Source organism: Streptomyces sp. NPDC001492, assembly GCF_053597275.1.
In genome coordinates this window covers 1-111,887 of the sequence record NZ_JBSFHW010000034.1, presented here as the reverse complement: position 1 = coordinate 111,887, position 111,887 = coordinate 1, and the positions used below count along the sequence as shown (strand labels likewise).

The 111,887-nt window shown below is 69.8% G+C and carries 105 protein-coding genes and 12 pseudogenes; 60 read left to right on the top strand and 57 right to left on the bottom strand.

Features of this window, described 5'->3' with window-relative positions; all coding sequences use genetic code 11:
* Positions 1–56: 56 nt before the first annotated feature.
* Positions 57–1,565 carry an integrin alpha gene (locus ACWC1K_RS34915; protein WP_450836928.1) on the bottom strand — a complete coding sequence of 503 codons (1,509 nt, stop codon included), beginning with the start codon at positions 1,563–1,565 and terminating at the stop codon, positions 57–59.
* 317 nt (positions 1,566–1,882) lie between these two features.
* Positions 1,883–2,788 carry a LysR family transcriptional regulator gene (locus tag ACWC1K_RS34910; RefSeq protein WP_450836927.1) on the bottom strand — a complete coding sequence of 302 codons (906 nt, stop codon included), beginning with the start codon at positions 2,786–2,788 and terminating at the stop codon, positions 1,883–1,885.
* A 146-nt stretch (positions 2,789–2,934) separates the two neighbouring features.
* On the opposite strand from ACWC1K_RS34910, the gene ACWC1K_RS34905 reads away from it, so the two are divergent.
* The 3 genes from ACWC1K_RS34905 to ACWC1K_RS34895 all read left to right on the top strand — a co-directional run bounded on the left by ACWC1K_RS34905 (position 2,935) and on the right by ACWC1K_RS34895 (position 6,776).
* The gene (locus tag ACWC1K_RS34905; RefSeq protein WP_450836926.1) at positions 2,935–4,053 is read left to right on the top strand and encodes a PrpF domain-containing protein; all 1,119 of its coding nucleotides are present in this window, start codon (positions 2,935–2,937) and stop codon (positions 4,051–4,053) included.
* Positions 4,050–5,447, top strand: a complete 1,398-nt coding sequence (gene dctA / locus ACWC1K_RS34900; RefSeq protein WP_450836925.1) for a C4-dicarboxylate transporter DctA — start codon at positions 4,050–4,052, stop codon at positions 5,445–5,447. Before ACWC1K_RS34905 ends, dctA begins: the two co-directional genes overlap by 4 nt.
* A gap of 258 nt (positions 5,448–5,705) precedes the next feature.
* Positions 5,706–6,776, top strand: a complete 1,071-nt coding sequence (locus ACWC1K_RS34895; RefSeq protein ID WP_450836924.1) for an alpha/beta fold hydrolase — start codon at positions 5,706–5,708, stop codon at positions 6,774–6,776.
* A 95-nt stretch (positions 6,777–6,871) separates the two neighbouring features.
* On the opposite strand, the gene ACWC1K_RS34890 is transcribed toward ACWC1K_RS34895, so the two are convergent.
* Together ACWC1K_RS34890 and ACWC1K_RS34885 are read right to left on the bottom strand one after the other, a co-directional pair.
* Entirely contained in the window at positions 6,872–7,849 is a 978-nt protein-coding gene (locus ACWC1K_RS34890) for a hypothetical protein (RefSeq protein WP_450836923.1), read from the bottom strand.
* Between the two features lie 161 nt (positions 7,850–8,010).
* On the bottom strand, positions 8,011–9,528 hold the full coding sequence (locus ACWC1K_RS34885; protein WP_450836922.1) for a lysyl oxidase family protein: 1,518 nt from the start codon (positions 9,526–9,528) through the stop codon (positions 8,011–8,013).
* Between the two features lie 315 nt (positions 9,529–9,843).
* Between ACWC1K_RS34885 and ACWC1K_RS34880 the strand changes: the two genes are divergently transcribed.
* The gene (locus ACWC1K_RS34880) at positions 9,844–10,494 is read left to right on the top strand and encodes a carbonic anhydrase (protein WP_450836921.1); all 651 of its coding nucleotides are present in this window, start codon (positions 9,844–9,846) and stop codon (positions 10,492–10,494) included.
* 444 nt (positions 10,495–10,938) lie between these two features.
* Here the strand turns inward: ACWC1K_RS34880 and ACWC1K_RS34875 are convergent, their stop codons facing one another.
* Entirely contained in the window at positions 10,939–11,916 is a 978-nt protein-coding gene (locus tag ACWC1K_RS34875) for an L-threonylcarbamoyladenylate synthase (RefSeq protein WP_450836920.1), read from the bottom strand.
* A gap of 359 nt (positions 11,917–12,275) precedes the next feature.
* Between ACWC1K_RS34875 and ACWC1K_RS34870 the strand changes: the two genes are divergently transcribed.
* The 3 genes from ACWC1K_RS34870 (at position 12,276) to ACWC1K_RS34860 (ending at position 15,217) form a co-directional block, all read left to right on the top strand.
* Positions 12,276–13,103 carry a methyltransferase domain-containing protein gene (locus ACWC1K_RS34870; protein WP_450836919.1) on the top strand — a complete coding sequence of 276 codons (828 nt, stop codon included), beginning with the start codon at positions 12,276–12,278 and terminating at the stop codon, positions 13,101–13,103.
* A gap of 362 nt (positions 13,104–13,465) precedes the next feature.
* On the top strand, positions 13,466–14,554 hold the full coding sequence (locus ACWC1K_RS34865; RefSeq protein ID WP_450836938.1) for an AI-2E family transporter: 1,089 nt from the start codon (positions 13,466–13,468) through the stop codon (positions 14,552–14,554).
* Between the two features lie 222 nt (positions 14,555–14,776).
* Positions 14,777–15,217 (top strand): VOC family protein, encoded by a 441-nt coding sequence (locus ACWC1K_RS34860; protein WP_450836918.1) that lies wholly within the window; start codon positions 14,777–14,779, stop codon positions 15,215–15,217.
* Between the two features lie 336 nt (positions 15,218–15,553).
* Here ACWC1K_RS34860 and ACWC1K_RS34855 read toward each other — a convergent pair whose 3' ends face one another.
* The gene (locus ACWC1K_RS34855) at positions 15,554–15,706 is read right to left on the bottom strand and encodes a hypothetical protein (protein WP_450836917.1); all 153 of its coding nucleotides are present in this window, start codon (positions 15,704–15,706) and stop codon (positions 15,554–15,556) included.
* 181 nt (positions 15,707–15,887) lie between these two features.
* On the opposite strand from ACWC1K_RS34855, the gene ACWC1K_RS34850 reads away from it, so the two are divergent.
* Complete coding sequence (locus ACWC1K_RS34850) at positions 15,888–16,433, top strand: GNAT family N-acetyltransferase (protein ID WP_450836916.1); 546 nt, start codon at positions 15,888–15,890, stop codon at positions 16,431–16,433.
* A 549-nt stretch (positions 16,434–16,982) separates the two neighbouring features.
* Here ACWC1K_RS34850 and ACWC1K_RS34845 read toward each other — a convergent pair.
* The 11 genes from ACWC1K_RS34845 to ACWC1K_RS34795 form a co-directional block, all read right to left on the bottom strand.
* Complete coding sequence (locus ACWC1K_RS34845; protein WP_450836915.1) at positions 16,983–18,104, bottom strand: alcohol dehydrogenase catalytic domain-containing protein; 1,122 nt, start codon at positions 18,102–18,104, stop codon at positions 16,983–16,985.
* A gap of 43 nt (positions 18,105–18,147) precedes the next feature.
* Positions 18,148–19,161, bottom strand: a complete 1,014-nt coding sequence (locus ACWC1K_RS34840) for an ROK family protein (protein WP_450836914.1) — start codon at positions 19,159–19,161, stop codon at positions 18,148–18,150.
* The gene (locus ACWC1K_RS34835; protein ID WP_450836913.1) at positions 19,158–19,853 is read right to left on the bottom strand and encodes an HAD-IA family hydrolase; all 696 of its coding nucleotides are present in this window, start codon (positions 19,851–19,853) and stop codon (positions 19,158–19,160) included. The genes ACWC1K_RS34840 and ACWC1K_RS34835 overlap by 4 nt, the downstream gene beginning before the upstream one ends.
* Entirely contained in the window at positions 19,850–20,707 is an 858-nt protein-coding gene (locus ACWC1K_RS34830; RefSeq protein WP_450836912.1) for a TIGR03619 family F420-dependent LLM class oxidoreductase, read from the bottom strand. The genes ACWC1K_RS34835 and ACWC1K_RS34830 overlap by 4 nt, the downstream gene beginning before the upstream one ends.
* A complete protein-coding gene (locus tag ACWC1K_RS34825) occupies positions 20,704–21,567 on the bottom strand; it encodes a hypothetical protein (RefSeq protein WP_450836911.1) in 864 nt (287 codons plus the stop codon). Before ACWC1K_RS34825 ends, ACWC1K_RS34830 begins: the two co-directional genes overlap by 4 nt.
* A gap of 363 nt (positions 21,568–21,930) precedes the next feature.
* Entirely contained in the window at positions 21,931–22,830 is a 900-nt protein-coding gene (locus ACWC1K_RS34820) for an NADP-dependent oxidoreductase (protein ID WP_450836910.1), read from the bottom strand.
* Positions 22,827–23,642, bottom strand: coding sequence for an SDR family oxidoreductase (locus ACWC1K_RS34815; RefSeq protein ID WP_450836909.1), 816 nt, complete (start codon positions 23,640–23,642; stop codon positions 22,827–22,829). The genes ACWC1K_RS34820 and ACWC1K_RS34815 overlap by 4 nt, the downstream gene beginning before the upstream one ends.
* Positions 23,635–24,627, bottom strand: coding sequence for a zinc-dependent alcohol dehydrogenase (locus ACWC1K_RS34810; RefSeq protein WP_450836908.1), 993 nt, complete (start codon positions 24,625–24,627; stop codon positions 23,635–23,637). Before ACWC1K_RS34810 ends, ACWC1K_RS34815 begins: the two co-directional genes overlap by 8 nt.
* Positions 24,627–25,763, bottom strand: coding sequence for an MFS transporter (locus ACWC1K_RS34805; RefSeq protein ID WP_450836937.1), 1,137 nt, complete (start codon positions 25,761–25,763; stop codon positions 24,627–24,629). Before ACWC1K_RS34805 ends, ACWC1K_RS34810 begins: the two co-directional genes overlap by 1 nt.
* A 68-nt stretch (positions 25,764–25,831) precedes the next feature.
* The gene (locus tag ACWC1K_RS34800; protein ID WP_450836907.1) at positions 25,832–26,896 is read right to left on the bottom strand and encodes a 3-oxoacyl-ACP synthase III family protein; all 1,065 of its coding nucleotides are present in this window, start codon (positions 26,894–26,896) and stop codon (positions 25,832–25,834) included.
* Complete coding sequence (locus ACWC1K_RS34795; RefSeq protein ID WP_450836906.1) at positions 26,893–28,143, bottom strand: sedoheptulose 7-phosphate cyclase; 1,251 nt, start codon at positions 28,141–28,143, stop codon at positions 26,893–26,895. The genes ACWC1K_RS34800 and ACWC1K_RS34795 overlap by 4 nt, the downstream gene beginning before the upstream one ends.
* A 250-nt stretch (positions 28,144–28,393) precedes the next feature.
* Here ACWC1K_RS34795 and ACWC1K_RS34790 point away from each other — a divergent pair, with 250 nt between their 5' ends.
* Positions 28,394–29,023, top strand: a complete 630-nt coding sequence (locus ACWC1K_RS34790) for a TetR/AcrR family transcriptional regulator (RefSeq protein ID WP_450836905.1) — start codon at positions 28,394–28,396, stop codon at positions 29,021–29,023.
* Between the two features lie 1,155 nt (positions 29,024–30,178).
* Complete coding sequence (locus ACWC1K_RS34785) at positions 30,179–31,600, top strand: non-reducing end alpha-L-arabinofuranosidase family hydrolase (protein ID WP_450836904.1); 1,422 nt, start codon at positions 30,179–30,181, stop codon at positions 31,598–31,600.
* 775 nt (positions 31,601–32,375) lie between these two features.
* Here the strand turns inward: ACWC1K_RS34785 and ACWC1K_RS34780 are convergent.
* Together ACWC1K_RS34780 and ACWC1K_RS34775 are read right to left on the bottom strand one after the other, a co-directional pair.
* Positions 32,376–33,482, bottom strand: a complete 1,107-nt coding sequence (locus tag ACWC1K_RS34780; RefSeq protein ID WP_450836903.1) for a ricin-type beta-trefoil lectin domain protein — start codon at positions 33,480–33,482, stop codon at positions 32,376–32,378.
* Between the two features lie 120 nt (positions 33,483–33,602).
* Positions 33,603–34,661 (bottom strand): LacI family DNA-binding transcriptional regulator, encoded by a 1,059-nt coding sequence (locus tag ACWC1K_RS34775; protein ID WP_450836902.1) that lies wholly within the window; start codon positions 34,659–34,661, stop codon positions 33,603–33,605.
* 201 nt (positions 34,662–34,862) lie between these two features.
* Between ACWC1K_RS34775 and ACWC1K_RS34770 the strand changes: the two genes are divergently transcribed.
* Entirely contained in the window at positions 34,863–36,155 is a 1,293-nt protein-coding gene (locus ACWC1K_RS34770; RefSeq protein ID WP_450836901.1) for a ferredoxin reductase family protein, read from the top strand.
* A gap of 275 nt (positions 36,156–36,430) precedes the next feature.
* On the top strand, positions 36,431–37,216 hold the full coding sequence (gene trpC, locus ACWC1K_RS34765; RefSeq protein ID WP_450836900.1) for an indole-3-glycerol phosphate synthase TrpC: 786 nt from the start codon (positions 36,431–36,433) through the stop codon (positions 37,214–37,216).
* A gap of 252 nt (positions 37,217–37,468) precedes the next feature.
* Here the strand turns inward: trpC and ACWC1K_RS34760 are convergent, their stop codons facing one another.
* Positions 37,469–38,956: an APC family permease gene (locus tag ACWC1K_RS34760; RefSeq protein ID WP_450836899.1), complete on the bottom strand. Its 1,488-nt coding sequence runs from the start codon at positions 38,954–38,956 to the stop codon at positions 37,469–37,471.
* Positions 38,957–39,039: 83 nt separating this feature from the next.
* Positions 39,040–40,695 carry an amidohydrolase gene (locus tag ACWC1K_RS34755; RefSeq protein ID WP_450836898.1) on the bottom strand — a complete coding sequence of 552 codons (1,656 nt, stop codon included), beginning with the start codon at positions 40,693–40,695 and terminating at the stop codon, positions 39,040–39,042.
* 177 nt (positions 40,696–40,872) lie between these two features.
* Between ACWC1K_RS34755 and ACWC1K_RS34750 the strand changes: the two genes are divergently transcribed.
* The 3 genes from ACWC1K_RS34750 to ACWC1K_RS34740 are packed head-to-tail and all read left to right on the top strand — an operon-like array spanning position 40,873 to position 42,803.
* The gene (locus tag ACWC1K_RS34750) at positions 40,873–41,487 is read left to right on the top strand and encodes a TetR/AcrR family transcriptional regulator (RefSeq protein ID WP_450836897.1); all 615 of its coding nucleotides are present in this window, start codon (positions 40,873–40,875) and stop codon (positions 41,485–41,487) included.
* A 46-nt stretch (positions 41,488–41,533) separates the two neighbouring features.
* Positions 41,534–42,097 carry an MBL fold metallo-hydrolase gene (locus ACWC1K_RS34745; protein ID WP_450836896.1) on the top strand — a complete coding sequence of 188 codons (564 nt, stop codon included), beginning with the start codon at positions 41,534–41,536 and terminating at the stop codon, positions 42,095–42,097.
* Positions 42,098–42,143: 46 nt separating this feature from the next.
* The gene (locus ACWC1K_RS34740; RefSeq protein WP_450836895.1) at positions 42,144–42,803 is read left to right on the top strand and encodes an HAD-IA family hydrolase; all 660 of its coding nucleotides are present in this window, start codon (positions 42,144–42,146) and stop codon (positions 42,801–42,803) included.
* A gap of 65 nt (positions 42,804–42,868) precedes the next feature.
* Here the strand turns inward: ACWC1K_RS34740 and ACWC1K_RS34735 are convergent, their stop codons facing one another.
* Complete coding sequence (locus tag ACWC1K_RS34735; RefSeq protein ID WP_450836894.1) at positions 42,869–43,333, bottom strand: hypothetical protein; 465 nt, start codon at positions 43,331–43,333, stop codon at positions 42,869–42,871.
* 75 nt (positions 43,334–43,408) lie between these two features.
* On the opposite strand from ACWC1K_RS34735, the pseudogene ACWC1K_RS34730 reads away from it, so the two are divergent.
* Positions 43,409–43,570: pseudogene (locus ACWC1K_RS34730) on the top strand (arylamine N-acetyltransferase); the annotation flags it as partial.
* 123 nt (positions 43,571–43,693) lie between these two features.
* On the opposite strand, the gene ACWC1K_RS34725 reads toward ACWC1K_RS34730, so the two are convergent.
* Entirely contained in the window at positions 43,694–45,544 is a 1,851-nt protein-coding gene (locus ACWC1K_RS34725; RefSeq protein WP_450836936.1) for an ABC transporter permease subunit, read from the bottom strand.
* A gap of 47 nt (positions 45,545–45,591) precedes the next feature.
* A complete protein-coding gene (locus ACWC1K_RS34720) occupies positions 45,592–47,100 on the bottom strand; it encodes an ABC transporter substrate-binding protein (RefSeq protein ID WP_450836893.1) in 1,509 nt (502 codons plus the stop codon).
* Between the two features lie 133 nt (positions 47,101–47,233).
* Here ACWC1K_RS34720 and ACWC1K_RS34715 point away from each other — a divergent pair.
* Positions 47,234–47,804 (top strand): annotated as a pseudogene (locus ACWC1K_RS34715) (aldehyde dehydrogenase family protein).
* A gap of 406 nt (positions 47,805–48,210) precedes the next feature.
* Here ACWC1K_RS34715 and ACWC1K_RS34710 read toward each other — a convergent pair.
* Complete coding sequence (locus ACWC1K_RS34710; protein ID WP_450836892.1) at positions 48,211–48,711, bottom strand: GNAT family N-acetyltransferase; 501 nt, start codon at positions 48,709–48,711, stop codon at positions 48,211–48,213.
* Between the two features lie 80 nt (positions 48,712–48,791).
* Positions 48,792–49,046, bottom strand: a complete 255-nt coding sequence (locus tag ACWC1K_RS34705; RefSeq protein WP_450836891.1) for a hypothetical protein — start codon at positions 49,044–49,046, stop codon at positions 48,792–48,794.
* A gap of 160 nt (positions 49,047–49,206) precedes the next feature.
* Here ACWC1K_RS34705 and ACWC1K_RS34700 point away from each other — a divergent pair, with 160 nt between their 5' ends.
* Positions 49,207–49,413: a hypothetical protein gene (locus ACWC1K_RS34700; protein WP_450836890.1), complete on the top strand. Its 207-nt coding sequence runs from the start codon at positions 49,207–49,209 to the stop codon at positions 49,411–49,413.
* Between the two features lie 844 nt (positions 49,414–50,257).
* A complete protein-coding gene (locus tag ACWC1K_RS34695; protein WP_450836889.1) occupies positions 50,258–50,599 on the top strand; it encodes an Hsp20/alpha crystallin family protein in 342 nt (113 codons plus the stop codon).
* A gap of 680 nt (positions 50,600–51,279) precedes the next feature.
* Here the strand turns inward: ACWC1K_RS34695 and ACWC1K_RS34690 are convergent.
* Positions 51,280–52,164 carry a hypothetical protein gene (locus tag ACWC1K_RS34690; protein ID WP_450836888.1) on the bottom strand — a complete coding sequence of 295 codons (885 nt, stop codon included), beginning with the start codon at positions 52,162–52,164 and terminating at the stop codon, positions 51,280–51,282.
* Between the two features lie 302 nt (positions 52,165–52,466).
* Entirely contained in the window at positions 52,467–52,622 is a 156-nt protein-coding gene (locus ACWC1K_RS34685; protein WP_450836887.1) for a hypothetical protein, read from the bottom strand.
* Between the two features lie 65 nt (positions 52,623–52,687).
* Here ACWC1K_RS34685 and ACWC1K_RS34680 point away from each other — a divergent pair, with 65 nt between their 5' ends.
* Positions 52,688–52,921: a Tn3 family transposase gene (locus tag ACWC1K_RS34680; RefSeq protein ID WP_450836886.1), complete on the top strand. Its 234-nt coding sequence runs from the start codon at positions 52,688–52,690 to the stop codon at positions 52,919–52,921.
* Positions 52,922–52,942: 21 nt separating this feature from the next.
* Here the strand turns inward: ACWC1K_RS34680 and ACWC1K_RS34675 are convergent, their stop codons facing one another.
* Positions 52,943–54,283 (bottom strand): MFS transporter, encoded by a 1,341-nt coding sequence (locus ACWC1K_RS34675; protein WP_450836885.1) that lies wholly within the window; start codon positions 54,281–54,283, stop codon positions 52,943–52,945.
* Positions 54,280–54,972 (bottom strand): SDR family NAD(P)-dependent oxidoreductase, encoded by a 693-nt coding sequence (locus ACWC1K_RS34670; RefSeq protein ID WP_450836935.1) that lies wholly within the window; start codon positions 54,970–54,972, stop codon positions 54,280–54,282. Before ACWC1K_RS34670 ends, ACWC1K_RS34675 begins: the two co-directional genes overlap by 4 nt.
* Before the next feature lie 56 nt (positions 54,973–55,028).
* On the opposite strand from ACWC1K_RS34670, the gene ACWC1K_RS34665 reads away from it, so the two are divergent.
* The 3 genes and pseudogenes from ACWC1K_RS34665 to ACWC1K_RS34655 all read left to right on the top strand — a co-directional run.
* On the top strand, positions 55,029–56,036 hold the full coding sequence (locus ACWC1K_RS34665; protein ID WP_450836884.1) for an ArsR family transcriptional regulator: 1,008 nt from the start codon (positions 55,029–55,031) through the stop codon (positions 56,034–56,036).
* A 92-nt stretch (positions 56,037–56,128) separates the two neighbouring features.
* Positions 56,129–56,407: a hypothetical protein gene (locus ACWC1K_RS34660; RefSeq protein WP_450836941.1), complete on the top strand. Its 279-nt coding sequence runs from the start codon at positions 56,129–56,131 to the stop codon at positions 56,405–56,407.
* A pseudogene (locus tag ACWC1K_RS34655) lies at positions 56,311–56,520 on the top strand (ABC transporter permease subunit); the annotation flags it as partial. The gene ACWC1K_RS34660 and the pseudogene ACWC1K_RS34655, both read left to right, overlap by 97 nt.
* A gap of 34 nt (positions 56,521–56,554) precedes the next feature.
* Here ACWC1K_RS34655 and ACWC1K_RS34650 read toward each other — a convergent pair.
* Positions 56,555–57,343: a DeoR/GlpR family DNA-binding transcription regulator gene (locus ACWC1K_RS34650; RefSeq protein ID WP_450836883.1), complete on the bottom strand. Its 789-nt coding sequence runs from the start codon at positions 57,341–57,343 to the stop codon at positions 56,555–56,557.
* A 462-nt stretch (positions 57,344–57,805) separates the two neighbouring features.
* Between ACWC1K_RS34650 and ACWC1K_RS34645 the strand changes: the two genes are divergently transcribed.
* From ACWC1K_RS34645 to ACWC1K_RS34635, 3 genes are all read left to right on the top strand, one after another.
* Positions 57,806–59,557 carry a sialidase family protein gene (locus ACWC1K_RS34645; RefSeq protein ID WP_450836882.1) on the top strand — a complete coding sequence of 584 codons (1,752 nt, stop codon included), beginning with the start codon at positions 57,806–57,808 and terminating at the stop codon, positions 59,555–59,557.
* On the top strand, positions 59,558–60,022 hold the full coding sequence (locus ACWC1K_RS34640) for a hypothetical protein (protein WP_450836881.1): 465 nt from the start codon (positions 59,558–59,560) through the stop codon (positions 60,020–60,022).
* Positions 60,023–60,340: 318 nt separating this feature from the next.
* Entirely contained in the window at positions 60,341–60,760 is a 420-nt protein-coding gene (locus ACWC1K_RS34635) for a hypothetical protein (RefSeq protein ID WP_450836880.1), read from the top strand.
* An 81-nt stretch (positions 60,761–60,841) separates the two neighbouring features.
* On the opposite strand, the gene ACWC1K_RS34630 is transcribed toward ACWC1K_RS34635, so the two are convergent.
* On the bottom strand, positions 60,842–61,651 hold the full coding sequence (locus ACWC1K_RS34630; RefSeq protein ID WP_450836879.1) for an SDR family NAD(P)-dependent oxidoreductase: 810 nt from the start codon (positions 61,649–61,651) through the stop codon (positions 60,842–60,844).
* A 63-nt stretch (positions 61,652–61,714) separates the two neighbouring features.
* Here ACWC1K_RS34630 and ACWC1K_RS34625 point away from each other — a divergent pair, with 63 nt between their 5' ends.
* Entirely contained in the window at positions 61,715–62,500 is a 786-nt protein-coding gene (locus ACWC1K_RS34625) for a helix-turn-helix domain-containing protein (RefSeq protein WP_450836878.1), read from the top strand.
* 426 nt (positions 62,501–62,926) lie between these two features.
* The gene (locus ACWC1K_RS34620; RefSeq protein ID WP_450836877.1) at positions 62,927–63,463 is read left to right on the top strand and encodes a GNAT family N-acetyltransferase; all 537 of its coding nucleotides are present in this window, start codon (positions 62,927–62,929) and stop codon (positions 63,461–63,463) included.
* 270 nt (positions 63,464–63,733) lie between these two features.
* On the opposite strand, the gene ACWC1K_RS34615 is transcribed toward ACWC1K_RS34620, so the two are convergent.
* The gene (locus ACWC1K_RS34615; protein ID WP_450836940.1) at positions 63,734–64,321 is read right to left on the bottom strand and encodes a hypothetical protein; all 588 of its coding nucleotides are present in this window, start codon (positions 64,319–64,321) and stop codon (positions 63,734–63,736) included.
* Positions 64,322–64,398: 77 nt separating this feature from the next.
* The gene (locus ACWC1K_RS34610; RefSeq protein ID WP_450836876.1) at positions 64,399–65,247 is read right to left on the bottom strand and encodes a hypothetical protein; all 849 of its coding nucleotides are present in this window, start codon (positions 65,245–65,247) and stop codon (positions 64,399–64,401) included.
* 343 nt (positions 65,248–65,590) lie between these two features.
* On the opposite strand from ACWC1K_RS34610, the pseudogene ACWC1K_RS34605 reads away from it, so the two are divergent.
* Positions 65,591–66,372, top strand: a pseudogene (locus tag ACWC1K_RS34605) (transposase); the annotation flags it as partial.
* 2 nt (positions 66,373–66,374) lie between these two features.
* Here ACWC1K_RS34605 and ACWC1K_RS34600 read toward each other — a convergent pair.
* Positions 66,375–66,859 (bottom strand): annotated as a pseudogene (locus ACWC1K_RS34600) (IS701 family transposase); the annotation flags it as partial.
* Positions 66,860–67,025: 166 nt separating this feature from the next.
* Here ACWC1K_RS34600 and ACWC1K_RS34595 point away from each other — a divergent pair.
* The 3 genes and pseudogenes from ACWC1K_RS34595 to ACWC1K_RS34585 all read left to right on the top strand — a co-directional run bounded on the left by ACWC1K_RS34595 (position 67,026) and on the right by ACWC1K_RS34585 (position 68,648).
* Positions 67,026–67,430, top strand: coding sequence for a type II toxin-antitoxin system PemK/MazF family toxin (locus ACWC1K_RS34595; RefSeq protein WP_450836875.1), 405 nt, complete (start codon positions 67,026–67,028; stop codon positions 67,428–67,430).
* A 230-nt stretch (positions 67,431–67,660) separates the two neighbouring features.
* Positions 67,661–68,068 (top strand): annotated as a pseudogene (locus tag ACWC1K_RS34590) (TetR/AcrR family transcriptional regulator); the annotation flags it as partial.
* Between the two features lie 181 nt (positions 68,069–68,249).
* Positions 68,250–68,648 carry a hypothetical protein gene (locus tag ACWC1K_RS34585; protein WP_450836874.1) on the top strand — a complete coding sequence of 133 codons (399 nt, stop codon included), beginning with the start codon at positions 68,250–68,252 and terminating at the stop codon, positions 68,646–68,648.
* A 337-nt stretch (positions 68,649–68,985) separates the two neighbouring features.
* Here ACWC1K_RS34585 and ligA read toward each other — a convergent pair whose 3' ends face one another.
* Positions 68,986–71,073 carry an NAD-dependent DNA ligase LigA gene (gene ligA / locus ACWC1K_RS34580; RefSeq protein ID WP_450836873.1) on the bottom strand — a complete coding sequence of 696 codons (2,088 nt, stop codon included), beginning with the start codon at positions 71,071–71,073 and terminating at the stop codon, positions 68,986–68,988.
* Between the two features lie 144 nt (positions 71,074–71,217).
* On the opposite strand from ligA, the gene ACWC1K_RS34575 reads away from it, so the two are divergent.
* Positions 71,218–71,457 (top strand): hypothetical protein, encoded by a 240-nt coding sequence (locus ACWC1K_RS34575; RefSeq protein WP_344401637.1) that lies wholly within the window; start codon positions 71,218–71,220, stop codon positions 71,455–71,457.
* The gene (locus ACWC1K_RS34570) at positions 71,457–71,834 is read left to right on the top strand and encodes a fic family toxin-antitoxin system, toxin component (RefSeq protein WP_450836872.1); all 378 of its coding nucleotides are present in this window, start codon (positions 71,457–71,459) and stop codon (positions 71,832–71,834) included. Before ACWC1K_RS34575 ends, ACWC1K_RS34570 begins: the two co-directional genes overlap by 1 nt.
* Positions 71,835–71,950: 116 nt before the next feature.
* Here the strand turns inward: ACWC1K_RS34570 and ACWC1K_RS34565 are convergent.
* Positions 71,951–72,323: pseudogene (locus ACWC1K_RS34565) on the bottom strand (methyltransferase domain-containing protein); the annotation flags it as partial.
* Between the two features lie 204 nt (positions 72,324–72,527).
* Between ACWC1K_RS34565 and ACWC1K_RS34560 the strand changes: the two are divergent.
* From ACWC1K_RS34560 to ACWC1K_RS34540, 5 genes are all read left to right on the top strand, one after another.
* A complete protein-coding gene (locus ACWC1K_RS34560; RefSeq protein ID WP_450836871.1) occupies positions 72,528–72,824 on the top strand; it encodes a hypothetical protein in 297 nt (98 codons plus the stop codon).
* Positions 72,825–73,159: 335 nt separating this feature from the next.
* The gene (locus ACWC1K_RS34555; protein WP_450836870.1) at positions 73,160–74,224 is read left to right on the top strand and encodes a hypothetical protein; all 1,065 of its coding nucleotides are present in this window, start codon (positions 73,160–73,162) and stop codon (positions 74,222–74,224) included.
* Between the two features lie 347 nt (positions 74,225–74,571).
* Entirely contained in the window at positions 74,572–75,468 is an 897-nt protein-coding gene (locus tag ACWC1K_RS34550) for an aminoglycoside phosphotransferase family protein (protein ID WP_450836869.1), read from the top strand.
* A 213-nt stretch (positions 75,469–75,681) separates the two neighbouring features.
* Entirely contained in the window at positions 75,682–76,533 is an 852-nt protein-coding gene (locus ACWC1K_RS34545; RefSeq protein WP_450836868.1) for a hypothetical protein, read from the top strand.
* Between the two features lie 50 nt (positions 76,534–76,583).
* Positions 76,584–77,117, top strand: coding sequence for an AAA family ATPase (locus ACWC1K_RS34540; RefSeq protein ID WP_450836934.1), 534 nt, complete (start codon positions 76,584–76,586; stop codon positions 77,115–77,117).
* A 63-nt stretch (positions 77,118–77,180) separates the two neighbouring features.
* Here the strand turns inward: ACWC1K_RS34540 and ACWC1K_RS34535 are convergent, their stop codons facing one another.
* Together ACWC1K_RS34535 and ACWC1K_RS34530 are read right to left on the bottom strand one after the other, a co-directional pair.
* Positions 77,181–77,555, bottom strand: a complete 375-nt coding sequence (locus ACWC1K_RS34535) for a hypothetical protein (protein WP_450836867.1) — start codon at positions 77,553–77,555, stop codon at positions 77,181–77,183.
* Positions 77,556–78,530: 975 nt separating this feature from the next.
* Positions 78,531–79,361, bottom strand: a complete 831-nt coding sequence (locus ACWC1K_RS34530; protein ID WP_450836866.1) for an oxidoreductase — start codon at positions 79,359–79,361, stop codon at positions 78,531–78,533.
* Between the two features lie 91 nt (positions 79,362–79,452).
* Between ACWC1K_RS34530 and ACWC1K_RS34525 the strand changes: the two genes are divergently transcribed.
* Positions 79,453–80,031 (top strand): TetR family transcriptional regulator, encoded by a 579-nt coding sequence (locus ACWC1K_RS34525; RefSeq protein WP_450836865.1) that lies wholly within the window; start codon positions 79,453–79,455, stop codon positions 80,029–80,031.
* 295 nt (positions 80,032–80,326) lie between these two features.
* Here ACWC1K_RS34525 and ACWC1K_RS34520 read toward each other — a convergent pair whose 3' ends face one another.
* Positions 80,327–80,488: a hypothetical protein gene (locus ACWC1K_RS34520; RefSeq protein WP_450836864.1), complete on the bottom strand. Its 162-nt coding sequence runs from the start codon at positions 80,486–80,488 to the stop codon at positions 80,327–80,329.
* An 87-nt stretch (positions 80,489–80,575) separates the two neighbouring features.
* Between ACWC1K_RS34520 and ACWC1K_RS34515 the strand changes: the two genes are divergently transcribed.
* From ACWC1K_RS34515 to ACWC1K_RS34500, 4 genes are all read left to right on the top strand, one after another.
* Positions 80,576–80,734, top strand: coding sequence for a hypothetical protein (locus tag ACWC1K_RS34515; RefSeq protein WP_450836863.1), 159 nt, complete (start codon positions 80,576–80,578; stop codon positions 80,732–80,734).
* 359 nt (positions 80,735–81,093) lie between these two features.
* Positions 81,094–81,525, top strand: coding sequence for a hypothetical protein (locus tag ACWC1K_RS34510; RefSeq protein WP_450836862.1), 432 nt, complete (start codon positions 81,094–81,096; stop codon positions 81,523–81,525).
* A 114-nt stretch (positions 81,526–81,639) separates the two neighbouring features.
* Positions 81,640–82,755, top strand: coding sequence for a pyridoxal-phosphate dependent enzyme (locus ACWC1K_RS34505; RefSeq protein WP_450836861.1), 1,116 nt, complete (start codon positions 81,640–81,642; stop codon positions 82,753–82,755).
* The gene (locus ACWC1K_RS34500) at positions 82,752–83,993 is read left to right on the top strand and encodes an MDR family MFS transporter (protein WP_450836860.1); all 1,242 of its coding nucleotides are present in this window, start codon (positions 82,752–82,754) and stop codon (positions 83,991–83,993) included. Before ACWC1K_RS34505 ends, ACWC1K_RS34500 begins: the two co-directional genes overlap by 4 nt.
* A gap of 654 nt (positions 83,994–84,647) precedes the next feature.
* On the opposite strand, the gene ACWC1K_RS34495 is transcribed toward ACWC1K_RS34500, so the two are convergent.
* Positions 84,648–84,857 carry a peptidoglycan-binding domain-containing protein gene (locus ACWC1K_RS34495; protein ID WP_450836859.1) on the bottom strand — a complete coding sequence of 70 codons (210 nt, stop codon included), beginning with the start codon at positions 84,855–84,857 and terminating at the stop codon, positions 84,648–84,650.
* A 1,236-nt stretch (positions 84,858–86,093) separates the two neighbouring features.
* Positions 86,094–86,207: pseudogene (locus ACWC1K_RS34490) on the bottom strand (mycothiol transferase); the annotation flags it as partial.
* A 184-nt stretch (positions 86,208–86,391) separates the two neighbouring features.
* Between ACWC1K_RS34490 and ACWC1K_RS34485 the strand changes: the two are divergent.
* Positions 86,392–86,955, top strand: a complete 564-nt coding sequence (locus ACWC1K_RS34485; RefSeq protein WP_450836858.1) for a DinB family protein — start codon at positions 86,392–86,394, stop codon at positions 86,953–86,955.
* Positions 86,956–87,705: 750 nt separating this feature from the next.
* Here ACWC1K_RS34485 and ACWC1K_RS34480 read toward each other — a convergent pair.
* Positions 87,706–88,266, bottom strand: coding sequence for a hypothetical protein (locus ACWC1K_RS34480; RefSeq protein ID WP_450836857.1), 561 nt, complete (start codon positions 88,264–88,266; stop codon positions 87,706–87,708).
* 58 nt (positions 88,267–88,324) lie between these two features.
* Positions 88,325–89,127, bottom strand: a protein-coding gene (locus ACWC1K_RS34475) for an IS5 family transposase (protein ID WP_450836856.1) whose coding sequence is annotated in 2 segments (ribosomal slippage) — positions 88,325–88,779 and positions 88,779–89,127 — 804 coding nt in all. Because the reading frame shifts where the segments join, the coding sequence is not laid out codon by codon here.
* 80 nt (positions 89,128–89,207) lie between these two features.
* Here ACWC1K_RS34475 and ACWC1K_RS34470 point away from each other — a divergent pair.
* From ACWC1K_RS34470 to ACWC1K_RS34460, 3 genes and pseudogenes are all read left to right on the top strand, one after another.
* On the top strand, positions 89,208–90,176 hold the full coding sequence (locus tag ACWC1K_RS34470) for a GNAT family N-acetyltransferase (RefSeq protein WP_450836855.1): 969 nt from the start codon (positions 89,208–89,210) through the stop codon (positions 90,174–90,176).
* Positions 90,137–90,262: pseudogene (locus tag ACWC1K_RS34465) on the top strand (hypothetical protein); the annotation flags it as partial. The gene ACWC1K_RS34470 and the pseudogene ACWC1K_RS34465, both read left to right, overlap by 40 nt.
* Before the next feature lie 142 nt (positions 90,263–90,404).
* A complete protein-coding gene (locus ACWC1K_RS34460) occupies positions 90,405–90,956 on the top strand; it encodes a hypothetical protein (RefSeq protein WP_450836939.1) in 552 nt (183 codons plus the stop codon).
* A gap of 193 nt (positions 90,957–91,149) precedes the next feature.
* Here ACWC1K_RS34460 and ACWC1K_RS34455 read toward each other — a convergent pair whose 3' ends face one another.
* A complete protein-coding gene (locus ACWC1K_RS34455) occupies positions 91,150–91,434 on the bottom strand; it encodes a hypothetical protein (protein ID WP_450836854.1) in 285 nt (94 codons plus the stop codon).
* A 422-nt stretch (positions 91,435–91,856) separates the two neighbouring features.
* On the opposite strand from ACWC1K_RS34455, the gene ACWC1K_RS34450 reads away from it, so the two are divergent.
* The 7 genes from ACWC1K_RS34450 (at position 91,857) to ACWC1K_RS34420 (ending at position 97,542) form a co-directional block, all read left to right on the top strand.
* Positions 91,857–92,072: a hypothetical protein gene (locus ACWC1K_RS34450; protein ID WP_450836853.1), complete on the top strand. Its 216-nt coding sequence runs from the start codon at positions 91,857–91,859 to the stop codon at positions 92,070–92,072.
* 460 nt (positions 92,073–92,532) lie between these two features.
* Positions 92,533–92,868, top strand: a complete 336-nt coding sequence (locus ACWC1K_RS34445; protein WP_450836852.1) for a hypothetical protein — start codon at positions 92,533–92,535, stop codon at positions 92,866–92,868.
* Between the two features lie 392 nt (positions 92,869–93,260).
* Complete coding sequence (locus tag ACWC1K_RS34440) at positions 93,261–94,235, top strand: helix-turn-helix domain-containing protein (RefSeq protein WP_450836851.1); 975 nt, start codon at positions 93,261–93,263, stop codon at positions 94,233–94,235.
* Between the two features lie 213 nt (positions 94,236–94,448).
* The gene (locus ACWC1K_RS34435) at positions 94,449–94,832 is read left to right on the top strand and encodes a hypothetical protein (protein ID WP_450836850.1); all 384 of its coding nucleotides are present in this window, start codon (positions 94,449–94,451) and stop codon (positions 94,830–94,832) included.
* A gap of 537 nt (positions 94,833–95,369) precedes the next feature.
* Entirely contained in the window at positions 95,370–95,576 is a 207-nt protein-coding gene (locus tag ACWC1K_RS34430) for a DUF397 domain-containing protein (protein ID WP_450836849.1), read from the top strand.
* A gap of 778 nt (positions 95,577–96,354) precedes the next feature.
* Positions 96,355–96,591: a hypothetical protein gene (locus ACWC1K_RS34425; protein WP_450836848.1), complete on the top strand. Its 237-nt coding sequence runs from the start codon at positions 96,355–96,357 to the stop codon at positions 96,589–96,591.
* Positions 96,592–96,774: 183 nt separating this feature from the next.
* A complete protein-coding gene (locus ACWC1K_RS34420) occupies positions 96,775–97,542 on the top strand; it encodes a CPCC family cysteine-rich protein (RefSeq protein WP_450836847.1) in 768 nt (255 codons plus the stop codon).
* 269 nt (positions 97,543–97,811) lie between these two features.
* On the opposite strand, the gene ACWC1K_RS34415 is transcribed toward ACWC1K_RS34420, so the two are convergent.
* From ACWC1K_RS34415 to ACWC1K_RS34400, 4 genes are all read right to left on the bottom strand, one after another.
* Positions 97,812–98,543, bottom strand: a complete 732-nt coding sequence (locus ACWC1K_RS34415; protein WP_450836846.1) for a dienelactone hydrolase family protein — start codon at positions 98,541–98,543, stop codon at positions 97,812–97,814.
* Between the two features lie 170 nt (positions 98,544–98,713).
* A complete protein-coding gene (locus ACWC1K_RS34410) occupies positions 98,714–99,022 on the bottom strand; it encodes a hypothetical protein (protein WP_450836845.1) in 309 nt (102 codons plus the stop codon).
* Positions 99,023–99,298: 276 nt separating this feature from the next.
* Entirely contained in the window at positions 99,299–99,643 is a 345-nt protein-coding gene (locus ACWC1K_RS34405; protein WP_450836844.1) for a DUF1707 SHOCT-like domain-containing protein, read from the bottom strand.
* 9 nt (positions 99,644–99,652) lie between these two features.
* A complete protein-coding gene (locus ACWC1K_RS34400) occupies positions 99,653–100,171 on the bottom strand; it encodes an ArsR/SmtB family transcription factor (protein ID WP_450836843.1) in 519 nt (172 codons plus the stop codon).
* Positions 100,172–100,416: 245 nt separating this feature from the next.
* Here ACWC1K_RS34400 and ACWC1K_RS34395 point away from each other — a divergent pair, with 245 nt between their 5' ends.
* Entirely contained in the window at positions 100,417–100,689 is a 273-nt protein-coding gene (locus tag ACWC1K_RS34395; protein ID WP_450836842.1) for a hypothetical protein, read from the top strand.
* Between the two features lie 302 nt (positions 100,690–100,991).
* Positions 100,992–101,618, top strand: coding sequence for a hypothetical protein (locus ACWC1K_RS34390; RefSeq protein WP_450836841.1), 627 nt, complete (start codon positions 100,992–100,994; stop codon positions 101,616–101,618).
* A 1,248-nt stretch (positions 101,619–102,866) separates the two neighbouring features.
* Here ACWC1K_RS34390 and ACWC1K_RS34385 read toward each other — a convergent pair.
* The 4 genes and pseudogenes from ACWC1K_RS34385 to ACWC1K_RS34370 all read right to left on the bottom strand — a co-directional run bounded on the left by ACWC1K_RS34385 (position 102,867) and on the right by ACWC1K_RS34370 (position 105,363).
* Positions 102,867–103,546: pseudogene (locus ACWC1K_RS34385) on the bottom strand (IS5 family transposase).
* 173 nt (positions 103,547–103,719) lie between these two features.
* Positions 103,720–103,950, bottom strand: coding sequence for a tautomerase family protein (locus ACWC1K_RS34380; protein ID WP_055605645.1), 231 nt, complete (start codon positions 103,948–103,950; stop codon positions 103,720–103,722).
* Between the two features lie 109 nt (positions 103,951–104,059).
* Positions 104,060–104,539: pseudogene (locus ACWC1K_RS34375) on the bottom strand (SDR family NAD(P)-dependent oxidoreductase); the annotation flags it as partial.
* Between the two features lie 41 nt (positions 104,540–104,580).
* Positions 104,581–105,363 (bottom strand): SDR family oxidoreductase, encoded by a 783-nt coding sequence (locus ACWC1K_RS34370; RefSeq protein ID WP_450836840.1) that lies wholly within the window; start codon positions 105,361–105,363, stop codon positions 104,581–104,583.
* A gap of 158 nt (positions 105,364–105,521) precedes the next feature.
* On the opposite strand from ACWC1K_RS34370, the gene ACWC1K_RS34365 reads away from it, so the two are divergent.
* The gene (locus tag ACWC1K_RS34365; RefSeq protein WP_450836839.1) at positions 105,522–106,427 is read left to right on the top strand and encodes a helix-turn-helix transcriptional regulator; all 906 of its coding nucleotides are present in this window, start codon (positions 105,522–105,524) and stop codon (positions 106,425–106,427) included.
* A gap of 867 nt (positions 106,428–107,294) precedes the next feature.
* Here ACWC1K_RS34365 and ACWC1K_RS34360 read toward each other — a convergent pair.
* Positions 107,295–108,155: a LysR family transcriptional regulator gene (locus ACWC1K_RS34360; RefSeq protein WP_450836838.1), complete on the bottom strand. Its 861-nt coding sequence runs from the start codon at positions 108,153–108,155 to the stop codon at positions 107,295–107,297.
* A 107-nt stretch (positions 108,156–108,262) separates the two neighbouring features.
* Between ACWC1K_RS34360 and ACWC1K_RS34355 the strand changes: the two genes are divergently transcribed.
* Positions 108,263–109,261, top strand: coding sequence for a 4,5-dihydroxyphthalate decarboxylase (locus ACWC1K_RS34355; RefSeq protein ID WP_450836837.1), 999 nt, complete (start codon positions 108,263–108,265; stop codon positions 109,259–109,261).
* 124 nt (positions 109,262–109,385) lie between these two features.
* Here the strand turns inward: ACWC1K_RS34355 and ACWC1K_RS34350 are convergent, their stop codons facing one another.
* From ACWC1K_RS34350 to ACWC1K_RS34340, 3 genes and pseudogenes are all read right to left on the bottom strand, one after another.
* Complete coding sequence (locus ACWC1K_RS34350; protein ID WP_450836836.1) at positions 109,386–109,871, bottom strand: iron chaperone; 486 nt, start codon at positions 109,869–109,871, stop codon at positions 109,386–109,388.
* Positions 109,872–109,930: 59 nt separating this feature from the next.
* Positions 109,931–110,596 (bottom strand): glyoxalase, encoded by a 666-nt coding sequence (locus ACWC1K_RS34345; RefSeq protein ID WP_450836835.1) that lies wholly within the window; start codon positions 110,594–110,596, stop codon positions 109,931–109,933.
* A pseudogene (locus tag ACWC1K_RS34340) lies at positions 110,596–110,682 on the bottom strand (AraC family transcriptional regulator); the annotation flags it as partial. The pseudogene ACWC1K_RS34340 and the gene ACWC1K_RS34345, both read right to left, overlap by 1 nt.
* A 357-nt stretch (positions 110,683–111,039) precedes the next feature.
* Between ACWC1K_RS34340 and ACWC1K_RS34335 the strand changes: the two are divergent.
* The gene (locus ACWC1K_RS34335; protein ID WP_450836834.1) at positions 111,040–111,663 is read left to right on the top strand and encodes a TetR/AcrR family transcriptional regulator; all 624 of its coding nucleotides are present in this window, start codon (positions 111,040–111,042) and stop codon (positions 111,661–111,663) included.
* Positions 111,664–111,887: the final 224 nt, after the last annotated feature.

Sequence of the window (111,887 nt, the reverse complement as noted above, 5' to 3'; positions counted from 1 at the left end):
CGCTCGCTCACCCGTGACCCCGTACCGTCCTCCCGTGTACGGGGTGGTGGTCGCGGTCAGTCGGCCAGCGATGCCGCGAACAGGGCTCCTGTCGCGGGCAGGCCCATGGTGGACGGGCCGAACGAGAAGGAACCGCCGGCGGTGATGCCGCTGGAGCCGGGCGAGAAGACCCATGCGGTACCGTTGTTCGCGTTCTCCGCGGGGTCGCCGACGACCAGGCCGTCCTTCTTGTCCCCGTTGGCGTCGACGAGGGCGGTCTCGCTGCCGAAACGGTCCAGCTTCTCGGCGGTGCCGGGCACCCCGGCGGTGTTCTGGGTGAACGACTTGATGCCGGTGGTGGTCAGACCGTTCGCGCTGCCGCGCAGCACGAGCACCGTGCCGGCGTCGGTGAGGCCGTTGAAGTCCTCGCCGGGCAGGCCGGTCACCACGTCGAGGTAGCCGTCGCCGTCGGTGTCGCCGATCGACAGGCCGGAACCCATGCCGTCATGCCATTCCCCCACGCCTGGTACGCCCGCGGTGTCCTGGTTGATCCACACCGGCTTGCGGGTGGTGGACACGCCGTTCGGGCCGCCGTGGACGACGGCGATCGCCCCGCCCTTGACCGGGAGGCCGATGTCGTAGTCGGTGCCGTCGACGGAGTGGCCGACGACGATCTCGGCGTGACCGTCCCTGTCGAGGTCGCCGATCTCGACGTCGTCGCCGCGGATGAGCCGGCCCTGGGCGTCCTTGAGGAGGCCCTTGTCGGTGAATCCCGCGGGGCCGCCCACCAGCAGGGCGACCCCGCCGGTACCGACCTCGCCGTCCTGCTGCCTGGCGCTGACGGCCAGATCGGCGATGCCGTCGCCGGTCACGTCACCGGCGGCCATCGCGAGGGCGTACCACTGTTCGCCGGGGAAGAGGGTGAACCGTGCCGTGCTCGCGCTGCTGCCGTCCCGCTGGAACGGGCCGTGCAGCACCGAGCCGTCCCCCGGCGTGGTCTCGTCGCCATATGCGTCGCCCCACGCGGCCACGTCCGGGTTCTTGTCCCCGTCGACGTCGGCGACCACGAAGGTGCCGCGCGAGTTCGCCGGCACGTTCCTCAGCAGGGTCGGTGTGGCCGACAACCCTTTGGGGCCGCCCCAGTTGACGGCCAGGAAACGCCCGTCGTACCCGCTGACCGGCGACATGTCCACGAGTGACAGCAGGTCGGCGTAGCCGTCCCGGTCGAGGTCGCCGCTCTGCACGTCGCTGCCGTAGCGCGTCTGCGGTGGCGTCGTCGACCGGCTCGACCAGGTCAGCACCTGCCTGCGCGAGGTCGACAGGCCGCTGGAGGAGCCGTACAGCACGCTGACGGCCCCCGCCCTCGTCTGCCCGTTCACGGTGGTCCCCGGCGCGCCGATCGCCAGGTCGGGGTAGCCGTCGCCGTTGAAGTCGTCGTGCAGGCGCTTGGTGCTGGGCGTGGCGGTGGTCGTCGCGGCCGGGGCGGCGGCGTTGACCACGGGAACCAGCACGGCACCGCCGACCAGGGCGATACCGGTGGCGAGGACGAGCCGTCTGCGGCGCCGAGGAAGGGAACGGGAACGCATGGTTTTCCTGACGTAGGCGGAGAGGAGAGCGTGTAGGGGGTGGCGGGCGATCGGCGGGGAACGCGTCGCCGAGCCAGGCGGCCGCTCGCGACCGCGCCGGGAGCACCGGCGTACGCGTCCTCACGCCGCCCGGTACGACACACCGGAGAGTCGGTTGGTTGTACCGACGTACGCGGTGGCTTTCCCTGCCGCTGACCGCGCGCCCCACCCCGCAGCCTCAAAGCCGCCGGCCACGGAGATCGGCACCGGCTTGCGGGGAACAGAGCCGTAACACCCGAGTGAGGAGCCTGGATTGACGTAGGTGAGCGTGACCGGCGTCAGTGGGTGCGGGTCGCGGCGGCGTCGCGGAGGAGTTCGGCGAAGGCCAGGGCGGCGGGGGTGGGGGAGTGGTCGGCCATGCGGACCAGGAGGATGCGGCGGATGGGGGACGGCGGCTGGAGCGGCAGGACGTTGACGCCGGGCCGGATGCCCTCCAGGGCCAGCGTGGGGGCGAGGGCGACGCCGATGCCCGCGGCGACCATGGCCTGGGCTTCCTGGTAGTCGTGGGCCTCGTAGGCGATGTGGGGCTCGAAGCCGACGGCGCGGCAGCCGCGGACGAGGGCTTCGGCCACCGGGTGATGGTCGGCGCGGGTGATCCAGGGGTCGTGGGCGAAGTCGGCGAGTGAGGCGGCGTCACGGCCGGCGAGCGGATGGTGGGCACTGACGAGAAGGGCCGGCGGGTCGTCGAGGAGTGGGGTGACGACGATGTCCTCCCGGTCGATTCGGCTCCAGTCGTAGTCCCACATCAGCGACATTTCGATCTCCCGGTTCTCCAGCATGGTCCAGAGCCCGGCGATGCGGGCGCTGCGGACGGTCAGCCGTACGTCGGGATGGGCGTCCCGGAAGGCGATCACGGCCTGCGGGAGGAGAGAGGCGCCGACGGTGGGGAAGGTGCCGATGCGCAGCGTGCCCGCGCGCAGCCCCGCGTAGTCGGCGAGTTCGTTCTCCGCGGCCCGCAGTTCCCGTTCGATCCGGTGCCCCCGTTCGGCCAGCGCCCGTCCGGCGTCGGTGAGGGTGACGCCCCGCGCGTGGCGTTCCAGCAGGGGCTGTCCCGCCTCCGTTTCCAGGCGGCTGATCTGCTGCGACACCGCTGACGGTGTGTAGTTGAGGGCGCGGGCCGTCGCGGTCACCGAGCCGCGCCGGGCGACCTCCGTGAACAGCAGGATGCGCCGGACGTCGAGCATGCCGCCACCTCCAGCGTTCACTTCAGCTTAATAGCCATGCAGATTTCCGAGATTGTACTTCACGCTGCCGTAACCCACCGTGGAGGACACCACGCACGGCGAGGCCGTCGGTGGACTTCCCTTTCCACGTCTGTGAGGAGTCAGTTGTGCTGCGTCTGCAGGGCGAGATGATCCGCGGAGGAACCAGCAAGTGCTGGATCTTCGACCACCGCGACATGGTCGCCACGGGCGTGGACGTCGATGCCCTGCTGCTCGCCGCCTTCAACGCCGCCGACCCCCGTCAGATCGACGGCGTGGGCGGCGCCTCCTCCACCACCTCCAAGGCCGCCGTCGTACAGGCGTCGAGCCGATCCGGCGTGGACGTCGAGTACGCCTTCGCGCAGGTCGGTATCGGAGACGAGCGCGTGGAGTGGGCCAGCAACTGCGGCAACTGCGCCACCGCCGTGGCCCTGTACGCCGTCCACCACCATCTCGTGCGGATCGCGCCGGACACCACCACCGTCCGGATGCTCAACGTCAACACGGGGGCCCGCCTCACCGGCACGATCCCCACCCCGGCGGGCGTGGCACCGGAGCAGGGCACGGCCCTGGTGCCGGGCACCTCGGCGCCGGGCGTGCCGGTCCTGCTCGGGTTCCAGGACCCGGCGGGCTCGACGACCGGCAACGCTCTGCCGACCGGCCGGGCGCTGGACGAACTGACGGGCCCGGACGGCCCCGTCGAGGCATCCCTGGTGGACGCCGGCGCGCCGGCCGCGCTGTTCGAGGCCAAGGCGTTCGGCCTCGACGGCACGGAATCCCTCACCGCGTTCGCCACCGCAGTGCCCGCGCTGACCCTGCTGCGCCGCCAGGCAGCGCTGGCCATGGGCCTGGCCCGCGGGGGCGATCCGGTCAGCCACGCGGTGCCGAAGGTGGGCATCGTCGCGCGACCTGCCCCCTACCGCACCACTCAGGGCACACTCGTCAACCAGGACGAGTACGACCTGGCCGTGCGCATGGTCTCCATGCACGCGCCGCACCCGGCGATCGGCCTGACCTCCGCCGTGGCCCTGGCCACGGCCGCCGCCACCCCCGGCACGCTCGCCCACCGCGTCGCCCGGCAGACCGCCGACGGCACGCTGCGCCTGGGCACCCCCGCCGGCGTGATCACCACCCGAGCCGTCCCCGCACCGGACGGCGCGTCCCCCACGGTGCTCCTGCACCGCGCCGCCCGGCGTATCGCCCGAGCCGAACTTCTCGTTCCCGTCCTGGAAGGACGCCCCGCATGAGCCGCAACGACGCCGCCCCGGGTACCGTCACCGCTCCACCTGGCCGCACTCGACGCTTGCTGTCCCACCTGTACGTCCAGTGCCTGATCGCCGTCGTCCTCGGCGCCGCCGTGGGCGGGCTGTGGCCGTCCTTCGGCGCCGACCTCAAGCCCCTCGGCGACGGCTTCATCGCGCTGGTGAAGATGCTCATCGCGCCGATCATCTTCTGCACGGTCGTCCACGGCATCGCCTCCATGGGCAACGCCCGCGCGGTCGGTCGCGTGAGCCTGAAGGCCCTGGTCTACTTCGAGGTGCTGACCACCGTCGCCATGGTGATCGGCCTGGTCGTCGTCAACGTCGTCAGGCCGGGCAGCGGTCTGCACATCGACATCTCGACGCTGTCCACCAAGGGACTGCCGCCGGAGGCGACCACCACCCACGAGGGCTTCGCCGAGTTCGTCCTCGCCATCATTCCGGCCACCCTGGTCAGCGCCCTGACCGGCAACGAGATCCTGCCGGTGCTCCTGGTGTCGGTGCTGTTCGGCTTCGGCCTGCACGCCAGCGGGGAGGCGGGCCTGGGCATCGCCCGGGGCATCGACAAGCTCTCCACGGTCCTGTTCACGCTCACCCGCTGGATCATGCGGCTGGCCCCCGTCGGCGCGTTCGGCTCCATGGCCTTCACCATCGGCAACTACGGCCTGGGCACCCTGCGCCATCTGGCCCTGCTGGTCGGCTCGTTCTGGCTGACCGCCCTCTTCTTCGTCCTGGTCGTCCTCGGGACCGTGATGCGCCTGAACGGACTGCGGCTGCTGCCCTTCCTGCGCTACATCAAGGAAGAGCTGCTGATCGTCCTGGGCACCTCCTCCACCGAGCCCGTCCTGCCGCGCATGATGGCCAAGCTCCAGCACGTGGGCGCCTCGAAACCGGTCGTCGGCATCACGCTGCCCGCCGGGTACTCCTTCAACCTCGACGGCACCGCCATCTACCTGACCATGGGCTCGGTCTTCCTCGCCCAGGCGCTCGGCATCGACCTCAGCCTCACCCAGCAGCTGACCACGCTCGCCGTCATGTTGCTCACCTCCAAGGGCGCCGCAGGTGTCACCGGCTCCGGCTTCATCGCCCTGGCCGCCACCCTCAGCGCCGTCCCGCACGTCCCGGTCGCCGCCCTCGCGCTGATCTTCGGCATCGACCGGTTCATGTCCGAAGCCCGCGCCCTGACCAGCCTGGTCGGCAACGGCGTCGCCACCCTGGCCGTCGCCCGCTGGGAGGGCGAGCTCGACGAGGACCGCGCCAAGGCCGTCCTGCGCGGCGAGATCCCGTTCACCCCTGCCCCCGCTCCTAACGTGGTAACAGTCGAGCCCGGTACGAAGGAGACGCCCGCGCCCACCCGCGACCCCGTCCCCGCCGCAAGCTGACGTCGCTTGGCAGGCCGGCCCGGAGCAGGACTTCCGGGCCGGCCCTCCCACGTTTCGACCAAGCCGCACGGGCCTGCGCCGGGAGGGTTCTTACGCCCACGGGAGTACGCGAGATGACGACTCTCGGAGGATGATCGCCGTTCGGGACAGGGCGATGCTGTGGGACAGGACGAGCGGCGTTCGCCGGGACGGCTGTCCGCATCGTCCGTGACCGTGCAGGCCGCCGGGTTGTCGGCCCGAAACAGAAGGGGAAGTCGCGTGGATGCCGACTCTCTGGCCGGGCGGACCGAAGCCCCGCCGCCGGATTCCGACACCGCGCAGCGCACGTCGGCGCCGCGCCACCCGCGGCTGGGGCGGTGGTTGAGACGCATGGCGTTCGCCTGCACCGTTCTGCTCGCAGTCGTCACCACGGCCTCGTTGGCCTACAACGCCTTCACTGCCCGACGTGCCGCTCCTCCAAGAGGCTTGCGCTACGTTCAGGCCGCCGATGTCCGCACCCGTTACCAGACCTGGGGCACGACCGGTTCGCCAATTGTCCTCGTTCATGGTGCCTTCGAGCAGGTGGACACCTGGGCACGCCTGGCACCGCTCCTCGCGCGCGATCACCGCGTCTACGCACTGGACCTGACCGGAGACGGCTACAGCGAACGCCGCGGCCCGTACACCGTCAGCCACTTCACCGAGCAGCTGCTGGGATTCCTCAGCGCCATGCGCCTCGGCGGGCCGGGGGAGCGCCCCCTGCTGGTGGGCCATTCCAGCGGCGCCGCAGTCGTCGCGGAGGCGGCACTGCGCGCACCGGGGCGGATCGGGAGGGTGATGCTGCTCGACGGGGATGCCCTGAACACCGGCGCCGGTCCACCGCCGGCCCTCAAGTACCTGCTGATCGACCCGTATCGAACCAGCCTGTTGCGCCTTGGGCTCGGTGCCGACTGGCTGATCCGCTCCGTGTACGGCGCCCAGTGCGGACCGGCCTGCCCACCCCTCAACGCCGCCGGACTGGATCAGTGGCGCCGCCCGTTGCGGGTGGCGGGCGCGGAGGCCGCCTTGTGGAGCATGCTCGGCGAGGGCGTGCCCGGCCTCCCCGCGAGCCAGGTGGCACGACTCACGGCCGTCGGCATCCCCAAGTCGGTCGTGTTCGGCGCCGAGGACGACGTATTCAGCAGGCAGACACCGCAGCAGACAGCCCGGCGCATCGGTGCCCCGCCGCCCACCCTCATCCCCGGAGCCCGCCACCTGACCATGATCTCCAGCCCGCGTGAGGTCGCGGCAGCCGTGGAAGCCCTGGCAGGCGCGCACGCCGCAACAGGGCAAGGCGGAAGTCCCCAGTGAAACGCGGTGCTTGGGCACCACGCTGCCCCGCACGGTCGGCAGAGATGGTCGCTGTGCTGTCCGGTCCGGCCCACGGGCAGCTCATGCCACCGTGGTCAGTCGGCCTCCGCTCCTGCGACCAGTGCATCGAGCGCCGTGCGCACGGCGGCCAGTTCGGCCGGGGTGGGATCGGCCGGTGCGTGCGGCACCAGCGCGGCCGGGTTCACCACGGGGACGGTGCCCTCCGGACCAGGCGCAGTCATGGCGCGGGCAAGGAGAGCGCCGTTGTCGGGCGGCGGGGTGCTGAGGCCGTCACCGAGCCTGCGCAGTGCGTCCGCGAGCGGAGGCTGAGGGAAAGGGAAGTCCGCGGGGAGCAGGGCGGCTTGCCGGGTGTGGTCGTCGCCGCGGAAGTCCAGGGCCCAGTTCTCCCAGCCCGGCAACGGCCAGTTGTGGATCCCGGCCACGTTCTGCACGGCCCAGAGCGAGACGGTGCGGGCCTGCGGGTCGAAATGGACGCCCCCGTACGGCATGTCGGTGAGTGCGGGGGTGGGCGGGCACGCGACGGCCAGGTCGATGAGGCCGGGTCCGCCGGCGAGGTGCTCGACGGGCTCCCAGTCGCTGCCCCAGGCGCGCACGCTTCCGTCGGGCAGGCGCACTGAGGCCACGGAGCGGGGCTCGGCGTATTCGGTGGCCGCGAACCCGGTCGGCTCGAACGTCTCGAACCAGCCCGGTTCACGGGTCAGGTCTCTGCCGAGGCCCAGGTGGTGGGTCAGGTCACCCATGCCGTCGTGCGCGAAGCGGACGTCCCAGCCCGGCCAGGTCCGGGCCAGTACGGCACGGGCGGCGATGTGGTCGGCCCAGCCGCCGGCGAAGGCGAACCACCACAGGATCCGGCGGTCGTGGTCGACGAGTGCGGCGCCCTCGCACCACACGTCGTCGAGCCATTCGTCGATCTCCCGGTTGGCTCGGAAGCAGCGTGTCGCCGCGGCCGGACCGGGCAGCAGATCGTCGACCACCCGACTGGCGGCCCAGTGCGAGTAGTACCGCTGCCAGGCGCCGTTCTCGACCACCACGTACTGCGCTCGTGCTCCCATGATCAGCGAGGCCAGCTCCGCCGTACGACGGGCGGCGAACGCTTTTCAGGCGACCGACTCGGGCTGCTGCCCGCGACGCGGCCGACTGCCCCCGCCCGGGCCACTGCCAGTCCACCGGCTGCGGCCGGCGGGCGGAGGCACGCGCCTCCGCCCGCCAGTGGTCAGGGAGCGTCGATGAGGCCGTACTTCGGCACGGTCACCGTGCGGGCCCCCGGCGTGCCGCCGAGGATCACCTTGCGGTACGTGACGTTGTTGGCCGTGCTCTGCTCCTTGAGCCGGTTGTCGGGGTTGGCGATGACCTGGATGTAGTAGGTGCCGTTCGGCAGGTCCGAGACGTCGAAGGACTGACCGGGGCGGTACTGGCTGTAGGTGTCACCGTTGCCGACGTCCAGCACCTCGCGCACCGACACGGCGGTCTCCTCACCGCAGGCGGTGGCGAGGTCGGTGTTGTACGGGTGCCAGTTGGCGTTCTTCACCGTGTAGTCGATGGCGTCGGTGTTGGCCAGGCAGAACGCCTCCTTGCCGCTGCGGACGATCTCCCTCTTGTCCGCGCCGAGCAGCCGGTAGCTGGCGAAGTCGCTGAAGTGCCAGTGCTGGTGGCCCTCCCGCGGGTCCCACTCCATGGTGCCGGTGGGCGTGTAGCCGACCTGCTTGCCCTGGGCGTCGTAGAAGTACTGGTACGCGTCCATCTTCTCCGCGCCCGGCTTGCGGAACCCGTCCACGACCAGCGGCGAGGGGCCACCGTTCCACACGGTGGCGCTGAAGGCGAGGTAGTCCTTGGCCGGGGCGGCGCCCGCTCCGCCCTCGTCTCCGTTGGTGATCGCGATGCCGTACGCGGGGAGGGCACGCAGATCGGGTTTGGGCACGTCGGCCGGAACGGTCGCCCTGCCGACCGGACGGTGCGCGGCCGGCTTCAGGCTCTTCGACGCGTTCTTCTGCCCGTGCCTGACGCCGGCCAGGCCCTGGCCCCCGCCGGAGTTCTGGCGGACCGTCACCTTGACGGTCTGGGTCTTGTCCGGCATGCCGAACAGGTCACGGTAGTTCTTCGCCACCGAGACCTTCGCCGTGTAGACGCCGGCCGGCAGGTCGAGGGGGTTGTCCCCGCGGAACCCCGGGGACGTGGCCGCCGCCCAGCCCTTCTCGACACCCCACACTCCACCGAGCGCGAACGGGTTGTCGGAGCAGCCGTCGGGGTACTTGGAGGTGGCCGGGGCGTCCGGCCGGATCCGGCCCGCCCGGGTGTTCGGGCAGAACGACTGTGTGGTGTCGGCCACCTTCGCGCCCGACGCGTCGCTGATGCTGATCTTGAGGAAGTCCGGCAGGCCCGAGAAGTCCTTCACCAGGCCCGTCGGCAGGGTCTTGGTCACCGTCCGGCCGGCGGAGTGGATCACCTGTGTCGCGACGACGGGGTCGTTGTACGACTTGCGCGTCACCCGCATCTCGAGCGGTCCCCCGTCGACCGTGATGTAGGTGCCGAGGTCCAGGTAGACCCCTGGCTCGCCCTCGTAGCGGTCGACGGTCACCGAGGGGGCGGCGGCGATCAGCTGGAGCTTCGGCGTGCCCGTCGGTGTCGCCGCTCCCGCGCCGGGCGCGGCGAGGGTTCCGGCGGCGCCGACGGTGAGGGCGGCGGCGGCGATGATCGCCGAACGCCGTAAAACGGTGGGGTGATGTCTGGTCATGAGTGCTCTTTCTGCGTCTGGTCGGGACGAGTCGTGCACGTCGTGCAGGCACGCAAGGAGGTTCTTGTGTGCCAACTGTGAAAAGCGTGAAAAGCCGATTCAGGTTGCCTGGTCATCGAAATTCGCCCTGAATCCGGGCTCGTTGCCCCTGCCGGCGCTCGCCGACCCGCCGGCGCAGGCCCCTTTGGGCGACTGCCGCCGCATTCGCCCACGGCGTCCGCGCAGGGTCATGACCGGCCATGTGTGGCCCAGCCCGGCGAGGTGGTGCGGGGACCATGCGACGAGACGAGCGGTGTCGGCTCATAGGCTGCGGTCATGACCGAGATCAAGACTCCGACACCCCGGGATGCCTTCGAGCTGCTGCTGGCCGGTAATAAGCGCTTCGTCGCCGGCGCCCCCGAACATCCCAACCAGGACGCCGCTCGCCGCGCCGAGACCGCCCCGTCCCAGCAGCCCTTCGCCGTGCTGTTCGGGTGCTCCGACTCCCGGCTGGCCGCCGAGATCATCTTCGACCGCGGCCTGGGCGACCTGTTCGTGGTGCGCACCGCGGGCCACGTCGTGGGTGCGGAGGTGCTGGGCAGCATCGAATACGGGGTGGATGTCCTGGGCTGCCCGCTGGTGGTGGTGCTGGGCCACGACTCGTGCGGCGCGGTGGGCGCGGCCTGCGCCGTGCTGGAGGACGGCATGGCACCGGCCGGATACGTCCGTGATGTTGTCGAGCGGGTGACCCCCAGCGTGCTCGCGGCGCGGGCCGCGGGACGGGTGGAGCCGGAGGAGATCCTCGCCGAGCACATAAGGCACACCGTCGATCTGCTCCTGGACCGCTCCCGGGTGCTGGCCGAGAAGGTCGCCGCCGGCCAGGCCGCCGTGGTGGGCCTGTGCTACCGCCTGGCCGACGGCAGCGCACAGCTCGTCGCGACCCGCGGATTGGCAACCGACGGTCTTGCGCAGCCGGATAGCTTCTGACCTGGTCGTATGTGCCCCGGGATTGCGCTGGGGGCAAGGGCACGCACGGGCCGGCCGGCGCCTTCGAGGCGCGGGCGGCTACGCCTGGTTCAACAGGTCGTCGGTGCCGTCGTCGCCCAGGGCGAAGGCGATCCGGACGGCAGCGCTGCCGGGCCGGCGCCCTGCGGTCGAGGGTCGGGGCACCGTCGCCCGGATCACGGAGCGGTTCACAGCGCCGTTCGGGACGGAGCGCCGTACCTGCGGACCTGGCCGTCCCGCCCGGCGACGGCCGGCAGGTGCGGGCCCGCCCAGGCCAACGCGGCGAGCGCCGCCCCATGGCCCTCCAACTCCCGTGCCGGACGGATCCGTTGCCGTGGCCGTCCGGCGGTGGCGCACCGAAGCCCTCGTGGCCGAGGCGCCCTCAGGCGGCCCCCTCCCTGCTCAATGGGTCGACGGCGGTGCTGGTCACTCGGCGGTTCGGGGTCCTGCGGCGCGGCGGAGCCGGTTGGCGATCGCCAGGCCCAGTCCCTCCTCCACCGGCAAGGACGCGACGATGAGGTCGCATCCCCGCTGGTCGAGTTCGCGCAGGAAGCCGTACAGGTCGCGGGCGTAGGCGGTCATCGAGGCGGGGACGGCTACCACGGTGTGCGCCTTCACCGGAGTGTCGGCGATGGAGGGAGGAAGGAGGACCCCGACCTGGTGCCCCCGCTCCTGCGCGATCTCCGCCTCGGCGGCGACCTTCTCGGGCTCGACAAGGACGACCCTGGCGCGCGGCGCGTAGTGGGACGGATGCTGGCCCGGCACCCGGACGTGGCTCGTCGAGTGGACCGTCAGCGGGCGCCCCAGCACCGCTTCGAGGTCCTCGCGGGTCACCCCGCCGGGCCGCAGGATGCTCGGCGTCTCGCCGGTGGCGTCCACGATGGTCGACTCGACGCCGACCTCGCAGGGGCCGCCGTCCAGCACGAAGTCGACGGCGTCACCGAGCTCCGCACGAACGTGGTCCGCAGCGGTGGGGCTGACCTGGCCGAAGCGGTTGGCGGACGGGGCCGTGACACCGCCGCCGAAGGCTGACAGCAGCGCGAGTGCGACGGGGTGGTCGGGCACACGCACGGCCACCGTTTCCAGACCGCCCGTCGCTTCGAGGGGAACCCGGGGACCGCGGCGGAGGACCAACGTGAGGGGTCCCGGCCAGAAGTGCTCCGCCAGCAGGCGGGCCGTCGGGGGCACGTCCTGCACCCAGTCGGCCAGGTGTTGCGCGTCGCCGAGGTGGACGATCAGCGGGTGAGAGGGCGGGCGCCCCTTGACCTGGAAGATGCGTGCGACGGCGGCGGGGTCCTCGGCGTTGGCGCCCAGACCGTAGACGGTCTCGGTCGGGAAGGCCACGAGCCCTCCGGCGCGCAGCACACCGGCCGCCCTCTCGATGTCACGCGTTTCCGCCGTCACCACGACAGTCCTTTCACTGTTCGGATCTTCCACATTCCACGGCCGCGTCGGCGCACGACGACGCCCTCGGCCGAGGGCATCGCATGAGCGGGGCCCATCAAGCCCGCCACGGCGGTCGTGGGGGACACCGCCAAGACGGACCGGCTTCAGCGTAGAACCGACGAGGCCCTACCCGGACAGCCGGGTACGCCGGGCGTCGCGAGACAGGAGCGGACCGGGGACCGTGCCGGTGCTCAACGACTCGACGGCGTCAACGTTCCGAGCGGCGGCGCCCGGCATACGACGACGGGCGGCTGTGTGTTCTCCGGCTGCGGGAAACCGGTGGCGTCCTGACGGGCGGCCTCGTAGTTTGTGCGCTCGTGACTGATGACCCGAAGACGCGTCCGGATCCATACGGCCTCGGCAGGGTGTTCAACGAGGTGGCGGAGCTTTACGACCGGGTCCGGCCCGGGTACCCGGACGAGTTGTTCGCGGATCTCGTCGCCGTCACCGGCATGGACGAGGGGTCGTCGGTGCTGGAGGTGGGCTGTGGGAGTGGTCAGGCCACGCGCTCGCTGGCAGCGCTGGGATGCTCCGTGACCGCCGTGGAGCCGGGCACGGACATGGCCGCGCTCGCTCGCCGGCGACTCGCCCCCTTTCCCAAGGTGGAGGTCGAGACGTCGCGGTTCGAGGAGTGGGACGACCGTGGCCGGCGCTTCGATGCCCTGGTCGCTGCGTCGTCGTGGCACTGGGTCGATCCGTCGGTCGGCTGGCGGCGGGCGCACCAGGTGGTCTCGCCCGGAGGCTGGATGGCGCTGCTGGGCCATGTCGTGGTCCGCCGGCCGGGAGAGCCGGAGGTGTATGCCGAGAGCGCCGATCTGCACGAGCGATTCTCTCCGGGCAACCCCGACTGGGGGCACCCGCCGCTGGAGGACGACGTGCGCGCCACCGACCGGGGGTGGGGCCTGGTCGAGGATCCCGGAGACCTGTTCGGCCCGACGACGGTGCGCTGGTATCCGACGGTTCAGTGGTTGACCGGGGACGGCTTTGCCGACCTCCTTCGCTCACAGTCGCTGTATCGCAGGCTCGACCCCCAGGTCCGTGAGCCGCTGCTGGACGCTGTCGCCGAGCGCATCCGCACACGGATGGGGGACCGGGCACCGCGCCGCTATCTGAGCGTCCTGCGCATCGGACGGCGCGCCGAGTGAGACGAGGGCCCGATTTCTGCACTGCGGGCCCTGACCAGAGCTGTCCCAACCCGAGAGACACCCGGCGGCGGCGATGACGCAGCGGGACTTGGCGCCGCCTCTCCATGGTGGTGGTTCCCATCGGTCCGGGCTGGTCCGTGAGAGCAGTGGCGATTGAGAAGGGGGCCTCTGGGGGGACACATCGCTGCGTGGCTCTGGCGAGGTGAGGTGGTGATGTGCGGGTGGGTGGTGCCGAGCGCTGGTTGCGTCGGTATCCGGGTGGCGGTGGCGCCCGTCGTGGCGGGGAGCGGTTGCGGTTTGTGGTGCTGGGCAGTCGGCCGGCGCGGAGGGTGGGATCGGTGGCGCGTGCCCGCAGGGCGGGGATGGCAGGGGGGAGGGCCGGGGAGGGTGTGGTGGTCGCCCGGGGGCTGAGGGTGGGGGCTGCGTATGGGTGGCGGCTGTTGGTGGTGGGGGTGGTCGCCTATGCGTGTTTTGTGATGCTGGGGCGTTTGCAGCTGGTGGCTGTGGCGCTTTTTCTTGCCCTGGTGGTGACGTCAGTCCTGCGTCCGCTTGTGGATCTGCTGGACCGGTGGCTGCCGAGGGCGCTGGCGGTGGTGGTGGGTGTCGCGGGAAGCCTGATGGCGGTCCTGGGGCTGCTCGCCCTGATGGGTGAGCTGGTGGCGAGTGAATGGGGCCGACTGGGGCGGGAGTTCGGCGGGGGAGTGGGACGCATCGAGCGGTGGCTGCAGGGGGCTCCTTTCCATGTGAGTCCCACGGTGATGTCGGATCTTCAGGGCAAGGTGGGTTCTTATGTGTCCGCGCATCGCTCGGCTTTCGTCAGCGGTGCGGTGAGCGGAGCCGGGCGGCTGGTCGAGGTGTTGACGGCTGGGGTACTCGCGCTGTTTTGTTCGGTGTTCTTCATCTATTCCGGTGACCGGTTGTGGTCTTGGTTCAAGGGGGGTCTGCCGCGGCGGGCGGGGGACGCGTTCGGCCGCGCGGGTGGTGCGGCGTGGCGGACCTTTGCCGGGTATACGCGGGGCATCGTGATCGTGGCGGCGACCAATGCGGTGCTGGTCGGCATCGCCCTGTTCGTACTGCGGGTGCCGTTGGCGCTGCCGCTGACATTGCTGGAGTTCTTTGCCGCGTTCGTCCCGCTGGTGGGCTCGCCGATTGCGTTGGGGATGGCCACGGTGGTGGCCCTGGCCTCGCGCGGCCCGGTCATCGCGATCGTGGTGCTGGCGCTGATCGTCGTCGTGGGCCAGATCGAGGGCCATGTGCTGCATCCGCTGGTGATGAGCTGGGCGGTGCGGCTGCATCCGGTGGTGGTGGCCGTCTCGGTGATCGCCGGTGCCGTCCTGGCCGGGGTGGTCGGTGCGGTCGTGGCGGTGCCGATGGTGTCGGTGGCATGGGCGGTGGCCAGTGAACTGCGCGGCCCCTGGGCGGGCGGAGAGACGGTGCCCAAGGGCTCGTAGACCATCGGCATGTTGCTTCCCGCGAAGCGGTCCGTGGCGTGACACCGGCGCCGCACTCGCCCTCGGCGAGGGGGCCTGGCTCATGGGTCTGGTGTGGCGGTGCTGAGGCTCGATCCACATTCTTCGGAGTTCGGCGGTGTGCGGATGTCGAGAACGTGTCACCGGCTCCGTCCCAGGGGCATCAGCGGCCACCACCGGCCGCACGAGGAAGGAGAAGACAGCATGGCGATCCTGCGGATGGACAACGTCGGCATCGTCGTCGAGGACATGGATGCCGCCATCGCGTTCTTCGTGGAGCTCGGTATGGAACTGGAGGGCAGGGCGGAGATCCAGGGACCGTTCGCCGACCAGTGCACCGGTCTCGACGGCGTCCGCTGCGACGTCGCGATGGTCCGGACCCCGGACGGTCACAGCCGGCTCGAGCTGGCGAAGTACCACAGCCCCGCGGCGATCAGCGCCGGGCCGCGCAACCGCCCGCACAACATTGTGGGCACGCACCGCGTCATGTTCGCCGTCGACGACATCGAGGACACCGTTGCCCGCCTGCGCCCTCATGGCGCCGAACTCGTCGGCGGGATCGCCCGGTTCGAGGACAGCTATCTGCTCTGCTACGTCCGCGGCCCGGAGGGCATCATCGTCGGACTGGCCGAGCAATTGCACTGAGCAGGCCGCCCGATCAGTCACGAGCCCGCTGGTCGGACGCGTGCGGTCGTCGCTCGTCGGTGCATCCGATTCATGGAGGGGACGGAGTCGGTGAGGCTCGACCACGCAGGGTCCGGGCTGTGCGCGCACGCGGGCGATGAGGCCCTTGGTGGCCGCGGGGACAGCAATGCCTCGCCGGCCGCGACGAGATGGACGGCATCGTGCAGGTGCGCCGGCTCGACCCGTTGCCCAGGAAGCCGCTCGCGCCGGCCCGGAGCGCCTCGATGACCAGCTCGTCCTCCTCGAAGGTGGTCAGGACGAGGATCTTGACTCCGGCCAGGTCCTCGTCCTGACCGATCAGCCCGGTGGCCTCGTGCCGTCGACCTCGAGCATCCTGATGTCCATCACCACGACCTCGGCCAGCTCTGCCGCCTTCCGGCCGGTGGAGGCCTCCGCGACGACCTCCATGTCCGGTTGCGCGTCGATGAGCAGCCTGGTCCGCTCGCGCATGCCTACCAGTCCATGGCCGGTGCCCGCGCCCTTGGGCGCACGAGGACGTCCGTCGTCCGTCACCGTGACCCGGAGCGCCGGTTCGCACAGGCGTGCTTATGGATGATGCGGTAGGCGGTCGCCGTGGCCAGCACAACTCGAAAGCCCGACCTTGACTGACCCGAAAGCGAGACTTCCCGTTATGACCAGTACGAATGCCCCTGTCTTTCACCAGATCGTCCGCCCGCACGAGATCACAGCAGAACTGAAACGCGAACTGATCGACTGCTGGATCACGGTCACCAACGCCGGCGGGGCCGCCGGGTTCCCCTTTCCGCCCGTCGACACAGACCACGTCACTCCCGTCGCCGACCGGCTCATCGCCGACCTCGATCCCGATAGCAGCCGACTCCTCCTCGCCGTCATGGACGGCAGTCTCGCCGGCTGGCTGAACATCCGCCGCGACCTCAACCCGGTCGTCGCGCACTGGGGCACCATCAACCACCTCCAGAGCCACACCAATTTCCGTGGTCGCTCAATCGGCGCCTCGCTCATGAACCGCGCCCGTGAGATCGCCCGCAACGAGATGAACCTTGAGCAGCTGCACCTCGCCGCACGAGGCGGCACCGGGCTCGAAGACTTCTACGGCCGTCTCGGCTGGAAGGAGATCGGCCGATGGCCCGGCGCCCTTCGGCTCGCTCCAGATGACGACCGCGACGAGATCCTCATGATCCTGGCCCCGCTGTGATCCCTTCCCGCCTCCCCGCCGAGGGAGTATTCGGCCGCCGACGGTGTTCCGGAGCCGCCTCGGTTGCCCGCACCTGCCGGCGTCGCGAACGGAGAGCGGTCAGACGGTCGACCGGCATCGGCAGTAACGCGCCGACAAAGCTGGGATCTTGCGGGCGAGGGTCATGCCGTGGGCGAGCTGGAGGAGGGCGTCGTGCATGTCATCCGGGTGTCCCAGCGGGTCCGTGGACGGCGGGGACGGTGGAGGCGGCGACCTTGATGCCGAGGGTGCGGCCCGGCCTCTTCGGTCGGCAGGTGCGGGTGTGGCGCTGCTTGATCAGGTCGCGGTGCTGTCGCGATACGGTGCCGGGTTGGACCAGCAACCGGAGCCGACGCAGAACCTGGCGCGGCAGCGGCACCAGCAGCGGCCGGGAGGGCTCGGTCTTTCGGGGCGAACGTCACCCGGCCCTCCCCGAGTTGGTCAGGTAGGCGAGACGAAGCACCACGAGTGCTCATCCTGCCGCAGCACCGAACAGGTCCCTGAGCTGCGTGGATGACATTCTCAGCAGGCTCACGGTCGGCCGCCGTGGGGAGCGGGGCTGTTCCCCAGGTCGATGACCAGGCGGATGACGAGTTCGCCGTCGACGGTTCGGGTTCGGTCGTTGATGATCCGGTTGAGGTGGCGGACGCCGGGATCCAGGGCCATGACGTGGGTGAGGAGCGGGTCGGCCGTGCTGTCGGCGCGCAGTGCTTCGGCGGCGGCGAGGAGTTGGGGGTTGGTGACGCCTCGGTTGCCGCTGAGGGTGAGGTTCAGGCCCGGGCGGGTGAAGGTGGTGGTGGCCGGGGGCCAGGGGCCGCCGGTGCCCGCGCGGCGGACGCCGTCGAGGTCGACGCCGGGCAGGAGGGGGGTGGTGGCGCGGGGCGGGACGCCACCGAGGGGATGGACGGCCACCAGGCGCTCGCCGAGGGTGGTGAGGGCGGCTTCGACGGCGGGCACGGTCCCGCCGCGATGGGTGGTGACGAGGAGCGCGACGCGGCCGGTGACATGCCGGTCGAGGGGGTCGGTGGCGAGGACGCTCACCGTGTGAGGGAAGTGGGCCTGGGTCCATTTGAGGCCGGCCTCCGAGCGGTGGACGACGACGACACGGACCGCGGGGAAGAGGAAGCGGGGCGCGAGGAGGGCGGCGAGATTGCCGGTCAGGCCGTCGCCGTGGACGACAAGGGTGTCGGGCGCCGAGGTGGCCAGGCAGGAGAGGGCGTAGCGGACCACGGCGTACGGTTCGACGAGGGTGGCGCGGGCGGCGGGGAGGTCTTCGGGGAGGCGGGAGACCAGACCGCCGTGTACGGCCGAGGCGCCGATGAGGACGCGTTGCTGGAAGAGGCCCGGCACGTTGTGGCCGAGGAGGAACGAGGGGTCGCCGGGGTGGGTGGGGTTGACCACCACCCGGTCGCCGGGGGCGAATCCCTCGGTGCCGGGTCCGGCGGCGACGATCCGGGCGGCGCCCTCGTGTCCGACGACGGGTGAGGGGTCGTCGCGGTCACCGCGCAGGATCTGGATGTCGGTGCCGCACAGGCTCACATGCTCGGGTGCGAGCAGTAGTTCGCCCTCGCCGGGGTCCGGGGTGGGGACCTCTTCGATGCGGCAGGTGGTGCCGTGGCGGACGATCGCGCGGTGGGTGGCCGTGGCCGGCATGGGGTCCTTCCCGGGTGGTGACGGTCGATCAGGCTGGCTGGGTTCAGAGTTTGGTGACGGTCAGTGCGCCGCGGGAGAGCGCGACGGCGCCCGCCATCGGATCCACCTCGCCGGGGCGGCACAGCCGTAGACGCTGCCCGGCCCGGTCGGGGCCGGTGTCGCGGTCGGCGTAGCTGCGTATCTCGCTCACCTGGCGGAGCAGTTCGGCGCGGTAGGGGTCGCCGAGGCCTTCCGCGTAGCCGCCGCCGATGCCGATGAGGTCGATACGGGGGTCGAGGCAGCGCAGGGTGCGCACGATTTCGGCGACGGGTTCCACGACGGTGGTGAGCAGGCGGCGGGCGGCGGGATCCTCGGACCGCAGCCGGTCGGGGAGGGCGTCGCGGATGCCTTCGGGGCGTTCGATGCCGAGCGCGGCCGCGACGTGCGGCAGGGCCGGTCCGGCGGCCAGGGCGGCGACATGGCCGGTGCCGCCGCAGGGGCAGCCCAGCGCACGGACAGCGGGCGGTGCGGTGGAGACGGCCGCGAGGTGGCCGACCTCCCCCTGCAGGCCGTGGGCGTCCACGGGGACGGAGCGTTCGGTGAGGTCGGCGGTCCGCAGGGCGATCCCGCTGCTCACCGTCAGGTACACGACGCGGCGGTGATGAGGGCGGGCGAACCGCTCGACGAAGCTCGCAAGGCCGGCGGTGACGTCGTTGTACAGGTGCCAACTGACGTCCGGGCGGCGGGCGGTGAGCAGGGCGCGGAGCGGGACGGGCCGGTCCGGGCCACCACCCCACAGCGGGCCCGAACCGTGCAGCACGCCATACTCCTCGTCCATGGCCGCACCACAGGACATCGCCACCCGCGCGTCCGCCGGCACCGCGTCGGCCAGGATCTCGATCAGCTGCTCCAGGAGCGCTGCCGGATCCTCGCCGGGCCGGTTCAGGATGCTCGGCGCGGGAAGCCGTACGGTCTCCCCGGACCCGGTCCGGATCCGCAGCCAGGTCCCTCCGAGGTCGACGGCGACCTCCGTACGTACGCGGTCGTCACGGTCCTGTGTCACAGCCGGCGCGCTCACAGCCGTATCTCCTCTGCCGGTTCGGCGTCTTCCCGGGACTGCCGGAACTCCAGGCGGACACGGCCGTCCTGGATGTGGGCGGTGACGGCGGTCAGGTCGTCGACGCGGTACGCGGCCGGTTCGGTGAGGGGGGCGGCGACGGCGACGGGGGTGCCGCCGGAGCGGCGGGCCGCGAGCAGGCCGGGGGCGGAGTCCTCGAAGAGGAGGCAGTCGGCGATGTCCACGTCGAGGAGGCGGGCGGCGGCACGGAAGCCCTCGGGGTCGGGTTTGCCGGCCCGGACGTCGTCGGCGCAGACGGCGACGGCGGGCAGGGGCAGTCCGGCGGCGGTGAGACGGCGTTCGGTCATGGAGCGGGAGGCGGAGGTGACGACGGCCCAGGTGTGTGCGGGCAGGGAGGTGAGCAGTCGTCGCGCACCCGGGATCTCGGTGACGGTGTCGGCGGTGCCCTCCTCGCGCGCCCGGATCCAGGCGACCTCGGCGGTGACGTCCGGGGAGCCGGCTGCAGGGAGGAGCCCGGCGACGATGTCGTGCGCGGTGCGGCCGGGCAGCGCGGCGAGCACGGTGGCGGGGTCGAGACGGTGGCGGGCGGCGAACTCCCGCCAGACGCGGTCGATGGAGTCGGCGGAGTCGACCAGGGTGCCGTCCATGTCGAAGAGCAGAGCGCGGGCCGTCACCGCGCGGGGGGAGGTCATCCGATCTCCAGGGTGTGTGCGGCGAGCCGGATCAGTTCGAGGTCTTCCTTCCAGTGCCTGCGCAGACGCTGGTCGCCGGGGTCGGTGTCGAGGATCACGTGGTCGGCGCCGAGGTCGCGGAGGAAGGCGATGTCGGAGCGGATCTGGTCGGGTGTGCCGTAGCCGAGGGGCCGGGAGGCCGGGTCGGCCGGGGTGGCGGTGGGGAGGAAGAAGATCCTCGGGGCGAACTGCTTGCCTTCCGCGAGGGCCCCGGCCGCCCGGGCGCACAGCTGCCGGCTGGGGTGGAGCGGGTGCCAGGCGGTGCCGATGCGGTTGACGCGTTCCAGGGCGCGCGGCCCGTTGCCGCCGATCCACAGCGGCGGGTGCGGGGCCTGTACGGGCCGGGGTGCGGTGTGCACCCGGTGACCGCGGTGGGTGACGGTGTCGGAGGTCCATGCGGCGACCAGGACGTCCAGGGTCTGGTCGGTGAGGGCACCGCGCCTGCGGAAGTCCACGCCCAGGACGTCGAAGGCACGCGGCGCCCAGCCGACGCCGAGGCCGACGACGAGGCGGCCGCCGCTGAGCCGGTCGATGGTGGCGGTGGCCCGGGCGAGCGCGATCGGGTGGCGGTGGGAGGCGATGAGGACGCCCGCGCCGAGACGGACGGTCTCGGTCTGTCCGGCGAGCCAGGACAGGGTGGCGAGGCTCTCGTGGAACGGGGCGGGTGAGCGCCGGTGGGCGTCGTCGGTGAGGGCGAGGTGGTCGGAGACCAGAACGGTGTCGAAGCCCAGCCGCTCCGCCTCCCGGGTCCAGGTGAGCATGCCCTCCGGGGTCATCTGGGGGCCGAAGTTGGGCAGGTTGATGCCGAATTTCACGTGGTCACCGGCCCGGGGACGGTGAGCCCGAAGGCGGTGTGACGGGTTGCGGCGGCGGGTCGCGGTGCGGCATGGACTTCGAGCAGGTTGCCGCCGAGGCGGTCGAGCGGGCGCGGCGGTGCCTGGTCCGGGACACCGTGCTCGAACAGTTCGAGGTTGAGGGCGTCGTCGACGACGACCATGGCCATCGCGGAGATGCCCTCGACGTCGAGGTCGAACTGGCGGCGCATGAAGGCCCGGTCGGCGGCGATCTCGGTGCGCAGGACGACCCGGCCCCGGTGGTGGGTGACCAGGTGGTCGATGGCGGCGTCGAGGCTCTGGACGCTGTAGCCGGAGTGGTCCAGGCCGAGCAGGGTCGGCAGGGGCGCGTCGTCGGCCGGCCGCTGGCCGTGGTGCAGGCGTTCGGCGGTGATGTCGACGTATCCGGGAGTGTCGGGCCACTGCTGCAGTTCGAAGAGGGTGCCCCAGGGGGAGCGGAAGTAGATCCAGCGGTTCCCGCGGATCGGGCCCTCGGGGATGGTGACGATGTCGCCGAGGACGTCCACCCCGGGCAGCCCTTGCAGATGGGCGACGGCTGCCTCGATGTCGCCGACGCGCAGGCAGAGGTGGTTGGTGCCGATGTCGACCAGGCGGGGCGGCGTGTCGGGGGTGCGGGACGCGGTGGGAACGAATCGCACCTCGATGCCGGGTGAGAACGAGACGACGCCGGCCCCGCCGTCCCTGTCCACGGCCGAGGGCCCGGCCAGTCCCGCGAGGAAGGCCGTGGCCTCCTCGACGCCGGGCACCGCCACCGTGATCCGGTGGGCCGGCGGGCGGGTGTCCGGGGCGGGGGTCAGGGAGGTGTCCGGGGCCGTGGTCATGCGAGGGATCCCTTCTGGGTGCGGGCCGCATTGACGGCCCGGGTGGGGTGGGGGCTGGTGGCCGGGGGCGAGTGCCTGCTGGGCGAGGCCGGCGAAGTGGGCTGCGGTTCGGCAGCGCCCTGATGGGACGCGGGGCTCGGCCGATATGCGGCTCCGCCGCGATGGGCGTCTCCTGCTCGAGCGAAGCCGAGAGCTTGGGGAGCGACCGGCCGCGAGGGCACCGCGGACGAATGACGGCACCTCGCAACCCGTGGCTGAGCCGCACATCGGCACGGACAGCCGAGCGCTCGGCTGTCCGTGGCCGGGGCCGGACTGTGCGCGGCCCGGTGGCCGGGCTCGTGTCCGGCATCGGCTGCGGCCGGGTCACGGCAGGAGCAGGACCTTTCCGCGCAGGCCTCTCCCGCCGAAGTCCTGGTGGGCGCGGGCGGCGTCGGCGAGCGGGTAGCGACGGCCCACCGGCACCGTGAGGCGGCCGGCGGTGATCCGGTCGCTCAGGGTCTGGAGCTGGTCGCCGTTCTCGTCGACGTAGCTCTTGCCCGGGGTGATGCCGCGCTCGGGCGCGGGCTGGGGGTTGTCGTCGATGGCGACGAACTGGCCGCCGTCGGCGACCGCGCGGATCGCGGCGGCCATGCCCGCGGTGTCGACGACGGCCGTGTGGGTGGCGTCGGGGAGATCCTCGGGCCGCGTGTGGACGGTGCCGACGCCGAGGGCCCGCAGGGGTTCGGTGTCGCCGCTCCGGGCCAGGGCGTCGACCGGATGCCCGTCGGCGAGCAACAGCTGGACGGCTATCCGGCCGACCGCGCCGGCGGCGCCGGTGACGAGCACGGGTGCGCCGGGCGGCAGCGTGAGCTTGGCGAGGGTCTGGACTGCGGTGAGTCCGGCGAGCGGGAGCGCGGCTGCCTCCTCGAGCGGCACCGCGGCCGGGGCACGGGCGAAGAGGCGTGCGTCGGCGACGACCTGCTCGGCATAGGTGCCGTAGCGGTGGACCGGCTGGGCGATCATGCCGATGACCTGCTCGCCCACGGTGAACCGGGTGACCTCGCCGCCGGTCTCGGTGACGACGCCGGAGACGTCCCAGCCGGGGACGGCCGGGTAGGTCAGGTTCATGGTGAGGAAGCCGGAGCGGGTCTTGAGGTCGACCGGGTTCACGGCCGCCGCGGTGACGGTGACGCGGATGTCCTGCGGTCCGACGGGCAGGTCGGGCACCTCGCCGAGGGCCAGGACGTCCGGGTCGCCGGTGTGGTGGAAGGTGACGGCTTTCATGCCGGTGGGTTCTCCCTCGGGGCAACGGTGGTGAAGGCGTGGCGGGCGTTGGCCTCCGCCGCGGTCAGGGCGAGTCCGCCGTCGGCGAGGACCGAGGCGCCGGTGAGGTAGCCGGAGCCGGGCCCGGCGAGAAAGGCGATCAGCGAGGCGATCTCCTCGGCTCCGGCCGGACGTCCGAGCGGAATGTCGGGGCGGGAGATCTCCCGGTAGGCGTCCTCGTCGTGCACGCCGTTCATGGCCGTCGCGGTCTCACCGGGGGCAACGGAGTTGACCCTGATGCCGAACCGGCCGAACTCCAGGGCGAGCACCTTGGTGATCATGCCCAGGGCGGCCTTGCTGGCGCAGTAGAGCGCGCCGCCGGTGATGGGCACGGTCTCGTGGACGGAGGTGACATTGACGATGCTGCCCCGGACGCCGTCGCGGATCATGTGGTGGCCCACCGCGGAGGCGAGCGTCATGGGCGCCAGGGTGTTGATCGCGAACACCTCGTCGGCCCGCTTCGGTTCGAGGGCGTCGGCGGCGGTGCGGTCGTTGATGCCGGCGTTGTTGACCAGGCAGTCGATACGCCCGGCCCGCTCGACGGCGGCCATGCAGCTGTCGACGGCGGCCTCCGGGTCGCGCAGATCGGCCCGCACCGGCACGCACTCGGCGCCGGTGGTGCTCTGGAGTTCCCCGGCGACCTGGCGGATCCGGTCCTCGCCGGTGGCGTAGCCGAGCAGCAGCCGGTGGCCGGGGCGGGCCAGGGCCCGGGCGGTGGCCCGGCCGATGCCGCTGCTGGCGCCGGTGATCAGTGTGGTGTGGAGGTCAGACAAGGCTCAGCACCACCTTGGGCCGCGTCCGGCCGTGCTGGAGCACCTCGAAGGCGCGGGCGACCTCGGCGAGCGGTACCACCTGGTCCACGAGTCCGGCGCCGACTTCGTCGACGAGTGCGACGGCGCGGGCGTAGTGGTCGACGCCGTGCCGGACTCCGGCGATGCGGAGGCCGTCGAGAGTGATCCGCCCGGCGTTGACGGTCTCCGCCTGTGCGGCGACGCCGACCAGCAGACACAGGCCGCCGGGGCGCAGGCGGTCCAGCGCGGCCGTGAGGGTGCCGGGGGCGCCGGAGCACTCCAGGACGAGGTCGTAACCGGTGGGGGCGTCGTCGGTGCGGGTGACCCGGTTGCGGTAGCTGCCGGCCGGGAGGTGGCCGACGGTGCCCGGTTCGGCGATGTCGACGGTCACCGGGTAGCGGGCGAGTACGGCGGTGGCGAGGCTGCCCATGGTGCCCGCGCCGACGACCAGGATCCGGTCACCGGGCCGGGGGGCGGCCGCGCGGACGGCCTCCAGGACCGTGACGAGGGGTTCGACCAGGACGTGTTCCGGGCGCGGGTGCTGCGTGCCCGGGCCGAAGGGGACCAGGGCGTGGCGGGGCATCACCAGGTACTCGGCGGCGGCGCCGGTCCAGCCGTACAGGCCGACCTCGCGCAGCTCGGTGCAGAGGTTGCGGTGGCCGGAGGCGCAGGAACGGCACGACTGGCAGGGGATCATGGTGGAGCCGGTGACCACCTCGCCGTGGCGCAGTCCGGTGACGCCGGGGCCGAACTCCTCGACGGTGCCGACCCATTCATGGCCGAACCGGTGCGGGAAGACGGCCCGCCCGTCGGCGAGGTAGGGGGAGGTGCCGTGGAGCAGTTCCAGGTCACTGCCGCAGAGGCCGACGTAGGCGATCCTGACCAGGACCTCGCCGGGGCCGGCGGCCGGGCGGGCGGTCTCCACCAGGGTCGCGGTGTGCGGTTTGTCGATGACGGCGGCCCGCATCAACGGCCCTCACCTGCCGTCCGGCTGCGGCGAGTGCCCAGGGCGAGGGCGAGGACGGCTGCCAGGGCCAGGGCGGCGCCGACCGCGGGCAGCGAGGCCAGCGATGCGCCGAGGGAGAGGGTGGCCGAGCCGATCCAGGCGCCGGCGGCGTTGGCGAGCTGGAAGCCCGCGATGTTGACCGTGGCCGCGAGGTTGGGGGCCTCACTGGCCGCGGTGATCAGCTTGGAAGCCAGCGGCGGGATGATCGAGAAGCCCGCGGCGCCGAGGACGAAGAGCCAGGGCGCGGTGAACCAGGTGCTCGAACCGAAGAGCGCGAGCAGGCCGAGTGCGACGGTGAGCGCGCCGAGCGCGACGAGCAGCGTGCGGTCGATGGAGCGGTCGGCGAAGTGTCCGCCGAGCTGGTTCCCCGCCACGGAGCCGATACCGAAGACGAAGAGGAGGAGGGTGACGTGGCCGGCCGAGAAGCCGGCGTAGTCGCGCAGGTAGGGCGCGATGTAGGTGAAGACGACGAACAGGGCGGCCTGGCTGAGCGCGGTCAGGGTGAGCGCCGCCCACACCGAGGGGCGGGTGAAGACGGTGAGTTCGGCGGAGATCGACCCGGCCGGACGGGCCGGGGCGCGCCGGGTGGCGGCCACAAGTCCCACGGTGACCAGGGTCTGGAAGACCGCGACCACGAGGAAGGAGGTCCGCCAGCCGAACTCGCCGCCGATCAGCGTGCCGAGCGGTACGCCGAGCACGGTGGCCAGGTTCAGGCCGAGTGAGACCCGGGCGATCACCCGGCCCTGGAACTCCGGCGGCACCAGCGAGGTGGCCAGGACCAGGCAGAGGGCGAAGAAGGTGGCGTGTGGCAGCGCGGTGACGATCCGGAAGACGACCAGGAGCGCGAAGCTGTGGGCCAGCGCCGTGCCGAGGGTGCCGATGACGAAGACCGCCATGGAGCCGATGATCAGCGCGGTGCGTGGCACCCGGGTGGTGACGATGGTGAGCAGCGGACCTCCGATCATCACGGTGACCGCGTAGACGGTCACCAGGAGGCCGGCGGTGGCGTCGGACACCTTGACGTCGCCCGCGATGTCCGGCAGGACGCCGGCCACGAGGTACTCGACGGTGCCGACGCCGAAGACGGCGAGCAGCATCCAGAACACGGCGGCGCCTGCGCCCGGCCTTGATACGGGTGTCGCGGTCTCGGTCCTGGTGGTGGCGGTCAACGGACGCCCCCCTTCGTCTCGTTCGTGTCGGTGGTGTGTGCGGGCGCGCCGGTGTACTCGACGACCGCGCAGCCCCAGGTGAATCCGACGCCTATGCCGGTGAGCAGCAGCCGGTCGCCCGGGGTGAGGGCGCCGGAGCGGTGCAGCAGGTCGAGGCCGACGACGGGGTCGGCGGCGCCGGTGTGCCCGATCTCCCAGCCGCGTTCGGCGAGCGTCTGGGCTGCGTCGATCTTCAGCGGGCCGAAGCACTGCTTGCGCAGCAGGGTCCGGCCGAAGTTGGGCACCAGCCAGTGGGCGATGTCGGAGTGTGCGGTGCCGGCGTCGGCGAGCGCGGTCTCGGCGCAGCGCGACAGTGCGGCGGTGTTCCGGGTCCAGAACTCCTCGGTACCGCGGATCTCGGCGAACGCCGCGACCCGCCGGCGCAGGTCGATGGGGGCGTCGGAGCCGTAGTACGGCATCGCCAGCGAATCGTTGCCGCGGTGCATCCTCTCGAGCAGCGGGTCGCTGACCACGGAGGTGGACAGGACCCGGAAGGGGCCGCCGTGGTGGCCGAGGACCATGGCGCCCGCGCCGTCGCCGTAGACCAGTCCGCTGTCGGAGGACCAGCGGTCGAAGAGCGGCAACTGCCAGGCGTCGGAGGCGGTCACCATGCCCTTGCCGGAGCCCGCACACCAGCGGCCGACGAGTTCCATGCCGACGACGGCGCCCGCGCACGCGGTGCGTATCTCGATCGGGATGCATTCCTCTATGGCGAGCTCGCTCTGCAGATAGGCACCGCAGTTCCAGCCCTCCAGGCCGTTGTGCAGGACCACCGCGTGGACCAGGACATCGATGTCAGCGGGGTCGGTCCCGGCGTCCGCGAGCGCGGCGCGTCCGGCGGCCACCGCCATCTCGGGGGCAGTCTCGCCGCGTTCGGGCCGGGCCACGGCGGCCGACACCTGTCCGGTCTTGCTGTGTTCGACCTGGTTGTAGCGGCCGATGGTCACCATCTCGGCGGCGAACTCACGCTCTTCGGGCAGATAGGAGCCGAAGCCCTCGATGTAGAGGCTGTCCCACTTCACGCTGCCTCACCGGCCCTTACCAGTCCGGCGGCCGGTCCGAAGTCCTGCCCGGTCCGGCGTCGTGCGTCGTCGAGTTCCTTGAGCGCGGTGTCCAGTTCCTCGGGGGTGACGTCGTTGACGAAGCGGTGGTGGCCGATGCCGACCGGCAGCGGCAGCCGCTGCTGTCCGTCGCGGTGGCGCACTGTGTCGGCGAGTGCGCCGTCCAGGATTCCCGGGCGGGCCAGGACCTCGGTCCACAGCGGCAGTCGCAGCCGGTCCATCAGCGCCAGTACGCGCTGGGCCTGGTGTTCGGTGACGTCGCCGCGCATTCGTCCCAAGACGGTGGTGAGCGCCATGTCGATGGCGACCGCCTCACCGTGCAGCAGCTCCGGCAGCGCCTCCATCTCGATGGTGGGGCTGAAGGTGTGCCCGTAGTCGACGCACCGTTCCAGGCACTGTTCCCACAGATTGGGCTGGAGTTCCTCCAGCATCAGGTGGATGGCCTCGGAGACGATCCGGCGGGCCGCTGACTCCAGCGCGGGAGTGCTCCCCTGGAAGCGGTCCTCGATCAGCAGCGGGCCGAAGTCCTCGAGAAGAGCGAAGAGTCCCGCCGACTTGATCAGCGCCATCTTCAGGATCTCCGCCAGCCCGTTGGAGAGGTGGCGCGCGTCGAGCGTGTTCAGGAAGGAACGGTCCACGAAGGTGGCCACGGCGGGCGCGTAGGTGCCGAGCCGGTTCTTGCCCTGCCCGTAGTTGACCCCGGTCTTCACGCCGACCCCGGCGTCGACCAGGCCCACGAGCGTGGTGGGTATGCGCACGTATGGGGTGCCGCGCCGGTACAGGCTGGCGGCGAGTCCGACGACGTCGAGGAGGACGCCGCCGCCGATGGCGATCACCGGTTCGCGCCTGCGGTCGATGCCGAAGTCGTTCATCGCGTCGACCACATCCGTCACCAGGTCCCACCGCTTGACGCTTTCGTCCGCGCGCAAGGGGAGGAGGGTGACCGCGATGTCATGGTGGTCGAAGTAGCGGGTGATGCGGTCCCCGTGCAGTTTCTGCACGGTGGAGTCGATCACGACGAGACGGCGGTCCCCGGGCCGCAGCGAGGCGTCCGCGCAGCCCGATAACAGCTGGGTGCTGTCGGGCTCGAACAGACCGGACGCCTCGACGACGTGGTACCGGACCTGTTTGACGGCCTCGACTGTCCAGGAGGGGGAGGCGGAGTGACGGCGGGTCAGACCATCGGTGAATGACGCACTGTTGTGCATATGGAGTCCTCGCAGTGTGCAGACATGATGCTTCGTGGCCGACGACCGCGCTGTCGCCGCGCCATGCTGCGCATGAAGGTGCGGGGAGGAACCACGCCTGTTGGGCGTAGCGGTTCCCCTCACCGGCCTGGCGACAGTATCATTCATTTAGCAATCGCTACATGAATATTGGATCACACCGGCGTGAAGCCATGCCCCGGCCCGCGCCCCCGACAGAGCACGCTCACCGACGACGACGTGGGAGCACCTGATGGCAGGCGTACGCGGCCAGGGCCGTAAGTTCGATCTCGAAGATGTTCTGGAGAAGGCCATGCTCGCCTTCTGGCGGCACGGTTACGACGGCGCCTCGGTTGCCACCCTCACCCGGGAGATGGGGATCAACCCGCCCAGTCTCTACGCGGCCTTCGGCAGCAAGGAGGGACTCTTCTTCGCCGCCGTCGAGTACTACAACAACGGCAGAGGCAGCTTCATGCAGCGCGCCTTCGACGAGGAGGACCGTTCCCCCGCCCTGATCCATCGTCTGCTGTACGAGGCGGCCGACACCTATACTCACATCGACGGTCCCGGCGGCTGCCTGATCATCGGCTCCGCCACCCGGGTCTCCGACGCCGGCCAGCAGGTCGCCGACCACCTCCGCGATCTGCGCAACGCCAACATCGACCGTCTGGAGGCCCACCTCAGAGCCGACATCGACGCGGGCACCCTCCCGGCAGGCACCGACGCACGTGCGGTCGCCGAGTTCACCGGGGTGATCGTTCAGGGCATGTCACACCGGGCCCGGGACGGCGCGACGACCGAGGCACTACGGGCGGTCGCGGGGACGGCGTGGGAGTCGGTCCGCGTCCTGCTGGGCGAGACGCGAGGCGATGCCTCCCCTTGATGCCAGTCCCTATCGGGGACTGCGGCGCGGGGCAGCTGGACTCCTGCCGGGGTTTCCGAACGGGAAGGTGCTTCGGCCACGGCCACCTGCCGCAGTCCGGCTTTCAGCCCGGACGGGAAGGCCCTGTGGGGTTCACCGTCGTTTCGCGACGAAGGCGGCGGGTGGGAGAGCTCGGACGTCCTCGACCTTGCCTCCGGGACGATCAGTGCCGGACCCGCGTGGGACACAGGAGTCGCGGAGCATCCCGGAGGCGGACTCGTTGCCACGCTCGCCAGCGACCAGGGGGCCACGTACTGCCTTTTCGCGCGCGTCGATCGGGGGACCGCGCCTGCCGTGATGCGGCCGCTGCGCCGGGCGCTGATTCTGGACTGTGACGGCTACGAGACTCGCTCTTCAGCGCTGACGGACGTCATATTGCGATCCGTGGCAACACGTACGACCACTCGGTGGAGGTTTTCGAGTTTCCTTCGCTGCACCGGGTTCTGGCCACAACTCTCGGCGACCCCAGCCCTGGTTATCCCTAGCCCTGGCGTTCCTGGAGTCCATCGCCGAGATTCCGGAGGACGGCGACGACCTGGAGGCGCAGCTCGTCCTGACCGACGGAACCTCGGCTACGGCGGCAGCATCCATTCCTCACACTCGGGAAGCCGCCGCGCGGCGCTCGATCACCTCACTCTCGGGTCGCCGTGCATCGTCGAAACACTCGTCGAAACACCCGTCGAAACACCCAATGTATTCCGTGGCCCGTCAGTGCGTAGTTCGGACGTTCTCCGCGCACTGCATAGGAAGTTGTGTCACAAGACTAGACACAGGCAACGTTCATATCCGTTAATCCATCCCATGTCGCAGTGGAGACGAGCGATGGAGCCGAACCCCATATGGATCCCGAACCTCCTTGCCGAGCCGGGCTGTTGCCATGCCCAAGGTGTCCAGTTCGGGCGGAGTTCCGACGATCGAAGAGGACGAACCACGGTGCCGGATGAGCCTCGCGCGCATCACACGGCCGACGGTGGCAGCGCTCCGCAGTGGAACGACTCGGGCACAGCCGACCGCTAGATCTCAGCCTCAACTCGTTCGTTCTGGTCCTCCGGTTTGCTCGACACTTCGACCGACGTTCGACATGACGAACATTCACTCGAGGGATGCGAGGTTCCCATGCGTACAAGACTTTTCAGCCGCAGACGTCTGTCTGTGGTGCTCGCCGCCGTGGTCGCGGCCCTGATCTCGGTGGCTGCGATGCTCGTAGCCAACCCGGCCCAGGCGGCCACCAGCGGCGCATTGCGCGGCGCTGGTTCCGGCCGGTGTCTCGATGTGCCGAACGCCGGGCAGGCCGACGGCACCCTCCTGCAGATCTGGGACTGCACGGGCGGGTCCAACCAGCAGTGGACACTGACGGACAGCAACCAGTTGACCGTTTACGGCAACAAGTGCCTGGATGTTCCGGGCCACGCCACCACTGCCGGAACCCGGGTGGAGATCTGGGCCTGTAACGGCGGCGCGAACCAGCAGTGGCGGGTGAACGCGGACGGCACGGTCGTCGGCGTGGAGTCGGGCCTGTGCCTGGACGTTTCGGGTGCCGGTACGGCCAACGGCACGGCGGTGCAGCTCTGGAACTGCACCGGCGCCGGCAATCAGAAGTGGACCGGCCTGTCCGGGACGTCCAACTCGTGTTCCCTCCCGTCGACCTACCGGTGGAGCTCGACCGGTCCGTTGGCGCAGCCGTCGAACGGGTGGTATTCGCTGAAGGACTTCACGAACGTGACGTACAACGGCAAGCACCTGGTCTACGCGACGAACTCTTCGGGATCGGGATGGGGCTCGATGACGTTCAGTCCCTTCACGAACTGGTCCGACATGGCCTCGGCCACGCAGACCGGCATGAGCCAGGGCGCTGTCGCGCCCACGCTGTTCTACTTCGCGCCCAAGAACATCTGGGTGCTGGCCTCGCTGGGCTGGGGTACCGCCTGGCCCTTCACCTACCGCACATCCAGCGACCCCACCAACGCCAACGGCTGGTCCGCGCCGCAGCCGCTGTTCACCGGCAGTCTCCCCAGCGGGAGCGCGATCGACCCGACCCTGATCGCCGACGGCCAGAACATGTACATGTTCTTCGCCGGTGACAACGGCAGCATCTACCGGGCGAGCATGCCGATCGGGAACTTCCCGGGCAGCTTCGGCTCGTCGTACACGACGGTCATGAGCGACACGGTGAAGAACCTGTTCGAGGCGCCGCAGGTCTACAAGGTTCAGGGCCAGAACCAGTACCTCATGATCGTCGAGGCTCGGGGTGCGAGTGAACAGCGCTACTTCCGCTCGTTCACGGCCTCCAGCCTGAGCGGTTCGTGGACGCCGCAGGCCGCCAGCGAGAGCAGCCCCTTCGCGGGCAAGGCCAACAGCGGTGCCACCTGGACCAACGACATCAGCCACGGTGACCTGGTCCGCAACAACCCCGACCAGACCATGACCATCGACCCCTGCAACCTGCAGCTCCTCTACCAGGGCAGGTCCCCCAACTCGGACGGCGCCCCGTACGAGCAGCTGCCGTACCGGCCGGGCGTGCTCACGCTGCAGCGCTGAACATCGCACCGCGCCGGGTGAGGCCGTTGGTTCCTTCGGCCTCGACGGTTTGCACCGCTGAGTGCCGTAGCGGCCGGCTACGGCACTCAGCCTTCCCCTGACTGTGTCTTTGGCAGCCGGGCAGCACCTGTGCGAGCTTGCTGCCACTCCTCCGAACGGGCTCACCCGATGCTCGGCATGGTCGTCTGGGACGTCTGCTCTCGCGCTTCGACGCGAGGGCGGTAACGGCCACCTGCCTCAACGCGCACGCCTGTCCGACGGACAGGCGCCACAGGAACTCCGGTTCCGCGGCCGGTACTGCGACGCCTGCACACGCGTCACACTCCCTTGCCCGCCCCATGGCGCGATGCCGGTTCAGCCGGCGGCCTCGGTGTGGTCGGGCCGGCATGAACCACGGCCGCATTCTGCTCCAGGGCCCGCCCGAGACGGTCTTCGACCACTCCGGGGAACCGCGCCTGGAACGGTTCTTCGCCGCGGTCGGCCCCGCGTGAATCCCGTCGGCCCGGTGTGCGGCCGGGCTGATCCGGGAGCCGCTGCACTCCGGTGGGGATCCGTCTGCCGCCGAGCGCCGCGTCCGGCGCTTACGGCCCGCCCGGCAGCGACAGGAGTGGATGGTTCCCTCGACGCCCGCGCGGGTGGCTCCAGGCCAGCCCATGAGGGCCGTCAGGGGGCGGGCTTGTCTGCGGGACCACCCCGCTGCGGCGGCAGGTCGGCCCGCCACCGATGTGCTCCCGGGATCCGAGCCCGGAGAGGGGCCGGATCCCGGGAGCGGGGGTCATCCGGCGGTCAGAGTGGTCCACTTCTGGTTGGTGCCGCCGTTGCAGTCCCACAGTTGGAGCTGCGTGCCGTCGGTCGTGGAGAAGCCCGGAACGTCGAGGCAGCGGCCGGAGGCGGGGTTGCGGTAGCCGCCGTTGTAGGGCTGCCAGACCTGGTTGGCGCCGCCGTGGCAGGCCCACAGCTGCACCTTGGTGCCGTTGGCGGTGGCCCCGCCGGCGGCGTCGAGGCACTTGCCCATGGAGCGCAGGGTGCCGTCGGTGTAGGCGGACCAGAGCTGGTTGGCACTGTCGCCACAGCTCCAGATCTGGACGGCGGTCCCGTCGGCGGTGTTGGCGCCGTTGACATCCATGCACTTGCCGGCGATGCCGGACTGCACACGCGCCGGCGCGGGAGCGGGGTTCCTCAGCCACCCGGCGCCGTCCGCGGACTGGATGCCGCGGTGGAAGGCGTCGGCCATCTTCTGGTAGCCCGAGTCATTGGGGTGCAGGGGGTCGGCCAGGTCTGCCGTCGTCAGGCTGCTCATGTCGACGAATGCGACGTGCTTGCCCGCGGCCTGGGCGTCGCTGACGATTTGCCGGGTGGCCTGGTTGTAGGCGCCCCGGAACTGTTCCTCCGAGCTGCTGGTGGACACGACCAGGGAAGCGACGAGGACGGTCGCGTCGGGAACGTCGGCGGTGATCTGGTCGACCAGCGACCTGAGCCGCCCGATGGCGGTGTTGACCTCGGAGGCCCCTTGGAGGTCGTTCGTACCGATGTGCAGCGTCACGACGTTGGGCCGGTAGCGGGTCAGCGAGGCGTCCGCGAGTGCGGCGATCTGGTCGATGCGGTATCCGGAGTGGCCCTCGTTGTCGGGGTCGGACATCGAACCGTTCCGCACCGTGCCCACGAAGTCGAGCGGATGGCCGTCCGCCGTCAGCTGGTTCCACAACGGCCCGCGGTAGCCGTTGCCGGTGCTGCTGCCCACGCCCCAGGTGATCGAGTCGCCCAAGGGCATGACCCGTAAGGGCGTGTTGGAGGCGGCGGAGGCAGGGGTCACCCCTGCCGTCATCACCCCGAGGGCGACGGCGACAAGCGTGATCAGCGGTATTAACCAAGTTCTTCTCATGCAGCGTCCCTTCTGCGAATGCGAAGCACAACCGCATGGATACCACGACACCGACTTAGACATCCCATGAATAGCTGGAAGTCTGGGATGAATGGCAAGGAGAGGCCGTTTTCTGTCTCGTTACCCCTGTTGACATCCCATGTCTTGCCGCCCTGGCCGCCGGGTGGAGCGACGAGGGACCAGTGCGGGTGGGACGAGTCTGCGCCGGTCCACGCCGCTGCGGCCGTTGATGACAGCGATCAGCAGGTCGACTGCTTCGGCGCCCACCTGGTCCGGGCAGAGGCTGACGGTGGTGAGGGGCGGGGTGGTCGCCGCGTAGTCGGGGTCCTCGCTGACGCACGCCACCAGCAGGTCGCGCGGCACCCGCAGGCCGTGGTGGCGCGCGGCGGCGAGGATGTTGTGGCCGGAGTCGGAGTAGACGCCGATGACGGCGTCGGGTCGTGGGTCGTGGCGGAGCAGCCGGCTGACCGCGTTCTGTTCGGCCGTGAAGTAGTCGGGCAGCGTGGCGTATTCCTCGACGAGGACGGGCCTTTGGTGCTCGCCGCACCAGGACCGGTAGGCGTCCGCGATCAGACGCGGGTACGCGTCGTCGTGAACGGGCAGGGACAGCGCGATCCGCCGGGCGCCGGAGTGCGTGAGGTGGTCGAGCAACAGGCGCACGCCCGCTCCGTGGTCGGCGTCCACCCATGCGTCGCGCCAGCTGCACTCGGGCGGGCGGCCCTCGCTGATGATCGGTATGCCGCGCTCCCGCAGGATGGCACGCACCGGGTCCTCGGCACGCGGTCCGACGTGGATGACGCCGTCCATCGGCGTGTTGAGCCACATCCACGGCGACATCGAACTCGGCATCACCGTGAGCAGGTAGCCGCGTTCATGGGCCGCCGCCATGGCGCCCAGTGCCAGTTGTGCGTAGTACGGGATCTCGGTGTACGGGACGGGCAGGTCGCCGTACGTCGTCATGGTCAGGCCGAGGACTCCGGTGCTGCCGCGGGCCAGGGCGCGGGCCGTACTGGCCGGGGCGTATCCGAGTTCGCGGGCGGCGGCGAGCACGCGCTGCCTCGTCGCCTCGGAGAGGCGGCCGGTGCCGTTGAGCGCGTTCGACACCGTGGCGGTGGAGACCCCGGCTCGTGCGGCCACGACGCCCAGCGTGGGACGCCGCCAGGCACGCGAGCTCGTCATGTGTACCTCAACAGCCCTGTGACGGCTTGTGGTTAAGCCCTTAATCACTCAGCGTACCCAGCGACACCGGCCGGGACGGTCGCCGGGTGAGGGCCCTGGGGTTCTCGAGACCTGTGTGCCGGGCGCGAGTGCGTCACTTGGACAAGAGGGGAAGCGGTGGAGGCGACGATTTCGCAGGTGCGGCAAAGCACCATACCTCCGGTGGTTGCGGCGCGGTGGGCGCTGTGGACGTTCGTCATCGTCAACTTGGTGATCGTCGAGGTCTTGTTCCTCACCGCCGGGACGGGCCAGAACGGGGTGCTCACCGTCGCCAAGTTCTTCGGCCTGCACGCCGCCGTGCTGATGTTGTTCCAGCTGCTGCTGGTGGCCCGGCTGCCGTGGCTCGACCGCCGTGTCGGCATGGACCGGTTGACGGTGTGGCACCGGTGGGTCGGCTTCACCTTGGTGTGGACCGTCCTCACCCACGCCGTGCTGATTGTGCTGGGCTTCGCGAGGCTCGGTGACACGTCGATGACGAAGACGTTCTTCTCGCTGGCCGGAGTGCCGGCCTCCCTGCTCGGAATGTTCGCCGCGGCGATCGTCGTCGTGGTCGCCGCGGTCTCCGCCCGGTATGTGAGGCAGCGGCTGCGGTACGAGGTCTGGCACGGCCTGCACCTGCTGCTGTACGTGGCGTTGGGGTTGGCGTTCGTCCACCAGTTGCAGGAGACCACGACCTTCAGCTCCTCCGCGTTCGCCAGGATCTACTGGTGGGCCCTGTGGCTGTTCGCGTTCGGTGCCCTGCTCGCGGGGCGGATCGTCCTACCTGTGTGGCGCAACGCCTATCACCGGTTCGAAGTCTCGGCTGTGGTGCCGGAGTCGGACAACGTGGTGTCGGTGCATGTCACCGGCCGCCACCTGGACAGGCTGCCTGCCCGGGCCGGCCAGTTCTGCATCTGGCGCTTCCCCGGGCACCACCACTGGTGGCTGGCGAACCCGTTCTCGCTGTCGGCGGCACCCGACGGCCGTACGTTGCGCCTGACCGCCAAGGCGGTCGGCGGTACCAGTGCCGGTCTGCGGCACCTCCCGGTCGGGACCCGCGCGTTCGTCGAGGGGCCGTACGGTGCGTTCACCTCGTTGCACCGGACGCGGCCCGGGGCGCTGCTGATCGCCGGAGGGGTCGGGATCACGCCGGTCCGCGCCCTGCTGGAGGAGGAAACGCCCGGCGACGTCGTCGTGCTCTACCGGGTGCGCAGCGAGAACGACGCCGTGCTGGCCGACGAGGTACGAGCCCTGGTCGCCGACCGCGGTGGGAAGCTGTACCTGCTCACCGGCCGTACGGGGGAGGGGAGTTCGCCGTTCGGAACGGAGGCTCTCCTTGCACTGGTTCCCGACATGGCCGAACGCGACGTGTACGTCTGCGGCCCCTCCGGGATGACCGCGGCCGTGCTCGGCTCACTGCGCACCCTGAAGGTTCCCCAGCGGCAGATCCACGCCGAGCGGTTCGGCCTGGCCTGAGCCGCCCGCGACGGTATCGATTCAATACACCGAGGCTGCATGCAAACGCCGAGCGCTTGCATGCAGCCTCGAGGTCGTCCCCGTCGGGATCATGGCACTTCATGGATCATCCGTGAGAAGTTCACCTTCAGCGCCCCGCGCAGGCCGGTATGCACACCATGATCGATCCGGATGGGACCGTCTTCTGAGGACAACCGGGACGACGACGGCGCACCGCCTCAGGCCGGCCGAGGCACGTCCCACGCGGCAGACGATTTGGATACAGGGAGACAACGATGAGCGTTCTTGACGGCATCCTCGCGGGAGTTCGCGAAGACCTGGAGGAGCGTAAGCGCGCGACACCTCTTGCGGAGCTGCGCTCCCGGGTGGCCGACGCGGCACCCGCGCTCGACCCGCTGCCCGCGTTCCGGGCACCCGGGGTGTCCATCATCGCCGAGGTGAAGCGAAAAAGCCCCAGCAAGGGTGCGCTGGCCGACATCCCCGACCCCGCGTCCCTGGCGGCCCAGTACGCGGCCGGCGGTGCCGCCGCGATCAGTGTGCTGACCGAGCGCAGGCGTTTCGGCGGCTCCCTCGCCGATCTTGACGCCGTACGCGCCCGGGTCGACGTGCCCGTCCTGCGCAAGGACTTCATCGTCGACCCCTACCAGCTGTGGGAAGCCCGCGCACACGGCGCCGACCTTGCGCTCCTCATGGTCGTGTCGCTGGACGACGGCCAACTCGCCGATCTGATGGGGCTGTGCAAGGAGTTGGGCCTCACGCCGCTCGTGGAGGCACACACGGCCGACGAAGTGCGGCGTGCCGCTGCCGCGGGGGCCGAACTCCTCGGCATCAACGCCCGGGATCTGACGACGCTGGACGTGGACCGCAAGGTGTTCGCCGACCTCGTGACGGCCATCCCCGAAGCCACCGTCAAGGTCGCGGAGTCGGGAGTGGCGGGTCCCAAGGACGTCGCGGAGTACCGCGGTTGGGGAGCCGACGTGGTCCTGGTCGGCGAGGCACTGGTCCGCTCGGGAGACCCGCGCACGGCCGTGCGCGAGTTCATCGAGGCGGCCGGGGCGTAACGCCGACGGACGTGGTGGCTGACCTCAGCCGGTCGGTGAGGAGAGGCCGGCCGGGGGAGTGGCGGCCACGGACCACCCCGCCAAGGAATAGGCAGTGAAGGGCAGATCCGTGCCGGCCGGGCGAGGCACCTCCGGACTGGCACGGTTCTGCCCGTCCCTTCGCGAGGGTGTCGGGAGCGGGACGCTTCGCTCAGGTCTCGGCGGCCCCGCCGCGGTGACGTCGCGGCACGCGACGGGGCCGTGGGCCTTCGCTCACACCGTGTCGACGTCGGTGGTGGCGAGCCTGGCGTAGACGTCGGGCCGGTTGCGGCGGATCCGCACGGCGAGCGCCGCTCCGGTCGCGAAGACGACCGGAGTGAGCGCGGCCAGCGACCAGTTGACGGCGGGTCCGGCGCCGGTGAAGAGATTGAGGCGGGTGCAGACCAGCCCGGTGATCGCGGCCAGGAGGAGCGCGGCGGCCACCGGTGCGGCGATCGTGCGCAGGCGTCCGGCCGCGCCGGTGCCGGGGTTGCGGCGGAAGAAGACGGCCACGGAGCAGGCGGCGAGCGTCTGCAGAGCGAGAATGCCGACCACACCGGGCGTGTTCACCCAGAGCAGGAACTGGTTGTACGGGTGCGCTCCGATCGCGGCGAACACCGCGGTGACGACGGCCGCCAGCACGCTCTGCGCGATTCCGGAGACCCAGGGCGAGCCGTGCCGGGGGTGGACGAGGCCGAGGCGGGCGGGGGCGGCGCCCTCGGCGGACAGCGCGTAGCCGTAGCGGGTGATGGCGTTGTGGAAGGCGAGCAGGGAGGCCAGCAGGCTGCTGACGATCAGGACACGCTGGAGGTCGGTGGCCCACGAGCCGACGTAGCGGGTCATGGCGGTGAAGAACATCTCGGCGGGATTCTGTGCCGCGGTCGCGACGGCCTTGTCGTCACCGAAGGCCTGGACGATGACCCACACGACGAACGTGTAGAACAGGCCGAGGAAGCCGACCGCCAGGTAGGTGGCGCGGGGAACGGTGCGGTTGGGGTCGCGGGCCTCCTCGCGGTAGAGGGCGGTGGCCTCGAAGCCGATGAAGGCGGCGATGGCGAGGCCCAGCGGTGCGCTCATCTGCGAGGTGAAGACGTGGGAGGGCGCGAAGGAAGCCAGGCGCAGACCGTGCGCGCCACCCTTGACGAGGATCGCCCCGGCGAGCAGCACCAGCACGGCGGTCTCCGCGATCAGCAGCGCGGCGAGGACCTTGGCGCCGAGGTGGAGGGACCGGAAGCCGAGGAACCACACCACGGCGATCCCGGCGAAGGCGTAGACCGACCAGGGCAGGTTGACGCCCAGGAGGTCGCTCGCGGTGCGGGAGGCGAAGAAGCCGAAGGCCCCGTAGGTGCCGATCTGCAGGGCGTTGTAGGAGAACACCGCGAGCAGCGCGGCGCCCAGTCCGGCGGGACGGCCGAGCCCCCGGGCGATGTACGAGTAGAAGGCGCCCGCGTTGCGGATGTACGGCGTCATGGCGGTGAAGCCGACCGCGAACAGGCACAGGACGACGCCGACCGCCAGGTAGGCGACCGGGGCGCCGATACCGCCGAAGAGGATCGCGAGCGGGGCGATACCGGCCATGACGGTGAGCGGGGCGGCGGCCGCGACGACGAAGAAGACGATGTCGCTGACGCCGAGCGAGGCACGCTGCAGACGGCCGGTCGGGTCCGCCCCGGGGGTCGTCGGTGGCTGTTGGGGAGCGGTGGAGGTGTGGGGCTCGGTCATGGAGGTCTCCGCGTGAGGCGTGAGGTCGACGGGGGAGGGGACTGTCCCTGGCACGCGGGCCCGGCCGTGACGACAGCAGGAGGCTATCGCCGTCCGGTCGGCACGGGGGCGGTGCTGCCGGCGCCGTGCGTCTGCCGGCCGGCGAGCCAGGTGCCCAGAACGGGCAGGTGTGCGAGGTCGCGGGCAGCGGTCTCGACCGGGTCGGCGGCGAGATGCACCAGGTCGGCGCGCATTCCGGGGCGCAGGACGCCCCATTCCTTCTCCTCGTACGCCTGGTAGGCGCATCCGGCGGAGTAGGCGGCCAGGGCGGTCGCGGTGCCGATCCGTTCCTGGGGGAGCCAGCCGCCCTCGGGGATGCCCTCGGGCGTCTGGCGGGTCACGGCGGTGGCGATGCCCCGCAGTGGTTCATGAGCGGTGACCGGCCAGTCGCTGCCGAAGGCGATGCGGGCGCCGGAGGCGAGCAGGGCGGCGAACTGGTACTGCCGCGCGCCGCGCTCCGGGCCGATCTTCGGCAGGATGAGGTCGGTCATCAGCCGGTCGGGCTGGGCCCACAGCGGCTGAAGATTGGCGATCACGCCGAGGGCGGCGAAGCGGGGCAGGTCGGCGGGGTCGATCATCTGGGCGTGCGCGATGACCGGGCGGCGGTCGCCGGGGCCGTTGACGCGGGCCGCGGCCTCGACGGCGTCGAGGGCGACCCGGACGCCGCCGTCGCCGAGCGCGTGGATGTGCGGCTGGAAACCGAGGGCGTCGATCGCGGTGACGGCCTTGGCCAGTTCGGCCGGTGCCCAGTTGGCGATGCCGTGGGAGTGCGGGCAGTCGGTGTACGGCTCCAGGAGCGCGGCCGTGCCCGACTCGACGACCCCGTCGGCGAAGAACTTCACCGTGTGCGCGGTGAGCAGCCCAGGAGCGGCACTCTCCACACGCTCACGCTCGGCGGCGAGCCGGGGAAGCTGCTCGCGCCAGTGGTCAGGCCCCAGGAAGAAGCCGAGGTCGGCACGGACCGGCAGCCCCGGACCGGTGGTCGCCGCGGTGATCCAGACGTCGGCGTGGTGCGGTTCCACCCAGGCGTCCTGCATCCAGGTCACGCCGGAGGCCGCGAACCGGGCGGCGGTCTGGCGCAGTGCGTCCACCTGGGTTTCGTGGGACGGCTGGGGGACGAGATCGAGGACCGGCAGCACGGCGGCGAACTCGCGCAGGGTGCCCAGCGGTTCGCCGGAGCCTTCCCGGCGTACGATCTGCCCGCCGTCGGGGTCGGGTGTGGCGGCCGTGAACCCGGCCCGGCGCAGGGCCTCGCTGTTCACCCACGCGGTGTGGTGGTCCATCGTGCGCAGCACCACGGGCCGGTCGGGGACGGCCGCGTCCAGTCGGCGTGCGTCGAACCGGCCGTCGGGCGCGAGCCAGGCGTCGAAACCGTCGCCGGTGATCCACTCGGCCTGCGGGTGCTCGTCGGCCCAGTGCCGTACGGCCTCGACGATCTCCTCCACCGAGGTGCACTCGCGGACGGGTGCCCCGAGCAGACCCAGGCCGCCCATCACGGGGTGCACGTGCCCGTCGCCGAACGCGGGCAGCAGGGCGCCTCCTTGCAGGTCGACCACGGTGGTGCCGCTGCCGCGGGTGGCGAGGGCTTCGGCTCCGAGTGCGCTGATCCTGCCGCCCGTGACGGCGAGGGAGTCGAGCACCGGCGCCTCCGCGGCTCCGGTTCTGACGGTCCCTCCGGTGAACACGATGTCGGCCTGCATGGCGGCGGCGCCCTTCCCGTCGTACGACCACCGAACTGAAACTGATTCGGTTTCGGTAATGTAGGGGGTGCCCGAGCGACCGGGAAGGGGTTTACTGAAAGTCATTCGGTAAAGTTCTGGTGACACAGCGGGCGGCCGTGCCGCCGCCCGGCGGGGAGACGACGAAAAGGAGCCCACGTGCCAAGGCCGCGCACCCCTCTGCTGGACCGCCGGCGCATCGGGGCGGCAGCCCTGAGAATCGCCGACGAGCAGGGCGCCCTCACCATTCCGGCCCTGGCCCGGGAGCTCGGCGTCGCCCCCTCGGCGCTCTACCACCATGTGTCCGGCCGCGAGGAGATCGTCTCGCTCATGCGGGAAGAGCTGGCCCTGGAGGCCGGCCCCGACGACTGGGACGCCTCACAGCCCTGGGAGCAGGCCCTGGAGGCATGGGCCCGCTCCTACCGCGCGGCCTTCGCGACCCACCCCGGGGCGGTCCCCCTGCTCGCCACCGCTCCGCTGGCCGAGCCCTTCATGCACGCGATGTACGAGCAGGTCGCCGAACGCCTGCTGGCCGCCGGTTTCACCACCCGTCAGGTCATGCCTGTGATCACCGCGCTGGAGAGCTTCATCCTCGGCTCGGCCCTCGACCTCGTCGCACCACCCGTGATGGTCTCCGACGTGACCCGCGAAACCGCCCCCCACCTCAGCGCCGTACTCGACGACACCCCCACCGACCACCACCGGGCCGAGCTCGCGTTCGACACCGGCCTGCGCGCCCTGCTCACCGGTTTCCGGGCGCTCCTTCCCCGGTGACCGGCTCGCACCACCCCACTCCCGCATCTCCTCCGAGGAGCCCCTCGTGACCGCTGCCTTCCACGTCCTGACCACCGGCTACGCGGAGACACGCGTCGCCGGCACCCTCACCCTGCTCGTCGACGGCGACACGGTCGCGATCGTCGACCCCGGCATGGTCGCGGACCGCCGACTCATCCTGGACCCGCTCGCGGACCACGGGCTGAGTCCCGAGGACGTCACCGACGTGGTCTTCAGTCACCACCACCCGGACCACACACTGAACGCGGCCCTGTTCCCCGCCGCCCGCTTCCACGACCACATGGCCATCTACCAGGACGACATCTGGGAGGACCGCGACGCCGACGGATACCGGCTCTCCCCGTCGATCACGCTCATGACGACCCCCGGTCACACGGCAGAGGACGTCAGCACCCTGGTCACGGCCGACGAGGGCCTGGTGGTCCTGACCCATCTGTGGTGGACCGCCGAGGGCCCGGCCGACGACCCCTTCGCCCCCGACCGCGAACAACTGCGGGCAGCCAGGGAGAAGGTCCTGGCCCTCGGCCCGGCGCTGATCGTGCCGGGGCACGGGGCACCGTTCGTGCCTTCGGCGTCGACACCCCTCTGACGATCCGTCCCGCTGCCGCCCGCCCGCGGCCTGACATGATCGATGCGTGACCAGTGGACAGCACAGCAAGTACGTCCTGATCGACGTCGACGGCACGTTGATCGACGCGGTGAGCAACCAGCGCCGGGTCTGGGGGAGTTGGGCGGAGCGATACGGACTGGACGCGGACGAGGTCTACCGGGTCGCCCTGCGGACGCGGCCGGTGGAGACGTTCGCCCAGGTCGCTGCCGGGCGCGATCCGCGTGAATGCCTGGCCGTACTCCACGAGTTGGAGGACGAAGACGTCCGTTGCGGCGTCTATGCCGCTTTCGACGGCGCGTCGGAGCTGCTCCACGGTCTGCCCCCCGCGTCCTGGGCGCTGGTGACCTCGAACTACGAGCACCGGGTGCGCGGGCGTTTCCTGCGGACGGGCCTGCCCATGCCGGCGGTGATCGTGGATGCCGCCGCCGTGGCCGAGGGCAAGCCCTCTCCCGTCCCCTATCTGCAGGCTGCCGAACGGCTGGGAGCGGAGCCCGGAGACTGCCTGGTCATCGAGGACGCCCCGTCGGGAGTGCGGTCCGGGCTGCGGGCCGGGATGACGGTGTGGGGGGTGAACGCCGCCGCCGCGGTGGAGGGCGTGCACCGCCACTTCGTCAGCCTGCGCGAGGCAGTCCCGCACATCCTGGCCTTCGTGTCCGGGAACCACGGGGATGCCGCAGCAGCCTGAACCGTCCGGCACCGCTGCCGGTCGCCTTCGTGACGCCGACCAGAGCAGGGCCGTAGGCACCGACGTCAGGAACCCTGTTGGTCGGTTGAGGCGGGTTCCTTGCCCGGCCCGGTCGGCTGGTGCGTGAAGACCACGACGTGCCAGGTGCCCTTCTGCCGCGTCACGGTGAAGGTGTCCTGCAACGGCTTGCCCGCCTTGTCCTCGGCCACAAGGCGGGCGGAGCCGGTGTCCGGGCCCATGTCGTGCTCGATCTGCACGTCCTTGATCTTCCACCCCCGCCCGCCCCGGTCCGCGAGGATCTGCGTCGCCTCCTGTCTCGACCACTTCGCGTCCGTGACACCGCCGACGGCCATCAGGGCGGTGGCACTCCGGGAGTTCAGTGCGGTCACATAGGCTTCGACGGCCTCGCGCGCCCCATCGGCGGATGCCGAACTCGAAGGGCGTGAGGGCGTGGCCTTGTCGGCAGGTGACGAGCAGCCCGATGCGACGGCCAGAGCGGCCAGCACGGCCAGGAGTCGTCGACGTTCCACAGCGCACTCCTTGGTTGTTCCTGTGAGGGGGTCGGCAGCGTGTCACGTGCGGTGGGCGTATCGCCAGGTACGCGGATGGCGCTCAAGGAACCGAACGGCCGCGGCGGCTACTGCTGTCACATGAACGGGGCGCTGGGGTTGCTGCTCAGTTCGCTCGGTTACGCGGTACGCGGCCACATCGGCGGAGTGCACGGCCCGGACGGCCCTCAGCCTGCCGTGATGGGTGACCACCTGGTCCTGACGGTGGAGCAGCTGCCGAGCGACTCGAATCCCGGGGGTGTCTGGTACGTCGACAACGGGTTGGCTGAGGTTCGAGCGGCTCCAGGGTGGCGGGCAGCGCGGGCGCTTGGTGGGGCGGGGCTATGGCGATGTCGTCCAGCGCAGGGGCTGTTTCGGCCCAGGCGGTGTCTCCGGCACCGTCGGCGCCGTCCCGCGGGGATCGTCCATGGGCGCTCCGGGGCGGTACGGTGCCCGCCGCCTGAGCCGGGGGAGACGTACTCCACCTGCCGCCGTGACCGCGAGCGCTCCGAGCAGGGCCAGGACGGCGGCCGGGGCGAGGACGACCCAGGGGGCGCGTTCGGCATACGGCTGGTTCTCGGCGAGCAGCAGGCCCCATTCGGGTGAGGGAGGCTGGGCACCGAGACCGAGGAAGCTGAGCGCGGCCAGGTTCAGGGCGATGCCGGGCAGGCGGAGCAGGGCGTGGCGGACGACCGGAGGCAGGACCGCTGGGAGCAACTCCCGGGTGAGCAGGTGCCACTCCGTGGCGCCGAGGGCGCGGGTGGCGGTGAGGTGAGTGGTGGCGCGTTCCTGTTGGAGGAGGGCGGAGGTGTGGGTGGCCAGGGGGGTCCAGGCGCCGATGGCCACGGCGATGGCCGGAGTCCATGGGCCGCTGCCCGCGAGACCGGTGACGAGGAGTCCGGCCAGGACGGGTGGTATGGCGTTGATGGTGTCTGACACGGGCCCGGAAAGGCGGGGGAGCAGGCCCAGCAGAACGCCGGTGACGAGGGCGGCGGCGCTGACGGCCAGGGCGATGCCGAGGGTGGTGAGCGCACCGTGGGCGACGCGGGCCAGGATGTCCCGGCCGAGCGCGTCCGTGCCGAACGCATGCGCGTACGAGGGGCGTTGGAGTCGAGCGGCCGGGTTCAGCGAGAGCGGGTCGCGTGGCAGGCCGAGGCCGATGACGGCGGCCAGCAGCGCCCCGTACAGCAGGGGAACGATGCTGCGCGCCGGTGTTGCGGGCGGATGCAGGGAATGCAGTGCGCCGTCGCGCAGCCCGGGCCCGACGAGCCGCCGGGCGGCGAGCCGCGCCAGGGCACTGACGACTGCGGCGAGCAGGACCAGGGCGAGTGTCCCGGTCTGCAGGACCGGCAGGTCCTGGGCGAGGGCGGCGCGCAGGGTGAGTTGACCCAGACCGGGGATGTCGAAGATCTGCTCCACGGCGACGGCTCCGCCGGTGAGGCTCACCATGAACAGTCCCAGGTTGGGCAGCAGCCCGGGCACGCAGCGACGCAGCGCCTTGCGGGCCACGGACGAGGGTGGGAGGCCGCGGGCAGCGGCGGCCGGCGCCCACGGTTCGGCGAACGCGCCGGGCAACAGGTCGTCCAGGAGCCGCCCGAGGACCGCCCCGGTCGGCAGACCGAGGGCGAGGGAGGGCAGGACCATCCACTGCGGGCCGTACCAGCCGAGGGCGGGCAGCCAGCCCAGCTGTACGCCGATGACCGAGGCGAGTACGGAGGCGACGAGGAACTCCGGCAGCGCGGCCAGCACCGCCGGACCGGTGCCGCCCGGACGCCTGGTGCCGAGGCGGCGCATGGAGCCCAGCCACAGGGTGCGGGCGCACGTCGCGGCGGTCGTGCACACCGCGACGGCGACCGCACCGGCCATCAGCATCAGGGAAACACCGAGGGCCTGTACGGCGGAGGGCAGCACCTCGCCGCCGGAGACCCAGGAGACGCCTGCGTCCCCGTGCAGCAGCCCGCCCAGCCAGTGCCCGAGCAGCCGCAACGGACCGTCGCTCAGGCCGAGTTGGTCCCGTACGGCCCTCAGTGCCTCGGGGGTGGGATCGCGGTCGGCGGAGCGGGCCTTGAGTACGGTCAGGGCGGGGTCGGTTCGCGACAGCCATGGCAGCAGGCCGATCCCGCAGAGCAGCGCGGCAGTGAGCGCGGCCCGCCACAGCAGCGTGGGGCCGCCGCCCCGCGCGAGGGCGCGCAGGGCGGCAGACAGAGCGGAGGGGCCACCGGGGCGGCCGGAGGTGCGGTTCAGCGCCGGGTTCCTGTTCCTACGTACTGGCGTTCGTCCCAGCTGAACAGTGCGCCCTGTACCGACTTGGCGATGCCCAGGACGGCCCTGACATGGACGAGTGGGATCACCGCGTCGGTGCCGAGGATCGCCGCCTCGGCCTTCATGGCGGCGTCCTGTCGCCTGCCGGTGTCGGGCTCTGCCTGGGCGGCGGCGACGAGCCGGTCGACGTTCTTGTCGCACAGCTGCGACACGTTGTACGTGCCGCGGCAGGTGAAGTCGCCGGCCAGGACGGAGACCGGGTCGCCGGTGTCGAGCATCATGTTGCGGGAGGTCACGGCGGCGTCGTACTTCCCGGCCAGCATGTCGCTTTCGACCTGCGAGTCACTGCGTACCACCAGCTTCACCTTGAACCCGGCCTTCTCCAGGTCCTGTTGCAGCACCTGGGCGACCTCGGGCAGCTCGGGCCGGGTGGAGTAGGTGGCGATGGTGATGTTCTTGCCGTCGGGGGCGGTGACCTTCGTCCGTCCGCCGGGCGCGACGCGCTTGCCGGACGTCCAGGGCAGGGCCGGGCCGAACAGGCCCTGGGCGGGTTCGGCGTATCCCTCGTACACCTGCTTGGCGATGACGGAGGTGCCGATGGCTTCGCGCGCGGCGGCCCGCAGTCCGGGGTCGGTGAAGGGGCCGGACTTGGTGTTCAGGTACAGGCTGGTGTCGCGTGCTGTGTCCGTGTCGTGGACGGTGTCCTTGTCCAGGGAGGCGATCTGCGAGACGGGGATCGCCTGGGCGATGTCCATCTGGCCGGTGCGCAGGGCGTTGGCGCGGGCGGCGCCGTCGGCGATGAACTGGACGTCGATGCCCGGGGCCTGGGCGCGGCCGTCCCAGTAGTCGTCGAAGCGGCTCAGGGTTGCTGCCGTGTCGCCGGTGATCTTCGTGATCTCGAACGGGCCGGTGGCGGTACCGACCGGGTTCACGGTGCCGTTCTTCTCGTACGCCTTCGGGGAGAAGATGGCCAGGCTCGGGTTCGACAGCCGCAGCGGCAGCACCGGGTCGGCGGTGCCGGTGCGGACTCGCACCCGGTTCTCGCCCTCGGCCCGGACGGTCAGTTTCACGCCGGTCAGAGCGGTGGGCGCTGGCTCGGCCCGGGCAGCGTGAGCGAGGGCGGAGGCGACGGCCTCGGCGGTGACCTCGGTGCCGTCCTGGAACGTGGCGTGCCGCAGCGTGAACACCCAGCTCCTGTCGCCCTTGTCGCTGCTCCACGACTCGGCGAGCGAGGGGATCGCGGCGCCGTTGGCGTCCAGCTTGGTCAGCCCTTCCGAGACGGCCAGCCGGGACATGATGAACGCGTCCTGGCCGTAAGGGGAGTAGTGCTCGGTCGGTGCGAAGGCCAGCGCCATGCGCAGCCGGGCTCCCTCCCCGGAGCCCGATGAGCCGGAGGACGACGAGTCGTCTTGACGGGAGGCAAAACAGCCGGTGAGAAGGGGAGCGAGGAGCAGGCCGGCTATCAGCCGGCGGCGGGGTTTTCTCATGGTTCGCGTTCTTGTCTTCCGGACGGTGGTGATCACGGGGGTTCCGCGGAAGCGTATATGAAAATCATTTCCATTTCACCGTCGGGTCCGCGACGCGGAAGCGTTCCCTGCGGGAGGGTTCGGTCTTCGTCGTGTGCGGGGTGAGAGCGTCAACCGTCGTTGTGGGCAGTCGGGATGCGCTGCACTCGCTCGGTGTTCGTCTGGATGGGATGGCTCGCCTCGCGCTGTGCGCGCCGCAGGCGTCGACCTCGGCCCCGTCATCGACCACAGCGCCGTCACCAGACTCAACGGCCCGGTCGAGGACGCGACCCGCCGCGGCGCACACCTGCTCACCGGCGGTTTCACTCCCGGCCACCCCGGCACGTTCTTCGAGCCGACACTCCTGGACCACATGCCGGCCGACGCCGATCTCGCTCGCACCGAGATCTTTGGGCCCGTCGCAGCTGTCCAGCGCTTCTCCCACCAGGAACCTCGACCGCGCCTTCAACGTGGCCGGCCAACTGGCCACCGGCCTGGTCGGCGTCAACCAGGGCGTCCTCTCGAACGCGGCCGCACCGTTCGGCGGGATCAAGCAGTCCGGCCTCGGACGCGAGGGCAGCAGCGAGGGTCTCGAGGAGCCGCGACGCCCTTTCGCGCCCACGAGGCCGACCAGTTTGCCCTCCGCCCGCCGGTCGATAGCTATGCGCCCGTCCCCGAAGCCCTGACCAGGCTCTTTCCGGCCACCGCGGCTGCGCGGATGGCCCGGTGGTCCACGGCGAGCGTGGCCAGGGCGGCGGACCGCGGATGTGACCACCCTTCTTGCCGCTGCGCGTGGTCAGGGCCTCTCGGTTGGGCTCCGCTACCTCGTTGTTCTGAACAACGTCGCAGCCACTGAGGTGCTGGTTGAGGATGACGGCCGTCTCGGGGACCTGTCATCTCTGCGCGGCAATCCGGGAACTCACCGGTCCCGCCGTGACGACACCCACGGTGCACCTGGCCGCCGTCCCGTACCGGTGGTGGCGACGCGTGCGGTCCCGTAGGGCGGGATGAACCGCGAACTTCACCAAAGCCGCCTGGCTGAGGCGAGGCACCTGTAGTGAGTCGCGGCCATCAAGGAACGGCTGTGACCACTCAGACGGCACGTTCCATGCAGACCAGCTGATCCCGCTCGTCCCACGACTCGGTGACGGTGAATCCGAGCCGCTCGTACAGAGCGATCGCGCCGGTCCGCCACTTCCACACGGACAGCCGCACCGTGCTGAGGCCGCTTTCCGCAGCATGCACGAGGGCGGTGCTCACCAGGCTGGACGCGACGCCCCGCCCCCGGAACGCCGGATCCGTCCAGAGCCTCTTGACCTCGGAACGTCCGTCGACAGGGGCGGTCACCACCAGGCAGCCCACGGCGGTGTCCCCGCTCATCGCCAGCAGCACGACATCGTCAACGAACACGGCCTGTGGATCCGCGAGCTCTGCCCGGTAGCGGTCCGGCAACGCATCCACACCGGCGACGGCCTCACCCTTCTCGGCCTGTGTCTGCACATGGTAGGCAGCCAGCAGATCTGCCAGGCCATCCTGGACGGAAAGGGCCTGACCTGGGCGGCGGACGACGACAACCGCACGTTGATCAGTCATGACGTGAGCATCGCATGACGCAGGTCCAGGGCCAGACCGTGGGCCCTGGTCCACTCGTTTGCGCGTGCGGGCATGCCCGTCTAGGGGTCGCACGGCTCGGCTGCCGGAACGGGGAACTCACTGTTCACCCATGGTGCCGGTTCGAGCTGAGCGTCGGTGTCGGCGTCGACGACGGACAGGCCGGCTGTCGGGCCGATGTTGAGGGGGCTGTTGGAGCGGGGAGTGGTGCCCGGCGGGGGCGCTGACGTTGGGGGGAACAGGAAGTTCTCGAAGGCGTCCAGCCCGAACAGCATGAGCAGGAGAATCACCGGCAGGACCAGAGCTATCGCAACCATGACGCCTCCCGGTGAAGCAGTGATCACGGGAACGCGGCGGACGTACTCCTGGTCAAAGGCTGGGCCGATCGGGGGAATTTTGCACGCTGGACGCGAAGGCAGTAGGCCAGTCGGGTGATATTGAGCTGATGAAGGTCCTTGATCGTTCGTTGGGCCGTGCATGGATGCTCGCGGTCGTGTCGTGGAGCCGTTGGCGGGCCTGCCGGAGGACGGCTGGCCTGCGCCCGGGTCCGGTGATCACACCGGTGTCACCCCCTGCGAGCGCGCCAGAAGACGCCTGCAGGGGCGGATGGTGATGGTCGGCATCGCGGTGACCACGGTGATCGTCGCGGTGGTGTCCGCCGTGGCGCGTGACCTTCCCCGGTGAGCGTCTACGAGCTGTTCGGGGAACCGGTGGTGCGATGCTGGCGCACCGCAGCCGGCCGGCCCCCCGACGGGCTGCAGGATGATCCCGCGGACGGGCAGGTCAAGAGGGTCAATAGGCCCGCATCCCCGACGGCGCCCGCGCATCCCGCGGCTTCTGCACAGGCTGCGGCGCCGCCCGGCCGACAGCACCGCAATCCCGGTGGTGCAGCAGCCATGCCCTGCCCATGCGCCGCGTGTGCGCAGGTGCCGTCGGCGCGGACGTGAAGGCGCGTTCATGGCTCGCGTTGCGCCATCGCGGGGAGCTCGCCGAAAGGTGCGGTCCGAGCGGGACGTCAGCCCGTGTCAGCCGCCGCGGCCCGCTGGGAGGGGGAGAGGTAGCGGGCGGGCGTGGCGGCGGTCGTTCCAGTCGACGCCGGTCCGGACCGCGCTCGGCCGCGGATGCCTGACGGCTGCACACCTGCCGCTGGCGCCGATGCCGACTGCCAGGGGTGTGAGGAGCCACCTCGGTAGAGTCGTGGGTCTGCCCTCCCTTCTGCGGCATGGGTGACCCCCAGGGCGCCCTGGGGGTCTGGTCGCGAACTGTGCCGGCGTGCCGGCCGGACCGCCGCTTGCGCCGGGACCTCTGCCTGGTTTCCCCGGGCCCTGGTGTGCTCCGCCTGTGAGCGCCGTGGCGTTGGCGGATCGCGTCAGCTGTGAGGTCTGCGGTGTGCCGCGGTGGCAGAGGCCGGGGCGAGACGGCGGTAGCCGCCGCTACGCCGGATTTTGTCCATGTATGGCGGCTCGGGGCTACTTCTCTTGACCGGCTCGTCGAGCGGGTCTGGGGCACAGCCGCGCACCCGGCCGGCATGCCGATGGACGCCTGGCGCGAGGGGGGCACGTTCTTCGTCGAGCTGGATCTGCCGGGCGTGGACCCGGAGTCCGTCGACCTCGATGTCGAGGACAACGTCCTCACTGTCAGGGCCGAACGCAAGCCGACGTACGGCGAGGGCACCGACAAGGTGATCACCGAGCGGCCTGCGGGGACGTTCAGCCGGCAGCTGTTCCTCGGTGACACCCTCGACTCCGAACGCATCGAAGCCGCCTACGAGGCAGGCGTTCTCAGGCTGCGGATCCCGGTCGCCGAGCAGGCCAAGCCACGCAAGATCGCCATCAGCGGTGGCAGCGACCGCAAGGAACGCGGTAACTGAGCAGCGAGCAGCCGCTCAGGCCCCGGCGCCCAGCCGGGGCCTGGCTGTACCGGAAGGCCCCCTGGCCGCTCCTGCCAACAGGACGCGCCCCGGCCCTGGTCCGCATTCCGTCGATCACCACGGTCCGGGTGCGCGACGTACGGCGAATCGTGCAGCGCATGCTGCGGCGCGCCGGTGTCGGTGAGCTCGCCACCACCGTGTAGCCCTTGTTCTTGGCCGCGGGCGCTGCGGGCCGTGTCCCGCGCCTGCGCAATGATCACTGAAGCAGCCGAGTCCAGCTCGCCGGTACTGCTGTGTTCCTGCACGGTGGAAGCTGAACGCCCGTCCTCTTCTCCGAGGCTGAGGATGGGCGTTACAGGGGCGGCCGGCGCTGTCGCCGCATGAGCCGGCCGCCCCTTCTGCTCATTCGCCCGGCCCGCCACCGTGCCGGCCGAGGCCGCCCGGCTTGCATCTGGCTGTCGCCGTCGTTCCGACCGTCCGCCTCCTCCGGACGACGGGAGTCAGCATCACGCCGGACGGGCCGGCCGCTGCCTGGCTGGGTGGCCTGGAGGGTGGGGCCGACGGTGATGCGGCCGCATCGCATGCCGGGAACGCGGAACGCGGACCAAGAACGATGGAGCAGCCCCACTCGTCGCGGTGTGCCGAAACAGGTGTGGCTGCGGAGCCAGGACCGGCTTCAGCTAGCTCAGCCGCTCAATGGCTTCCAGGACATGCTTGCGGCGCGCGTGCGTGCGCTCGTAGCGGTCGAGGACGCGCAGGTCGGACCCGGACAAGGAGGGCAGACGCCGCTCGATCTCCTCGACGCTGAGCTGGCTGAAGCCGACGATCGGCAGGCTTTGCTCGCTGCTGACCGCGCCATGGATCGGCTCGGCCGCGGCGGTCATCTCCGGCTCTTCTGCCACCGGCTCTGCGTCGTCGGGCCTCTGCCCGGGGCGTGCTGCCTGGAGCAGCCGGTCGGTGACGGCGCGCAGCGGGCGGGTGGCCGCATCGGCGAGGCTGCGATGCGTCGTCTGCTCCACGCGGAAGCCGTTGCCTGCGACGGCCACGATCCGGGCCTGCCGGGCGAGGCTGTCCTCGAGCAGTGCCAGCAGTTCCTGGTCGTGGCTGCGCAGTTCCTGGAGGAGGTGGAGAGTGGTCTGGTCCTGGGCCTGATCGGCGAGGACCTCGCCGGCCCGAGCGCTGGCCAGGGCCCGGGCCGCGGCGGCGTACTCGTCCTCCGTGTTTCTCAGCACCTGCTGGTCGTCGGCCGGCCCCCGGCCGTGCATCACCCCCGCCACCGTCTTCTGCCCCACGGTCAGCGGGAGCGTGGCTGCCTTCCAGGTGGTGCGGGCGGCGGACCGCGCCATGTCGGCCGCGTCGCCGAGCAGGCCACGGGGCCGAAGGCCACGCACATGGCCTTCGATGCGGTGCACACGGTCCTGCATCTCATCGGCCTCGCGCTCGAGCATCTGCCGGTGGGTGCCGGGCGGTGCGAGCGCCGCATCCGCCCGCAGTCGGTCGCGCGCTGCGGCATGGGCGTGGCGGGCATCCTCCAGCACCGGTATCAAGGTCTGTGGCATCGCCATAGGGGCTGCTCCCTGTATGCGGTGGCGGGCGGTGTTGAGCGACCACCCAGCTCGCCGTCCTCCGGCGGCTGAGCAGCCGGAACCATCCTGCGCGAGTTCACCCGAAGATCACCCGGCTGGGAGCACGCTCGTCATCTGGCGAGGGCGGCGCTGGAGTGGGCTTTCCCGGCTGTCGCGGGTGCGGAGTCCGTGTGGGGACGGTTCCGCCGTCCGGGTGAGCCCTGGAGGCATGCCTGGCCCTACGCGGGGCCCGGCCCGCGATCACCGGCGAGGGCCGTGCCATGGAGTGGGCCACGCGCCAGTCAGGAGGACCGGCCCGGGTACTCCGGCTCACCGCCGTCGGCGTCGAACACCTTGGTGAAGGTGGCGCCGCACCGGCAACGGGAGGACTCGACCAGTTCTCCCTCTTCCGACACGCTCAGCCCCTGGCTGAGTCGCACATGCACATGATCACCCATGAGGAGCTGCTTTCCTTGACGCCTGCGGTCCGCCTCATCGTCGGCGCTGGCCGCTCCCGCTGACAATGTCGCAGCTCACATGGTTCGCGAGTGCGATCGCAGCGTTTCCTCGTGCGTGGCCCGGTCGCCAGGGATGGCTGGGCGACGCGTTCGCCCATTACGAGCGGATCTTCAAAACCCTGCACCTGCTCCAGCTCGTCTCCGACGAGGGATACCGGCGGATGATCGGTGCCCAGCTCAACGTCACCGAAGCCCGCCACCGCCTCGCCCGGCTCTCCCGCTTCAGTACGACCACATGAACTTCCTCGGCCGTTATGCCTTCACCCGGCCCGCGGCGCCTGGTCTGCGCCCGCTGGGTGATCCCCACGCCCACGACGCGTCAGGCGACGGCGAGGCCGAGTGACGGAGGCGTCGCACGATGCCTGATCACGTCCAGCAGCACCAGGGTGGCGGCCACGGCCCTCCGCGTTCGCCGCACGATTCCTGGCCGGGCTTTCCTCGAACGTGGACAGCGCCAGTAGGTGGCGGGCCAGGGCGAGTGCGGCAAGCAGCGCGACGAGCACGCACACGCCCCGCCAGCCGGCCTGGCTCCAGACGCGTATGCCGAGCCAGGAACCTGCGCTGCCGCCCAGGTAGGCGCAGGTCATGTAGGCGGTGTTGAGCCTGCTGCGGGCGTCGACGCGCAGGGCGTAGACGCGGACTTGATTGGCGACCATGCCGGACTGCATCGCGGTGTCGAGGAGCAGCGTGCCGAGTGTCAGGGAGGTCAGACCCAGCGTGCCGCCCCGGGTTCCAACGGTGAGGATCGCGGCCGAGACGAGGACGCCAAGCATGCAGACCAGGTTCACTGGATCGGGGCCGTAGCGGTCCACCAGACGGCCGGCGAGCGGGGTGCAGACCATGGTCGCCGCGCCGACCAGGGCGATCATTCCTACCGCCTGGGCACCCAGCCCGTAAGCCGGTCCGGCGAGCAGGAGCGCCAGGCAGGTCCAGACCGCGGAGAACCCGGCGAAGACCGTTGCCTGGTAGAAGCACGAGCGGCGCAGGTCTGGCTCGGTGCGCAGCAGGCGCAGCGGCTCGGCCAGGAGCGCTGTGTACGGCTGGCGGGAGGGCGGGGTTGTGGTCGGCACCGCGAACGCCAAGACGGTGGCGAGGACCAGGGCCAGGACCGCAGCGATCAGGTAGGGGGCCCGCCAGCCCAGCCACTCGCCGAGCGTGCCGCTGAAGGTCCGGGCCAGCAGCATGCCGCCGGTCGATCCGCTCAGCAGGGTGCCGATCACCGCTCCTTGGCGGTCGGCGGCCACGAGACCAGCCGCCAGGGGGCCGACGATCTGCGCGCCCACAGTGGTCAGGCCGACAAGAGTGCTGGCGGCAATGAGGGCGGGCAGAGCCGGCGCGCAACCCGCTGCGAGCAGTGCCAGGCCGGTCAGGGCGAGGACGGCGACGAGGAACGAGCGGTGCGGGAGTCTGTCGCCGAGCGGCACCAGCAGGACCATCCCGGCCGTATAACCGGCCTGTGTGGCGGTCACCACCGCAGCGGCCGAATCGGGCGACACATGCAGCCCGGAGGCGACCAGTGGACCGATGGCCTGCGGAAAATAGATGTTGCCCACTGCCACGGCGCATGTGACAGCCAGGATCAGGACCATCCGGCGGCTCATCCTTCAGTCCACCGGCCGTCGGGCAAGCCCACCCGGCGGACCGGGATGGACTGCTCCCCCCTGTGCCGGAATTCCTCGAAGTTCAGGCCGAGCCGCCGGGCCGAGGCCCTGGTCATGTCGCTCACGACCCATCCCGGCGCGATGGCGTTCGCGGTCACGCCATGCGGGCCGAGCTGGAGAGCGAGGGATTTGGTGAATCCGATCAGACCCGCCTTCGCGCCGGCGTAGTCGACGCGGCCGTCATCACCGAACGCGGAGATGCTCGACATGTTGACGATGTGTCCCCATCCGCCCGTCACCATGTGCGGGCAGACGGCCCGGGCGGCGAAGAAAGGGCCGCTGAGGTCGATCCCCAAGACCGTGTCCCGCTGCTGCGTGGTCATGCCCACAAGGTCAGCGCGGGGTCCGATGACGGCGTTGTTGACCAGCACCGTCGGCGGTCCGAACGAGGCGGCGATCCCGGCGACGGCCGCAGTGACCGAGGCCTCGTCGGCGACATTGGCGGCGGCCGGTGCTGGGCCGCCGAGACCTGTGATGGCCTCCCCGGTATCGGCGCAGTCGGCCTCGTCCAGGCCGATCATGCCGACCGCCAAGCTGTCGCCCGCCGGGCGCCTGGCAACAGCGGCGCCGATACCGCGGGCAGCACCGGTGACAACCGCCGTCCGCTGCACATGAGTTGTGGGTGTCATGAGAGGAAGTCCACGGCATCGACGTGGCGTCGCCAATCGATGTAGCGTATGGCTTAATGATCAGCTTTGTGCTCGGCGTCGAAGACCTCGCGGACACCCGTTTCGCCCTCTCACCCCTGCACGAAACCCTGTTCAGCCTGCGGGTGCTCCAGGATCCCGGCCTTTCGGCGCTGCATCTGCCCTGGCGCAGGTCCGTACTCGGCAGACTCGGCACGCTCGACACCGGTCTACTGATGTCCCTGGTCGCTCAGCGGCGCACTCTCCCCGACTTCCTGACCCCGAATCCCGCCGGCTTCGCGCCGGCCTTCGAAGAAGAACTCTCCGTCGTCCGTCAGGCGCCCTGCGCCCGGGTCCGTCACGACCTGCTGCTCGCGCACGCACCCGACCCTGTTCCCGAAGCCCTCCGCGACGCCACCGCCGCCGAGGACGCACCTGTCGCCAGACTCCGCGACGCCATCTGCGATCTCCTGCGGCAGTACTGGGAGGTGGCCATCGAGCCGATGTGGCCGCAGATGCGGCTGGTGCTGGAAGCCGACATGACCTACCGCGCCCGCCAGCTCGCCCTGGGAGGCGCCCGACTGCTGTTCGCCGACATGCACCCGAACCTGCGCTGGCAAAGGGGAGAGCTGTACATCCACAAGATGATCAGCAGGCACCGGGTGGCGGCATCTGGCCGGGGGCTGCTGCTCCTGCCGTCCGTGTTCGCACACAAGCCCGCGCCCCCCGTAAGCCCGGACGAGCCGCCGAGCCTCGTCTATCCCAGCCGGGGAGTGGCCACGCTGTGGGGCACGGAGATGCCGACCGTCGACACAACCGCCCTGGTATCTCTGCTCGGTTCGTCCCGAGCCGGACTGCTCAGCCTCCTGGAAGAGCCGCTGCCCACCGTAGAGCTCGCGCGTCGTCTCAGGGTCACCCCAAGCGCTGTCTCCCAACACCTGCGTGTCCTGCACTCCACAGGACTGGTCACCCGGACACGTGACGGACGGCATGTGTTGTACCGGAGAAGCACGCTCGGCGACCGGCTCACGACCACCGCTACCAGACCGCGAACTCACGACACCTGAGGATCAGCAGTCCGTCTCCGCTCAACCCCGCCTGGCCGGGCGACTCAACTCCACCAAGCCGCTGACTCGTTCCCCACCCGGTCCACTGACGGGTGGACGGCGCGGGCCCGGTCCGCGGCTACCTGGCCATCACCCTGCCACTACTGCGTCCCTCGCTGGTGGTCGCCGCGGTCATCAACGTCATCAACGTGTTCAACTCGTTCCCCATCATCTGGGCCATGACGCGCGGCGGCCCCGGCGTCGCCACCGACCCGACCACCACCTACCTGAGCATCCCCGGGAACTGGAGGAGGCGGCCCGGCTCGACGGCACCGGGCGGTTCGGTGCCCTCACCCGTGTCGTCCTGCCGCTCGCGATGCCCGGCGTGGTGACGGCGGTCGTCTGCACCTTCATCGGCGCGTGGAACGAGTACGTGGTGGCGCTGTTCGTCTTCGTGGAGCGCCACCTGGTGGCCGGACTGACCGCGGGCGGTGCCCCGGGATGACGCATGGAGGGGCCACCGGCAGCGACATGCGCAGTCAGGCGCGAATGACCTCGACCCCGGCCGCCGTGAACGACTCGGTCAGCTCGTCCGAGGCGGCCTTGTCGGTCACCAGGACGTCGATGTCCTCCACCGGGCAGATACGGGCGAAGGCCCGCCGGTCCAGCTTGGAGGCGTCGGCGACCGCGACGACCTGCTGCGCGCGGCGGGCCAGCGCCCGGTTGATGCTGGCCTCACCCTCGTGGTGGGCGGTCGCCCCGTGGGCCACGTCGATGGCATCCACCCCGATGAAGACCTGGTCCAGGGCGATCTCCGCGAGCAGTTCGGTGGCCAGCGGCCCGATCAGCTCATAGGACGCCGGTCTGGCCACCCCGCCGGTCACCACGAGCTTCACATGGCGCCGTACGACCAGCTCGTTCGCGATGTTCAGGGCGTTGGTCACCACGGTGACCGCCGTCTCCGCACCGCCGGAACTCAGATCGGCGCGGGTGGCCAGCGCCCGCGCCACCTCGGTGGTCGTGGTGCCGCCGTTCAACCCCACTACGGCGCCGGCTTTCACCAGGGCGGCCGCCGCGTGCGCGATCCGCTCCTTCTCCGGAGCGTTGCGCGCGGCCTTGTAGCGCAGCGGCAGGTCATAGGCGATCGCATTGATCACCGCTCCGCCGTGCGTGCGGGTGACCATCTGCTGGCGGGCCAACTCGTCGAGGTCGCGCCTGATGGTCGCGGCGGAGACCCGCAACTCCTCGGCAGCCGCCTCGACCTCGATCCGCCCGTCACGCGTCAGCATCTCGAGCAGCGCGCTCCACCGGGCCTGCGGTGCCGCCATGTCTCACAACTCTCCGTCGGTGGTGTACGCCACGATGTGCGCACCTCCATGAAATCACAGCGCATGAATGGGTGTTTTATCGCGGCCAAACGAGCAAAAGATTGCACATTCCCAGGCCTTTCCTGCTCCTCCGCTGTCCGCCGAGCGCAAGCGGAGGTCGGCAGCGGCGCTGCCCCCACCGGCAGCTCGCACAGGATGACCACGCGCACCGCCCGGCTGGACCACGCGCTCATCGCCCGCCAAGCGGAAGCGCGTGAGGCTGAACCCCGTCGGCCTCGGCAAATTTCGAGATTCTCGCGACGGACCTCGCACGCCTCCCCGTAGAGCAGACGAAGGCCCCGCCCGTACCGCCGCACACGAACGCCCTTCGTCCGACTCGGAACCCTTGAGGTGCTTGTGGCTCTCCTCTCCGCACTCTGTCGTCAGCGTCACCCGCGGTCGCGGGGGCGTGTCGTCCTCGGGGTGCTGGCGCTCGTCGTCGGCACTCTGCCGAGCGTGTCGGCCGACGCCGCCACCCCGCGCTCTGGAACGGTCAGCGACACAGCACCCACGATTGCGTGGAGCGCCGGTCCCTTCGCCGTCCCCAACGTCTCCGGCACCACCGGGACGGTGAGCTGCGGGAGCCCGCAACTCTGCGACGACTACGCCCTGAGGGTGTCGGTGCCCGCGGGCTACGACACCGGTCACAGCCTGCGCATCGAAGTCAAGTGGCCCAACACTGCCGCCGACTTCGACCTGTACGTCCTCGACGCGGACGGCCACGCGGTGGCCGCAGCGGCTTCCACCAGCGACCCCGAGCGCCTGCTGCTGCCCGCGGTGGCGGCGTCGTACACGGTCCGCGTGGTGCCGTACGCGCCACTCGGTGACAGCTTCACCGGCACCGCGAGCCTGGTCGCCAACCCGGTCGATCCGGCTCCGAGTTCGGCGGTTCCCCCCACCTATGCGAACTCCTCGGCGCCCGACAGCCTCACGCACGCACACGACGCCGGTGAACCCTCGGTCGGCGTCGACCGCGCCACCGGCGCCGCGATGTTCCAGGCGTACACCTCGACGCTCAAGGTCACCTATGACAGCGCCGGCGCCGCCACCTGGCAGGACAAGAGCGCGGGTGCGGCCAACGGGTGCCCCCAGGGCAGCACCACCAGCCTCGACCCGATCTTGTTCACCGATCCGGCCACCCACCGCACCTTCGAGTCGCAGCTGGCCGGAAAGACCGCCCTGACCTGCTACACCGACGACGACGGCGAAACGTGGACCCCGACGGGTGGCTCCGGCATCAACTCCGGTGTCGACCACCAGAGCATCGGCGGCGGCCCCTTCGCCCCAGGCGGCCCCGGCCCTGTCACGTCGTATCCGAACGCCGTCTACTACTGCTCCCAGGACATCGCCGACGCCTCCTGCGCGGTCAGCCGGGACGGCGGTCTGACGTATGGGCCGGCCGTTCCGATGTACTCGCTGCTGGACTGCGGCGGCCTGCACGGGCACGTGAAGGTCGCACCGGACGGCACGGTGTACGTGCCGAACAAGGGCTGCGGCGGCAACCAGGCCGTGGCCGTCTCCGAGGACAACGGGCTCACCTGGAGCGTTCGCAAGAACCCCTCCAGCACCCCCGGTGACTCCGACCCGAGCGTGGGGGTCGGGGCCGGCGGGACCGTCTACATGGGCTACCAGAACAGCGACGGCACCGCACGTATCGCCGTCAGCCACGACAAGGGCAGGACGTGGCTGTACGACCAGAACGTCGGGGCGTCCCTCGGCATCAAGAACATCGTCTTCCCGGCCGTGACCGCAGGTGACGACAACCGCGCCGCCTTCGCCTTCCTGGGCACCACCACCAGCGGCAACTACCAGGACGCGGACAACTTCAAGGGCGTCTGGCACCTGTACGTGGCCACCACCTACGACGGCGGACAGTCCTGGGTCACCGTGGATGCCACCCCCACCGACCCGGTCCAGAAGGGTTCGATCTGCACGGGTGGCACCACCTGCGGCAAGGACCGCAATCTCCTGGACTTCAACGACATCACCATCGACGCCCGGGGCCGTGTGCTCGCCGCCTACGCCGACGGCTGCACCGGTGCCTGCGCCACCGGCGCCGCGCAGAACTACGACGCACTGGCCTCCATCGCCCGCCAGACCTCCGGCAACACGCTGTACGGCGCGTACGACGCCATGGTCGCCGGCCAGCGCAGGAAGCCGACAGGAGGTCAGTAGATGAAGCCCTGGCCTCTGGCTGCTGCCGTACTGGCCGGCGCCGTCCTCGGTCTGGCGGCCATCACCGGGTGCTCGGCGCCGAGAACAAATGCCGGGCCCTCGCCAGCGACGCCGTCCGCCACCGCGCCCGCCCGCTGTCCCACTACCGCCTCACTGCGGCTGCCCAAGGACTTCCCGGCGAACCTTCCGATGCCGGACGGCGCGCTCGTGACCTCGGTGGAGCGCCGCTCCGGCGAGCGGCTCGTCGTCGCCACGGTGGTCAGGAGCGGTTTCGACCGCACGCTGGCCTTCCTGCAGAAGCAGCTCCCCGAGGCCGGATACACCCTGAAGGACGGCGAAGTGGAGGAGGACGACGCCGAGTCGAATTTCTCCTCCGCGGCCTTCGACGGCCGCTGGACCCTCCGCAAGATGCCCGACTGCGGGGGAGGGGTGTACCTGACGTATCTGACGGCTCCGGCCACCTGAGCTGCGGCGGATGGTGCTGTAACGGCCGCGTGAGCCGACGCGGCCGTTATGAAACCGCGGTGCAGGGCGCAGCGTCTTCGGACTCAAGACCGGAGGAACGTATCCGAGTTACGTCATCCCGGACCTGTGTGAAGTACCAAGAGGGGTGGGTTCGAAATGACACGCCGGAACCGTTCTCTGTATCGCGGTGCCACTCTGGGGACGGCCGCTGCCGCGGTGGCCCTGCTCACGAGCTGCACGCAGCAGGGCAGCACCGCGACCAGTAGCCTTCCGAGCGCGACGCGGACGTCCACTTCGTCACCCGTGGCGTCGCCGTCGGTGAGTAGTTCGGCCGGGCACACGGCCGCGGGTTCTCCGGCCCAGGCACGCGGCTGCCGATCGCTGCCCGCGTCGCCCGCCGTCAAGCTGAGCGTCACAACGGCCTACCGCGGACAGGCTCAACCGCCTCTCACCCACATTGCCCCGGTCAAGGGCACGTTCTACTACGGCAGTTGCAACGGGACCTTCTACGCCGGAACCCGCTTCCAGCCCACTCCCGGCAGCACGGAGGCGGAGCAGGTCGCCCTGCAGGATGACGGAGCTGCGATGAAGTACTTCACCGATCGCCCGGGCGCCGGTTGGCACTACGTGGCCGGCGACGGTTTCCCCGCCAATGCTCGGGGCTGCGCCGGCATCGCCCAGATCCCGGCCCGCCTCGCCGCCCTGTGGAACGACTGCCGGTCCACGGCAGACCAATAACGATCCGCGGGCCCACCCCGTGTTCACTGTGCAGGTCCGCTCTTCGATCGCACTCGTCCGTCATTCGCCCGCCTTCGGCCGTCACGCCTTGGCGGCCAGTGACCGCCACGCGTTCCAGGTGTCGAGTCGCTGCTGGTAGTCGGCTTCTACGACGGGATAGGGATACGTGCCGAGGAAGAGCCGGAGGGGCGGTTCGTCGGTGTCGACCAGTTTGAGGATGACGTCGGCGGTGGCCTGCGGATCCTGGGGTGCGCGGGCGGTCGCACCGGCCCGGCGTGCCTCGCGGACGGGTTCGTACGCGGCGATGGGCTCGGTGTGCACCGCGGAGGAGCCGGACCAGTCGGTGCCGTAGGGGCCGGGTTCGACGAGCGTGACGTGGATGCCGAGCGGGCCGACCTCCTGGGCGAGGGCTTCGCTCATCCCCTCGAGCGCCCACTTGGAGGCGTTGTACAGCCCGAGGGTGGGAAAGGCGGCGAGCCCGCCGAGGCTGGACACCTGCAGGATGTGCCCGCTGCCCCGTGCCCGTAGGAGGGGAAGAGCCGCCTGCGTCACCCACAGGGGGCCGAGCAGATTGGTGTCGAGCTGGGCGCGGGCCTGCTCCTCGGTGGCCTCCTCGACCATGCCGAACAAGCCGTAGCCCGCGTTGTTGACGACCACATCAAGGTGGCCGAAGGCTTCGGCGGCCTGCCGTACGGCGGCGGTGGCGGCGGCCCGGTCGGTGACGTCGAGCACGAGCGGGAGCACGCTGTCTCCGTAGGCGTCGGCCAGGGGCTGCAGGGTCTCGGGACGGCGTGCCGTGACCGCGACGCGGTCGCCGCGAGCGAGGGCGGCTTCGGCCCAGATCCGGCCGAAGCCGCGGGACGCGCCGGTGATGAACCAGGTCTTCTTCATGCCCTCGACCCTGCGCCCTGCGCTGGACCGGAGCCAGCACCCCCGGAGGGTTACCCTGCGGCCATGGCCGCAGACAACGCGCTCGGAGAGTTCCTGAAGGCCCGGCGGGGACGGGTTACACCCGCGCAGGCGGAGCTGCCCTCCTACGACCGGCGCCGGGTGGCGGGGTTGCGCCGGGACGAGCTGGCCCGGCTGGCCGGGATCAGCGAGCCGTATCTGATCCGGCTGGAACAGGGCGTCGACCGGCATCCGTCACCGCAGGTGCTGCGGGCGCTCGCACGGGCGCTGGGGCTGGACGCCGACACCTCGACGCACCTGTTCGCGCTGGCCGCTCCAGCTCCCGTACGGCCTGCCGAGGGCGAAGTTAGCGCGGACGTACATCAGTTGCTCGACGGGTGGGCGGGCACTCCGGCGTATGTGCGCAACCGGCGGTTCGACGTGCTGGCCGCGAACAAGTGGGCCCGTGCGCTCGCCCCGATGTATGAGCCCGGGCACAACCTGGCCCGGGACGTGTTCCTCGACCCCCGTTCCCGTCGGCTGTTCCCGGACTGGCCGGAGATCGCCGCGCAGACCACCGCGGCCCTGCGCGCCGAGGCCGACCCTCGCGACCCGAGGACCGCGCGGCTCGTCGCCGAGCTGGAGGCGGACGAGGACTTCCGCAGTCTGTGGGCGCGACACGACGCGCGACCCGCCCGCGACGAACTCAAACGGTTCGTGCATCCGGTTGTCGGGGAGCTCGCGCTGCGGCGGCAGGCGCTCACCGTCGGGGGCGCCGAGCAGCAGGTGATCATCGTCTACCAGGCGGTACCGGGAAGCCCCTCCTCGGCCGCCCTTGCCAGGCTTCTCTGACGCCCGGCGGAGAAGGTGGGCCAGACCGCCGCGGGCAGAGGCCCGATGGTCGCCGAGATCGCGGAAAGGAATGCGCCAGCCCGGATGGCATCGGGGCTGGCGACAGCGGCTCATCCGTGCCCGCCCCGGGTGTTGATCCGGCCTGGCCTCCCTGCGACGGCCCGTGGGCCGGCACGAGGCCTCTCCAGTGGCTCTGCTCGGATGGCTGACCCGGTAATCCAGGTGGCCTGCCTGCTGGGCAGGGAGCGGAATCGCCGTCAGCACACGCCCCGGGCGTACGCCCTAGCCTTGATCGGCTGCACCACCAAGCGGGACGCCATCCATGCACGTGCCCGAGACCATTTCCACTGCGCTGGAGAATTCGTCCAGCGCAACGGGCGACCGTGCTCTTGGATGGTTCGCGTGACGTCGCCGATGACTTTGACCGTGGACCCCACTTCGACCGCGCCGGCTCTGACCCTCCGCCCCTGGCAGGACTCGGACATCCCCACAATTGTCGCCGCCCACTGCGACGAGGCGATGCGCCGCTGGTTGATGCGCCCCATTGGCGACGAAGACGCGGCCCGCGCCTGGCTCACCTACCTGGACACACACTGGGCGGACGGCACCCTTCTGAGCTGGGCTGTCGAAGAGGCAGGCACGGTCGTCGGCCACTTCGTCATCAAGGCGGCCAACCCGCCGGTGATGCTTGCGACCGGCGTGGGCTACTGGACGGTAACTGAAGCCCGCGGCAGGGGCATCGCCTCGCGTTGCGTCGAGGCTGCCACAGAATGGCTGTTCGGCGGCCAGGACTTCATGCCCGCCGACGAGATTGAGCTGTTGCACACAGTCGGCAACGAGGGCTCGTGTCGCGTCGCGCAGAAGTGCGGTTACGTCCTGGATTCGGTGCTCCCGCCGATGCCGCCGAAGTTCCCGCACGAGGGACACCGGCACCTGCGCAAGCGGCCCAGGAGCGCGGGATAGAAAGCACCCCGAAGGCAATCTGGGGATGGTCGGCGTCCAGGTCGCCCTGCGTGCTGAACGTCTCTCCCGGCCGTTCACTTGGGAGAGTTCCGCAGTGGCCCGACGCTGCGGGCAGGGGGGCAGAAGCCGAACGGACACGCGCCCGCGGCGCACGCCTCAGGCATGATCGGCTACACCACGTCACGGGACGCCATCCGCGTCACGCGGGCCTTCGCCGGGCACTGAGTCCATGTACGGATGGGTGGGTCCGGGGCGAAGCCGGCTTCGGATCTACACGGGCGTTGTGCCATCGGACGTACTCGGCGATGGCGGCGTTCTGCTCGTCGTGAGTACGGTGGTCGGTGCCGTTGAGGGACCGAAGTAGCGCAGAGCCGCGAACTCCGACTCGATCCGGTAGATCTTGCCGGTGGCCAGATCCAGGCCGGCAAGCATGTGCATCACACCGCCGTACAGGTTGTAGGTGGCTCGCAGGCGGCGGGGCCTGTTGATCGGACGCAACGCTTCGCCTTTGCGTGGCTGGAGGTTGAACGGTCCGAACTCGTCCGCGCATATCACCCACCCGTCGGCCGGCGGGGTGTCGTACAGGGCCAGAACCTGGTGGATGGTAGGCGGCTTCGGTCGTGCTGAGTTGAGAGGTTGCCCGAGGGTACGGCGCGCCTGTGCTGGTGCCGGGGTCGTGGGATTGCGCCACTGCAAGAGTCGGGCGGGTTCGAGCCGCCGATCGCCAAGAGGCGGAAGCTGCGGCTGACCGGGGTCGACAAGATGGTGCTGTCGCTGTCCGCGCAAGGGCTCACGCACGGCGAGATAACGGCCCAGTTTGAGCGATGAAGGCGTGAACGCTCCCGCGGTGGCCCCCACCGAAGCAGCCTTGCGGCGCCGACTCGTTGAGTTCGGCGCCGCCGTGGTCGCTCCTCGGTGGCTCGGCGTCGCGGTGCTTACCTGACGTCGACGAAGTCGCCTGGCGCGGTCGAGGCGGCGGTGGTGGCGGTGCCGGCGAAGACGTAGCGGTAGTACCCGTCGGCCGTGGCCGTGGTGGTGGTTTTCAGGACGCCGGTGGTGTTGGTCTTGACGGTCTTGAGGGTGCTGTAGGTGCTGCTGCCCTTCTTGCGGAACTGCAGCTTCGCGGGCTGGTTCGCGTAGCCCGCGTACTTGCTCGTCGACCAGTTCGCGCGGGCGAGTTTGCCCGTGACCGTGATGGGCTTGCCCTTCTTGACCGGCTCGGGCGTGGCGTCGGCGGTCAGCGTGGAGAGCTTCTTGATCGAGACGGTGGCGACGTCGTCGTTGTAGCTGGCGTTCGCGTACAGGTCCCACCCGCCCAGGAACAGCTTCCAGATCCCGGCCACGCCGTTGTTCTTCATGTCGGTGGCCGGGTGGATGTTGAAGACGGCCTTGCAGTGGTAGACGCCCTGGGTCGCCGTCTCCGTGCAGGCGGGGTCGTCATCCGTGCCCAGGCCGCCGGTGATGCCGTCCGTGGTCGAACTGTCGGTGCCCTGCCACAGGAAGGCCTCGGTGAGTGCGACGCCGTTCTGGTCGGTGGCGGTGTACGTGACGGTGACGGACTTCGTGCCGGTGGTGCCGAGAACGATGTCCTTGCCGCCGTTGATGACCGCGTTCGAGAACTTGGTGTTGCCCAACGAATCGTTCGGCCGAACGGCCTTCGAGGCAAAGGAGCTCAGCTTCGCCGACACACTCGCTCGCTCCGCCGCTTGAGCGGCAGCCGGAAGAGCGAGCGCGGACAGAACGACGGCACCGGAAACCACGGCGGCCGCGACGGGTATACGCATGAATCCCCCACGGGAACGTGAGAGGCCCGCCGAAGTCTCCCTCCGGCCAGCCTCGTTGATCTTCGCATCATATGAACTGGCGTCGGGAATGGTGAAGATTCTCTGTGCAATAAGTGCGTAACGGGCCAGCGGCGTCCGCCCGATCACGTGCCCGCATCCAGCCGCCGAGGCCTGTATGTCCGATCGAGGAGTCCAGGTGAATCCTGCCTCCAGCTAGGCCAAGGTCTTCTCCTCAGCTCGAAGTTCAAGCACCTCGAACCAAGAACGGAAGCACTGGAGGACCTGAGGGCCGCGGCTACACAGGGGCTGCACCTAGTGCTTCGTGGTCGGCACCAAAGTGCTCATGGCCAACGCCAGTCCGACGGAAATCGAGACCGTTCAGCACCTTCGAGCAGGCGCTGCACGAACGGCTCGTGGAGCGAAGGAGTTAAGGGTCAGCATCCGGTCGGTGCAGCGGTGGCTGCGGGCCTGGGACAGGAGCGGTCCATGGGCGCTCCGGTCGGAGGGTGCGGCCCCGCCACTGTGGCTGAGTGAGGCCCAGTTCGTGCAGTTGGAGGCGGAGTTGGCCAACGGGTCGGTCGCGCACGGCCGGCCGGATCAGCGGTGGACACTGTCGAGGATCAAGACTGTCATCGGTTCGTCGGTTCCACATGAGCTACATCCTGCAAGGGGTTCGCAAGCTGCTGCTCCGGCGCGGCTTCTCCGGCTGCTCGATGACGCCGCCGACCGCTGGCACCTGCCCGGCGCGGCCACACCCCCGTCATCCGGGTTCGCGGCCGCTCCCGGCGCCGCATCTCCCTTGCTGCCCGACCTGCTACAAGCCGGGTGAACGCTCCCGGCTGGTCTACCGGCCGCGCCGCGGTGACGGCTGACGTGACGGGCGCAAGAGCTTCCCTGGACCGACTACCGCGCCTGCTCATCACCACGCATCAGCAACTCGGTGGGCCGATCGTGCTCGTCTGGAACAACCTCAACGTCCATCTCGCTTACGGAATGCGGCAGTTCATCGCTCGGCAGGACTGGCTGCCCGTAGACCAACTGCCCGCCTACGCACCCGACCTCAACCCGGTCGAGGGCATCAGATCGCTGCTGCGGCGCGGCTGGCTGTTCAACACGGCCTTCACCTGCTGCGGTTTGGTCGCGAATCCGGTCTTGTCACCGAGTCCGGCGGCCCGGCAGCGATCGGGGGCCGAGGTCCAGGAACGCGGAACGTTCAGTTCCCGGTCTACCGCGGCGTGTCCGCGGCGGCCGACGCAGACGAGATGGACGGCTACCTGCGCGTTCTCGATCCTGCCCGCGGTGCCCGTGTACGGGCGCTGGGCACCGACGGTGTCGGTGCCCTTCTTCACGTCGCCGGTCCCGTCGACCACCAGAACCGCCTGGTCGTCCCGTAGATGCTCCACCACGTAGGCCCGCACGTGGTCGCGGACCTGGCCGGCCTCCCACTTGGCCCGCCCGAGCGGGTGCTGCATGCCGTCCGGGGTGCTCTCTCCGGCCCACTCCGCGTGGTCCAGCACTTTTTGCGCGGCAGGTCCGACAGCAGCCCGAGCAGCAACCGCCCGATCCGACGTCGAGGTTCGACCCGTGCGAATCGGCCCGCGATCTGGGCCATCAGGCTCTCGAACGCCTCCTGCCAGCGGGCAGGGTCTACGCTGCGACCTGCGGTCACCGCATGATCTTCAGTCTTCACACACCGATGATCAACGGTGGCCGGACCCGTCTCCACAGCGCGTCAGGGCCGCGCAGCGTCTGTCTGCCGTCATGTGTCTGGAGGACTTGTGCAACGTGGCGAAGTCTGGTGGGTCCAGTTCGACGAGCGGAGGTTGGTCGTACTGCTGTCGGGAGACGACACGTCCGGGATCCGGGTGATGCAGGTCGTCGCTCCGGCGGGCGTCGACATCGGCGGTCTGGGCATCGAAGTGACGGTCGGCGCCGGTGAAGGGCTGCCGTTCGAAGGCGTGCTGCGGCTCGCGTTCCCGCGTCCAGGCTTCACCCCGTGCACGTGGCTGACCACTGTGTCCCGGGACGACCTGATAGAGCGGGCGGCCGTCCTGTCCTCCGTGAAGCTCAGCGAGATTGACGACGCCCTCCGACTCGCTGAACAAGCGCAGGAGCGGCCCCCGGCCACGACCGCGAAGCTCAGCGAGATAAGGGATGCCCTCCGTCTCGGTGAACCCGGGTAGACGGAGAAGGAGCCGACGCCCACGACGGCGTGTGCGGTCTCGGGCGAGATGATCGACGCTGGAGACCTGCTGCCTCGGCGCCCCTCACCACCGAGATCACGATCTACGGCCGGAGTACCAGGGGCGGGTGAGGCGGGTGAGAGTGACCTCGTTGGAGAAGGCAGTGCGCGCGGCGACATTGAAGACGGTGGGGTCGAAGGCACCGTCGACTACCGGGACTCCAGTGTCTGGCCGGCGCCCGGGTTTACGAGCGACTCCAGCCGGACGAGGCCACGATCGCCCGCCAGCAGGCGGCCGACCGCGACCGGGAAACCTACGCTGAACTGATGCGCGAACTCGTCGGCCGCATCACCTCCTTCCGCACCGGCTACCTCGTGCTGCTGGAACTCCGCCTTGAGGTCACCCGCCGCCCCGAACTGCGCAAGGTCCTCACGGAGCGAGTCCGAGCAGAAGTCGACGCGAACGTCGCCTATCACGAGGCTTCCGACCTCCCGGGCGACGCCACGGCCGTCAAGCTGCTCATGCTGAAGCTGAACTGGCTGATCGTTGAGCACGGCACCTTGCCGGACGTCTTCACGGAGAAAGTGCGTGAACAACTGGTGACGGCCGCAGTGGAGCGCATCGTGGCGGCGGAGTAGAGGGCGCGGCCCCAGAAATGACGCCCGCCCGGCTGCTTCAGCGGAAGCGGACCGGACCGGCCTCGGCATGTGCGGGAACGTTCGCCGGGTTGAGCGGAGGGTGGATGGCGGTGATGGCTTCCGGCGAAGAAGATCTGCCTCATAGGATCTTGAGCCCAGGCACGGATGTCGGGGGGCGACGATGGAACAACCGCGGATACGCCTCGGCAGCGATGATGTGTGGCTGGAACTGGTTCGGACCGATGGCGACAGCTGGCAGGTCACTGCCGATGGGTGCTCGTGGCTGACGGCTGGCTTCACCGCGGATCTCAGCGCTGCGGAGGTCGCGGCCTTCGCAGCCCGCGTGCTCTCTCACCTGCGCACGCCGTCGGGGGGACACTTTTCGGCGGCGGTGACTCCGGGCCGGAACCGTCCGCTGACGTTGAAGGCGGAGCCCGTCGGGAACGGTTTCGCCTTTTTCGTGCGCCTGACTCCCAACGGCGACGACGACGTGTGTCATTTGCAGATGGAGATCGATCCGATCGCCACGTTGGAACTTCGTGAAGCATTCGATGCGCTGCACGCGGCGCTGGTTGTGTGACCCGCCGGAACGTCTGGTCAGGCCGCCATCGTGAGCGGGCGTCCGTCCCATCGGATGCCCTTCTCGCCTCGGATGCGGGCGCGAGCAGAGACGGAACAGCCCCGGCTGGACGGGGGAGACCAGCCGGGGCCGTAAGCGGTGACGTGCGGAGGGCGGTCGCCTCTCGGCGGAGGGCTCCATGGGGCTTCAGCCGAACGATCGTCCCCATGGGCTATAGGTGAGGCCCGGGGACACTGTCCCCTCCGCAGCCACGTGTAGATGAACGGTCAACCACTCTGATGTGTTCCCGGCCCGCCGCCTCAGGGACGGTGACCTGGGGCACACTTTGCCGGAGAGCTCAGTCGACGAAGTCGGCGACCAGGACGGCGAATTCATCCGGCGTCACCGTGCGAATGCCAAGGGTTTCAGCCTTGGCCTGCTTGGATCCGGCGCCGTCGCCGGCAACGACCAAAGTGGTCTTCTTGGAGACGCTGGAGGAGGAGCGGCCGCCTGCGCGTTCGATGAGCTCGTTCATCTGGTTGCGGCTGAGCCTTTCCAGCACGCCGGTCATCGCGCCGGTGACCACGACCGTCATCCCGGCCAGAAGCCTCCCTGCCGCATCCACGGCCCCGCCATCGGTGCCCGGTTCTCCGGTGGTCGGCGCGGGCGGGGTGGCGCCGGGCTCAGTCATGTTCACCCCGGCGACGGCGAGCTTGTCGATGAGCGGGGCGAGTTCGGCGAGTTCGGAGACGATCGAGGGGGCTTTCTCGGTGCCGATACCCTCGACCTGCTGCATCGTTTCCGCGTCGGCGGCGCGGATATTGTCCATGGTCGCGAAGTACCGGGCGATGCGGCGGGACATGGAGCGGCCGGTGCCGCGCACCCCGAGCGCGCACAGCACCCGCGACAGCGGCTGACCCTTGGCCGTGTTGATCGCGGCCAGGAGGTTGTCGGTGCTGGTCTCGCCCATCCTTTCCAGCGCGAGGAGCTGCTCGCGGGTGAGGGTGAACAGGTCGGCGAGATCGGTGACCAGGCCCGCCTCGACCAACTGCACGACGCGGGTGGCGCCGAGGCCTTCGATGTCGAGCTGGTCGCGGCCTGCCGCATAGGAGAGAGACGCGACGAGATGGCAGTTGCGACCCTGTTCGCACCGCCAGCGTTCCTGGCTGGTATCGATGGCGGATCCGCAGCGCGGGCACACCTCGGGGAAGGCGATGGTCTGCTCGTCGCCGGTGCGCAGGTGGGCGACCGGGGCCTCGATACGAGGGATGACGTCGCCGGCCCGGTGGACCATGACATGGTCGCCCAGGCGCAGGTCGCGGCGGGTGATGTCGGCCGGGTTGTGGAGAGTCGCGTAGGTGATGGTGGCGCCGTCGATCTCCACCGGCTCCAGTACGGCACGCGGGGCGATGATGCCGGTGCGGCCGACGTTCCACTCCACCTCGAGCAGCCGCGTGATCTTCTCGACGGCCGGCAGCTTGTAGGCGATCGCCCACCGCGGTGCCCGCGTTCCTGAACCTGCCGCCTGCTGGTCGGCCGCGAGATCGGCCTTGATGACGATCCCGTCGATCCCGAACGGCAACTCGGCCCGCAGCGCGGCTATCTCCTGCACCCGGGCCAGTACCTGCTCCACGGTGTCGGCGGTGACGCCGGGCACCGCGGTGGCAGCGGTGGTGTTCACCCCGAACGCGGCGGCCTGCGCCATCAGGTCGCTGTGCGCGCTCGCACCCAGCCGCGCGGCGAGCTCGGTCTCGGTGTCGGCCAGGGGCAGCAGGCCGTAGCCGAAGAACGTCATCGGCACGATGTAGGCGCGCTCCTTGGCGCGCAAGGTACCCGCGGAGGCGCCGCGCGGGTTGGCGAACGGCTGCCCGCCCTGCGCGGTACGCACCTCGTTGGCGTGCTCGAACTGGGCGGTCGTCATCAGGACCTCGCCCCGGATCTCCACGGTGACCGGCTCGGCGAGTTCGGTCGGCAGACCCACGATGGTGCCGATCGCGTGCGAGACGTCCTCCCCGGCCGTCCCGTCCCCACGGGTGATCAGCTGTCTCAGGCGGCCGCCGGTGTAGCGGGCGGCGACCGCGAGCCCGTCCAGCTTCGGCTCGACACTGAACCGCTCGACCTCATGGCCGATCCTCCGGGCCAGGGAGGCGGCCCAGGAGGTGAACTCTTCCGGCGAGAACACGTTGTCCAGACTCAGCATCGCCACCGTGTGCGGGACATCGCCCTCCACGGCGCCGCCGGCGACCTTTCCCGTCGGTGAATCCGGCAGCACCTGATCGGGATGTTCGGCCTCCCACGCGGCGATGCCCCGCACCAGCCGGTCGTAGGCGTCGTCATCCAGAGGAGAGGAGCCGCCCTCGTAGTAGGCGGCCGACGCCTTCACCGCGTCCTCGACCGCCTGCGCGTAGGCGGCTGCATCCGTGATCAGAGCTGCAGGTGTTGTCATGCCTGTCATCCTGCCTGCCACCACTGACATCGCCCGATCCAGCGGGAGGGCCCCGACGAGCGTTCGCTCGCGGCTCCAAGCCATCGTCGCGCCCGGTGCAGGGAAGCCCGTTCCCGCCCTGGTACCACCTGTTACCATCAGGGGATGGCGAAGACACAGAAGGGCTGGCGGGTCGACGACGAGATCGCGGAGCTGGCCACAGCCCGGGCCAAGGACCGCGGCATGAGCGTGGGCGATTACATCGCTGCTCTCGTGCGGGAGGACGTCGGCGGGATGCGGCAGCGGGGCCTGGACGCGGCGCGGCGCTTCCTCGACGAGCACCAGGCGGTCTTCGACGAGGCCGAGGACGCCGACCGCCGCTCCTCGGGGGCGCACGCCGCGTAATGGACCTGTACATCGACGTTCCCTGGGTCCTGCAGGTCGCGGAGGTGGCGGGTGCGGCAGATCCCGCCCCCGAGGATTACGGGGTACCTGTGGCTGCCGTGGCCTGCCACAGAGCCGAACTGCTGGAAACTCCCGTCTACGACGGCCCCTACGCCCGCGCTGCCGCGCTGGTGCACATCCTCGGGCGCTGTCGCTGGCTGGAGCGCTCCAACATGGCCGTGGCCGCCGCTACAGGCGTGATGTACCTGGAGGCGTCCGGGATCCCGGTCAAGCCCACCCGGGAGGACGCCGTCGCCCTCCGCGACATGCTGCGCGATCCTGCCTGCACCACCGGACGCATCGCCGCACTGCTGCAGGCCTGGCCGCGATCCACCTGAGCCGCACCACAAGGCACGGGGATGCAGGCGGCGTGGTCTTCCGCCTCGACCGTGATCCCGCATGCTCTTCCGCTGGAGGCGCTCTACCAGGAGCGCTGCCGCCATTGCGGGGATCATGCGCCGAGCAGGACGGCGTCGATGGTGCCCTTGAGGACCTCGACGTTCGTCGCGCCGGCCTTCGTCGCGTTTTCGAGGGAGAGGGCGAGCATCTCGTCGGTTTTGTCCAGTCCGTACGCCTTGCCGGTGGAGCCGGCGCGGCGGGCAGAAAGCAGGACGTCGATGCCGTCGCCGGAGCCGAGTCGAGGACGCGCTCGCCTTCGCGTAGTTCGGCGACGGTGGTGGGGTTGCCGCAGCCGAGGGAGGCGGTGGACAGCATCGGCGGGCAGGGGCGTCGCGCTCGTCCGCGGTGTTCAGGGTGCGGCCGAAGGTGTCGTCGGCCTGGGCCGGCTCGGGCCCGTAACAGGCGGCGGCGCCCTCGGTGACCTTCACGGCTGCTGAGGCGTACCGTCGGGCGTTCCGCGCGAGGCGATCACCGACTTAAGGTGACGTCGCCGGCCTCATTCGAGTAGACCAGTCGTCTAGAAGCTCGGCTTCCCGGCCGCTCGGTCAGCAGGTCTCCGCGGATGGCGCGGGCAAGCCCGCGGTGCTCCTGGGCAAGCCCGCGTTGTCGGTGGCGGCTGACAGGCTGGAGCAATGAACGGAGATGAGCAACTGCTGCGCGGCCGGGTCTACGGCTTCGACCACGAGGACCCCGACCCCGGCCCCCGCCCGTGTCGGACCTACGCCGCGCTCGTAGGCGGGCCGCTGGACGGACTGCTGCTGGACATCACGGGCTGGCGGCCGGAGGAAGTCGACGACGGTGCCGCCCTGCCCACCGAGCTGTCGCGGTGGCCGGGCGGCCGCGCCCTGTACGACCCGCACTCCGGCGAACCGCGCACGCCGGGCCCGGGCGTGACGTGCCGCTTCTACTACTCCGGTGACACGCCCTGAGCTTGTTCCCCAGACTCTCAACCGTCGGGTAGGTGCTCAGCGTCGTCTCGCGGATGCCCTGCCGTGCTGCGGCGCCGCTGTCATGCTGACAGGCCGTCACAGTCGGTTCACGACGACCGAGTTGATCGGAGTCAGGTTGTACACGCCGAGCTCGTTGAGCCTGGTGGTGACTGTGCATTCGCGCCGTTGTGGACATTGCCCTACCAGGCGGAGGCGGTGGCACCCGTGTCGGCCGCAGCGCCGTCGGGGCGACCACGGCAGTTCGCCGTGCTGGCGAATTGCCACGGGCGGCTCTCACCCAACCCACTGTCAGTGGCGTGTGCGACAGTCGGGAGGTGATCGACAGTGAGCGAGTCCTGGAAGGCCTGGACGAGGTGGATTGGGCCGAGCTGGGCCACGCGTACGGGAGAGCGCAGGACGTCCCCGGACAGCTCACCGCGTTGTGCGGCCCGGACGAGGCCGCCCGTGAGAGTGCCCTGATGGCCTTGTCCGGCAACATCTTTCACCAGGGCACCCGATACTCCGCCTCACCGTACGCTGTGCCTTTCCTGGCCCGCATCGCCCTGGCCGGGCCCCGCACCGTCCGGGACGGGGTGCTGTCTCTGCTGATCAGACTCGCGATCGACTGGCACGATGAATACGACCTGCCCGGTGGCATCGACATCAAGGCTTGGCGGGCAGCAGTCGCCGAACTGAGCATGGATGAGGCACTGGCTTGGTACGACGAGCAAGTAGCGGCCGAGCCGGACGAGGACCAGCGCAACAGGATCAGGGGGATTCGTGCGGAGTGGGCCGCTGGGCGGCTGATGGACTCCCGGGCGAGTGCCCTGCTCTCCTACGACGCGGTCCGCACCGAGCTGCCCGGGCTGCTCCCGCTCCTCGACGATCCCGCCCCTGCCATCCGGACCAGGGCCGCCTCTCTGTCGGCCTGGTTCCCCGAAGAGGCCGCGACCGTACTGCCCTGTCTCCTGGACCGCCTGCAGGTCGAGGACTCCGTGACCGTGACGGCCACCAACCTGGTGGCGGTCGGTCTGCTCGGCGACGTCACCCTCACCTCGTCGCTCAGCCCTTACCTGGACGCCGCGGAGCCTTTGATCCGCTGGGCGGCGGCGACGGCACTGGCCCGGATCGGCAGCGCCGAGGACGCCACGGGACTCGGGGCCGGTCTGACGAGACGCGTGATCGCCGAACTCACCACGGCGGCGGCGAACACCCCGATGCCGGCCATCGACTACAACAAGGGCGACATCCCCGGCTACATAAGCCGCTCGCTTCTGTCTCTTGCCGACCATGACCGGGAACGTACGTGGGCCTTCCGGACGACGGCCAGGATGAGCGGACTGGGTGCGTCTGGGGTTGAACAGTGGCCACTGGCGAGTTGGCCCGCGGCGGTGCCGTGACCTGAGCTGTCTCTTTTTGGCTCTCTGGCCCTGAGGACGCTCCTACGGGAGGGCTACCCACGTGTCGGGGGAGCCTCCGTACCAACGCCACGCATGGTCCAGCGCGATGGCCAGCGTCTCCCGCTCCCGCTCGGTCATCGCCACCCCATCGCAGAGGGCCGGTCGTAGTCCAGGCTGGAAGAGTGGCCCAGCCGGGTTACTGACCTGCGGCGTCTCAGTTGCATGGCCAATCGGCCAGCGAGTGGCCATCGGCCGTGAGATTCGGCCACGGAATGACAGAGGAACCACAGCGAGATGTTCCGGAGGGTGAGAGTCGCTCCCCTGCCACCTCGATACTGTGACTTCGCATGAACCACTCCGAGATCGAGATCACCGCAGACCTGGTCCGGGACCTGCTGCAGGAGCAGCATCCGGACCTCGCTGGGCTGGCCATCCGCGAGGTGGCGGGCGGATGGGGCAACCAAATGTGGCGCCTCGGGGACGAGTTGGCCGTGCGCATGCAGCGCATGGACCCGACCCCGGAGCTCCAGCTCAAGGAGCGGCGGTGGCTACCCGTGCTGGCACCGCGCCTGCCGCTCCCAGTGCCGACCCCGGTGCGGTTCGGCGAACCGTCCGAGCGCTTCCCGAAGCACTGGACCGTGATGACGTGGGTTCGCGGCGAACCGCTGGACCACTGCTCGATCAGCCGCGGGGCCCACGCGGCCGACACGCTGGCGGGCTTCCTCCGGGCGCTCCATGTGGAGGCGCCCGCCGAGGCGCCGATCGCTACGGACCGCGGCGCCCATCCCAGGAACTGCACTGACGGCTTCGAGAATTTCCTCCAGGCAGTTGCCCTCGACGACATCGCTGCCGATGTCCGGGCTGTCTGGGACGACGCCGTTGCGGCCGGCGCGTGGGAGGGCCCGCCGGTGTGGGTGCACGGTGACCTCCATCCCGCGAACGTCGTCGTCTCGGACGGAACACTCTCGGGCATCGTCGACTTCGGTGACATGTTTGCCGGCGACCCGGCGTGGGACCTCGCCGCCGCGTGGGTGCTGCTACCCGCGGGCACGGCCTCACGGTTCTTCGACACGTATGCGCATGCAGACGAGGCGGCGATCCGGCGCGCCCGCGGGTTGGCAGCTATGAAGAGCCTCTTCCTCATACTCATGGGGCAGAGTGGAGACCGGGGCCTTCCCGGCGGCAAGCCGCACTGGGGACCTGCAGGTCGGGCGGCGCTTGATCGTGTTCTGAAGGGCGTTTGATGTGCGCTTCTTCGGTCATGGTCGGGTTTCATGTGGCAGAGGGTCCCTTGGACCGAAGCGCCTCCATCCGCTCTCCCGCCAGCGCGCAAACCAAGCCAGTGAGCCGGATGCGCTGCCCGCCCACCCCCTTACGCCTCTCAAACGGTCGGCTTCAGAGAGGTGCGGCGCCGAAAATGCCAGCGAGACCCACAGTCCGGGGGAGACGATGTCCCCATGGACGCCACCAACACCGAGTCTCCGGCAGACGACTGGTCACCGGCGGACAACCCGTACGCGATCGCTGTGTCGGAAGCTCGGTGGGCACGCGAAGACGTCGTTCTGTCCGTCCAGCGCATGCATGCCGGCTCTGAGGGGATCGGTTGGTGCGACTCGCGTCAGATCGACGCCCGGCATCTCTGTAATGCCCTGCGTCAGCTGCTGACAGCAGCGACGTCGGAGCTCGACGCGCTGGAAGAGCTGGGCATCGACCCGGCTGTCGTGCAGCACCTGGTGGAGGCCTGCCGGCGGTTCCAGAAGCAGCTGCCCGGCGTGAAGGACATGCGTGACGGTCTGGCCCACTTCGAGGACTGGTCCCGTGGCAGGGGCCGAGGCCCACAGAAGGAACGCGTCAAGGCAGGGGAGATCCCTCGAGACGTGGCCCGTCACTTCTGGGGCTTCGGCTACGACCCGGCAACCGACACGGTGACCATGGGGCCGTACAGCATCAACGCCACCACAGCGGTCCGGGCTGCCTCCGAACTGTTCAACGCGATCTACGCTGCCGCCCGCGAGGTCGACCGGAGGGCTACGGCCGAACGACGCGCCGCCGTACTCAACGCCCTCAGCACGGCCGGCATTGCCCACGGACCCGGGGAGGCCGTGCTCGTCTCCGCCGGGAACGACATGAAGGTGTGGCTGTCCCTCGCCCTGCCGGTCCTCCCCGACGAGCGCGCCCGCGCCGAACTGGCCCAGCGCACGGTCACCGCGCTCGCCGACGCGGGGCTCAATCTCACGTCTGTGATCGAGCACGTCAACGCGGCCCCGAGGGACCGACTCGCTCGTGGAGAGATGCTGATGATCGCGTGAGCCAAGGGCCCAAGGCGGTGTCACCGGTGGTCGATAACGTGAGCGCCGTGATGGTGGGAACCGACAACACCCGGCTGGTCGTACTGCGCGGCAACAGCGCCTCAGGAAAGTCGTCCGTCGCGGCCGGCCTCCGCGACAGGTTCGGCCGTGGCCTGGCCCTGGTCGCCCAGGACAACCTCCGCCGCACCGTGCTGCGCGAGCGCGACAGGCCTGGCGCCGCGAACATCGGCTTGATCGACCTGACGGCCCGCTACGCCCTCGATGCCGGGTATCACGTCGTGGTCGAGGGCATCCTCTACTCCGACCACTACGGCGACATGCTCGCGCAGTTGCGCGCCGACCACCGCGGCCCGAGCCACGGCTTCTACCTGGACGTGCCGTTCGACGAGACCCTCGCCCGGCACGCCACCAAGCCGATCGCCGACGACGTCAACGAGAGGCAACTGCGCGACTGGTATCGGCCGCGCGATCTGCTGCCCGGCGGCATCGAGACCATCGTCGGCGTCGACAGTGCCCTGCACGAGACCATCGACCGCATCATGCTCGATACCGGCCTGGCCCATCTGCCCGCACTGGACCGCTGACCAGGACACCGTTGCGTCAGGCGTGCCGGTGCTGCGCCGTCGGCGTCATCTGCTGACGAGTCGTCACGGTCGGTTCAGGACGACCGAGTTGATCGGAGTCAGGTTGTAGACAGCGAACTCGTTCAGCTCAATGGTGATTGTGCAGTCGACGCCGTTGTAGCCGTTGCACAACTGGGCGGTGGCGTTGGCGCTGCCGTACTGGTTGTTGAGTACATAGTGGTTGCCGAACTGGTTGCTGAGATCGTGGGCGCCGTAGCTGTAGAAGATGTTCGTCGGCGAGCTCGTGTGGATGTCCGCCCCTTCGGGATAGATACACACCGCCCCGCCCGGGCAGCCGTACACGGTCCTGTCGCTCGCGTGCGCCGAGCCGCTGCCGGCTGCTGCTATCGCGGCCGTGGCAAGTGCCAGCGCGGCGGCGCCGCGTGTGATCCTGCGCATCGTGGTGTCCCTCCGTTTTACGGCCGATCTCCGTCGGCCGTCACCACCGGTACTCGGCGCATGCCGGGCCGGTCCTTCTTCGACGCGCGCCGGGCCGTGGCCTGCACGTCAGCAGATTCCGCACCCTTCACATGTGACGGGTCGGGGCCTGTCGTCGTCGCACCAACCCTCCGACGGCTGCACCGCCCCGTCTATGAATTCGATCGAGTTCGAAGCGCTGGCGCTGAGCCTGCATCAATGTGACCGCTACCCCGGTGATGAGAGATTCCAGACACGGGTGAGCCGTTTGCGGCCCAGTGCGCCACGTTGGCCTTCTCCTCTCGATGAGACCGGTCGGCTTCGCTACGTCCGTGAGGCCATACGGTGGCGAGCAAGACTCGCGGCGCCGGCGGGATCGCCCTGGCCGTCGTACCGTACGCGTACACCAGACGGCTGATCGTGACCGTGCCGATCGCGGGGTCGTAGGCCTGACCGAGCATCAACTCAGGGGCCTTGCCCGCTTCGACGTCCAAGGGTGCGCTCGACCAGCTCACTCCGCTCCTGGCCGGGAAATCTCGCCCCTCGGAGGATCACGGTCAACAGCGTGCTGCCCGGCACCATGTGGCTCGGGGAGTCGCAAGAGGTCGCCGACGTGGGCGTCTTCCTCGCCACCGACCAGGCCCGCTGGATCACCGGCCTCTCTCGATGCCACCAGCGGCAGCCTCCTCGGACAGCAGCCCGCAGGGCGCCGTTCTCGCGGTCCGTGACGGCGGAGACGACTGCCGCTTCGCCTGCCGCGGATCCCGCCCCACCCCAGCCGCCCGTCTGCTCGGTCCCCGTTCGTCTCATCCCTCATCCGCGCTCGCCGAAGTGAGGAGGTGGGCGAAGCGCAACAAGGCCCGTCGGTGAGCGCCGGGCAACGGCCGGAGTATGAGAGCCGGGGCGAAACTTGCCCCTGGCTCTCGTGGTTCACCATTGCTCCGTGGTGCGGCTTCGTCAGCGCGCGAGGCCGACTGCTCGGGAGATGACCGTGTCGTAGGCGCGATCGGGCAGGATCCGGCGCAGGGCGATGAGGGGGCGGGCGCCGAAGCCTTTGACATAGCGGGTCTTGGGACGGCGTGCGGTGACCGCCTTGCCGATGGCGTCGGCGATGACGGAGGGCGGCGAGTTGCGGTTGGCGTTTGCCTCGGAGCGCAGGGAGGAGGCGACGGCGCCGGCCTGGGCGGCGTAGGCGCCGTCGGTGGAGGACTTCTCCAGCTTGTCGGCGGCGATGCCGCCCCATTCCGTGGCGATGCCGCCGGGCTCGATGACGACGACGTCGATGCCAAAGGGCTTGGCCTCCACACGAAGGCAGTCGCTCAAGGCTTCGAGGGCGAATTTGGTGCCGTGGTACCAGCCGCCGAGCGGGGTGTGGACCTTGCCGCCCATCGAGGTGATGTTCACGACGGTGCCGGAGCGCTGGGCGCGCATGTGGGGGAGGGCGAGCTGGATCAGGCGGATCGCGCCGAAGACGTTGACCTCGAACTGGTAGCGGGCCTCGTCCAGCGGGACGTCCTCGAGGGCGCCGTAGGAGCCGTAGCCGGCGTTGTTGACGAGCACGTCGATGCGGCCCGCCTCGGCGATGATCTTCTCGATGCCGGTCTGCATGGAGGTGTCGTCGGTGACGTCCATGGCCAGGGGGCGGATGCCTTGGCCGGCGAGGCTGTGCAGCCGGTCGGTGCGGCGGGCGGCTCCGTAGACGGTGTAGCCGAGGCCTTGGAGCTTGAGAGCCGTGGCTTCGCCGATGCCCGAGGAGGCACCGGTGACCAGGGCGGTCTTCGTGGGCATGGCTGTTCCTCCGCAAGTAAGATGAACTCTGGTTCAGCATCTATCCTGAACCACGGTTCATGTTGATGCAAGTCGAGATGGAGGCGAGCCCGTGCCCCAGGCCAGGGCGCCGCGCGCTGATGCGGTCCGCAACCGAAAGAAGATCCTGGCCGCGGCCGGTGAGCAGATCGCCAGGCACGGGCCCGAAGCCGGGATGGACGAGATCGCCGCGGCCGCGGGCGTGGCGGTCGGCACGCTGTACCGGCACTTCCCCACCAAGACGGACCTGGTCGCCGCCGTCGTCGCCGAGCACGTCACGCGCGTGGCCGACGACGCGGAAGCCACCCGTGCACGGGTCGCCACTGGCGCCCGTGCACTCGATGAGCTGACAGCGTTCCTCGGCCGCCTCATCGAGGCGTCCGTGACCGACCGGGCGATCAAGGCGGCTGCACAGACCCTGGGAGCGGAACCCGGTGACCGCACCGACGAAGACCGTGCCGGGGCAGCCGTCACGGCCCTCATCCATGCAGGCCAGGCAGACGGTGACATCCATCCAGACGTCACCGTCGACGACATCTACCTGCTGTTCTCCACCGCTCCCACCGACCAGCCGCCGCCGGCCCGCGCCCGCTGGCTCACCCTCGTCTCCACGGGTCTGACCACCGCCCGAGCAGCGACTGCGGTCAGGTAGCGCCGCCTGCCCGGCGTCGCCGCCCGCGCCTGCCGAGGGAGGTTCTTGAGGGGTGGCAAGGTGTCGATGCAGGCTGTGTCCTGGCTCTGGCGGTGGCACGGAGGGCTCCAGTGCGTCACCTGACGACAAACGGCCAGGAAGGTCCTGAGTCGTTACGGAGCCCGCAGCGGGCGCTGTTGCTCGCACACGGGTCTGTGGCATCCGACAGCCTGTCAGGTCGATGGAGCCTCCACTCTGACGGTCAGCAGCTGTTCCGGTTGAGCGGCCATGGCATGTGAGCGCGGCAGCGAGGGGCTCACTTCCTCAGTGCGGGCAGCAGTTGACTGAGTACCAACTCCGCCGTCGCGTCGGCCGTCTCATGAGGGCGTGACGTGAGACGGATGAGCAGGGCGTTGGTGTGATAGGCGCCGACCTCGGAGGGGAGGGAGGGACGCCCCGTGCTCGTATGTACCGGCATGCCACGGATTACGTTCCGCTCGCACATGGGTCATTCACCCTCGCCTGCGACCTGGAGCTCTCGGGGCCTGCCTTGGAGGAGCTCACCGTGTCGGCCTTCACCCCCAAGCGATCTCAACCGGACGATCAGGAATGGGTTTTCCGCGCCGGCGAGGGCGATCCGAGGAAATTCACCTGGTACAACGTGACACCCAATCAGACAACGATCGTGAGCTGGCGGCGCCAGTCCTCCCGCTCCGGCATGTGATGCCGCCGGCAGAGTGGTCGCGTGCGTCCATGGGAAGGCCTGCCACCACGCGCCGCGGAAGAACCTGCGGTGGCGGTGAGGACAGCGTGACCATATGGCGTGGGTCCTTGCCCCTGCCGGGACCCTCAGGGCAAAGCCTCCCTGGTGATGAGGCTTCTTGGACATTCCCAGTGTCGCTCCACCAGGCCGCAGACAACGGGCGCCTCACACGTCCACTGACGTGGGAACGCAAAGCGAGGATTTCGACTGCGGCAGCCCGTCGGCTCGGCGACTCACGGCCCTCGTGACAGGGGCACCATTCGGGCGACGCACGCCGCCTACGACATGACTAACCGTCACCGGGAGATTACCGTGTGCCTGTGATCGAGTCGTGGGTCAGCAGGGGCGGGAGCGCCGGGCGTTCCCGTCGCGCCGGACTGCTGATCGGGCTGATCGTGGTCATCGCCGCCCATCTCACCGGCTCAGCGCACGCCTGCTCGTTCGCCGGGGCGGACGTGAGTGCTGTCGCGACGCACGAGGTCCGGCAAGCCGCGGACGAAGGCGACGACCCGGGCTCGACGACACCGCTTCCCGGCCCTCACCACGCGGCGGATGGCCACGTCGACCATGCGGCGGACCGGCCGCGCGCGGACTTCGCCGTCGCCGGGCCTGGCGGCGATGCCGCCGGGCCCCCTCTGCCCGCCGTATCGAGGGGGCACTTCGTGCACGCCGGGTGGCGCAGCCCGCCCGGCGTTTCCCGTTCCTGCGACAGCGGCTCCGCGCTCGCGCTCCTCTGCGTCCTGCGGCAGTAGGGCCGCGCCCGCGCGCCCGGACCCGCTCCACGGGTCGGGGCGTGCCCGCGCGCCATGCCCACTCGCACTCCCCCCGGCCTCCCACGATGCCGGGGGCGAAGGAGCCGTATGCACATGCACCTCTCTCTACTCGAACCCCTTGGGACGCACGCCCCCCGACCCGTGATCGCCCGATGCCCCGCCCAACTCGTCGGCGACACCCCGATCCTGTGGGTGGACGAGCCCTTCTCTCCGCCTGGCCGCGGCTTCCACGCCAAACTGGAGGGCGCCAACCCCGGAGGCATCAAGGACCGTCCCGCCCTGCACATGGTCCGTGAAGCCCGTCGGCGCGGGGACCTCGCGCCGGGCGCGCCGATCGTCGAGTCCTCCAGCGGCACGCTCGGCCTGGGCCTCGCCCTGGCCGGGCTGACCTACGGGCACTCGGTGACGATCGTGACCGACCCGGGCATGGAGCCGCCGGTGGCGCGGTTGCTCACCGCGCTCGGCGCACGGGTCGACCAGGTCAACGAACCGCTCCCCGAGGGCGGCTGGCAGGAGGCACGCCGCGAACGCGTCGCCGAACTGCTGTCCCGCACCCCGAGGGCGTACTGCCCGGACCAGTACCACAATCCCGACAACGTCGCCGCCTACCGGCCCCTCGCAGCCGAGTTGAGCGCCCAGCTCGGCTGGGTCGACGTGCTGGTGACCGCGGTCGGTACGGGAGGGCACTCCGCCGGCGTTTCCTCCGTGCTGCGGAAGACCTTCCCCCGGCTGACGCTCATCGGGGTCGACGCGGTCGGCTCGGTGATCTTCGGTCAGCCGGGCGGACCGCGGCTGATGCGCGGCCTGGGGTCCAGCATCCACCCGGACAACGTCGACTACGCGGCCTTCGCCGAGGTCCACTGGGTGGCCCCGGCGGAGGCGGTCTGGGCCTGCCGCCAACTCGCCCGCCACCACTACGTCTCCGGCGGCTGGAGCGTGGGGGCGGTGGCCCTCGTGGCCGGGTGGGCGGCGCGCACGTACCCCGCAGGGACGCGTATTGCCGCGATCTTCCCGGACGGCCCGTACCGCTACCTGGATACCGTCTACGACGACGCCTGGTGCCGCGATCACGGACTGCTTGGCCAGACACCGCCGCACGAGCCCGAGGAGATCGCCGAGCCGGACGCGTACACGGTGGCGCGGTGGACGCGGTGCGACCGGGTCCGAGATCCGCTCGGCCGGGACCTGGCGAAGGCCGCTGCCCGATGAGGCGGCTACGGGCTCAGTTGGCCTCCTTCGACCGCCCGGCACGGCTGCTGATGGTGAACCAGTTCGCCATCAACCTCGGCTTCTACATGCTCATGCCCTACCTGGCCGACCATCTCGCCCACGGCCTCGGTCTCGCGGCCTGGGCGGTCGGACTGGTGCTGGGCGTGCGGAACCTCTCCCAGCAGGGCATGTTCCTCGTCGGCGGCACGCTCGCCGACCGCTGCGGCTGCAAGCCGATGATCCTGGCCGGCTGCGCGCTGCGGACGGTTGCCTTCGGACTGCTGGCAGTGGCGAACTCCCTCCCCGCGCTGGTTGCGGCCTCGGCTCTGACAGGTCTGGCGGGAGCGCTGTTCAACCCGGCCGTACGGGCGTATCTGGCGGCGGACGCGGGGCAGGAGCGCCGGGTGGAGGCGTTCGCAGCCTTCAACGTCTTCTACCAGGCGGGCATCCTCGTCGGCCCGCTCGCTGGACTGGCCCTGCTGGCCTGGGACTTCGGCGCGGTGTGCACGGCCGCGGCGCTCATCTTCGGCGCCTTGGCCGTCTTCCAGGCCCGCGCCCTGCCCGCCGGCCCCCCGGCCGACCGTGGTGCCGAGCCGGTCTGGCGGGCAGTGGCCGCCGACTGGCGTACGATCGCCGCGAACCGGCCCTTCCTGCTCTTCGCCGCCGCGATGAGCGGCTCGTACGTCCTGGCCTTCCAGGTCTACCTCGCCCTCCCCCTGCGCGCCCGGGAACTGTTCGGCGGGCGCACCGGATTGGTGACCGGCGTGATCTTCGCGGTCTCCGCGCTGGCCGCGCTGTCGGGACAGCTGGAGCTGACCGCGTGGGCGAAGCAGAACCTGCCAGGACCGCAGGCCATCGTGTACGGGCTCGTGGTGATGGGGGCGGCCTTCCTGCCCCTGCTGCCAGGTTTGTACGACGCCTGGGCCGGGGCGGGAGCGCTGATGGTCTGCGCGGCTCTGCTGGCCTGGGGCGGGGCGCTGCTCTACCCCTTCGAGATGGACACCGTCGTACGGCTCTCCGGGGACCGGCTCGTCGCCACGTACTACGGCGCCTACAACACCGCCTCCGGCATCGCGATCTCCCTGGGCAATCTGGCGGTCGGGGCACTGTTCGACACAGGGGTGCGGTGGCTGCCGTGGGCGGTACTGGCCGCGATCGGTCCCGGGTGCGCCGGACTGGTGGCATGGCTGCACCGGGCCGGGCACCTGGCGGCGCAGCCGGTGCCGGTGCCTGGGTGAGGTACCTCTGCCCGGTCTCCGGACGTTCGGCGGTTCGTCCGCGGTGGGTGGGGCCCCGGCGACGGCTGTGACGACGCTCGGCGCTGCCGAGCCAGTGGTTTCTGAGGTGGGGTGTTCTGGCCGCTGTTACCCGGGCACTGTCGGGGAGGTCGCGTCTCGTTGATCAACGGCCCATTGGCCCGGGCCAGTTGTCACGGGCGGTCGCACACCCTCGGCCTGTCTCAGCATGCCGACTCCCGGAGCGGCACTGATGCTGCTGGAGGGAGCGTTCGGAGAAGGAGCTGTCCGATGCCGAGCGGTCCCGGCTGATCGACGCGTTCAACGCGATCAACCAGTCCGGTGTGCCGGGGAGGTTCGTGGCCGTCCATGCCGACATGAACCACCATCAGCACCGCATGTCGCCCACAGACAACCTTGGAGCCCAGCGCTTCCTGCCCTGACGTCCGGAACTCCTGGAGCGGGTGGAGACGGCACTGCGCCGGATTCACACCGACGTCACCATCCCCTACCGGGACTGGACAGCCGACCATCGTCGACCGGCGCCCGGCGCCCGGCGTGTCGGCGCCGCGTCGGCGGCGGTCGTGTGGGCCGAGTCGTCAGGGCGGGACGCCGTGCCCGACCCACTCGCGGGGGTACCTCTGCGCCGGGTGCCGGTCAGCTGCGCAGGTAGTCCCAGGTGTGGCTGCGGACCATGCCGTCTGCGCCCCCGGTGATGTGGTGGTGGCTCTGGAGCCACGTGACTGCCCTGCGGGCCTGAGGGTGAGGGCCGAAGCTGCCGTCGAAGGACAGCGTGATCGGGTAGTCCGTGTGCACGTTGATGACGTCCTGGATCTCCCTGACGGCAGCAGCGTTGGAGCCAGTCACTGACGCGCCCTCGATCACCTTGCGGTGGCAAGGCAGCGAGCGCGCGCTTCGCAGCCCGAGCCTCAGGTAAGGCAGATTTGAATCCAGAGGGCGGTGCAGTTGGCCAAGTCGCCCTCAGGGCTCGGTTGGGCACCCACGGCATTTGTAGTCAGATTCGTCGCGGACGCCATGGCCACGGCGGATGCGGTCGTCGCCGAACCTGCCGCAAGAGCAAGACCCAGGGCAGCAACGACCGCGACTCGTGAAATGACCTTCATGTGACCAACCCTCTGTCTGCTGTTCATGCGCATTACGATGCATACCCTTGTGGCCAATGTCGCGCCGAGCGTGGCTGAACGGGTGTCACACTCCTGGGGCGAGGGGCCGGTTGTAGGGGACCACCGCATCTTGATTTCTACGGGTCGTGGGGCCGTGCATGACCGATGGAGACGGGGACTGGAAGCTCCGGCTGGGGGGCGGGCGGCCAACACCTGAGAGCGGGCAGTCGCTCGGTGAGGCAGCCGGGCGACAGGTCACGCACCCCGCCCCCGTACGGTTCGGCAAGCGGGCACAGCGCCGTGCGGGCCGACGGCGTGATCGGCGCTGTTTCCAGAGCCTGGCGCGTCCGCCGGTGACATTCGACGATCATCGCCTCCACCGCGTCGACGGCGCCCGTCCTGACGAGGACGTGTCGCACGCGAGCGGCGCCTTCCTCACCCAGACCGCGTAGGCCGACAAGCTGATCAAGAAGGGCCTACTGTCGTGTGGCAGTGTGCTCACGCGCGATGGCCGGCCGCAGGGTGAAATTGCGGTCCGCAGACCTTCCACCACCGACTGCCCGATCTGACGGGGCGCGCCGAAGACGCCGAGCAGCCATCACGCAGTTGGAGAGACTCTGCGGTCGGCAGAGCATCAGCGCTCAACGCCGCCTGCAGCCGCCGCCCGCTCCCGCGAGGGCTGCACCGACTTGCAGAGGTCGCACGAGGGTGCACTTCGCCGTCTTGTGGCGCGCCATCCGCAACGCCATCTCGATTTCGGCATACGGCCGCCGCGGCGGTCAGGTAGAGGTACTGCCCGCGCACGAGCTCGGAGTGCATCGGATCGATGTGCGGAAGGGCCGCGGCCAGTTGCGCCGGTTGCAGTCCGGCGGCGGTGCGCAGGAGTTCGTCGGACCAGGCCAGAGCCAGATCCCCGGCGAGGATGGCGGCCCCGACCCCGACCCGTCCTTTCTCCGGGCCCGTTGCGGCCTGGCGCGTACTACTCGCCTGTTGCCCCATCGAGGAGCTCTCGGGCGACGTCGAGCTGGCGGAGGTGGCGGGCGTACTCCTGGAGCAGGTGGAAGAGGATTCGTCCGAGGGTGACATGCGGGTCAGTGCATCCAGCCCAGCCAGCCGGGGTGTTCATGTCGAAAGGCCGCTCTCGGCGGCGCGACGGGAAGGCACATCAGCCCCCAGTGCCATCTCCCTGGTGCGGTACGGTCTCGCGGCCCACGGCCGGCGACGGCGTCCGCGAGAGGCGCAGCCAGGTCTGTCTGTGTTGTATGTAGTGTGCGGAGATGACAAGAAGCGAGCGGCTCGCGGAGCAGTTGGACTGGTACTGGCACAAGAACCTGCGGCCACGGCTGGACGGTCTTACCGATGAGGAGTACCTCTGGGAGCCGGTGCCCGGCTGCTGGAGCATCCGCCCGCGTGGCACGTCCCCCGCACCGATGTCGGCAGGTGCGGGGGAGTGGACGTTGGACTTCGCGTCCCCGGACCCTGTGCCGGCCCCGGTGACCACGATTGCCTGGCGGCTGGCGCACATCATCGTCTCGTGCCTGGGCTATCGGGTCGGATGGTACTTCGGTGGCCAGGACATCGACTCCGAGACATTCGCCTACGCCGGGACCGCTGACGAGGCCCTGAAACAGCTCGATGATATGTACGGGAGATGGAACGCGGGGGTCCGCGAACTCTCGGACGCTGACCTGGACAATCCGCCCCCGGTGGGTCCTGAGCGGTTTCCCATGGAGAACCGGGTCCTGCACGTCAACAGAGAGCTGATCCATCACGGCGCCGAAATTTCCCTGCTGCGCGACCTCTACCGCTGGCAGGACGGAGCCGTGCCGCGCCGCATATGAATGTGTCACCAGAGGACGAACAGAGTGGTTCGCTTCCTTTCCGGTGGTGGTGAGCTTTCGGGTGGGAGTGGCCTTGAAGCCGGTACTGACCACGGGTCATCCGGGTCGCCGTCCAAGCCGAGGAAGCCGAGATCGGCCGGGACGTCAAGGCCGACGGTGCCGGGTGGGACGGGATGCGGTCACGGGCGGTGGCGGTGATGTCGTGAGTGAGGCCCGGCCGAGCCGCAGAGATCCAGATCAGACGGCCCCGTTCGTCGGTGAGGGCGAGGACAGCGGGTGGGTGCGATACCACGAGGAGAACAGGTGGACTGCCCGGTGTGCGGGCGGTCGTGGACGGTGAGGGAGAGCGGTCGAAGGCGGCGGGGTACTGCTCGGACCGTTGCGGGGTACGTGCCTGCCGCCAGCGGCGGGCGTCGCGGAGCGCTGTTTCGGAAACGCTATGGCCGAACGCCTCGCGCATACCTCAAGTGGAGCGCACGATCGGCTGGCCCATGAACGCCCGCCGCGACGCACGCGACTACGAACGCCTCCCACAGCCCTCCGAAGCCCACCTGAACTGGGCACTCGTCACCACGATGACCCGACGCCCCACCCGCAATAGCCCGCGAACCAGCCAGTGGACGAGTAGAACTCGTGACTGATCAGGAGCAGCTAGGTCCCGTGGCTGAAAGGCATCGGCCCCGTCGCGGCGACAGCGCATCTCCGAGTAAGACGATGTCTTGATTGGCGAACTGGGATACGTGCACTGCCCTACGGATCTTGGTCGGGTGCCGTGATCCCGAGGTCGATACGCATGACGTGGCGCATTCTCCACAGGGGATCCCAGAGCTTGTCGAAGCTTTCCCGCGCGGTGTCCAGGCTCTCGCCCTCTCGGGCGGTGCCTCCGTCGAGTCGCATCAACAGGCCGTAAAGTTCGCCGAGATGACGGTTAGCCGTGCTGGCTTCCTCCGCCACGCCGTCGGGAAGCACCATCTGGGCCTCGGCGTGACGCAAGCGATGGTCGCGGCGTGCCCGGTCCAGATCTGACCGCAGCTCCTTGGTCACCTCGCCCCTCTCCAGGGCATGGATGACCTGTGTCATCACGTTGGCCAAGTCACGACTGCCGGCGCTGAGAGTGGCGTAGCACGTGCGCCGCGCCTCAAACTGCGCCTGGCGCGTGGCGTACTCGCGTTCATCTTCCTGGAGTTGTCTCGTGTGCTCCAACTCGCGGGCCCTGGCGCGGTCGGCGCCCCGCTGTGTGATGACGGCGGCCGCGAGCGTGCCGCCGACACCTATAACCGCGATCACGATCTGGCTGATGGCGCTGTCCAAATTGCCTCCCCGAATGCGATGGGCTCGCCGGGACTGTACTTGCTGCCGGGCGTTCTCCTCAGCGGACGGAGCGCCTGTAGCAGATGAGGGCGCTGGCGAGGCCGACGAAGGCCAGAAAGTGCTCGTCCTTGCGCTCATAACGGCGGTGCAGGCGGCGGCAGCCGCCCAGCCAGGACAGGGTGTGCTCGATCACCCAGCGATGCCGCCCGAGCTTGTTGGAGGTCTCCACACCGCGGCGGGCGATGCGCGGCACGATCTGCCTGCGTCGCAGCCAGTGACGCAGGTGGTCGAAGTCGTAGCCCTTGTCCGCGTGGAGCCGGTCCGGGCGGCGGCGCCGGGGACCGCGGCGCGAGCGGATCGGAGGAATGCCGCGCATCAGCGGTATGAGGGCCTGGCTGTCGTGCACGTTGGCGGCGGAGATCCCCACGGAGATCGGCAGGCCGTTGCGGTCACAGATGACGTGGATCTTCGCCCCGTTCTTGCCGCGATCGGTCGGATTCGGTCCCGTCAAGGACCCCCTTTGACGGCGCGGACGCTGATCGAGTCGATCGCGCAACGCGACCAGTCCACATTGCCCTTGGCACCGAGCTGGTCCAGCAGGACCCGGTGCAGCTTGGCCCACACCCGAGCAGCGGACCAGTCAGTGAAGCGCCGGTGCACCGTCTGCGCAGAGGCGCCGAAGACCGGAGGCAGCTGCCGCCAGGTGCAGCCTGTAGTCGCCACGAAGACGATCCCGGCCAGCACTGCACGGTCATCGCACCGCCGCCGGCCCCCGCCCTGCGGGCGCAGTGGCGCCGGCGGCACCACGCCCTGGAACAGCTCCCACAACCCGTCCGGCACCAGCCGCTCAACTATGCCCATGCCCACAACAACGAGCTACCGCCAACTGAGACATCGTCTAAAGCGCCGCCCCGAGCCGAGTACGTCCGGGATCATGAACCATGCTCCCGGACGCCTGGCACCTCACCGAAGACATCGACGACTTCCTCGCCCGCGCCGGAGACTTTCTCCGCTCGCGCCCCGCTCTGCACAACACGCCACTCACCACGCTGGCAAAGTGGCGAACTCGACCGGGCGCATTCACTCCAGGAGCCGTCCTCTTCGGCCGGCTGGAGTCGGGGGGCGAGACCCAAGCGGTCTTCTACCGCCCGCCGACCCGCCGGCTGACCCTCACTCCACTCTCCCCCGAGCGGGCCGACACCCTCGCCGCCTCACTGACCGGCCTCGGCCACACCCTCGCCGGCGTCACCGCGGACCATGACACCGCCACCGCATTCGCCGAAGCCTGGCAGCGGCACACCGGCGCGACGCCCACACTCCGCGTCCGGATGCACCTCTACCGCCTCGACACCCTCACCCCGCCCGACCCGTACCCGGACGGTCACAGCCGCCCGGTCGGCGAGCAGGACCGCGACCACCTCATGCGCTGGTGCCGTGGTCTCGCCGCCGATCTCGGCGAGAACGTCACCATCGACGCTGCCTCCTGGGCCGGCACCCGCTTCGCCGAGAAGACCTACACCTTCTGGGAGACCCCCGACGGCACCCCCGTCTCCATGGCGGGCCTGAACCCGATGATCGCCGGGATGGTCCGGGTAGACCCCGTCTACACCCCGGCTCACCTCCGCGGACGCGGCTACGCGGCGGCCGTGACCGCAGAGGTGAGCCGGGCCGCACGCGCCGCAGGCGCCACAGAGGTCGTTCTCTTCACAGACGCGGGCAACCCCACGAGCAACGCCCTCTACCAGCGCCTCGGATACCGCCGGATCGCCGACTGGGCCCCGTACGACTTCGCCGACGCCAAACCGGAGCCAGCTGGAGAGCAGGAGCCTGACAGGCACAGACAACACCGCACCATCCCCGGGAGTCAGGCTTGTACGGACTCCGGCACCACCCGGAATACGCCCGCCTGAACCTCGGGTGGCTGGAGGCCGGTAGACGGCACTCGACACGAGCGGTCCCTACGGCGTTCGGGGAGAGGCTGACGGCTGTTCAACAGGTCCAGTGGATGAACGTCTGCCTGGGGGTACACAAGGGCGCCCTGTGTGGCGGGGTGGCCATCAAGTGTCTCGACTTTATGGGCAGTTCGTGGGCGAATGGGACGCGGGCGCAGATCCGGTCGCACACAGGGGCCGCCCACCATGGAGTGGCGGCTGCGGCAGGGCGGCGCGGGCTGTGCCGGACAGGGGGCGGGCATGCGACGGGTGGTGGTGGCGGCGGTGTGTGTGGCGGTGGGGAGTGGGCTGCTCGCCGGGTGCACTCCGCCGCAGAAGCAGTTGATTGCGGTCTGGCTGGACGGGCACGGGCAGCCGGTTGCGCGGGTGCGCCCGTGCGGCGACGACCGGGCGAGCGGTGCGGAGTTGCGCTCGTGGGTGACCGACGCTACTGGCTTGGCCGACTATCCGGGCGACGGCTGGCGGTCTCGGATTCCCGAGGGGTTCGGCGATACGACGTTCCCCCTGTTCGCCCCGCCGAGCTCCTGGCGGGTGCGGTGGAGCGGGCCTCAGAGGATGGTGCGGGGCCGGTCGTACAACCTGTCCTTCACGGTGCATGACGATGACTCCACGAAGTACTCCTCGGAGCTTGTTTTCTCCGGCTCCGATCTGACCGCTCTCAAGCCCGGCGAGGTCTGGGCGGGGGATCAGCCGATGAGCCGGGGCGACTGGGACGACCTGGTAGGTGACCAGTGCTGAGCCGCGGCGAGTCGTCAGTCACGGGGGACCGACGTGATGGTGAGGACGCCCCGCCGGCCCGGTTCGCGGAAGGGCGGGGGCCTTCTGCCAGGAAGTGTTTGAGGTGTGGTCACAGTGACCGCCAGATCAACGTGAGTTGGACGGCCGCCTTGTAGCGACCATCCACGGGCTTGATCGGCGCCTCAAGCCCGTGTCAGGACGTGGTCCCCCCTGTCTCTGTTTCGTCATTCGAGCCGTACATCTCGACCAGCAGCCGCCGACGCGCTGCCGCCAGGCGCTCGTCATAGTCGGGCATGAAGATCTCAGCGAGGGCCGTTTCCAGCACCCCGGAGATCGCGTAGATCGGAGACCAGACTGCACGGTCCGTCTTCAACAGGACATCCAGCACGTCGGACTGGTGCATCGTTTGATGGAGCCAGTGCGACAGCACAAGAGCCTGATCCCGCGTGAACTTGACGGTTATCGGTTCCTCAGCCACGGGGGAACGGTAATCGGTACACCCGCTGACTGCTCAGGTGGGACGGGTGGGGGGCACTGCGACGGGTCACATCAGACTCCACGAGCACATCTCAAACACTTCCCAGGGGTCTCACACGTCCCAGGCCGGGCTCCGCCCCTCGTCGACAGCTGTGGCGAGCCGCTCATCGTGTGACGTCGAGCAGCGGTTTGGGGCCCGCGGCAGCAGGGGTGACCGTCTGCCGTGTCGACTCCGGACAGTGCGGCGTGAACACCGTTGTGTTTGCACCCAGTTGGCCGTTGCCGAATGCGGACAGATCCGGGTGAACAGTGCCTGTCGGGGTGCCATCTCATGGGGTGCGGCGAAACGACCGATGCGGCCGGTCGCTCTCCGGGAGCAGGAGGAGGTGCCGCGTTCTGACAGACCATGGGGGAGCTTTCATCATGACCACGCACCATGCCCGCCGTACCACCGGTTCCGCCGCCGCCCCGGCTGCCGTCACCGCAGCGCTGGCCCTGGGTCTGACCGCCTGTGGCGCCGCCGGGGGCTCGGGCGGCGACCACACCGCCGACACCACGCAGAGCCGGTCCGCGTCGAGCGGAGACGGCAAGGGCAGCGCGGAGCGGGCCAAAGGCGGTGGTGACAGCCGGGAGGGGTGAGACCGGCGCCCGTCTCGAGCGGGACGGACGAGTCCGGGAGCAAGGGCACACCGACCGGGCCCAGCCGCCGAAGAAGGACACCCTGGGCGGCGACAAGCAGATCACGCTACGACCCGGAGGCCCAGGAAGCCGTACGACTTCTGACGGCCCGTCGGCCAGGTTCGTCAGTTGCTGCGCGAACGCCCGGATCTCGCAGCGGCGGCCGCGAACCTTGTCGAGGATCATGGAATGATCGCTTCGGTTCGCTCCCGGCTGCGTGAACTCGCCCGCAAGGCTGTCGAATCGTGTGGCCCAGCCCTGGAACCGAGTTGCGCCCTCGGAGAGACCTCCTCACGGCGGCCTTCGCCGAGGAGGACGTGCGGCTCGAAGCGGTGTACCTGAGCGATCACGCGCTGTTGATCGCCGTCGGCCGCCCCATCACTGCGGTGCATACGGGAGAAGTCAGCCCGCGCCGTATTCGGTGCGTGTTCGGCTGCCCAGCCGGGACATACAACTCGCTTTCCCCATCGCGGTTTCCTCCACCGGCAGCCAGGACGACAGCCGGCACCACAGGTGGCTGGCGCAGCGTAACGCCCACGGGCAGACGCTGCGCGCCGCGCTGCTGTTGCTGCGTGACACCCACGGCATCGACGTCCGCATCCACTTCCGCGCCCTGCCGTTCACCCCCAGGGCCAAGCTGTACCTCGTCAACCATGCCGAGGCCCTCTTCTCCTACTGCTGGTTTCGGGGGTCCGACGCGCCCCCATGGCTCTGGGTCTTCCCGGCCGAGGACGGACCGACCGGCACCGTCAGGTGACTGCGGCCCTGTACCGCTTGGGTCTGCGCTCCTCAAGCCAGGGCCGATCCGGGGAGGTTCATGCGGCAACGCGAATGTGCTGAGTTCCTGATGGCATGTCGGGGGCCGCTGACCGGCGGGTGTGATGCCGGTGGGGGCGGGGGTGTGTACCGGTCGGGCCGCGAGGATGCGGTGTGGGAGATTTTCGGGTGTGTGATCCGATACGGTGTCACGCACCGTGTTCGCACGGTTTCTGTGTCAGCGTGTTGTGCGAGATTGCATGGTGGACCCTTGCTGGTTGCGGTTGCCTGCCCGGAGCGGTGCTGGTGGGCTGATGCTGCGTGGTGAGATCCGCCGATTCGCTAGGACTGGTGGGACGATATGACGATCTGCTACCTTGCATATAGCATCGTGTGGGATGGGAGGTGCGCATCGTGAGCACGCCAAGTCCTGCCATTCAGCGTCTTCGGTTGCGGACAGAATTGCGCAATGCCCGCACGCGGGCGAATCTGACGCAGCGTGAAGTGGCCGCGAAGATGGACTGGCATCCCTCGAAGCTGATCAGGATCGAGGCCGGTGAGGTCGCGGTGACGGTCAACGATCTGAAGGCGTTGCTGGCCGAGTACGGAGTGTCGGACCGCCGCAGGTCGGATCAGCTGCTGCAGCTGGCCCGGGGCAGCAGGAAGCTGCCGTTCAGCGAGTACCGCGACATCTACGGCAAGGAGTTCTTGTCGTTTCTGGCGCTGGAGTCGTCCGCGTCGGTCATCCGCGGGTTCCACTACTACGTGGTGCCGGGCCTGTTCCAGACCGAGGAGTACATGCGGGCGATGCTCACGGACACGCAGTGGGAGGCGGGCACCTCGGCGGAGCTGGACCGCAAGGTCGAGGCCCGGCTGGCCCGGCAGGACATCCTCGAGGGCGACGAGGGCCCGCAGCTGTTCATGATCCTGGACGAGTCCGTCATCCGCCGCCGGGTGGGCGGGCCGAGGGTGATGAGAGCGCAGATGTTGCGGCTGGCGGAGCTGGCCGACCACCCGCGTATCAAGCTGCAGATTCTGCCCTTCAGCATCGGCGCCCACCGCGGCCTGCTGGGCCCCTTCACGCATTTCGAGTTCGCCGAGGAGGGCATGCCGGACTCGCTGTATCTGGAGAATCCGCGCGCGGAGACCTACGCCAGCAACGACCCCGAGGAGACCGGCCGGTTCCTGCAGGCCTTCTGGGAGCTGGAGGACGTGGCCCTGGCCGACCACATGAGCCTGCGGCTGCGTCAGGTCGCCGAGCACGTCGGCGACGTCAGCGCCGACCTTCACATCCCTGATCCCGACGCGGGCACCGACACCAACCCCGGCACGGGCGCCGATGGCGGGCAGGGTGATGCCCCGTCATGACTCCCGCCTGACGGCCGCATGCGGCACCCCCCGCCCGCCGCATGCCGGGCCCACGGGCCGGCAGCCGGCCGTCAGGATGCTCGTCTTTGAGGAACGGCGCCGCCCGCAGCCACCGCACGGCTGCGGTCTTAACGACTGACCACGTCTGGGGTGTGGGATGGACACAACGGGGCGCTCACCGGCCGCCGCCGGGGCCGAGTAGGGGGTGAGACCATGGCACGGCGTGAACCCGCCGGCGTGGACACCTGGGTCCGCCTGTGCAACGAGATCGTTCATCACGTCCTGAATGACCGGACGCGCACCGTGCATCTGCTGTGGGTGATCACCATCCCGCCGGCCGTGCTGGGTGGCGTGTGTCTGGTCTTCGTCGAGGTGCTCATCCCCCACCCCGCCGGATGGCTCAGCGTGGCCGGCTGCGGCGTGGGCGCCATGGTCACCGCCCGGCTGCGGGCCTGGCTGCGCGGCCGCTCGCTCAGTGCCGCACCCGCTCCAACGGCCCGCTCCCGTCCCGACGCACTGAGTCCGCCCGCACCCGACGAGGAGCCGGCCCCAGACGCTGCACCACAGCAGCCCCCCACCAGCCCGCTGCTCCCGTGACCACCACGGCCACCGCCACACCCCAGGCTGCGGTGCCGGACAGGCGGGTGGCGGCGTAGCCGGCGCCGTACGCCAGGATCCCTGCCGCCAGCGCATACAGGGACCACACCACACGCGGCGCACGCAGCCGTTGAGTGAGCGTCGAACGCGTCATGGACCGTCCCCTTATAAGCCCCGGCTCAGGCCGCCCAGTCTAGCCGCGCTGGATGTCCCCGTCCGCCCCGCCGTAGCCAGCACACGCCATAACACGTCAACTTCACCCGCCGCACGAACCTCATCCATCCCGCCACCGACCAGGCCCACAACCCGCCTTCCCCCCATCCGCCAGCACACGTGATCATGGCAGAAACCACCGTATTCGCATTCCCTGCAGCCGTTGTTATCCTGGCGTAACGTGCTGTGGCCAGTGCCGCACGTGATGGCTCTCAGGCAAGCGGGGGACGGCGGGACGGGCCTATCCGGCCCGTGAAAGGCTTGCGCTGCAAGCAAGTTGCCCGCGCCCGCCCCCCGGCGGGTGATGCGACAGGAGGCACGCTGGTGCTCAAGCCGCGGGCATGGCACAAAAGCAGCTTCAGCGAAAACATCAACTGCCTGGAAATGGCGCTCACCGACACCCAGGTGATGATCCGGGACTCCTTTCGCACCCCCGGCGCGATCCTCACCTTCACCCCGGCCCCCTGGCAGCACTTCATCACCCACCTCACCCGCCCGCTGGCCACCGAGACCCCCGCACCTCGCCCCTGAACACGGGCTGCGCTACCCCGCGCCGAGGACGTACACGATCCCTCGAAGCAGCCTGAACGCGCCGCCGCGCGCGTACAGTTCAGCGTCCGACGGCAGCCAGGCCCTGGGCCGGTCTCAGCCGATGCTGCCAACAATGCCGGGCATGCCCGGGGGGCCCGACGAGGAAGTCAACGGATTCCCATCTGCCGTCATGGTGTCTGTGGCCGTGGAAGACGGTGGCAGGTGGTGATGCCGCACGTGGTCTCGAAGGGCAGCACCGACGCAGGCGGCGGCGTCCTGCAGAGTCCATACAGTCGGACCAGGACCACGCAGGTGGTTTCCCATGGGTGGCCCCCGACTGTCGGTTACCGGTCTTGACCGCGCTGTCGCGGTCCTTCAGGCCCGTCTGCCGACCGGTGCCATCCTCGACCACGCTCTTGATCAGCGTTTTGATGATGGTGGCGGCGGTCTTCGGAGACATCGCATCCTTGCACGAGGTCCCTCGGCGTGCAGGGTGGCCTGCGGGAGCGTCAGGTCCCTGGCATGGCGGCTGAGGCAGCGCTCGGAAGCCGCCTAGACGCCGAAGGACTGCTCTCCGAACGGCACGATGTTGAGGCCGGGCTGGTGGTCGCGGGCCTTGCCGCGAGTTGCCGAGTTCACTCGTTGGCGGTGTTCCTCGTGCGCGCACCCCGCAGGCCAGCCATGGTGGAGGAGACCGGACCCGGGACGTGTACCTGTATCTGCACGGCCACGCCTGGGACGCAAGCGTGCATGTGCGGGAATTCAGGAAGGAATCGAGTTGTCCAGAAAGTTCGCGGTTATCACGGCAGTCGTCCTCAGTGCTTTTTGCGGTAGTGCAGGAGTTGCCTCCGCCGACACGAACACGGTCATCACCGGTGGAGACGGCTTCTCGTCATCCACGGTCACCGTCAACGCCCCTCAGCAGGCCCTGATCCTCTCGAACGGCAAGCCCCTCATCGACCTCCACTGCCTCGGCGCCGGCGCGCCGAGCGACCACTACGCGGCGTGTGAGTAGGCGCCGACCTGACGATATTCGTTGCCGATTACGGGACGCTCGAATCATCGGGCTGTCTTCCCTCACCACCCGGCCGGCGTGAGGCCCCCATCGGGCGGCGGATCCCACGGGGACAGAACGTCTCCGGGGAGTTCCTGAAAGGCGCTGCGTACAAGCTGGGCAGCGGCAAGGCGATCGGGGCCGATGGCGAGTTCGACGATCCAGTCCGGGGCGGGCGGGTGTCGCCGCCGGCCCTGTTCCTGCTCGGCTTTCCTCTGCCGGACGGGGTCGATCTTGTGGTCGGATCCGCTGCAGTCACATGGCGTGCCGCACCCGGAGCGTGCGCATGCGCTCCAGGTCAGGGAAGCAGATCGTCGAACACTGTCATCCTCGGTTCTTTCACTACGACGGAGCACCGTGGTGTGCCAGTGGCTGCGACGAAGGTCCTGGTCTTGGGTCCGGTGGCGCACGACAGCTTGCGAGCTTGGCGCCGAAGCCCGGGGGAGACCCGCACTATGCGGATCTCCTGCTCAACTCCCCGGAAACCAGTTGGCCTTCGCGGTGGGGTCGGACAGGATGACGGGCGTGATCCTGAAGTACCCCTGCGTGTGTTGCGGCTGTCTGACCATGGACGAGCCGCCGGGCTCGTATGAGATTTGTCCGGTGTGTTTCTGGGAGGACGACGCTGTCCAGCTTCGCTGGCCGGACTACTCAGGCGGAGCGAATCGGCCTTCGCTGATCGAGGCTCAGGAGAACTACCAGGCTTTCGGAGCCTGCGAGGAACGGTCCGTGGAGCACGTCCGTCCGCCCAAGGACGACGAACCGATGGACCCGAGCTGGCGCCCCATCGATCCCGATCGTGACCGCTTCGAGCCCAGAGGTACTGAGCTGGCAGCGTGGCCCAGCGATCGCACTGCCCTCTACTGGTGGCGCTGTCGGAGCACGGATTTTCGGCGTCTCGGCGACGGATGATGCCGTCACCCGGCCTGTTGGTCGAGGCGGGCTTGGAGGTCGTCGAACATCTCCTCGGGACGATCCGGCCCCTGGCCGCTTCCTGTACAAGCCCGCTGGCGCTACCGCTCACCCATAGGAGGGCCAGAAGTCTCTCCCGTAGCCAACCTGCTTGAGTGGCTGGCCGCATACGGACTCCACCCGCAGGCCTCCTGTCGCTGTGTCAGGCCAGGTTCGCCGTCGTGGCGATCAAGCGTCGGCGCTCGTCGGTGGCGTGGGCTGCGGACGTATCAGCCCAGATGTCGGGCGAAGAATCGCAGTGAGTCGTCCATCTCGGACCGCGGCAGATCTCCGTGTTTGCCGGGGTTGGCGTGCAGTGTCTTGTCGGCTGAAGTGATGGCATCGAACAGCGCCAGGCTCTGTGCACGGGGCATCAGCTCGTCGTCCCACTGGAGCAGAAATTGCACTGGCACGGTGATCTGCGCGGCGTTCCCGGCCAGCACGGGCGCCCCTTGCAGGCCCAGCACCGCGGCGCGGACTCGAGGTTCTGCGGCGACGAACGGGATACCGAACGCGCAGCCCAGCGACACGCCCCAGTAGCCCACCGGTCCGCCGCCGATATGGTCGAGTTGCTGGAGTGAGGTCAAGACCGCCTGCCATTCCGCGACAGCCTGCCCGACTATGAGCGTGTACATGGCGATGTCCTGTGCGGCCGTATCCTCTCCGGCGGCCACACGCGTCCGGTACTCGTTCGCGATCCGGTCGAACTCCTCGTCCGTCGGCCGTTCGCCGTGGTTGGGTACATCGATCGCGGCGACCGCGAATCCGCCCTCGGCGGCGAAGCGATGCGCACGGGCCAGGATGCCGGGGGCCTTCTTGTGTTGCCCGCCGCCGTGTCCCATCAGGATCAGGGGGCGAGTGCCGCGGGCGTCTTCCGGCGTCCACAGCACGCCCGGGATCTCGTCGAGAGCGAAGAGCTGTTCGGTCACGCCGCGCAACGACGTCCTGGAGATGAAGCGCATAGCGTTTCAGGCCTTTCGATACCTTTTGCAGGCGTTCCCCAGACCAGCCGAGGGAGGGAGCCCCAATCTGTCACAGCGTTGGCCCTGCCTTGATGAAGGTCCTCACAGGTTCGGTGTCGGGCTGCGGCAAGCGTCCTGGGCTGGCTTGCGCACACGGATGATCCGTGCAGTCACTCCGGTTTGGCCGTGTTCACCGCTGTCTCTTGCGGCGCCGTGATGTTTGCCGTGGCGTCGGCCGTGATGGGGGGCTCCTGGCCGGGCTGCCGTGCGCCGACGTAGGCGAGGGCGGGCGTGGCGATGATGGCCAGGGCGACCACGGCGGCTCCGGAGAGAAGGAAGGCGTTCTCGACTCCGGCGTGGGTGACGGCAGTTGAGGCCACAAGGGGGGAGGTCGCCAGGGCTCCTGCCACTCCGGTCTCCCACAGGCCGAGGGCCTTGGCCAGATGGTGGCTTGGTATGCGCTGGACCAGTGCGATCAAGGGGATGTCGGTGGGGCCGAGACCAGCCCGGCGGCGGTGAGGAGGACCGCCGCCACAGCATGGGAGGTGGCCGTTCCAAGGAGCGCCCGGAAGATTCGAGCAGGGCGCAAGCCAGCACCGCGGCGATTGCGAGTCTGCGGATGCGCAGGCCCGTCAGGAGCAGGGTGCCACTTCGGCGACCCGTGCGACGCCGAGCAGCAGGCCGTACTGGCCGCCCTGGCCCGCTCGGCGACCTCCGACGCGCACTCGTTCTCGACCCTGACAAAGTTGGCTGCGTCACTTCCGGTGGGTGTTATCCCCTCGACGTGCCGTGCGTTGGCTGACAAGCCAGTAGATGAGCGCCGCAGGTGGCGAGACGCACAGCAGGACGATCAGCAGGCGGGAGTCGAGCACACGAGTGGGTGACGCAGGCTGTTCCGCCTCGCCGGGCAAGTCCCTCAAGAGGGCATGGAGTTGCTCACGGGTGCGCGCCTCGTAGGCCGCGGCCACGCGTTCTTCGAGTTCGGGAAGTGTCAGTCGGCCGACTGCGTAGTGGTGTTGCAGTTGCGCTTCGACCTGGTCGCGTTCGGCGTCCGAGGCTCGTAACGCAGGGGTGGTGGTGTGTTCATCGCTGTCATTCATGGCGGCCTCTCAGGCGGGGGCGTCCGGGGTTGGGCGGTCTTGGAGGTCGACGACCGCGATAACCACCCGCGTCCAGACCCCTGGGGCGTCACGGTCCCCGAATCGGGTGGCGAGCTGTTCGATGTGGCCGCGCAACTCGGCGAGGGCCTCGTCGGTCAGTCGCAGCGCACCACGATGCAGGTCGATCTCCCGGCGGCCTCCGGTCTGCTGGGACCGGTAGGCAGCGTTGATGTCCGCCCGGGTGGCCTCCAGCATCGAGCCGAGGAACTCAGCCATCTCCTCCGGGTTCGCGGCATCGCTGGGGGGTTCTGTAATCGCGGGGGTATAGACCCGCTCGACCTTGCCGCGGGCCAGCGGCCGGTATTCGGCGATCTCGATCAGCCCAGCCCGTTCGAGCTGATTGAGGTGGTAGTAGAGCCGGTCAGCTGGAAGATCGACGTGGTCGGCGAGTTCCCGTGCGGACTGAGGAATCTCCCACAACGCCTCCAGGAGCCGGATGCGCAGGGGATCAGCGAGCGCCTTGTGCACCCCACTCCATCGCCGGGTCGATGCCCCGGAGCCCTGTGTCCTCATCGATCCCCGTTCATTGTATTTATCTACACTGGTTGGAAGACTCTACAACCAGTGTGGGGATGCGGCCAGTTGGAGCTGCAGATGCGGAGCCAGGCCAAGGTTTCCATCCCGGACGGGCCGGTGCGATGCTTGGGCGACCGCGTCAGCCGGCCGAGGCCTGCTGGGTTTCCGGCGCTAGTGTTGCCGCTGCGACCGGTCTCGTGCTCGCGGACGAGAGCGAGCAGAGCGTCGATGAGCTGCTGGCCGTGATCGAGGAAGCCGCCGAATGCGGCGGCTCGGAGCGCAGGGCGAAACTCAGCGCGCTGCCCGTGGTCCGGGGACTGCTGACCGATCAGGCAAGCGCAGCCGAGGTACTCGGAGCGACCTTCGCCCGCGATCAGAGCGAGTTCTTCGGCCTGGTCCTCGAGCTCGCGGACTTCGCTGCCACATGCATCAGTATCCGCGCATCGCGCTACGGATGCCGGTCGCCGTGAGGTTGGCAGACCCCGGGGAAATGCTCTAGGAGTTCGGCGATGCATGATCCTGCGTCGTCTAGGGCGGGCGCTTCGCCGGGGTCGGGCCAGGTGGAGGCCGAGCGTTCTGGTGCGCGGCGGGATGTGGGTGGCCCGGGAGGTGGCGGAGACCGCCGTCTCTGTCTGACGGAACTGACCTGTCGGCACCGGGCGTCTGACGTCTCGGTAAGCCGATCGGCCGTGGATCACCGACCAAGGACGTGGCAGTGGTGTCCCTCGAGTGCGCATCACCCACGGGTAGCCGGCGCGCATCTGCTGCGGCTGTGGCGCTGCTCCTGCTCGCCGCGGCCCTGACCGGCTGCGGCAGCTCCACTGCCACGAGGGCGTCCGCCGCCTCGGGAGCCCTTCGGGCCGACGCCTCCGGCTGCCCGAAGACCCGGGGCGATTTTGTCATCCCCTGGCCGGGTCAGGTCACCTCGCCGGCCCGCCTCGGGCGGCTCTCCCGCCTGGACCGGGCAGTCGTGCCCGGCCTGCGGCCGGCCCGCTTCGCCGTCACCGTCACCAATCCCACTTCAAGGACCACCCGTCGGGCGTCGCTCGCGTTCACCATCAGCGGGCCTCAGAAGATTCCCACGTTCAGCGGTGGTCTCCAGATCCACTACCGCCACCGATGGTGCGAGATCGCCACCCGGATGCGGGAGGAAGCCGAGGACTCCCCGTCCGTCTCCGCAGCGATTCCGCTCACGCGGGACCCGCGCAGCAGCACCGTCCTCCACTTCCGGCTCTCCGGTTCACGGCCGACGCCCGGGGGCCGCTTCGAGGAGGTCGTCGGCTACACCGTCGAGGTCAACCTGCTGGCCACCAAGGACGTCCGGGGCCACCAGCTCCACTTCGACCTCGCTCCGGCCCCGACAACCGGCCCGGCGCTGAGCTCCGCATCCCCCTCGTGAGACGGGACAGTGGCGCATGATTCTTCTGGCGATCAACGAGCGGCTCGCTGCACCACCCACCACGGACGTCGTTCTCACCGCTGCCGGAACCAACATCGTCCGCCTCGGCGGGCATTTTCCGCCAGGCACCATCCCGCTCCGGCCGCCCCGACGCACCGGCCAATTCCAGCGCCTCTGCCGGAACTTGAATGAATGGAGGTCGCCAACAGCATTGATGTTGGGGAGAGGTCGCAGAGGGTGACGGTGTCGTTCGATTCGAGGGAAGGTACACGAGCTCCAGGTTCGTCAGCGTTCACGCATTCTGGTCCACCACCAGCCGCACGTTGCCAACTCGATGTAGTTGGGCTCTGGCAATGTACGGCGCTCGAATTCCTCATCGATGCGCGTGATCAGCCGGCCCAAGTCTCGTTTGGCTCCCGGAGGAAGGTGCCGCATCGCCCACTCCAAGTCATCACGGGCATCGTTTATCCCGGGTGAGCAGAACGCGGAGGCATCCAGGTACCGGCCAGGCTGCTTGAAAGCCCACTCGATACGGGAGAGCGCGTTGGCGACCGCGTTGGGCCACATCTCTTGGTCTTCGACCCGGCGGATCGCTGCACGAGTTTGTGCGGAAACGCCGTGGACCTTCAGGACCGGGCACTGCCATCGTGGCCGCCACCGCTGTGCGCGGACGGCCTTGGGACGCCTACGCGGCATCGCCCTTTCGGATCAACATGGGGCCATCCTGCCACGGCTGGGCACCTACCTGGGCCCGTTCGCGCCGAAGCCGAACCCATTGCCACCGCGGTCACCACCCCCGACCGCTCGCCACACCCCGCGCTCAACCAGCAGACCACGACACCTTGATCAACGGAGCGGACCCCAAGAAGACTTCACCAAGACGAATCAAGATCGCCAATGGCATCCAGAAGCTGAGCCAGAACCCTTCTCACGTACATAGCCAACCGGCTGCCATACGGCGCGGCATCGCGGCTACTTCACCCGTGACGGCGGCCACGAGCAGATCCCCACGAACGGCCGGATACGAAGCGGTAGTCCTCCCCCCCGGATGTGAATAGCGATCAAACCAGTCCGGCGCACGCGGCTCATCAGCCCGTCGGGGGCCGCGGCCGCCAGCGCGTCCAATGCCGCTCGTAGTGTCTCCCCACCAGTTCCAGACTGTTGAGCTGCCGGATCGAGGCCAACAAGTACATGGGTGGAGCCGGTTTGTGCTGCCGGCCCCGCACGTGAAACAGGTCCGCGAACGCTTTATCGGTGAAAGGCAGGCCCAACCAGGGTCCGTCTTGAAACGGATCTTGCCCAGAGCAGGAACGATGCGAGGGTGACCGCAGCTTCGTAGGAGGTGGCGGCCTTCTCGTATCTGGTCGCGACGCAACGGAAGCCCTTGAGCCGGTTGAAGCAGCGCCCGATCATGTTGCGCCGCCGGTAAGTCTCAGGTCGAACCCTGGCGGGCGGCCGCAGCGGCAACCGCGCCTCAGCCGGAGCCGTCGATCCGTTCCAGCAGCGGGGGGGGGCTTTTGGCGGTCAGTCCTTCATGGGATCGACCGAGGGCGTGATCGTCCGGTTCGACCGGCCGGTGCTGCCCCCCCTTTTCGGGCTGTGACGGCGGCGTGCTGGTGGGCGCGGACGATGGTGGAGTCGATCTGTACCAGCCAGTCGATGTCGTCGGCCGCATCAGCGCGGGCCTGGATCTGCTGCAGAGCGCGGGTGAACACACCGTCCAGGGCGTAGCGGCGGAAGCGGGTGTAGACCGTTCTCCATGGCCCGTAGCGCTTCGGCAGGTCACGCCAGGAGATCCCTGTGCGGATCTTGTAGACCATCCCGTTGATGACCTGCCGGTCCTCTGCACGCGGCCGACCCGTGACGGCCCGCGGTATCAGCGGAGCGAGTAACTCCCGCTCCCGATCGCTGAGTTCGTGGCGACGTATTACCCCGCCGTGATCCACCATCCGACGATCTTTCAACACGGACCCTAGCTCAGGCACCAGCAGCAAAAGTAGGTCGCGCAGTACCGCTGGGCCCAGCCGAGGGCCGCCGGGTGCGATCGGCGGCCCTCCGTTTCACGGTGCTGTCTTGGCCGAATGACGGCCGGTGGGTGCGGTCAGGCGCCGCTGGTGTCGGTCGGTGTCGCCTCACCGAGCATGGCGAGGGTCAGCACGTTGCCGGAGATGCCCCAGCCGCCGTCGGCGACCTCTTCGACCAGAACCATGGTGTTGTTACGGGCACGCTCGCCGTAGATCTCGACGTACAGCTCCGTGGTGCGGGTGACGATCTCCTCCTTCTGCTTAGGGGTGAGGGTCTTCTCGGGGACCTTGAAGTTCGCGAAAGGCATGACTGGTTGTTCCTTCTCTCAGTGGGGCGTTACAGGGGGCTGCCTGCGGTGAGCAGGCTGTCCAGTTCAGTGCGGCGGAAGAAGCCGGCGTGGACGCGGTCGGCGTCGGCGGGGCGCCTGCCTCGGCGAAGTGGTTGGTGCCGGTGGTGAACGCGCCGGGCACCAAGATCACGGTGTCGGCGCCGAACGGCGCACCTCGGCGGCGTAGCTGACGGCCAGAGCGTCCATCGCCGCCTTGGCGGCGAAGTACGGGGTCAGGAACGGAGGGCAGCCGCCGCGGGAGCTGGAGCTGCCGATCCCTACCAGCAGCCCCGAACCCTGCTCACGCATCTTCGGCAGGGCGGCGCGATTGGCACGCTGGGTACCCAGTACGTGCACGTCGTACGGGTCCGCGAACCGCTCGGCGGTGAAGGCCTCGGCGGCGCCCAGGACCATGTGTCCGGCGTTGTGTACGACCCCCTCGCGATCCGGCGGATCCCCGCATACACGGTGTGACCGGCGAGAGCCGGAGCACGCCCGGACAGCGCGCCGATAAGCCGCCGGAGGCCCCGGTGACCCGGAGGCCCTTCCCGGTGTCGTCGTTCCTCATGACAGGGTCTTTCGTTGATCGATGGGGTGGCTGCGGACGGTTCAGATGATGCCGCCGTTGGCGCGGACGACCTGGCCGTTGATCCAGTGGCCGGCCGGGGAGGTCAGGAACGCGACGACCTCGGCGATGTCGGCCGGCGTACCGAGGCGCTCCAGCGGAGGCTGGGCGGCGAGGCGGGCAATGGTCTCCTCGTCCTTGCCGTCCAGGAACAGGTCCGTGGCCGTGGGGCCGGGCGCGACGGAGTTGGCGGTGACGTCCCGGCCCCGCAACTCCCTGGCCAGAATCAGCGTCAGCGCCTCGACAGCGCCCTTGCTGGCGGAGTACGCGCCGTAGTTCGGGAAGGCCAGCCCCACCACGGACGTGGAGAACGTCACGATCGCACCGCCGGGGCGCACCCGACGGGCGGCCTGCTGGACGATGACGAACGTGCCACGGATGTTGGTGCGGTGCAGGTCGTCCAGGACGGCCAGGTCCAACTCGGCGATCGGCGCCATGTGTGCCCGTCCGGCCGCGTGCACGACGACGTCGACACCGCCGAACTCCGCCTCGGCCGCGTCGAACAGAGTTGCGACGGCGTGTTCGTCGGCGACGTCGGCGCGCACCGCGACCGCCCGGACACCGCTGTTGACGGCCTCCTTCACGGCGGCTTCGGCCTCGTCCTGATGGCCGGCATAGCCGATCACGACGGCGTACCCGTCGGCGGCCAGCCGGCCGACGATCTGGCGGCCGATGCCGCGCGAGCCACCGGTGACGATCGCGACACGGGGTGAGACGGAGGGCTGGGCCGCAGCAACGGTTCCGACGGGGGAAGGGGGGATAGGCATTGCTGACTCCTGTGGTGGATGCGGGTCGGGCCGCGGCCTCGCCGTCGCCCTGCTGCGTCGTCAACGATCGCCTGGGCCCCCACCCCTAGCCAGGGCTGTGCTTACCCAGGGGATGCCACCCCCTGGCTACGGCTCGGCGCGCGAGCGACCATGAAGTGGTGAACCTTCCAGAACTCGGTGCCTTCCTCAGGACACGCCGCGACCGCATCAGCCCCGCCGAGGTCGGTCTTCCCCAAGGCCCGCGCCGGCGCGTCCCCGGGCTGCGCCGCGAGGAGGTCGCCCAACTGGCAGGGCTGTCGGCCGACTACTACACCGAGCTGGAACGCGGCAGCGCAAAGAACGGCGTGCAGCCCTCGGCCCAGACCCTGGCCGCCCTTGCCCGAGCCCTGCGTCTGAACGGCGACGAGCGCGACCACCTGTTTCACCTGGCCGAACGGCCGGTTCCCCCGTCAGGACACGGATCGTCGGCACACGTGCAGCCCGCGCTTCTCGGACTGTTGGACCGGCTGTCCAACACCCCCGCGCGTGTCATCACCGACCTGCACGAAACCCTGGTGGAGAACGACCTGGCCCGGAACCTGCTCGGCGGGTCCCCGGCGCACCGCGGCCCGGCGGCGAGCTTCGTGTACCGCTGGTTCACCGACCCACAGAGCCGGGAGAGGTACCCGCTGGAGGATCATCCGCACCACTCCCGGGTGTTCGTCTCCGACCTCCAGGCAGCGGCCGCCCGGCGCGGCCGGGACGCGGAGGTCACGAAGATGATCGCCGTACTGCGCCGCCGTAGCCCGGAGTTCGCGGCTCTTTGGGACACCCACGACGTCGCGGTGCGCCGCATGGACCACAAGAAGATCGTCCACCCCACGCTCGGCGTCATCGAACTCGACTGCTACAACCTCCTCAGCGAGGACGGACGCCAACGCCTGCTGTGGTTCACGGCCCCGCCCGGCAGCCGGGGAGCCGAGCAGCTGGAACTGCTGTCCGTCATAGGAACCCAGGACCTGAGCATCACCGAGGGCATGGCACCGGAGGGGTTGTCCGCGGCCGAACCCGGATCGCAGCGCTGATCCGCGTCGCAGAGGGAGGGCTGCCTTCCCGGCGCCCTGCGGTGAAGGGGCCGAGTCGACGAGTTTGCGGTGACGATGCATCAGCGGCCGACTGGCTGATCCAAGCGCAACAGCACGGTCTTGGTCGGTCAGGTGCCTTCCGGGGCCGCCTCGAAAGTGAAATAGGCGCGGCGGGCCACGAGGCGCCCAACCCAGCGCCGGCCGCAGGGTTCACAGGGCTGAGCGCCCTGGGCGTGTAGGGGGAGGGAACCGGTGTGTTGTCGCGGTTGGAAGCCCTTTCACTCGGCATCGACGGCGTCCCGGTAGCGCTGCACGCCGTACTCGACGCTCCAGCGGTGCCAGCACGAGCCACAGGTGAACTCGACTCGTTCGGCGGCAAGTTCGGTGATCACGGCACGGCACCTCCCATCCGGGTGGTGACTGTGGTCCCGGGCGCTGTGAGCGCGGGGGCCCCTTTGGTCTCCGTCTCGGCCCAGCCGTTCTCCCTGTGGGAGGCGAGGAAGCACCCGGACCACCAGCCCGGAGAAGCTCTTCCGGGAGGAACTCGCCCAGCTCATACAAACACTGGGAATCCCGCGTCGGCACTGAGCGCGAGGTCCTGACGGAGAAAGCCAGCGAAGCCCCTCACGGGGTTCGGCGCGTCCTGCTCCGCCGGCCGGATCCACTCCAGCAGCAGGTAACCACGCTGGTGGCGGACCAGATCGGCGAACGCCGCGCGGGTGGGATCGGGACGCGCTCGGTGCCGCAGTGGGCCATCAGCGGATGGAGCCGGAGGTTTCAGAGCAGCACACGGGAGGCGGCAGCCCCTCGTGGTTGGTGGCCCTGAGCCGCGGTGATGAGCTGAGCCCAGGAGCACCGGTGCCTTTTTCAGGTGTGCCGGCAGTGCTTGGCGACTTGGATGAAGCCACGCACCAGTGGGCTGCATGCTGTCCTCGGCCAGGCCACCACTAGATCACTGGGCGGGCGATCACTCAGCGGGACGACGACCAGGCCGGCGGGCAACGGCTGATCGACGGGAGCGAGAGCCGATGTGCCGTTCCACAGGACCGCTTGGAGGCACTCCTGGATCGTTCGCATGACCGGCGACGCGTCGTTGTCGTTGTCTCCACTGCCGGTCCAGTACGCCGTCCATACCGGATCGGCGCCATCCGGCAGCCGCACCCACCGGCGGCCGATGAGGTCGGTCGACGAGACCGAGGCATGGCCGGCGAACGGGTCATCATCACGCATCACTACGCCGACGGGTACCGAGCGCAGGACGTGCATGCCGATGCCGGTGTCGGCGAAGGGAGTTCGGGTGATGGCCACGTCGACCAGCCCGGCGCGGAGTCCCGCTGTCGGGTCGCCGAGATCGGCCTCGTGGAGGGTGACGTGGACGTGCGGATGGCGGGCCCGGAACAGTGACACCAGTCGGCCGCCGACGTGTTCGGCCGCGTCCGCCAGAGTTCCGACGGTGAGGGGCGCCGTACCCGCCGCAGCTGCCACTCGCCTGCGGATCCGGTCGGCTCGGGCCAACAACGCCCCCGTTTCGTCGTAGAGAACCTTTCCGGCGGGCGTGAGGGTGACGCCCTTGGGGGTGCGTTCGAACAGGAGGACGCCGAGTTCGTCCTCGAGGCGCCGGATCGCGCGGCTCAGTGGTGGCTGCGTCATGTGCAGGCGTTGCGCTGCCCGGCCGATGTGGCACTCCTCGGCGACGGCGATGAAGTACCGGAGCGAGCGCAGGTCCACCTCAAGCACGATACCCGTGCGGTATCGGACGTTCCCAACGGGTCTTGGACACCGGGCAGCGCGACGGCCAACGATGGAAGCAGCAGAGCCGACGAGGAGGAGTATTCATGGCCGCCCCTGCCCTCACGGTCGGGTGCTTCCCGTACGACACGACGCGGGCGCTGTTCGATGGGACGGTAAGCACCGACGGCATCGACGTCACGATGAAAACCGCGGCGACCCTGCCGGAGCTTTTCGACCGGCTGATCCGCGGAAACGAGTTCGACGTCGCTGAGCTCGGTCTCACCTTCTACCTGCGGCTGCTGGAGACCGGACTGCCGTTCGTGGCGTTGCCGGTCTTCCCGAACCGCGTGTTCCGTCACTCGTGCGTCTTCGTCAACACCCAGAGCGGGATCACGGAACCGGCCGATCTTGCGGGCAGGACCATCGGCGAGTTCGGTGTCTACGGTCAGGACTCCGGTGTGTGGGCCAAGGGGATCCTGATGGACGAGTACGGATTCAAACCCGAGGAGAGCCGCTGGGTGATCGGGGGCCTCGAACACCCCGCGCCGCCCTTCGACTTCATCCCCCATCCGCACCCGGCCGACGTCGACGTGCGCGCCGCGCCCGAGGGAAAGTCACTGAACGCGATGCTCGACGCCGGTGAGATCGACGCGCTGTTCTCGGCGAACGTCCCGCAGTGCGTGCTCGACGGATCCCCGAACGTCACCCGCCTGTTCCCCGACTTCGAGCCGCTGGAACGCGACTACTACCGGCGAACCGGCATCTTCCCGATGATGCACACCATCGTCGTCCGGCGGGAACTGCTACGGGACCAACCCGGACTCGCGCACGCCGTCTACCGTGCCTTCTCCCGGGCGAAGGACGCCGCCGCCGAACGCTACCGCCACGGCCGTAGGCTCTACCAGGTCCAGACCATGATCCCGTGGATGAACGCCCTGGTGGATCGCAACGGTGAAGAGTTCCCCGAGGACTGGTGGCCCTACGGCATCGCAGCCAACCGCGCCGCACTCGACACCTGCCTGCGCTATCACCACCAGCAGGGCCTGACCAGCCGGCGGTGGAGGATCGAAGACGTCTTCGCTGCGCAATCGCTCGACACATAACCTCCCTCCTGGTCCCGGCACCTCGGTCCCGCTCTCGGTACACGAGTGGCTGGCGGGACCATGCAGGAGGGGCCGTTTTGGGGCACGCGATCCAGCCGCTCCCACGCCTGGCCCCCGGTCGACCTCAGCCCACTGCCTTCTTCACGAGGGCGCTGATCAGCTGTTCGTCGGCCGCGGTCAGCTCCTTCAGGGCGTACGCGGTCGGCCACATCGCGCCCTCGTCGAGTGCCGCCTGGTCGCTGAAGCCGAGCGTGGCATACCGCGACTTGAACTTCTCCGCGCTCTGGAAGTGGCAGACGACCTTGCCGTCCCTGGCGTACGCGGGCATCCCGTACCAGAGCTTGGGCGCGAGGTCGGGAGCGGCGGTCTTGACGATCTCGTGGATCCGCTCGGCGAGAACCCGGTCCGCTTCCGGCATCTCGGCGATCTTCGCGAGCACGTCCTGCTCCGCTGCCGCCTCCTTCTTCGCCCGGGACGAACCGCGCCGCGCCACCGCCTTCTTCTGTTCGCGTGCGTGCTCCTTCATCGCGGCCCGCTCCTGGGCGGTGAATCCGTCGTACTTCTCGGCGGTCGTGCCGGAGTTCTCGGCGGGCGACTTCGTGGACGGCATGGCAGGTTTCCTCTCGTAGCAAGGTGAGACACGGCGGTGCGGAAGTACAGGATCGGACGTCAGGAGGGTGTGGGGGCGGGCGGCGCGGCGGCCTCCCAGGCGAAGCCGTCCGGGTCGGTGAAGGCGCCGGCGGTGCTGCCGAGGACGATGCGGTGCGAGCCGGTGCCGTCGGCGGGGACGCCGAGGTCCTTGGCCAGCGCGTGGCGCTTGTACAGCGCCAGCTTGACGGGGCTGGACTGACCGGGGGCGAACTCGGCGTACTTGCCGCCGAAGCTCTTGGCCACGGTCAAGCCCCGGTCCACGTAGAACTGCTTGGTGGCCTTCACGTCCTCGACACCGAGCAGCAGGACGACCTCATCGATCTCGCGGGTGGCGGGGCCGGTGTCCTTCTTCGCCGAGGTGGCGATCTTCCAGATCGTTCCGTCCGGGGCCTGGACGACGCCGCCGTAACCCCACAGCGACTTCGTGGCGGGCTTCAGCACCGTGGCGCCGGCGTCCACGGCGGCGGCGACGAAGCCGTCGACGGTGGCCGGCCCGGACACCGTGAGCGCCAGGGTGAAGCCGCGAAATCCAGTCGGGTGCGTCTCGGACGGACGCAGGCGTATGTACGTGTCCACGCCGAAGGCGCCGTAGAAGCGGCGGGCGGCCTCGGGGTCGGCCACCTCAAGGGTGACGGACGTGAGGATCGTGGGGGCTGCGGTGGAAGCGGTGGTTGCCATGTCCATCACGCTAGGGGCTGGGCGGTGGCCGGGGCTTCTCGATTCCTGACCGGTCTCGCCACCTTCTTGGCCACGCACGCGGGCATCCCCTCCACAAGTGACTTCGAGTCCGCGTCACGGGCCGTGTCCGGGGCATCGGCAGGGGCGGGCGCAGCATCCAATCCGCGCTCATCGATCAAGACCACGTGGTAAGAGTTCGTCGACGGTACGCTGCCGACCGGGGACGTTGCCTACGCGCGGCGCAGGGTTCCGCGGCCGTCTCCACCACGGTCAGAAGGCCACCGCCGGCTCGCCGACGAGGTAGCCCAAGATGGCCTCGCGGCTGCACAGCAGACACTCGATGCGGTCGGTCATGCGTCGGCGCTCACTGTCCAGGGCGACGAACATCTCAGAAAATTAGAACATGATCGAACGACTTATTCGGTGGACTAAGTCGTTATCATGGGTTCATGGCTCATGTTTCTGCGGCCGAGCGCCGTCCTCAGCTGATCAAGGCCGCCATCGACCTCATGACGAGGGAAGGTGTGGCTGCCGGAAGTACCCGTGCCATCGCCGCCGAGCTGGGTGTGGCCCAGGCGACAGTGCACTACACCTTCGGCACCAAGGAGGACCTGTACCGGGCCGTCATGGAGCAGCTCACCCATGATCTGATCGCGCAGGTCGAACGGGCGACGCCCGCGGACGCCGGCTTCGAGGAGACACTCACGGCACTCGCCGCCGCCCTGTGGCAGACCGTGCGCGAGCAGCCGACCACCCATCAGCTGCTCACCGAACTGTCCATGTTCGCGCTCCGGACGCCACGGCTGCAGGAGGCCCTGGAGGGCCACTACCGCGAGGTGACGGCCGTGACGACGAAGCTGGTGACCGAGGCGGCCGAGCGCACCGGTCACCAGCTCGCCCAGTCGGCGGAGACCCTCGCCCGGTTCTTCCTGGCGGGCTTCGACGGCCTCTCGTCGCAGCATCTCGCACTGCCCGACGAGGAAGCCGAACACACCTGTCTGCAGGCCCTGGTCTCCGCCGTCGTCGCTCTCGCCGGAGGCCGAATGGAGTTCGTGACCCTGCCGACGAGCTGACGGCAGGGTGGTACGGGCCGGCCCTCCCTCGTCGCCGTCGCGGCGCGAGGAGTTACGGACATCGGCCGGCCGGAAGGTGCCGGGATCCGCAGTGCGGGGCCGGTCGTAGACCCCCAGGTTCCGGCGGCGTCCCCTCCCTTCCTGGAACTGCATCTGCGCCCCGTTGCCCGGGCGCTGCGTCCTCAACGCCCAAGCGGCCGCTGCCCCTGACATCGGTCAGGGGC

Bases quoted from the DNA above. Each gene is read 5' to 3' on its own strand.
- ACWC1K_RS34915 (WP_450836928.1), bottom strand. From the start codon at position 1,565: ATGCGTTCCCGTTCCCTTCCTCGGCGCCGCAGACGGCTCGTCCTCGCC.
- ACWC1K_RS34910 (WP_450836927.1), bottom strand. From the start codon at position 2,788: ATGCTCGACGTCCGGCGCATCCTGCTGTTCACGGAGGTCGCCCGGCGC.
- dctA (WP_450836925.1), top strand. From the start codon at position 4,050: ATGAGCCGCAACGACGCCGCCCCGGGTACCGTCACCGCTCCACCTGGC.
- ACWC1K_RS34890 (WP_450836923.1), bottom strand. From the start codon at position 7,849: ATGGGAGCACGAGCGCAGTACGTGGTGGTCGAGAACGGCGCCTGGCAG.
- ACWC1K_RS34885 (WP_450836922.1), bottom strand. From the start codon at position 9,528: ATGACCAGACATCACCCCACCGTTTTACGGCGTTCGGCGATCATCGCC.
- ACWC1K_RS34880 (WP_450836921.1), top strand. From the start codon at position 9,844: ATGACCGAGATCAAGACTCCGACACCCCGGGATGCCTTCGAGCTGCTG.
- ACWC1K_RS34865 (WP_450836938.1), top strand. From the start codon at position 13,466: ATGGCAGGGGGGAGGGCCGGGGAGGGTGTGGTGGTCGCCCGGGGGCTG.
- ACWC1K_RS34860 (WP_450836918.1), top strand. From the start codon at position 14,777: ATGGCGATCCTGCGGATGGACAACGTCGGCATCGTCGTCGAGGACATG.
- ACWC1K_RS34855 (WP_450836917.1), bottom strand. From the start codon at position 15,706: ATGCGCGAGCGGACCAGGCTGCTCATCGACGCGCAACCGGACATGGAG.
- ACWC1K_RS34850 (WP_450836916.1), top strand. From the start codon at position 15,888: ATGACCAGTACGAATGCCCCTGTCTTTCACCAGATCGTCCGCCCGCAC.
- ACWC1K_RS34845 (WP_450836915.1), bottom strand. From the start codon at position 18,104: ATGCCGGCCACGGCCACCCACCGCGCGATCGTCCGCCACGGCACCACC.
- ACWC1K_RS34835 (WP_450836913.1), bottom strand. From the start codon at position 19,853: ATGACCTCCCCCCGCGCGGTGACGGCCCGCGCTCTGCTCTTCGACATG.
- ACWC1K_RS34825 (WP_450836911.1), bottom strand. From the start codon at position 21,567: ATGACCACGGCCCCGGACACCTCCCTGACCCCCGCCCCGGACACCCGC.
- ACWC1K_RS34820 (WP_450836910.1), bottom strand. From the start codon at position 22,830: ATGAAAGCCGTCACCTTCCACCACACCGGCGACCCGGACGTCCTGGCC.
- ACWC1K_RS34810 (WP_450836908.1), bottom strand. From the start codon at position 24,627: ATGCGGGCCGCCGTCATCGACAAACCGCACACCGCGACCCTGGTGGAG.
- ACWC1K_RS34805 (WP_450836937.1), bottom strand. From the start codon at position 25,763: ATGCTGCTCGCCGTCTTCGGCGTCGGCACCGTCGAGTACCTCGTGGCC.
- ACWC1K_RS34795 (WP_450836906.1), bottom strand. From the start codon at position 28,143: ATGCACAACAGTGCGTCATTCACCGATGGTCTGACCCGCCGTCACTCC.
- ACWC1K_RS34790 (WP_450836905.1), top strand. From the start codon at position 28,394: ATGGCAGGCGTACGCGGCCAGGGCCGTAAGTTCGATCTCGAAGATGTT.
- ACWC1K_RS34785 (WP_450836904.1), top strand. From the start codon at position 30,179: ATGCGTACAAGACTTTTCAGCCGCAGACGTCTGTCTGTGGTGCTCGCC.
- ACWC1K_RS34780 (WP_450836903.1), bottom strand. From the start codon at position 33,482: ATGAGAAGAACTTGGTTAATACCGCTGATCACGCTTGTCGCCGTCGCC.
- ACWC1K_RS34775 (WP_450836902.1), bottom strand. From the start codon at position 34,661: ATGACGAGCTCGCGTGCCTGGCGGCGTCCCACGCTGGGCGTCGTGGCC.
- trpC (WP_450836900.1), top strand. From the start codon at position 36,431: ATGAGCGTTCTTGACGGCATCCTCGCGGGAGTTCGCGAAGACCTGGAG.
- ACWC1K_RS34760 (WP_450836899.1), bottom strand. From the start codon at position 38,956: ATGACCGAGCCCCACACCTCCACCGCTCCCCAACAGCCACCGACGACC.
- ACWC1K_RS34755 (WP_450836898.1), bottom strand. From the start codon at position 40,695: ATGCAGGCCGACATCGTGTTCACCGGAGGGACCGTCAGAACCGGAGCC.
- ACWC1K_RS34720 (WP_450836893.1), bottom strand. From the start codon at position 47,100: ATGAGAAAACCCCGCCGCCGGCTGATAGCCGGCCTGCTCCTCGCTCCC.
- ACWC1K_RS34710 (WP_450836892.1), bottom strand. From the start codon at position 48,711: ATGACTGATCAACGTGCGGTTGTCGTCGTCCGCCGCCCAGGTCAGGCC.
- ACWC1K_RS34705 (WP_450836891.1), bottom strand. From the start codon at position 49,046: ATGGTTGCGATAGCTCTGGTCCTGCCGGTGATTCTCCTGCTCATGCTG.
- ACWC1K_RS34700 (WP_450836890.1), top strand. From the start codon at position 49,207: ATGGATGCTCGCGGTCGTGTCGTGGAGCCGTTGGCGGGCCTGCCGGAG.
- ACWC1K_RS34695 (WP_450836889.1), top strand. From the start codon at position 50,258: ATGCCGATGGACGCCTGGCGCGAGGGGGGCACGTTCTTCGTCGAGCTG.
- ACWC1K_RS34690 (WP_450836888.1), bottom strand. From the start codon at position 52,164: ATGGCGATGCCACAGACCTTGATACCGGTGCTGGAGGATGCCCGCCAC.
- ACWC1K_RS34685 (WP_450836887.1), bottom strand. From the start codon at position 52,622: ATGGGTGATCATGTGCATGTGCGACTCAGCCAGGGGCTGAGCGTGTCG.
- ACWC1K_RS34680 (WP_450836886.1), top strand. From the start codon at position 52,688: ATGTCGCAGCTCACATGGTTCGCGAGTGCGATCGCAGCGTTTCCTCGT.
- ACWC1K_RS34675 (WP_450836885.1), bottom strand. From the start codon at position 54,283: ATGAGCCGCCGGATGGTCCTGATCCTGGCTGTCACATGCGCCGTGGCA.
- ACWC1K_RS34670 (WP_450836935.1), bottom strand. From the start codon at position 54,972: ATGACACCCACAACTCATGTGCAGCGGACGGCGGTTGTCACCGGTGCT.
- ACWC1K_RS34665 (WP_450836884.1), top strand. From the start codon at position 55,029: ATGATCAGCTTTGTGCTCGGCGTCGAAGACCTCGCGGACACCCGTTTC.
- ACWC1K_RS34650 (WP_450836883.1), bottom strand. From the start codon at position 57,343: ATGGCGGCACCGCAGGCCCGGTGGAGCGCGCTGCTCGAGATGCTGACG.
- ACWC1K_RS34640 (WP_450836881.1), top strand. From the start codon at position 59,558: ATGAAGCCCTGGCCTCTGGCTGCTGCCGTACTGGCCGGCGCCGTCCTC.
- ACWC1K_RS34630 (WP_450836879.1), bottom strand. From the start codon at position 61,651: ATGAAGAAGACCTGGTTCATCACCGGCGCGTCCCGCGGCTTCGGCCGG.
- ACWC1K_RS34625 (WP_450836878.1), top strand. From the start codon at position 61,715: ATGGCCGCAGACAACGCGCTCGGAGAGTTCCTGAAGGCCCGGCGGGGA.
- ACWC1K_RS34610 (WP_450836876.1), bottom strand. From the start codon at position 65,247: ATGCGTATACCCGTCGCGGCCGCCGTGGTTTCCGGTGCCGTCGTTCTG.
- ACWC1K_RS34585 (WP_450836874.1), top strand. From the start codon at position 68,250: ATGGAACAACCGCGGATACGCCTCGGCAGCGATGATGTGTGGCTGGAA.
- ligA (WP_450836873.1), bottom strand. From the start codon at position 71,073: ATGACAACACCTGCAGCTCTGATCACGGATGCAGCCGCCTACGCGCAG.
- ACWC1K_RS34575 (WP_344401637.1), top strand. From the start codon at position 71,218: ATGGCGAAGACACAGAAGGGCTGGCGGGTCGACGACGAGATCGCGGAG.
- ACWC1K_RS34570 (WP_450836872.1), top strand. From the start codon at position 71,457: ATGGACCTGTACATCGACGTTCCCTGGGTCCTGCAGGTCGCGGAGGTG.
- ACWC1K_RS34560 (WP_450836871.1), top strand. From the start codon at position 72,528: ATGAACGGAGATGAGCAACTGCTGCGCGGCCGGGTCTACGGCTTCGAC.
- ACWC1K_RS34550 (WP_450836869.1), top strand. From the start codon at position 74,572: ATGAACCACTCCGAGATCGAGATCACCGCAGACCTGGTCCGGGACCTG.
- ACWC1K_RS34545 (WP_450836868.1), top strand. From the start codon at position 75,682: ATGGACGCCACCAACACCGAGTCTCCGGCAGACGACTGGTCACCGGCG.
- ACWC1K_RS34540 (WP_450836934.1), top strand. From the start codon at position 76,584: ATGGTGGGAACCGACAACACCCGGCTGGTCGTACTGCGCGGCAACAGC.
- ACWC1K_RS34535 (WP_450836867.1), bottom strand. From the start codon at position 77,555: ATGCGCAGGATCACACGCGGCGCCGCCGCGCTGGCACTTGCCACGGCC.
- ACWC1K_RS34530 (WP_450836866.1), bottom strand. From the start codon at position 79,361: ATGCCCACGAAGACCGCCCTGGTCACCGGTGCCTCCTCGGGCATCGGC.
- ACWC1K_RS34520 (WP_450836864.1), bottom strand. From the start codon at position 80,488: ATGCCGGTACATACGAGCACGGGGCGTCCCTCCCTCCCCTCCGAGGTC.
- ACWC1K_RS34505 (WP_450836861.1), top strand. From the start codon at position 81,640: ATGCACCTCTCTCTACTCGAACCCCTTGGGACGCACGCCCCCCGACCC.
- ACWC1K_RS34500 (WP_450836860.1), top strand. From the start codon at position 82,752: ATGAGGCGGCTACGGGCTCAGTTGGCCTCCTTCGACCGCCCGGCACGG.
- ACWC1K_RS34485 (WP_450836858.1), top strand. From the start codon at position 86,392: ATGACAAGAAGCGAGCGGCTCGCGGAGCAGTTGGACTGGTACTGGCAC.
- ACWC1K_RS34470 (WP_450836855.1), top strand. From the start codon at position 89,208: ATGCTCCCGGACGCCTGGCACCTCACCGAAGACATCGACGACTTCCTC.
- ACWC1K_RS34460 (WP_450836939.1), top strand. From the start codon at position 90,405: ATGGAGTGGCGGCTGCGGCAGGGCGGCGCGGGCTGTGCCGGACAGGGG.
- ACWC1K_RS34450 (WP_450836853.1), top strand. From the start codon at position 91,857: ATGACCACGCACCATGCCCGCCGTACCACCGGTTCCGCCGCCGCCCCG.
- ACWC1K_RS34435 (WP_450836850.1), top strand. From the start codon at position 94,449: ATGGCACGGCGTGAACCCGCCGGCGTGGACACCTGGGTCCGCCTGTGC.
- ACWC1K_RS34420 (WP_450836847.1), top strand. From the start codon at position 96,775: ATGGCGAGTTCGACGATCCAGTCCGGGGCGGGCGGGTGTCGCCGCCGG.
- ACWC1K_RS34415 (WP_450836846.1), bottom strand. From the start codon at position 98,543: ATGCGCTTCATCTCCAGGACGTCGTTGCGCGGCGTGACCGAACAGCTC.
- ACWC1K_RS34405 (WP_450836844.1), bottom strand. From the start codon at position 99,643: ATGAATGACAGCGATGAACACACCACCACCCCTGCGTTACGAGCCTCG.
- ACWC1K_RS34380 (WP_055605645.1), bottom strand. From the start codon at position 103,950: ATGCCTTTCGCGAACTTCAAGGTCCCCGAGAAGACCCTCACCCCTAAG.
- ACWC1K_RS34370 (WP_450836840.1), bottom strand. From the start codon at position 105,363: ATGCCTATCCCCCCTTCCCCCGTCGGAACCGTTGCTGCGGCCCAGCCC.
- ACWC1K_RS34355 (WP_450836837.1), top strand. From the start codon at position 108,263: ATGGCCGCCCCTGCCCTCACGGTCGGGTGCTTCCCGTACGACACGACG.
- ACWC1K_RS34350 (WP_450836836.1), bottom strand. From the start codon at position 109,871: ATGCCGTCCACGAAGTCGCCCGCCGAGAACTCCGGCACGACCGCCGAG.
- ACWC1K_RS34345 (WP_450836835.1), bottom strand. From the start codon at position 110,596: ATGGACATGGCAACCACCGCTTCCACCGCAGCCCCCACGATCCTCACG.
- ACWC1K_RS34335 (WP_450836834.1), top strand. From the start codon at position 111,040: ATGGCTCATGTTTCTGCGGCCGAGCGCCGTCCTCAGCTGATCAAGGCC.